Here is a 115,343-nt window from a genome sequence, read left to right on the forward strand (position 1 = left end):
CGACCTTGTTTGCCTTGAGGTTCTGCATACCATTGTGTTTTTGGATCGAACCAAATGGCAATATTCCCACGATTAATGAGAGCTCGGTTATATGCGGGCCAATTGGTTGTGCGGTAGATTTTGTGTGCAGGCTTCTTCATTTGAAAATTATATCGCTGAAAAAGCCTTTACAGATAGGTTTGTGCAACAAAGCCGTATGGAAATTTAAAAGCAAAAAAATGGGTTATTTAAAGGATTATTTTAGGTAATAAAAAAGCTATCCGGAGATAGCTTTTTATAGACCTAATATTAGATAAAATTAATAATGGTAGGTTTCATTTGGTCCAGTGTACGACCTTGGCACGTTTCACCAATCGCTTTCATTTTCCACTCACCATTATGACGGTAAATTTTAGCAATAATTAAAGCTGTATAATCACCTTGCTGAGAAAGGTTGTATTTGGCAATTTCAGTATTGTTTGTGGCATCAACTAAGCGGCAGAACGCATTTGATACATTTTTGAATGTTTGGCCACGGAAGCTGCTGATCGTGAATACTAAGCTGCTTACATTCGCTGGTACGCGAGTCAAATCAACTTTGATTACTTCATCATCACCATCACCTTCACCGGTCAAGTTGTCACCTGAATGCACTACACTACCATCACGGCTTTTTAATTGACCGAAATATACGTTATCAACATATTGTTTGTTGTCATCAAACATAATTACTGACGCATCAAGGTCAATACTGTCACCACCGCCTAATAATTTACCAAAGAAGCCACTACCCGATTTAGCGACATCCCATCCAGTACCTAAGAACACTTTAGTCAGTGAAGTACCGTCATTTTTTTTCAGAGAAATACCTTGACCTTTTTGTAAGCTGATAGTCATTTTGTTGTTTCCTTTGTTTTGAAAAGTTTAGTTTTGACGAGTAACGCCTAATGCACTACCCAACCATTTGATATAGTTGCCACGATTACGTGAATTGATAACAACTTTTCCGCTTCCACGGAATTTGAGCACCATCATTTCGCCGCTAGTCAGGCTATTAAATACATTGCCCAAAATGCCGCCATTATTTGAATTTGGAATACTTATGCTGTAATCAAGTGACTGGTCCCAACAGACGACATGACCATTATCAATGATTACTTCACCCTGCTCAGGGGAAATGTCCATGATCATCAATGAGCCGCTACCGGACACACAAACTTTGCCATGCCCTTTTGTTTGCATTACTACAAAACCGCCTGTACCGCCAAAGAGTGCACCACCAATATTGGTTTGCACTTTTGCTGTGATCTCTACGTTTTCAGTCGCTGCCAAAAAAGATTCATCAGACAAAATATATTGCTGCGGACCTACATCTAAAATTTGAAGGCATCCGTCAATATTTGGTGATAACAAACAATCGCCATCACCTCTTTCAGCTTTGATCTCTTGCTGGAATAAAGATTCGCCAGTAGTGAATTTGCGCATCATGGACTGAAAAAAACCACCACGTAGCTTACCATCAATGGTCAAATTACTTTCCATCATCACCATGGAATCAGATTCACAAAAAATCTTTTCGCCTTTTTTCATACTGACCAAAAGCATAGGCTCATTTTCGCCAACAATATGAAAATCGCTCATTTTGCCTAGTCCTTATTTTTATTTCTTAGAGCCATTTACGATACGGAAACCATAGCCATAGTGACGATCCATATCTCCAATGTCGTGGAAATAACGGACTTCACGGTTTGCCTTGATGGTTCCAGCTTGGTTATGCAATTCAATGATTGCACATAGATTGGCATTACTATTATCGGCAAGTCTGACTTCTAGTTCAGGCTGATTTGGAATCTTGATGTTAATTACGCCATCTGTATCCGACCAAGATGCAACACCCTCGTAAATGGCAGCAAATACAAGAACACGCTCGATGTTGTCCCATTTATCACCATTGATATACAGGTTTTCACCTTGCGAAACTGAGCCGGCACGGTCGTCACCATCAAGAAATACAAAAGGGTAGCGATCAAAATCACCAAAGCGTTTGCCTAAAGCCTGAATCGCGTACTTTTTACCATCTTTAAATTTGATTAAAGCGCACAAATCCAAATCTACCGCTTGATTTCGGCTGAAAAAGCTTTTTACAAGACTTGGAGGGGTTTGGTTCCAATTTAAATTGATCCCAATACGCCCGAATCCGGATGCTTTGTTGGTTAAGCTGATTGTTGGATTGTTCTTGTCCAATTTAATTTTGGACAAGTTAATATTTGATGGAGCGCTTTGTACTGGATTAGGTGTTGCCGCAGGCTTAACCGGAGTAGGAACAGGGGTCTGCTGTGGAGTTGTTTTTGGTGGCTCAGGTTCTACTTCACCGCCAAAATGCTCAACAAGTGCAGGCAGTCCACCATTAAAGCCCTGCCCAATCGCACCAAATCGCCATTCATTTTTACGGTACACCTGACCTAACATTACCGCTTTTTCTGAAACAAACATGCTTGGAATGATAGGAAATACGGCAACAACACTATTGTTCGCCACAATTTCTACATTGCCGCTGCTAATATTTTTCATGGTTTGATTTGGAGAATCTACCGCAGCACAGATCACATATTTCTCAACCGCAGGCTGATTATGACGAGTCAGATCGAATTTAAAACGTGTAGTCTGTCCGGTTTTAGAAAGCACTACTGCACTATTAGGGGAAACTGGTTGATTAAAATAAACCATGTAATCATCAGAATAGAGCTTATCCTGACTGTTTAGACCAAAGATGGTGACATCAATTTCAAACGGGGCTGAGAATGTCACCCGTACCTCAAATTGCATAGCCGATCCCATCAGGCTTGCTAAAGTTGTTTTTTGACCCGCTTGTAAATTCATAGTGAAACCCGACCCCCTTATAAATCATTATTTTGGTTTTTTAACACTCAGCAAAAATTTACCACAATCTTTGGTGAGTGCTAAAAGACCGAAGCCTTTTAGCAAATGAAGTGATTAAACACTTACACCATAGTTTTGAGCCAATGGACCAAGACCGCCGGCAAAACCTTGACCTACAGCTTTAAATTTCCACTCGCCGTTGTGACGGTATAATTCACCGAAGATCATTGCAGTTTCAACGCTGCCATCTTCTGACAAGTCAAAACGTGCAAGTTCTTCATCATTGTTATTTTTGTTGATTACGCGGATATACGCTTTATCAACCTGACCAAAGTTTTGACCATTTTGCTGACCTTCATGGATCGTTACAGCAAAGATCACTTTTTCAATGTTTGCTGGCACTTTAGTGATATCTACAGAGATCACTTCATCATCACCATCACCATCACCAGTACGGTTGTCACCGTTATGCGTAACTGAACCGCTTGCATCAGTTACGTTGTTGTAGAAGATAAAGTCTTTGTCTTGAGTTACTTTACCGTTTGCATCCACAAGGAATGCGACAGCATCAAGATCAAACGCTTTACCATCAGTAGCGCGAGGATTCCAACCTAAACCTAGATCAACTAGAGTCATAGTTGGTGCACTTTTAGAAAGGTTTACATTACCGCCTTTAGATAATGAAATAGCCATTTTTATATTTCCTTTTAGGTTTAATTATCTGAGCTTAACTTAACTCAGCATTACGTTTACTGTATGCGATAGACGACATAACCGCCCACACGATGAGTACAATACCAATCAAGCCAGTTACCAGTTCAGGTACATGCACACCTGTACCACTAGCAAGCATGATTAGAGCAAGAGCGCCAATTGCATAGTGAGCGCCATGTTCCAAGTAGATATAAGCTTCTAATGTGCCTTTCTCTACAAGGTAAATCGTCATAGATCGTACAAACATTGCTCCGATCGCTAGACCGAGCATAATGATTACAACATCACTTGTGATTGCAAAAGCACCGATAACACCATCGAAACTGAATGAAGCATCTAGCACTTCCAAGTACAGAAAGCCACCAATACCCGCTTTTACAATATTGCTTTTAGTGTTAGATGGAGTAGATTCTGATTCTTCTTCATCTTCATCATCTTTCCCTTCAAGCAAGTGACCGATGACTTGAACACCCACATAAACCACGATGCCCCAAATACCAGCCATTACAACGATTAAACGACTTTGATCAGGAACAGCCGCAGCCATTACAAGGATCGCGATTAATGTTAGGAAAACAGACATAGCTGGAACGCTTGCCAAGTCTGTCAATTTATTCTCTAACCAGTGGAACCAGTGAGTATCTTTTTCGTCATCGAATAAGAAGTTTAGGAACACCAATAGTAAGAATGCACCGCCGAAAGCAGCAATCTCAGCATGGTGAGCCATAAGTTTCGCAGAATAGGCAGCTGGATCATTCAGGGCCAATTTAGCCACTTCGATCATGCCCATGTCAGCTGTAACGCCTACAATTAAAAGCGGGAATACGAGTCGCATACCAAAAACGGCAATGAGAATACCCACAGTTAAGAAGATAGTTCGCCAAAAATGATCCCAATTTCGGAGAACAGAAGCATTTACAACAGCATTATCAAAAGAAAGCGAAACTTCCATTACAGCGAGAATTGCAGTGATAGCCAATGTTTTAAGCATTGTCGAAATACCCGCATTAACGCCATGGGTATAACCCCAATATGCAGATATCGCTAGACATATCACTGTAAAAATTATTGAAAAACGGAAATGCTTCATAGTTTTAGTAGCTCAGTATTAGATATTGATACCGTACTGATTACACATAGCGCGTAAGCCGCCTGCATAACCCTGACCTACAGCGCGGAATTTCCATTCGTTGTTGTGACGGTAGATTTCAGCAAAGATCATTGCTGTTTCAATTGAGTAATCTTCGTTCAAATCGAAACGTACGATTTCATTTTGATTTTTTTCGTTAACAATACGAACAAAAGCATTTTGAACCTGACCGAAGTTTTGACGGCGAGATTCAGCTTCATGGATCGTTACTGTAATAATAACTTTTTGAACATCGGCAGGGATTTTAGAAAGATTAATTTTGATTGATTCATCATCACCATCACCTTCACCGGTACGGTTATCACCAGTATGTTCTACAGAACCACATGCTGAACGCTGTTGGTTATAGAAAATAAAGTCATGTTCGCCGCGAACTTTATCATTTGGGCCAATCAAGAATGCAGAAGCATCCAAGTCAAAATCTGCACCATCAGTTGCGCGAGTATCCCACCCCAAACCTACTAAGACTTGTTCCAGTGTAGGGTCTGTTTTGGTCAGAGAAAGGTTGCCACCTTTAGATAGTGTTAATGCCATACGAACCTCTTTTTTATTACAGCCTTTATATATCAAGCTGCGTATTGTTAAATAAATCTTTAATGTTATCGAAACAATATTATTTTATAAAATAAAAGTTTCTATAAGCCTTGCATTATTAAGCTACCAATGATTTCCACCACTGTAAACTAAAAATTTAACTTTTTTTAAAAAACACCAATTCCTTAAAGTTACGTTAAATCACTGTAATGAAAAGTAATATATCTTTGACACCAATTGCCATTCGTAATAGAATAATTTCGTAAAGTTTATTATATACATAATAAATAGTTAATTTAAAAAAATATTTTCAATAATAGAAATGTGGTAATCAGAAGCATTTTTTGAAAATAAAAGGCCCTTAAAAGTACCGTGGAGACTATATATGGAGCGCCATGTTGAACTTAGCCGAGGATTGCTTACTGTCTCGGTTACACAGCAGCATCAGCATTGGGAATTAGATTCTCTATTGGATTTTGCGGAACGTATTAATCCAAAACGCGCCTTTTTATTCGTATCTAAAGTGCTAGGCAAACACATTCCTGTTAAGCCTTCACAAATGACAGAATCCTATAAGTCTCTTGCTTCAATGATTCCAGTTAATCTACCTACACCAATGACTGTAGTAGGCATGGCCGAAACAGCAGTTTGTTTGGGAGCTGGTGTGTATCGTGAATTAAAGAAGGAGTACGGGTTGAACGCTGTCTTTATGACTACTACCCGTCATCCGGCAAAGCACTTACCTTTATTAAGCGAATTCCTAGAAGAACATAGTCACGCTCAAGATCAGCTGATCTATGGCTCCAAAAATGAAGCAATCCAGTCTCATATTAAGTCCACCAAAACACTGGTGCTGGTCGATGACGAGATTTCTACAGGTAAGACATTTAAAAACCTGATTCAAAGTTTGATTAAATCCGATCTTCAAAATGTAGAACGAATTGTTCTTGTCAGTTTGGTGAATTGGAATGATGGTAATTTAGAAAACACCTTTATGGGAATCCCTGTAGAAACAGTGGCTTTATTACATGGTAATTGGTCGTGGGATTCCAATAACACTGAATTCACACCAAAAATGCCGAATGTTGCGACTACCGAACAAGGAAGTCATGAAATTATTGCACCGGCAACATGGGGCCGCGAACCAAGTTATTTGGATCACCACCCTATGCCGGTATTCAAACCTATTCAGCAAGGTGAAAAAGTTTTAGTTCTTGGATCGGGTGAATTTTTATGGCTACCTTTTTTGTTAGCTGAAAAACTTGAGCAAGATGGACATGATGTTTATTTCAGCTCAACAACACGTTCTCCGATCATGCAAGGCAAGGCTATTAAGTCCATTTGTTCATTTCAGGACAATTATGGCTTAGGCATTGTAAATTACGCATATAACGTAAAAGACAAAGACTTTGATCGCGTTCTTTTAATTGTCGAAACACCTAAAGACAGTGTTGATCCCACCTTATTCTCAGAAATTAAAAATTTGGAAGTTGTATCGTATGAATAAGCCTATCGTTTTAATTGATTTGGATGACACATTGTTCCAAACACACCGCCGGATCAAACCTGAACCACACTTTAAGGTGGCTACAGTTGATAAAAATCAGGCCCCATTGTCATTTATGACTTCAAAACAAGAAGCAATGGTTGAATGGCTTAGTCATAGTGCCGACTTGGTTCCGGTAACTGCACGTTCAATCGAAGCATTAAGCCGCGTCAAGATTGACTTCAATTTTGGGGCTGTCTGCTCACATGGCGGCACTATACTTAATGCTAATAAAGAGATCGACTTGGAATGGTTTGAAATACAAAAGAGTCATATTGAATCACTCAATTCAATGATGAGTGATCTCCCCGACCTACTACAAGACCTAGCCAAAGATTTAGGTCCTATCCGGACATGGGCCGTTGAAGAAAATTCATTAAAAATTTATACCGTGGCCAAACAAAATGAGCCTGAACAGGGTTTGTTTCTAACTGACTTGGTAAAAAAGCTACCAGTAGAGATTAAAGAAAATTTTTATATTCATACTAATGGTAACAACTTAGCCATCATTCCGAATGCAATATCAAAGAAAAATGCAGTTGAGTTTTACCTTTCCAAGATGGACCCACATAACGAGCGTGTTGTTTTAGGACTTGGTGACAGCTTATCAGACTTTCATTTCCTAACTTGCTGTGACTGGTTTGGTATGCCGAAAAACAGCCAATTGCACAAATTTACTGATTTATCCCTTCAATCAGATTACGCAGTACGTGGCTTCTATGGGAATGTTTAATATGAATAGTCAGCTTAAAACTATTGGTTTTCATGGTTCTTATCGTCCCGAAGATATCGTGTTTCTGCTTAACGTGGACAAGATTGAACCTATTGATGTGCATGAAAAAGAACGTCTAATTCAATCAGGTAAAGCACATTATTCTCAAATGATTAGTGCAGAAAAAAAACCTTCTGATGAACACTTCAAACATTATCATCAGGCGCTCAAAATTGGCGCGGCACGTATGGCTAATGATATTCAGATGATCGGCAATTCGTTGATGCAACGCTTCAAAAATCAGCCAATCATTCTAGTTAGCTTGGTTCGCGCGGGTGTACCAGTGGGTGTTCTATTGAAGCATCACATTAGCCAGTTTCAACCTTGCTTTCACTATGGTATTAGCATCATCCGAGATCGCGGTATTGACCATAGTGCATTAACTGCCATCATCAAGGAACATGGAGCTGAAAGCATCGTATTCGTGGATGGATGGACTGGAAAAGGTGCTATTTGCAAAGAACTGACAGCAACTTTAAGTAATTATCCTGAGCTATTCGATAAGGGTTGGGATATACCACGACTGGTTACTTTAGCTGATCTTGGTGGCTGTTCATGGTTAAGCGCAAGCTGTGAGGACTGGTTGATCCCATCAGGCATTCTTGGTTCTGTTATTTCAGGTTTGACTTCACGCAGTATTCTTTTAGAGGATGTGCCGGAAGATCAAGCCAAATCTGAATATCTGAATACAAAGCTTTGGCATAAATGCATTATCTATGATGACTTGGTAGAACATGACATTTCAGTTGAATTTGTAGAACATATCCTTGGCATCATGAAAGAAAATCCCACTAATGAGGTGGCAGATTGGTCTGAAGCAATTAGAAAAAATCAGTATAAAGTGTGCCAAGACACTATCAAATGGGTAAGTGATACATACGGTATTGAGAATATTAACCATATAAAACCAAGTATTGCAGAAGCCACAAGAGCTGTTCTGCGCCGAGTTCCGGAACGGATTTTAGTTCGCAATACCACAGATCAGAATGTGCAATTAATCCTACATTTTGCTGAACAGCATAATGTTCCAGTTGATGTTCTTGGTGACAAAATTGGTCCTTATCAGGCCATTACTTTGATCAAGAGTGTAAAAGGAAAATAATAATGAAAACTTTGAAAAATGCCTTGGAATTAGGTGCAACAATGTATGTGCCTGCTACTCATGATCAGCTTTGGGATGTTACTCAAGGAGTGAAATATCCTGATTTAAAATCTGTTGTGGTTTGTCTTGAGGATTCAGTTAAAGAAGATGATTACCGAAAAGCATTCAATAATTTAAAAAAATTATTGAAAGGAATCGAAATGGGTGGTCAATCAAATGGCCCTGCTGTTTTTATCCGTCCACGTAACATATCTTCGGCCAAAGAAATTGCTGAATTAGGACTGCACCATTGTTTCAATGGTTATGTGGTTCCAAAATTCACTTTGGAATCATTAAGAGAGTGGCAAGCCTGTACGACTACACAAAGCAACGTCATGTTGACTTTGGAAACTGGCGAATACTTTGATTCAGGCTATGTTTCAGAAGTAAAAAATGCTCTGCTTTCTGACTTCAATGAAAATGTCCTGTGTCTGCGGATCGGTGGCAATGACCTACTTTCAAGCATCAATCTACGCCGACCCCGTGAATGTACAATTTACGATACTCCACTAGGTTCTCTGATCCCGAAACTGGTTGGGCAATTTGTACCAAAAGGCTTTCAATTGAGTTCACCAGTCTTTGAACATTATTCAAATGTGCATCTACTTCAACAAGAGTTGGCATTGGATAAGGCAAATGGCCTAACCACAAAGACAGCAATCCACCCTACACAAATCAAAATAATCCATGAAGCATATAAAGTTAGTTCAATTGACTATTATGAAGCTCATATGATTGTTGATGCAGAAGCTAAAAGTGTATTTAAAAGTAATGGTTCAATGTTAGAACCGGCTACACACAGGAATTGGGCAAATGAAATTCTGTTACGTGCTAAGATTTATGGTGTAATTGAAAATCATATCCAAGTTTTTAACCACCCAACAAAAGCAGCAGTATAAAAATACCGAATGGGCATAAGCGTCTAGCAGTAGGAATCACCCTCCTTTCAGGTGGGTGAGGATGTCAAATTTCATTAGCTAGATAAGCATCAATGGTCTGGCCAAAATCGCCGGAAGTTACCAAGCAGTATCCCCGATCCCAAATCACCCTTTCCTTGTAATAGAACTGACTTTGCTGAATAGGAAATTCTTTGCGTAAATATCGACTTGTGACAGTCTTTAAGGAATTTATAAATTTGCTAGGAGTTAGGTTTGGGTGCATTAATAAGTTCAACTTGATATGGTTTTCGTGACCATCAAATCCGGTTAGTTCAATATCATTTTCAGAAGATAATCTCTGAATGATTTCTTTGACACGACTAAGCATAGCTTCATTAAAAAAGGATTTATTATCTTTGGTTTTTAAAACCAAAGTAAAATTTAAATTGTATTTGCAATGTGGATGTGCAGTCATTGTATTAAAAATCTTATTCCTTGATTAAAATTGATCATAGCATATTGTCTAAAGTTTAATATCTTAAAAGGCTTTGTTGCACAAAGATTTGAAATGCAAAGCGCCCCTAATTGAGCCAAATTTAAGGCGTAACTTGGGTAAGTGGTCGACCTAATTCCGTAAATCTGTTGAGGACTGCTACACGTGCATGAATCTCATTCACCTGACTAGGAAAGCTTCTTGCCATTAATTTATCGCCTAATAATTTGATGCAATGCATCTTGGTTTCCACCAAACTGCGGCGATGATAGCCTGACCATTTTTTCCATAGTATCCTACCTAAACGTTTAATTGCTCGAAGTAATTCATTTCGCTCTAGCGAGCTACTCTTTGTATCTTTCCATGGTTTCGCATTTTTTCTAGGTGGAATCACTGCATGCGCTTGCCGATCTGCAATGACCTGACGGCATTGCTTGGTATCATAAGCTCCATCGGTATAAACAGAGTCAATCTGCTCATCTTGTGGAATCTGATCGAGTAAATCACCAAGCACCTGTGAATCACTGACATTATTGGTTGTGAGCTGAATAGCACGTATTTGCAGGGTTTTAGCATCTATACCAATATGTAATTTACGCCATTGGCGACGATATTCAGGTCCATGTTTCTTGCGTTTCCATTCGCCCTCACCCAGAAACTTCATGCCTGTAGAGTCTATGAGTAGATGCAGCCCATCGCTACTTTTTTGGTAGCTGATTGCAATATCAATATGCTTTTGTCTTCTACAAAGCGTACTGTACGAATATCACTGATATTCGGGGCTGCTCATCCACAAAGTTTAATCAGACTTTGCACAAAGCCAGTGACCATACGTAAAGATAGACGGAATAAGGATTTAATCATTAAGCAGCATTGGATAGCTGCGTCGGAGTAGGTTTGATTTCGCCCTTGTTTGCCTTTTGATGGAGCATACCATTGCGTAGCAGGATCAAACCAAATGGCAATATTTCCGCGACTCATGAGTGCTCGGTTATATGCGGGCCAATTGGTTGTACGGTAGATTTTGTGTGTAGGCTTCTTCATTTGAAAATTATATCGCTGAAAAAGCCTTTACAGATAGGTTTGTGCAACAAAGCCCACTGGATGCAGTTTTGATTCAATTGGCTGATTTTGATTGAGGAACATTTTCGACCGATGAATGTAAATTAAGGCTCAAGCCGATTTACACGGCAACTTATGTCGCAAGGCAATATATTTTTGCGCCGGTTTTTGGCATGATGTGTTCAGGTAAAAAGTGAATAATGATAAATGACACAGATGCGTTGGTTAGAACTGCTTTCGACAGTTCGGATTGGTAGTAAAAAGCAAAGTACTGAACAGGCGCGTAGCCCGTTTCATAAAGATTATGACCGTATTATTTTCTCGCAGAGTTTCCGGCAGCTGAACCGCAAAACCCAGGTCCATCCGCTTACCCAACATGATGGTATTCATACCCGCCTGACCCATTCGCTGGAAGTGTCCTGTATTGGCCGTTCACTGGGGATGCTGGCAGCAGAAAAAATCAAGGATCAACTGCCTCCGTGGATTACCCCGGCCGATGTCGGCGCGATTATTCAGGCTGCCTGTCTGGCGCATGATATTGGCAATCCGCCTTTTGGTCATGCCGGTGAATATGCCATTCGTGAATGGTTTGATGATGCCTCACATACCGACTTTTTAAAGGACCTAAGTCCGGAACAGGAAGCCGATGTACGCCAGTTTGAAGGTAATGCCCAAGGCCTGCGCCTGCTGACCAAAATTGACTATCATCCGCATGATGGTGGTATGCGTCTGACCTATGCCACCTTGGGTGCCTATTTAAAATATCCGTGGCTGTCGAAAACCATGGCCTCGCAGGGCAATCGTCCAGCCAGTCAGCGCGCCAAATTCGGCTGCTATCAGGCAGAAAAAGACATTCTGAAACAGATTGCCGAACAGCTCGGCCTGATTGAAATCGGACCTTATCGTTATTGCCGCCATCCGCTGACCTATTTACTCGAAGCCGCAGATGACATCTGCTATGCGCTGATTGATCTGGAAGATGGCATCATCCTGAACATGCTCAGCTATGATGAAGTCGAGCCGATTTTCCTGAACCTGATTGGCGATTATGGCATGCCGGAAGAACTGTCTTTGGACAGTACCACCTGGCAGCAGAAAATTGCCGCGCTACGTGGCCGGGTCATGAAACGTCTGGTCGATGAAGTCACCAGTGCCTTTGCCAAGCAGCATGACCAAATTCTTTCGGGCCAGCTGAAAGGGACCTTACTGCAATATTGCTCGGCCGATATTGAAATTGGCATTAACCGGGCCAAAGAACTGGCGCGTGATAAAATTTTTGAACATCCGCAAAAAGCCGGTCTGGAAATTATTGCCCATCAGAGCCTGCAAAGTATTCTGGATGCCTTTATTCCGCTGACCACACCGCATAAAACCTTAAGCTTTAAAGAGCAGCGGCTGATGGCGATTTTGCAGCGTTCCGGTGCCCATTTTGGTCCAGATCACTATGACAATATCATGCAGGTGCTGGATATTATCTCAAAATTCTCGGATCATCAGGCGTATAACCTGGCGCAGGAATTACAAGGCAATAAAGCCGGATTCTTTTAAGTACAGCCTGCCGTTTTGGGAGAACCTCCAAAACTGCTTTATACTTTTGCGCGTGCTGACATTGCTTGTGCAACACCCCGGCCCATCGGCTGTATATCGCAGAGCATCACAGAAAAGTGGATGACTTCAAGATGCAGACGACAGGCTCGGAACTGAAAAATTTAACCGAATAGAAGTGAATAAACTGAATGATTGGATGTCTGATTGGTGAGGTGTTTGCCCTCGAAGCCCCTACGGTCTTATTAAATGTCAATGGTGTGGGCTATGAAGTCGATACACCGCTGTCTACATTTTGCCAATTACAAAAAGGCCAGAAAGTCACCTTATGGACCCATTTAGCAGTCCGTGAAGATGCTCAACTGCTATATGGTTTTCTTGATGCGCAGGAAAAAACCATTTTCCGCACCCTGCTCAAGGTCAACGGTGTTGGTCCAAAAATGGCACTCGGCATTCTATCGACTTTAAGCGTCGACATGCTGATTCACACGGTTGAACATGAAGATATTAACACCCTGGTCAAAGTACCGGGTGTCGGCAAAAAAACCGCTGAACGACTGATGATTGAACTGCGCGACCGCTTTAAAGCGATGGCTGCCGGCAATACACCAAGCAACACCAGCAGCGCACAAATCCAGTTTATGGGGAACTCTGCCGTGGCCGAAGCCGAAGCTGCGTTACAGTCACTGGGTTACAAACCACAGGAAGCACAAAAACTGGTGAATGCTGCCAAAGGCGACTTCACCGAAGCCAGCGACATTATCCGGGCAGCATTAAAGTCGATGAACAAATAGAAAACTCTATCTTGCCTCAAGGCCAGCATGAGATACGCGAAAATGTCATTCGCAACTGTTTGGGGCAGGAAGTATTTGCACAAAAATCTTTCTGCGATATAGTCGAGACGAATCATCTTTTGACGAGTTTTGCGAATGACGATGGTTTTGCTTACTTTTGCCGAATGAGAAATATATTTCGCAAGGTAAGGCCAACCGCAGGTTATTCCCGAAATTTAATTTTCTTGGAACATCCGTCAAAAAGCGCTTTTGACGTCTGCCCCATTAAACTGTATTTACCTGAAGTTTACATAATATATGCAAGACCGTCTTATCAGTGGTTCTGAAAAACCCGAAGATCAAATTGATCGCGCCATCCGCCCCACCTCCCTCGATGACTACATCGGTCAACCGGTGGTGCGTGAACAAATGGAAATCTTTATTGGTGCAGCGCGCGGCCGCGGCGAAGCCCTCGATCATACCCTGATTTTCGGCCCACCGGGCTTAGGTAAAACTACCCTAGCCAATATCATTGCCCGTGAAATGGGCGGCAACCTGAAATCGACTTCGGGGCCTGTGCTTGAACGTGCCGGTGACTTGGCAGCCATGCTGACCAACCTTGAAGAAGGCGATGTACTGTTTATTGATGAAATTCATCGCCTGTCACCAGTGATTGAAGAAATCCTCTATCCGGCGATGGAAGATTACCAGCTGGACATCATGATTGGTGAAGGCCCGGCAGCGCGTTCGATCAAACTGGACTTGCCGGCATTTACTCTGGTCGCCGCCACCACGCGGGCCGGTCTGCTCACTTCGCCGCTGCGTGACCGTTTCGGGATTGTGCAGCGTTTAGAATTCTACTCGGTGGAAGATCTGACCCATATCGTAAAACGTTCTGCCAGTTTAATGGATGTCCCGATGACCGAAGAAGGCGCGGCAGAAATTGCCCGCCGTTCCCGCGGCACACCGCGTATTGCCAACCGCTTGTTGCGCCGGGTACGTGACTATGCCCAGGTCAAAGGCACCGGCGAAGTCACCCATGCAATGGCCCAGCGCGCTCTGGATATGCTCAATGTCGATAAAGATGGCCTAGACACCCTGGATCGTCGCTATCTGTCGATGTTACTGGAACGTTTTGATGGCGGACCTGCCGGGGTTGAAGCACTGGCCGCAGCCATGGCGGAAGATTCAGGCACCTTGGAAGATGTGATTGAGCCTTATCTGATTCAGCAAGGTTATGTGATGCGTACTGCACGTGGCCGGATTGCCACCAATATGGCTTATTTGCAGTTTGGCATGACCCCGCCGGAACCGAAATAACAGCAATGCCTGACCTTCATTGCTTATGAGATGATGAAGGTCTTTGATAAATAACAACTTGAATACATACTCGAACAACAATAATGATGACCGAACAACAACTAATTCAACACCTTCAGCGGCATTTTGATGAGCTGATAGAGCAATTGCAGCCAATCCGGCCCCTACCTTATAGCAAACCATTCCAGTTTTTCAGTGAATCTGAACTGAACTATCTGAACCAGCTTTTGCAAGGCGATCTCAGTCACTGGCTGAGCTTCGATTTTAAAAATGAACGCGGCAAAATCATTGATGCAGATCGAGCTGGCATTGAACAGATCGACCTGCATCGGCATGGGCACTGGTCTATCGACGTCATCCATTTTGATCAGCTATGCGCCATCCACTGGATTAGCCTGTATTTTTCCGAAGAACTTAAACCCTTTATTGAAACCTATACCCAACCATCCACTTCAGTAAAACCGAAACAGAAGCTTGCCCTGATTCTGACGTTACTGGCCGTGCTGGGCGGAATTGGTAGTTATCTGCTGCAAGACGCTGTAGGAATTGTCTTATCTGTGGCGGCATTCTTTCTTAGTATGATCTGGTATGGCTTACTCCAGCTACGACAATATTTTGCCAATAAACAGCCGCAGCAGTTTGAGCGAACTTTCGTGATCAGCAGCTATTTTGCCTTGCATCTACGTGATTATGCGGTGGAACGGCTGTACCTCGATCATCCGGACAGTGCCTAAAACCGCACTGGCAACAGTGCCTAAAACCGCACTGGCAACAGTGCTATCAAAATTGCCAATGACCAAGCACAGGCGGCATGGCAAAAAAAGGCATAAATCACGTGTCAATTCACCTAATTCAACCTGTACCGAACGATAAATATCCAATCTCGGCTCTACATTCTTTATACCTTTGCCACTGGATTTGACACCTTGTGCCATAGGAGCAAAAAGTCATTATGCTAAACTGCAAAGCCAACCCAGTCGGGCATTTGACAGAACCTCAGACAACTTCAATCCAGTTCTGTACGGCCCTTCCAGACCAAAACTGAAAATTGTAATGGAACAGTATCATGGCGAATAAATTTGAATTTCAAATTCGTATCTATATGGAAGACACCGATGCAGGCGGGATTGTATACCATGCCAATCATATTCGTTTCATGGAGCGCACCCGGACCGAATGGCTGCGTGCTTCCGGCGTCGATCATTATTGGCATCAAAACGACTATAATTTTGTCGTGCATAAAATTAATGTCAAATATATGCGTCCAATCTTAATGGATGATCTGATTACTGTTACAGCAAGTGTTGTTTCGTGTAAAGCAACGTCATTTGTATTGCAACAAAATATTTATCGTGGTGAAATCATGCTTGCTTCTGGTGAGGTGGAATTGGCATGTTTAAGTTCTGAAATGCGTCCACGTCGCCTTCCGGATGAAATTCGTGGCCTGATTCTAAAAGAGCTAGGACAGGACCAAGACTAAAAACTTATGGCACTACGTAACTATGGCAACACAATTAGAATCATCTCTACAAGTCTCTGATCTTATTTTGCAGGCAAGCCCTGTGGTACAACTGGTCATGTTGGTGCTGTTACTGGCCTCCTTGTATAGTTGGTATCTGATCGCCAAGTTACATCTCAGTTATAAAAAAGCCCAGGCCGATGATGATCATTTCCAGAAAATCTTCTGGTCTGGTGCTGAATTAAATACGCTATATAACAATGCCCAACTCAATTCCAAACGCACTGGCCTGGAAGATATTTTCTACCAGGGTCTGGGTGAATTTCTCAAACTGAAAAAACGTCACGCCCCGACTGCACAAAGTCTGGAAGGCACCGAGCGTATTTTACGTGTCGGTTTAAGCCGTGACCAGGGCCAACTGGAACAAGGCTTAGGCGCGCTGGCCAGCATTGGCTCTGTGGCACCGTATATTGGTTTATTTGGAACCGTGTGGGGCATTATGAATGCCTTTATTGGCCTGGCCGATGTCGATCAGGTAACACTGGCTACCGTTGCACCGGGGATTGCCGAAGCGCTAATTGCCACCGCAATTGGTTTATTTGCCGCAATTCCAGCAGTCCTGGCCTTTAACCATTACACCGCCAAAGGTGAAAGCCTCTATTCAGACCGTGCCTTGTTTGCTGAAGAGATGGTGGCCTTATTACAACGTCAGTCTTTGGGTTCAGCACGGGAACATGACTAATGGCCATTCAACGTTCCGGACGCTTCGAGCGTATTAAAAAGCCCTTAAAAAGTGATATGAACGTAGTGCCTTACATCGACGTGATGTTGGTGCTGCTGGTCATTTTTATGGTCACTGCCCCAATGATTACCAGCGGTATCAATGTCGATTTGCCGCAGGCCAATGGCAATCCGATTGAATCCAAAGATGCGCCAGCCAGGGTCACTTTAGACAAAGATGGTCATTATTATCTTGAATACAAACAATATAAGGCAGAGCCACTGACTTTAGCTCAGCTCACCGAAATTTTAACAGAAGCACAAACGACTGCTTCTGCTGAAAATAAAAAATTAAATGTGGTGATTCGTGGACACAATACGCGTCCCTATGGCGATGTCATTGCATTAATGGCAAGCTTGCAAGAGGCGGGGCTTGAACAAGTTGGCTTACTCACCGAATCTGTACAATAAGCTATGAAAGATTTTAAAAAGCCACCTTTTAAGCACAATGCACTCGCTCTGGGATTTACCATTGGCGTGCATGTCATTGCCGTGGTGGGTTTACTTTATCTGGGCATGAGCCAGCCACCGGAACCACCCAAACAGATTCGGACCGTGCTGATTAAACCGGAAGATTTACCCCCTGTTACCCGTGAAGAAACCGAGTTTGCTGAAACTGCACATGAAAATGTGGAAGCCGAGATTCAGCAAACCGCGACTCCGGTTGAAGATGCCCCGGTAATTCCGGTCGCACCGCCACCTCTGCCGCAACCAGAACCAGCCAAAGCTCAGGCCAGCAATACCGCAGCACAGCAACAGGCCGAACAGCAAAAACGCCTGGAAGCACGTGCACAAGCGGAAGCAGAAAAATTACAGGCACAACAGGCCCAGCGCGCCAAGGCTGAAGCTGAACGTAAAGCCCAAGCCGCTGAAAAAGCCAAGGCCACTGCACAGGCCAAAGCCGAGGCAGAAGCCAAACGCCGCAGCGAAGCTGAAGCCCTGCGTAAGGCAGAAGCAGCAGAAAAAGCCAAACTTGATGCACGTCGTAAGGCGGAAGCGGAAGCCAAACGTAAAGCCGAAGCGGCAGATAAGGCCAAGGCGGATGCGGCAGCCAAGGCGAAGGCAGATGCAGAGGCGAAACGCAAAGCCGATGCTGAAGCCAAACGCAAAGCCGAGGCTGCGAATAAGGCCAAAGCAGAAGCAGCTGAAAAAGCCAAAGCCGATGCAGCAGCGAAAGCAAAAGCGGATGCAGAGGCCAAAGCCCGCGCTGAAGCAGAAGCCAAAGCTTCGGCGGCCAAACAGGCGGCTGAAGAAGCGGCACAAAAGAAAGCTGAAGCCAAACGGATTGCCTCTACAGCCAAACGCGATTTTGAAAACAAGATCCGTCGGGCCTGGGATATTCCGGTCGGCTCTTCTGGCAAAACTGCCACGGCACGGGTTACGCTGACCGACAGCGGTTCGGTAGCCTCGGTGATTGTGAACTCCAGTGATCCGGACATGAAAGCCAGTGTCGAGGCCGCGGTACGTGCCGCTGCACCCTATCCAATGCCTTCGGACCCAGATGCACGCCGTGAAGCACGCAGTTTCACCTCAAGCTTTACTGCCAAATAAGCTGACTCACCATCCTGTCAAAAGCCGGGATGGCCTGTTATTTTTCAGTTACACTGCACAACAAGCGACAAAATTTTATTCACTTTTCACAGTGTTATAACAGTTTGGTCATAATTCTCTGCTTTAAATCTCAAATAAGCATGGCATTATGTAGAACAATCACATCAACAAGAATTATGTTTTGAGTAAATAGCGAATGATGGAAATGAAGCCTAAACATCTACTTTGCTTGGCAATTTTTACCGCCTTGGGTCCAATAATGGTCTCTCAAACCCATGCCCAGCTGCATCTGGAAATTGCCAAAGCACCTGCAGAAGCCCCAAAAATTGCCATCATTCCGTTTAGTAATGATCAAAGCATTTACCCGATTGTTGAAAATGACCTGAACCGTTCCGGTAAATTCACCAGCTCATCGAAAAACTTGCCGGCAAGTGCAGCAAATAATAGTCCGAATGCCGCCGCTTGGCAGGCCGCCGGTGTACCTTATGTAGTGACTGGTACCAGCAAGCCAACTGCAGATGGTGGCTTTGAAATTCACTATCAGCTGTATGATGTGCAAAAGCAGCAGTATTTATTAAACGAATTACTGACTGTACCGGCTTCACGTACCCGTCAGGCTGCGCACATGATCAGTGACACCATCTATGAAGCACTGACCGGTATTAAAGGCGATTTCAGTGGTCGTATTGCCTATGTCTTGCGGAATCCGGCCACTCCGGAGCAGCGCTATACCCTGCAAATTGCCGACACCGATGGTGAACAGCCAAGAACCATTCTGACTTCACGCGATCCAATCTTGTCGCCGGCCTGGACGCCAGATGCCAAGAAAATTGCCTACGTGTCCTTTGAAACCAAACGCCCTGCGATTTATGTTCAGGATTTATCTACCGGTTCACGTGAAAAACTGGCCAGCTTCCGTGGCTTAAATGGCGCACCAAGCTTCTCTCCAGATGGTTCACGCATGCTGTTTACTGCTTCAATGCACGGCAATCCGGAAATTTACGAGATGGATCTGGGCACGCGTCAACTCAAGCGCATGACCAATGACAGCGCCATTGATACAGAAGCACGCTACGCACCCGATGGTAAATCGTTTATTTTTACTTCAGATCGTGGCGGCTCAGTGCAAATCTATCGCTATGACCTGAACACGGGCAGCAGCAAACGTCTGACCTTCCGCGGCGCATTTAATGCGCGTGGTACTTTAAGTGCCGATGGTAAAAAACTGGCGCTGGTTCATCGTCCAAGTGGCAGCAATTATAAAGTTGCGATTCAGGACATTAATACCGGCATTACCAATATCCTCACCCCAACCAGCCTGGATGAATCTCCAAGCTTCTCACCAAATGGACAGATGGTGGTCTATGCAACCCGTGAAGGTGCGCGTGGCCTGCTGTCCATTATGTCTTTAGATGGTCGTTTCCGTATGAATTTGCCAAGTGAACAAGGTGAAGTACGTGAACCGGCTTGGGCACCAAAATAAGAGCAACTGAACAACCAAGTTTCATGGAGATGAAAATGAACGCAGTAAAATTATTTGTATTGCCTGTACTGGCCTCAGCGCTGGTGATGACTGGCTGTGCCAACCGTAAGCCTGCAACCGATGTTCAAGCAGGACAAACACCGACCTCTTCAACCACGGTCAATACACAAGGCTTAAGTGATGATGCAGCCTTGAATGCACAAAACCTGGCCGGTGCATCTGCCAAAGGTGTAACTGAAGCCAATAAAGCATTCTTGGCAAAACGTGTGGTGCACTTTGACTATGACAGCAGCGAACTGTCGAATGAAGACCTGCAAACCCTACAGGCACATGCACAATTCCTGATGGCCAATGCCAACTCGAAAGTCGCGCTTACAGGTCATACCGATGAACGTGGTACCCGTGAATACAACATGGCCCTTGGTGAGCGTCGTGCCAAAGCAGTCGAAAGCTTCCTGGTCACCACAGGCGTGAATCCGGGTCAATTGGAACCGGTCAGCTATGGTAAAGAAATGCCGGTTAACCCAGGTCATGATGAAAGTGCCTGGAAAGAAAACCGCCGTGTTGAAATCAACTACGAAGCGGTACCACCTTTACTGCGTTAAGATGGCATCATTGAGCAGAGTTGCTCAATATAAAAAAGCGCTCCATCGGGCGCTTTTTTAATACTCAAACACAAGAGCTGAGCCAAATTCTATTTAAGGTGCATTTGCCTGTGCATCTTCTTCATCTTTGGCGGGTTGCATCGACTCAATCATGTCGTGCTTGTTAAATTTCTTGTACTCTGGTTTTGCTTCATACCCCTTCCAGGCCTCTTTAACCTTGTCGGCGCTAATTTCATCTAAACTAATGCCTTCGCTTGGGGTTGGAGTCGCATCAAACTTTAACGTTGTCATATGTGTGCTCCTATATACTGGTTGATTCTGTTCCTTCACATCAACATAGCACTTTCTAGCAGACTTGCAAGGGCAAAATCACGTCAAATAGTTGAGTTTAATTTTTCTTTTAAGCTGTTCTCATCTAAAATATCGGACAAAGTTTTTTTGATCATGCCCGATCGATTCTTATTCGGAGTTTTCCTATTATGTCTTATCGCACCCTGTCCCAATTTCTACAACAACAAAGCGGAAATTTAACCCCTGAACTTGCACAGGTGATTGAGACCATTGCCAACACCTGCAAAACCATTGATCAGGCTTTACAAAAAGGCGCCTTGGCTGGGGTTCTGGGCAGTGCACAAAATGAGAACGTGCAAGGCGAAGAGCAAAAGAAACTCGATGTCATTTCCAATGATTACCTGATTGATGCTTTACAGAAACATCCTAATGTCGGCGGTTTAGCCTCAGAAGAACTGGATGAATTCACTCCGGCACAGGAAAATGGCCAATATTTAGTGCTGTTCGATCCGCTAGATGGTTCAAGCAACATCGACATCAATATGTGTGTCGGCACCATTTTCTCGATTCTTCCGGCAAAAAATGCAGTGACCCAAGCAGCTGATTTCATGCAGGCCGGTGTTCACCAAGTTGCTGCCGGTTATGTACTGTATGGCCCATCAACCATGATGGCCTTAACCGTCGGTGCAGGTGTAGTATTCTTTACCTTCGACCCGGAAGCTCAGGAATTCCTGCTGACTTCGGAAAATATCCAGGTGGCAGCGGATACCAAAGAATATGCAATTAATGCCTCTAACCAGCGTCATTGGGAAGCACCCGTTCAACGTTATATTGATGAACTGCTAGCAGGTAAAACCGGTCCGCGTGAAAAAGACTTTAACATGCGCTGGGTGGCCTGTATGGTGGGTGATATCCACCGTATTCTATGCCGTAGCGGGATTTTCATGTATCCATACGATCTGAAAGACCCGAAAAAAGCTGGCCGTTTACGTTTAATGTATGAAGCCAACCCGATGAGTATGCTCATGGAACAAGCCGGTGGTGCGTCGACAACAGGTCGTGTACGTATTCTGGAAATTGAACCGACCGATCTGCATCAACGTGTACCAGTGATCATTGGTTCTAAAAACGAAGTTGATCTTGTTACTGGCTACCACGCTTAATTTTTTCTGATTAACACCTGTGGGTCTGTGCTCACAGGTGTGGATGTTCTCCATGCCTATCTTATTTCTCGAATCGAAAGATAATCCTAAAATTAAGCACCTACGTGGCTTGATTGAACAAAACAGCTACCGTAAAAAACAAGGTCAGACTGTGCTTGAAGGTTCGCACCTTTGTCTGGCATGGTTAGAACAAAACCGGAAAATTAACGCGATTTTCACCACCGAAAATGCCCTGAAACATCCTGATCTGAACGATATTCTGGACCAGTATCAGGGTACGGTGTTTGTAATTGGCGAGTCTTTATATAAAGATTTAAGTACCTTGGGCACCACCCTTGCCTGTCTGGCTATTGTCGATTTGCCAAGTTCCAGTCAGGCGCTTGACTATCAGGCCGATACCTTAATCTTGGAAAATGTCCAGGACCCGGGCAATGTCGGCACCCTGCTACGCTCGGCTGCTGCAGCCGGCATCCAGCAAATTGTCTGCACCAAAGGCTCCGCCTCATTATGGTCACCACGGGTATTACGTGCCGGGATGGGTGCGCATTTTTCTTTGCAGACCTTTGAAAATATCCAGCTCGAGGAGATTCTGGAACAGTTTAAAATTCCGGTCTATGTCACCAGCTCACACCGTTCCACCAGCCTGTATGCCAAAGACTTAAGCCAGCCATGCGTATGGATTCTCGGTAATGAAGGTCAAGGTGTATCGGATTACGCACTAGCACATGCCGAAGCCGTTACCATTCCACAACCGGGCGGACAGGAATCTTTAAATGTCGCGATTGCCGGTTCAGTCTGTTTCTTTGAAATGGTACGTCAACGACTCTAATACGTTAATTTATATTAAATAGGCTGGCCCTATTAAAAAAATAGATTACACTAGAAAAATAATAACTTGTAATGTCAACCGAACCATTATTTTTAACGTTAATAGTGCCATGAAGTTAAAAATAATGGTGGGTATCCAATGACAGGATTTTCCATCTCTATGGATTTAGCACCCAAAAAGTCTCAACCTGAAAGTTTGAGTACTCTGAAGAGTACGGCTGTACAACGCCTGAAAACTTTTATGCACGAGGTCACCGGGCGCGCCTTAGTGATGATGGAAAGTGCCACTCAGGGACAGCATGGCATCGCGATGGATCTGGTTCAGGAAGCCTTTATTTCCCTGCACAAATCCTATGCCGATAAAAGCACAGATGAGTGGTATCCGCTGTTCTACACCATTTTAAATAACAAATTACAGGACTGGCGACGTAAAGAAGCCCGTCGTGCACAACCCTTTTCATTTTTCCGCAAAGTCAGCCTGGATGACGATGATGTCGAACAAAATGATCTGGTCGATGAACGTGCACTCAATCCTGCTGAGTTTTTGGACCAAGCCATGACTGCTGAAGAAATTCAGGAGGCAATCGCCAAACTTCCGGTGCGTCAGCAACAAGCGTTTATGCTGCGGGCCTGGGAAGGGTTCGATACTCAGACCACTGCCCAGATTATGAATTGTTCTGAAGGCAGTGTAAAAACCCATTATCATCGTGCTATTCAGGCTTTACGCCAGACTCTGGCACATATGAATCCATATCTGGGAGGATCATCAGAATGAAACAAGATGATTTCTTAAAACAAGTGACTTCCAAACTTGATGGACTCGCCCACCACCACAAAGACAAAGCTGTGGTGATGAATCATGTTCTGGATCAGATTCAGGATAAGCAGACATCACGCTATGGCCTGTGGAAAATGTCCGGTTTTGCACTTGCGGCTGCCATTGCAGGGTTCGTCATTTTACCAAATTCGGTAGAAATGACCGCACAACCGCAAAATCAGGTGGTGGCTACGCCAAAACTTTCACCACAAATGATGGAAGATCTAGAAATGTTATTGGTGCTGGGTGAGGATAAAGTTCAACATGGCAGCTAAACGTTTAGCATTCGCCTTCTGTGCGCTGGGCTTTTTGCAAACCAGCTTTGCTGGCTTTGAGCGTTTCTGGATTTTCTCCAAAGATGCAGACACAAAAATTGTTGAAAGCTGGGAAACCCTCTCAGATGAAGAACAATTGGCCTTAATCAAGCGTTATCAGAATTTAAAAGAACTGCCGTCCGATAAAAGTGCTTCTTTGCAACAGCGTATGGACTGGTTTATTCAGCTACCCGATGCAGAAAAGCAGAAAATGCGTGAAACCTGGCAAAAAATGAGTACCCAGGAACGCAAGGAACTGGGCCAAAGAATGCAGAAGGCCACGCCTGAAGAACGCGTACTGATTCGTGAAGAATATATCAATAAATATATCACGCCGACGGAATACTAAGCGGTTAAGCCAAGCATCAACCCAATGCTGGTCCATAAAAAAGCCTCTTGAAAGAGGCTTTTTTACACTCACTGAATTCATGATTTAGGACTTAAACTGACGGCGTACACGATATACCGCCATGCCCAATAAACCAAATAATCCAGCAAGCCCTAGACTTCCACCACCGCTTCCTTCAGTATTGCTGTTTTTCGCGGTATTGATCAGGCTGATGGTCGCCTCATTAGACAGCTCCTGTTCAGCATCAAATACCCTGTATTTCAGCTCATAATCAAACGGGCTATAGCTGTTACGCACCTGAATCTGCAGGTTTCCGCCATAACAAGTTTCACGCTCATAATCCCCTGGACATGGACCACTCCGGTCTGCCGTGACCAGTACACTTGAAAGCACATTGGTTAAATTGGTTAAACGGATTGGCAATTCAAGTCCATTGCTATCGGTATAAAAGGCCGGTTTATTTTGTCCAGACAGCAGTGTATTGACAGGTCCATCGCCATCATCACTGTCATTTTCCAGCGGATTGACATTAATTTTCAAATCCGAACCATATTCAATGGTGTAGCGGTCGGCTTTGGCAATCGGTTTGATGTTCATGAATTTTGCTTCAAGCAAACCACTCGACTGAACAGTTGGATCCGTCACCGAGGTAATGGTATAGGCACAATAGGCAGAATCAATATTCTGGGTCACCTGATCATCGACCCGATAGAACAGAATCCGTTTTACATCGGCATCCCATTCGCATTTCAGGTTTGGATCATGCAGCAGTTTACTGCGGTCAAAGGCCACATCTTCTAAACCACCGCCAATACCATAGACTTCTGTACTGATATTAAAGTGTTCCGGTTTTAGTTCCAGCAATTGTGCCACGCTACCATCGGCATTTGGTTCATCATGCTTGAGGGCCAGTGCAAATGGATCGATATAAATAGTCCGATACTTCTGTTTTTGCTTGGAAAATTTAAGTAAATTTTCATAGTTTTGCAGATCTGCCTGATGTTGGGCCAATAGCTCTTTATTTTTCTCTGGTACCTGAACCAGCGCTTTTAAACGGTCAATCTCCTGCTGATAGCTGTCAAACAAGGTCACATGCGACACGTTTTTCAGATTGACAATATCTGCTGCGGTCATACGCATGAGTTCAACCGAACCAATTTCACAGCTGTTTTTCTGTTCTGGATCTAAAATCAGGGTGCCATCAGTCACACGCTGTAAACCACGCTGATCTAACACTTCACAGCCAAATCCTTCGACATTGACCAGGTCCGCATCATTGTCCAGATTTTTTGGATAATATAACGGCAGGAATAAGTTGTAGGCTGAAGCCGGCTGCATTGGATAGAGCACATCACTTAACTGCTTGCCACTTAAATTCACCGAGCTCATTGAGTTTTCTTCTGTGCTCGCGAGCGTTTCCGGCAAGTCACACACACCCTGCTCTACACTTTGTGCATTCGGGAAAATTAGCGCATTTCGTGATGAGCTGATATTCGGTTGCCGCTCGGTTAAATTGCCATTGTTCAGCGCATAACGGCATGATTTTCCGGTATTAAACGCCAGCACATTAAACCTTAACACCTTAATGCCTGAATCATCATAATAGAAGGTGCTGGCAGCCTCATTTTCGACAATGGTATTGTTATTTAAACTGAAGACCGATTGCGTACTGAGGCGGTGTTCCGGGCCATTGGCCAGGTTAAAAATATGCCCCTGCGTTAAGTTCGCTTTATTTTTGGCCACCGTAGTATTGGTTAAAGTCAGACGCGGCTTGCCACAAAAATCAAAGCTACTCAGGCTGTTGCTGTTGCCATTTTGAATGACACTGCTTTGCTGAATGGTGATATTGGCCTGGGTATCTGCTAGATTTGCCGTACAGTCCATCGCCAGCACGCTGCCGACACTGGCGCTGTTCCCCTGAATCAGGCTATTCACCACCGTAATTGGCTGTTCCTGATTATGGGCAGCAATATACAGTGCACCACCCCGCGCTGCCTGCGAATCCAGAATTGCGGTATTGGTCAAGGTCAACGGTCCGGCAACCAGTAAAGCCCCGCCCAGCCCATCGCTATAGCCATTTTTAAGGGTCAGATCGTCAAACATGACATTGGCCTGACTGTCGAGCGTATTAACAATACGATGCTGCCCTTGGCCATTAATAATGGTCTGATGCGGTATCAGCGCCGGATAACGGTGGGTGATAGGATCTTTCTTGCTGTAATCAAGCGGTGTCGCCCCCATAATCCGCACATTAGATTGCGGGCGTAATTCAGCATTTAACTTGTATTCACCCGCTTGCAGACGGATATAATCCACTGCAATATAGTTGGTATTGCCGACACTACAGCCCCCAAAGGCTTTGTTCTGTTTGGCCGCCACCAAGGCTTCACGTAGCGAACATTTATCCGGGTTTTCACCATTTTCATCGGCAAATGTAGTGACATAAATAGTACGGTCTTCTGCGGCCATTAATGACATGGCACTGACAATCATGACTCCCAAGAGTGCTTTTTTATAATTTTTCATTCCCTTTCCCTGTTTTTATTTTTTACGGCGCCAAGCTGCCAGTAACATCAATATGAGCACGCCATAGCCAGCCACTGCTCCGCCAGATGTTTTAATTTTGTCACTGTCCATGTGGTTTTCAGGTGCCTGAATCACTTGTACACGAATTTCTACATATGGTTTGGTGGTATTAAAACGTGTACTGGTGGTCACCAGTTTAATTTTAAAAACATCTGCGCCATGCCAGGCAGAATCCGGGGTATAAATAATCTTGCCCTGCTCATCAATTGTCAGTTGGCCTTTGGAACTGGTCTGGGTCTGCTCAATCTGCACACAGCCGGCTTGCCAGGCTTTCCCGGTCGGATTGCTGCTAAACAGGCTATCACAGAACTCGGCTGGTACCAGATCACTATCACCAATTAAATCGCTGACCGACATTTCGGCAATTTCACCGGCCAGAATATCCCGACCAATGAGACCTGAGGCATCAGGTACGGTAATTTCAATTGCACCACGGTCACACAAGGTATTATCCGAAGCTCGGTTCACCCCGCGCTGATCTGCCGAGGCACAAGTAACCTGCTCAGTGGTACCCACTTGTGCATAGCCTTTGTTGACGATTGGAGAGTCAGCCAGAGCCTGGTAATTCAGTAAAATACGTGGGCGGATATAGCCCAAGAACTGTTCTTCTTTAACCTGATACGGGCAGAATAATGCGTCCTCATCTTCACTCAGCACTTTACAGGCGCCTTCCAGGATATTCCCGCTAAAAATATGGCTACCCTGCCAGATCTGGTTCGGGTAATTGACATCGCCCGTTCCACATTCTTCAGAGACCAGATTGTTTTGCAGCACGCTTTGATCGGCTGCCTCTTTGCTACAGTTAGCAGACTGCGCCGTCACAGGATGTGGATTGGCCAGCAGAATACTGTTGGCAATATAGCCTTTTCCTGCCGGGGCTTCTAAACGTACCCCTGCACTATTGCCCATTAAAGTGACGTTATTGACCCCGATATTGTCTCTCAGGTTCAGCACATAGCCTTCATTGCGGTTAAAGGTCGTACTGCTGATGGTATTGGCAGCGGCCAGCAGCTTGAGATTTTCGACATCTTCTGTAGGTAACTGGGTGTAGAGGTTGGCAGATGCCAGATCGCTGGTTTTGTTGTCGCTAAACACCGCTGCATAAATCCGGAAGCTTGGCAGTCGGCTATAGATGGCGCCACCTTCGGTGGCATGGTTGTGCTGGATTAAACTGTTTTTAATTTCAATAAAGGCTGGCGCGATATTCTCTCCCACTTCAGCCAGATTATAGATGGCACCGCCCTGGTTGGCTCGGCCCTGACTCAGCTTGACATAATCCAGCACCAGGTATTCATGGTTCAGAATCAGGCCGCCCTGATTGGGACGGCAACTGTCGCTGCCACAGCCTTGCAGGCTGACTTCGCTCAGGTTGACCTGAATACGTTTATCATCGCTGCTTTCAATATGAAAAATACGTTCATTACCAGCCATTTCGATAATGGCATTGTTCAGGCCTTTGATATTGTTTTCTTTCAAGCCGGTGTCATAGGTGGTTTTAATGCTTAAGGGTTGGGTAATTTTTAACTGCTGATTGAGTTTATAAACGGCGTGTTTTTCTAACAGAATGACATTGGAGGAATTTTCGCCACCGCAGCCATTATGACCTTCTTCCGGCAACCCCAAATTAATATACTCGACTGCTTCGCGCAGTGAGCATTCTTTATCATTGGCTTGAATATCTTCAGTGATAGTGACAACAATATTGCTACTATAAGCATGTCCCGCAATAAACAGCATACCAATGCCGATGCTCCGCTTGAGCATAAGCTTACTCCTTAACCTATTTATTCATTTTTATTTTTAAGTTGCAGCTTCCTTGCAACTAAGACTTATTTTGAGTGTAATTTGTCATAGCTAGAGTAATTACTCAAGTTTTTTTGTATTTTACCGATATTCGTCAATTAATGCGTAGATCTGGCGCAAATTCGCGCCGCTCAGTTTGGTTTTTTCGCCTTTTAGCAGCTGAATCAGTTGTTGCAGGCTTTGTAACAGCATTGAGGTCTGCTGCGGACCATGTAGCAGCAAGTAGTCAATAATCTGCTGATCAATCTGAATGCCTTTACGTTGCAGTACCGAAGTCACCAACGCCTGACGGTCGGCAAACAGGCTGCCGGTCGGCACTTTGACACTCACAGCCTGAGTTAAACGGGACTGTAAATCGGGCAATTCCAGTTTCAGTTCAATCGGGGCAAAACGTGATGAAAACACCAATTGCCCGCCCATTTCATTGCTGTAATTGATTAAATGAAATACCGCGCGCTGCCAATGCGGCACGCCGCTAATCGCTTCAATATCATCCAGACAGACCAGATCAAAATGATCTAAAGAGGTAATGGCTTCGGTCGGGGCATCCAGAAGTTCCAGCAAAGAGACTTTAATCGCGGATTTGCCAATTTCCAGATAAGAATCGCAAATCGCCGAAAGCAGATGGCTTTTGCCGGTACCCGCACCGCCATAAACATAAAAACGGTTGACCAGCCCCGCATGCAACTGTCGAACTGCGTCAATTACATGGCCCCAGCCCGGACCAGAAAAATCACTGATTCGGGCATCGAGTTGAGGTTCTATATCAAGCTGCAGTTGACGCATATACAGAATAGGCCTTCGTTAAACATCTTTAGGATCAAGAGGATTCATCTTACTCGATTTTTCAGTCTGTTGCAGTGGCTTTGTCTGATCTTTCTCAAGATCAATATCCACATCCACCTGATCAGTTTCTATGCTGATACTGCCCGTTTGCTGGTCATGATGAATGATAGCCGTCGACTGTCCATACCACTGACTGCGTTCATAGCAATCCCGGGCATGACGTAGCAAGACCACAATTACCGCGGCAACCGGCAAGGCAATTAGCATCCCGAGGAAACCGGCCAGTTGCGCACCGGCCAGTACGGCAAACACCACAGCTACCGGTGACAGTCCGATTTTATCGCCCAGTAAAAATGGTTGCAGTACATAGCCTTCTACCGCCTGACCAATCATAAACACCACCAGCACCAAGAACAGTTGCATCCAGTCGATACCAAACTGCAATAAGGTGGCAAAGACCGCAGCAATAATCCCGACCGCAAAACCTAAATATGGGATGATACTGGCCAGACCTGCCACCATCCCGATAATCAGGCCAACGTCCAGACCAATCAGTTGCAGACCGGTGGCATAGACCACACCTAGGAGGATCATCACCAGGAACTGACCTTTGACAAACGCGCCTAATACGTTATGGCATTCATTCACAATATGCAGGGTGCTGCGCTCATACGGACGTGGAATTAAACGGCGCAGACTGTCCAGCATACGGTCCCAGTCGAGCAGAAAATAGAAGGCAATAATTGGAATTAAAACAATCGTCCCGCCAATCTGGATAAAGTTCAAACCGGACTGCGCCACCCGTAAAATCATGGCCTGAATGCTGTCGGCGCTGTAATTGGTCTGCACATAGTCCATGATAATGGTTGACATATGCGTGGTATCAATTTCCATCTCATCGACATTAAAAGTTTCAGAAATCCAGGGCAAAAAGGTGGTATTGATCCAGTTAATTCCGACCGGAATACTGTCGCGAGCAATCATCAGCTGTTTCCAGACCAGCGGAATGATGTACCAGACCGCCACGGTCAGCAGAATCCCGATTCCGACAAAAACGATGCTGATGGATAACCAGCGCGGCACCCCGACCCGATATAAAGTATCAACCAGTGGACTGAACAGATAAGCCACAAGAAAGGCGACAATAAATGGAATAACGACCGGCTTGAGTAAATATAAAATCCAAAAAATTAAAGCTATCCCGGCAAGGATAAAAATGCGACGTAAAGTACGATCTGCCATAGAATCTCGCCTTTTTGCAGTGTAATCGTTATATAAAGTAAAATATTTTAATAAAGATAGCATTTTAGCGCATAAATAACATAAGAGTTTCGTATATTCGGGTTATAATCCCCCGCGCGAATGCGGAGACTTCATTATGAGCAACTCAACTTCTAACCCTACCCCTGGTTTAAGCTATAAAGATGCTGGTGTCGACATCGAAGCCGGTGACGCGTTAGTCGATCGAATTAAATCTGTTGCGAAACGCACCACTCGTCCTGAAGTGATGGGCGGATTAGGCGGCTTTGGCGCACTTTGTAAAATTCCTAAAGGTTATGAAGAACCTGTTCTCGTATCAGGCACAGACGGTGTTGGTACAAAATTACGTTTAGCCCTTAATTTAAACCGTCATGACACTATTGGTCAGGATCTGGTGGCCATGTGTGTGAACGACCTGCTGGTTTGTGGCGCAGAACCACTGTTCTTCCTCGACTACTATGCAACGGGTCACTTAAACGTTGATGTTGCAGCCAATGTAGTTACCGGGATCGGTCAAGGTTGTGAGCTTGCGGGCTGTGCACTGGTTGGCGGTGAAACTGCTGAAATGCCAGGCATGTATGAAGGCGAAGATTATGACCTTGCAGGTTTCTGCGTAGGCGTGGTTGAGCAAAGCAAAATTATTGATGGCTCTAAAGTCAAAGCGGGTGATGTTCTGATTGGTGTTGCGTCTTCAGGTGCACACTCAAACGGCTATTCTCTGCTTCGTAAAATTCTGGACGTGAAAAACGTTGACCTGACTCAAATCGTAGATGGCCGTCCGCTGGCAGATGCAGCGATGGAGCCAACCCGTATTTATGTCAAACCTATTCTTGAATTACTTAAATCTGTTGATGTTCACGCAATGGCGCACATCACCGGTGGCGGTTTACCTGGTAACTTACCACGCGTTCTGCCAAATGGTGCGCAAGCGGTAATTAACGAATCCTCTTGGGAATGGCCAGAACTGTTCAAACTGCTGCAAAAAGAAGGCGGTGTTGAACAATTCGAAATGTACCGTACCTTTAACTGTGGCGTTGGTATGGTATTGGCAGTGGATGCAGCGGATGCTGACAAAACTGTTGAATTGCTGAACCAGTTGGGCGAAAAAGCTTGGGCAATGGGTCACATTGTTGACAATGCAGAATCTGTTGAAGGTGCTGACGAAAAAATCCGTGTGATTTTTGCGTAATTGTCTATGTTGAAAATTGCTGTACTTGTTTCAGGCAGTGGATCGAACTTACAGGCCCTGATTGATGCCCGTCTTTCGGGACAAATTGTGGGGGTCATTTCCAACAAACCTGGAGCCTATGCGCTGGAACGTGCCCAAAAAGCCGGTATTGCCACTGCGGTAATTGAACACAAGCAATACCCAGACCGTGAAAGTTTTGATGATGTGATGCATCAACAGCTTTTAGACTGGGAGGTTGATCTGGTGGTGCTGGCAGGCTTTATGCGCATTTTAAGCGCCAAGTTTGTTAAAGCCTGGGAAGGGAAAATGCTGAACATTCACCCTTCTCTGCTGCCGCATTACAAAGGCATGCATACTCATCAACGGGTGTTAAACACGGGTGATGTCTATCATGGCTGTACGGTACATTATGTGACTGCCGAGCTGGATGCCGGTCAGGCGCTGGCCCAAGGGGTACTTACTGTATCGCATCAGGACAGCGTGGAAAGCTTGGCCAATCGTGTGCATGTGCTGGAACATCTGATTTATCCGCAAGTGGTGGAATGGATTTGTAGTGGTACGCTGCAGCACACACCAAACGCGGTGCTGTATCGTGGTCAGGTGTTAGCGCAACCGCTACAGTTCTGTCAGCGCTAAAATAAAAAGTAATATCTATAAAAAAACGCATCCTCGGATGCGTTTTTTTATGACCTGATTTTTCCCAAAAGTAATCTTAAGGTGCCTGATCCTGTAATAAGGATTTAATCATCTGTGCCACTTGCTCAGGCTGTTCCAGTGGGAACATATGACCGCCCGGCGCAACATGAAAAGGAATCCCGAATTTCTTCTCAATTTGCTGTGGAAACTTGCGGGCCAGAAACGGACCTTTCTCGGCCACCACCAGTTGTGCCGGTACTTTCAATTTGGCCTGTGGCAACCACCATAAAGATGGATTGGTACGGAAAATCTGTACTTCATCCATTTTAGGAATGGTAAGCGTCACCCCACCACGTACAGGATCTTCTGTCAGTGCATGGTCGATATAAGCCTGAAAACAGTCCGGATCAAAATCTTGATAAAAGCCTTTGGGTCTGAGCAGCTCGGCCGCCTGCTGACGTGACTCCCAATGATCACGGCGGCGTTTAGACAATCCCGCCGGTGACATTTTATCGAGGGCTTTCAGCTTCAACAGTTTCGCTACATGCATCACTAAGGCTTCTTTACCCATGATCATTGGCGGATCCAGCATGATCAGCTGGGAAAACAGTTCCGGGCGTTGCTGCGCGGCCTGAAAGCTCAGCACCGAACCAAGTGAATGACCCAGTGCAATCACCTTGCGGCCTTGTGCCTGCCGCACAATACTGTCAATCACCTGCTGGGTCAGACTGTTCCAGTGATTATCGATTGGATAACGTTTATCTGGCCCGAGCAAAGGCACATCAATCACGTCATAATCATCTTGCAGATGCTGAAATAGTTTTTGATAGACCCGTGACGGTACGCCATTGGCGTGAGCAAAATGGATTAATGGTTTCATTGTAATTTGGTACTTTGTTCAGATTGAATCTGCTGCGATACAGCGCTGGCCATCCCCTGACCTACCGCAGTGCCCATACGACCCAGCATCGAATCTAGCGGATTATATTCAATGGTATAGTTGACGGTTTTGTCGACTTTTAATTCACGTTTTAAAGTATTCATACTGCCCAGACGGTCAATAATCCCCAGTTTCAACGCCTGATCGCCGGTCCAGAATAAGCCGGAGAACAAGGTCGGATCATTGGCTTTTAACTTGTTGCCACGGCCCTGTTTGACTGCAGTAATGAAATGCGCATGCACATTATCTAGTACACCCTGAACATGGGCTTTTTGCGCTGGATCCACCGGTTGTGTCATCGACAGCAATGCCTTATTTTCACCGGAGGTCATGGTGCGATCTTCAACACCCAGCTTTTGCATTAAGCCACTGACGCCATAATTCGGCATAATCACTCCAATCGAACCAACTAGACTAGATGGATTGGCAATAATTTCATCGGCGGCTGAAGCAATATAATAAGCCCCTGAAGCACCGGTATCGCCAATCACCGCATACAGTTTTTTATCCTGATGCTGCTGTTTTAAATACTGGATTTCCTGCCAGATTTCATCGGACTGAACCGGTGATCCGCCCGGTGAATTAATATTTAACACCACCGCCTTACTGCCGGTTGCTTCATAGGCTTTACGCAGTGATTTAATGGTATTTTCACTATTGACGCTCTGTTTATCGGCTGCGATGGTACCCACAATATCGACCACGGCAATATGCGAACTGCTGGTCACGGCCGTAGCGGAATTATTGCTACAGCCTTTACCCATAATCACCAGCAGAATAAAAATATAGGCAAAGGTCAGGAACTTAAAGAAAATTCCCCAGCGTCTGGCGCGGCGCTGTTCTTCAACAGAGGCTAAAACCGCTTTTTCCAGTAACTTCCATTCGTTTCCTGTCGGTTGTTGTGCTGTGGGTGGATGGCTATTCTTGATTTCATTTTCTGGTTTAGGCGGCCAATCGGACATAAAAACAATCCAAAACTCGAGTTAATTTTCCTCCATTATATACGCCGAAAAACTGATTGCTGTCTAAATTGAATGTTTTCCCCTATAATATTTTCATTTTTAACCTTTTCTTTAGATTTCACTATACTGAATGACTGATAAACTCGCCCCAACGACTATCTCTCGTTTACTTCATTTTGTCAGTCGACAGCCCCTCAGCCTTTCACGCTGGGCGGCCCGCATGTTGGCGGCATTTTTGAATGTCTTTCAGCTCAGCAAGACCTCTCAGGTCATTCGCCTCAATTTAAATATTGCCCTGCCGCATTTAGATGCGACCCAGCGTGAACAGCTGGCGCGTCAGGCCATTCGCAATGAACTCACCTCTTATTTTGAGTTTTTTAATATCTGGGGCGCAGAAAACTACAAGAATATTTCCCGCATTCATCAGGTGCATGGCGAACAGCTGTTACATGAGGCACTGGCTGCGCAAAAAGGCGTGGTACTGATTGTGCCGCATTTTGGCACCTGGGAAATCATGAATGCCTGGGTGGCGCAGCACACCGAAATGACCATCATGTATAAACCGGTGAAAAATCCATCGGCTGATGAGTTTGTCCGTAACGCTCGCAGCCGTGAACAGGCCAATCTGGTGCCGACCAATGACAGCGGTATTCGTCAGATTTTTAAGGCACTGAAACAAGGCGGAACCACGGTAATTCTGCCGGACCACACCCCGCATTTGGGGGGTGAAATGATTCACTATTTTGGTCTGCCACTTGAATCCAGCAACCTGAGCGCCAAGCTGATTCAAAAAACTAAAGCCGTTGCCCTGTTTCTGTATGCACTGCGCAATGAACAGCAAGGTTTTGATATTTTCATTGAAGCCATGGACGCACGGCTCTACGACTGTTCTGCCAATGAAGGCACCGCAATGATTCACCAGAAGATTGAACAGCTGATTGCCCAGCATCCGGAACATTATCACTGGAGTTATAAACGCTTTAAGGCACATCCAGCCTTAAGACGGATTTATGAGATTCCTACGGATGAAGCCTTGGCGTTAATTCAAAATACCAAAGCTAATTCCGCTTAATCACGCCGCAGCCAAACCCGCATATGCCGGTACGGTAGCACCTCATTCTCAGTGGGATAAAACTGGATGCTACCCTGCTGCGCGGTCTGCCATAAGGGAATTTTTAAGGCGTTCAGTCGGGCTTTTACCTGCGTGCTCGGATGGCCATAACGGTTATTCAGCCCCGCCGATGCAATTGCCAGTTTAGGCTCCAGCTGTTTTAAAAACTGGTAAGATGAACTGTGCCGGCTACCATGATGGCCAAGCACCAGCACATCCACTTTTAAATCCGGATAATCCTGTAATAACTGATATTCAGTCGGCCAGCCTGCATCACCCATCAATAAAAAGCGAGAATAAGGCTGAGCCTGTGCAAACTCGACCAGCAGCACACAGGAACTTTCATTTTTCTGCTGTTCTACAGGATTTAACTGCTCCGGTTTCGGAGAGAGTACCTGTATCTGGATGCCCGGCTGCCACTGCCATTGCTGTCCTTGCTGGCAATAGTCAAAATGGCTATGAGGATTTACTTCAAGCTGAGCATTGGCATAGACCTGTTGCACCTGTAACTGTGGCTTTAAGGTCTGATAAGCGCCGCTATGATCCTGATCCAGATGGGTCAACCATAAATAATCTAACTGCTGCACGCCTTTGACACTTAAAAAGGGCTGGATAATCTGCCGGCCGATACTCCATTTCTGTTCATCATAATGACCGCCCATATCAATCATCATGCTGTGTTCACGATAGCGTAAAAAGATTGCCTGCCCCTGCCCAACATCCAGCACAGTAAGTTCCACCTGCCGAGAAAACTGGTCCTGAAACAGCAAAGGCAATAAACACAGCGCTGACCAGACTTTAGGCACTAGACCTGCGGGAAGAAATAAAATCATCAGTCCCAGCACCAGACTCAGCAGCATCGGTGGACTCAGCGCAACCGGAATCAGTTGTGGTGCAAACAGCAGATCCAGCAACTGCAAACAACCCAATAACAGACTTAGCGCCAAGTCATTGAGCTGAAACAGCAACTGGCTCAGCGGTTCCGCCAGATAAAAACTTAAACCGGCCAGAATATCCAGCGGTACAATCACCAGACCGATCCAGGGAATGGCCAATAGATTACTCAGCGGCGCAATCCAGGCAATCTGCTTGAAGAAGATGATCATCAGCGGAAACAGCGCAATAAAAATTTTCCATTGCGATTCAAATAACAGCCGGAAGCCCTGCCACAATTTCTGCATCAACGTCTGCTGCGGATGCACCGGTTGTTGCCGGAGGGTCTGGTAAATCCTTAACAGCACAAAGCAGGCGCCATAAGACAGCCAGAATGCCGCCGACAGCACACTCAACGGATCAAGCAGCAGCAATAACGAAGCACTACCAATCAGCAAAGACAGCGGCTGTATCGGCTGCTTTAGCAACAGGCAGGCGCCTGCCACCAGACAAATCAGTAAAGTCCTGAGCGCAGGAATTTCAAACCCAACATAGGCACAATATACAAATACACAGCCCATAAACGGCAGCAACAGCAGATAACTTCGGGGCAATTGCGCATATAATTCGGGCCAATAGCGAGTGACCAGGCGCTGCAGCACAAAACACAGCATGGCGGCAAAAATCAGCACATGCGGCCCGGAAATCGCCAGCAAATGACTCATCCCGAAACGCTGAAACTGCTGCTCGGTGGCTTTATCGAGTAAACTTTTATCGCCAGTCAGCAGTGCCAGTATTAAGCCGGGATGCTGCAATGCCTGCTGCTGGATAAAGTCACGAATCTGTAAACGCTGTGTTTCGATCCACAATTTAAATTGCGGCCAGAGTTGCTGATGCTGTCTTAAATGTGCCCCAAATCCCAGCCGATACAGTTCCGATTCAGTCAGTTCCACAATCGACTGGACCTGAAAGCCGCTCATGATATTTTGCTGGAGATACCACTGCTCTACATCAAACGCACCCGGAACGGCAAAACTGTGCGCCGGCAAGGTCTGCCCCTGTAAACGATAATAACGCCCCAGCTGTAGTTCCTGTTCAGCCGGCAGCAAGGCCAGCCATTGCACCGGCTGGCTATGCCGGTTCAGCACCTGAACCGGTTGCCGGAGCTGGCTGCTACCCAGCTGATTGATTTGCTGGACATAGACCACCACCTCTGCCGGCTGGCGGGTCAGTTCACGAAATATCAACCGCTCTTGCAACTGGTTTTGGGCAAAATTCAGCCCCAACAAAAATGTAATGACAAATGCCACACAGGTATTAATCAATTGGATGCCCAGATGGGACCAATGTAAAGCAGCTATTTGCTGTAAAAGCAGGATAATCAGTAACAGGCCTGACAACCAGAGCGGGAAATCCTGCATCGGCCATAGCGTTTTGCCCATACAGGCAATGCCTAAAATCCAGCCGGCACCCATGATTTTGAACATGTCGTTTTCTGTCTTATTTTTATTTTGAGCAAGCATAAAGCCCACCGGAGTGGGCTTCAAGGGTCATTGATCTGATAATCGGGTTTTAGTCGGGTACCCAGATGCCATCCTGCATATGCAAAATGGTATCGGCCGATTTGGCCAGCTCTTCATCATGGGTCACAATTAGCATGGCCATATTAAACTCACGGCGCAGCTCGCGTAACAGCTCAAAAATCTTGATGGCGGTTTTACGGTCCAGGTTCCCGGTCGGTTCATCAGCCAGCATGACTGCCGGCTTGGTGACAATGGCACGCGCCAAGGCCACACGCTGACGTTCACCACCCGACAGTTCACCCGGTTTATGGGTCAATCGATGCGATAAGCCCACCCGATCCAGCAGATATTCGGCCTGCTGTTTGACTTCTTTAAAGTTGCTTTCCTTACGCAGCATCAAGGGCATTGCCACATTTTCCAGCGCACTAAATTCAGGTAGCAAATGGTGGAACTGATAAACAAAGCCCAGATATTGGTTACGCAAATAACCACGCTCAGCTTCGCCTAAATTGTCAAAGCGCTGGCCATTTAAATAAACCTCGCCCTGACTTGGACGATCAAGCCCGCCAAGGACGTGCAGCAAGGTACTTTTACCTGAACCACTGGCGCCGACAATCGACACAAATTGTCCCTGTTCGATTTTTAAATCGAGGCCGCGCAGTACATCTACTGTGGTTTTGCCGTCAGTAAAATGTTTAGTGACCTGTTTGGCTGCTAGTACAGTTTTATTCATAACGAAGCGCCTCTGCAGGTTGAATTTTCGCCGCGCGTAACGCCGGATAAATTGTGGCCAGGAAACTTAAAATTAAAGACAGGCTGACAATGACTACCACATCCTGCCATCTTAAATGTGATGGTAAGTAGTTAATGAAATAGGCATCAAACAGATTCAAGCCCAAAACATTATTCAGCCAGGCAATAAAACCACTGATGCTGGAGGCAAAAATAATTCCAAGAATCGCGCCGGAGACTGTCCCGATCACGCCAATCACGGTCCCTTGCACCATAAAGATTCGGGTAATCGTGCCCGGAGATGCACCTAAGGTCCGTAAAATTGCGATATCGGCTTTTTTGTCAGTCACCACCATCACCAGAGATGAGACAATATTAAAGGCTGCGACCAGAACGATTAAGAACAGTAACAGGCTGACCATGGCCTTTTCCATCTGAATCGCACTGAACAGGTTACCATGGGTATAGGTCCAGTCTGAAGCATAGAAATTGGCTGGCAGTTCACTCACAATGTCGTTGGCAACGGTAGGTGCGGCAAAAATATCGTCCAGCTTCATGCGTACGCCTTGTGCGCCATCCGGCAGACGTAACAGGGTCGAAGCATCATTCAGGGCGATATAGCCCATCATCGAATCAACTTCGGCACCAATGCTGAAAATCCCCACAATGGTAAAACGTTTAAAACGTGGCACCACACCGGCCGGTGATGGCGTTGCTTCAGGCAAGACCAAAGTAATACTGTCATTTAAACTGAGGCCCAAGGCATCGGTCATTTGCTTGCCCAGCACAATCCCAAACTCGCCTTTTTTCAGGTTATCAATGCTGCCTTCCACCATATGCTGATGAATAATCGAAACTTTCTTCTCATATTCCGGCTCGATACCGGTCACCATAATGCCGGAAACCTGACCGTGTGCGGTCAACATCCCCTGTAATTGGGTAAACGGTGCAGCACCTGTAACATGCTCATGTTGCTCAACTTTTTTTGCAAGTTCAGGCCAATCTGTTAAAATCTGGGTAGATGAAACAGTCGCTTGCGGAATCATCCCCAAGACCCGGTTCTTCAATTCACGGTCAAATCCGTTCATCACAGATAACACTGTAATCAGAACAGCAACACCTAAAGTGAGACCGATCATTGAAACCAGAGCAATAAAAGAAATAAAGTGATTACTGCGCCGAGCGCGCGTATATCTCAACCCTATATATAGCGAGATTGGTTTAAACATACCATCTAGTCCGAGGTAATACATTATGGAAAATTTACAGCATCAAAACGCTCAAAATGAACGTCGCGTGATGTCACGTATCGATGCTGCGTTGAGAATCAACTATCAGCTTATTTCTGATCAAGTTGCTCTTAATGATCCTTACGATCCTAATTTTATGTTGCCGCGTTATTTTCTACTACTCGCTGAATTAGATCAATTTGATCATGCGCTTAACTACGAATTAGAACAATTATCTGAAAAAGATCAACAAATTGCTCGAATCTTATCCTTATTCAACCAAAAATTAAACCTGATTACCGGTTCTTTATACGATGCAATTGTACAAAGCATGTTACCTGTACCAGAACAGGTCAACTTTTCCGAAAGCGGTTTAAGCTTCTACAGCGAGCGTGAAATTGCCGATGGCAGCTATATTCACGTGACCTTAAGTCATCCGGAAAATTTCTTTCATATTGCTGCAACTGCCCAGGTGGTCTATAGCAATGCCGAAGATAATGGCCGCTATCGTACCGGGGCCTATTTTATTACTTTACACCCGCAAGACCGCAGCAAACTGGCCGAAGTCATCCAGCAGTGTCAATCTAAATAAGTTTCAGGATGTGCCTGTTTACGTGCCAACGCCCGGCTTGCACGTAAATCATGGAAGAAATATAAGAACAAGCCAAACAATAAGACCAAAGCTCCGATCAGCACTGTCAAGCTCAGGGCTTCCTGATTCAGAAATGCACCAATTAGCAGGGCCAGCATTGGGGTCATGACAGTGGTCAGTGACAATGTGGTCGCCTGAATATTCTGTACCAGCTTAAAATAACAGAACATGGCAATCAGTGAAGCCATCACCACCGTATACAGTAAAGAGAATAAAGCCTTGGTTTCCGGAATTTCAGTCGGTGCATAAGGCCAGATTATTGGCAACATCAAAATTGCCATCAAGGTTGAAATCAGGATTGAACCAGTGGCCTGTGCCACAGGTTCCACCTTGGCATTCACTTTTTTGACCCAGAAAATGGACATGGCATAAATCAGCACGCTCAGCAGCATCAGACCAATCCCGACCGGCTGTACATGCAGGTTTTCTCCGCCCAGACAGATAATACCCAGTCCCAGCACTGCAACCAGCATCCCGAACCATTGCAGTTTTTTCAAACGCTGCTGAAAGGCAAAACGCCCGATCAAGCCGGCAATAATCGGTGCCAGACCAAACATCAGTGCAATCATGCCTGAACTTAAATAGCTGGTGGCCAGATAGGTAAAAATCTGGGAACCAAACAGGCTGCAGGAACCGGCCACATAACTATGCAATGCCGTCTGATCAACCGGAAAACGCACTTTGAGCAGCAACAAAAAGATAAAGGCCAGCGGCAAGGCAATAAAAAAACGTAAAGCCAGCGCCCACAGCATATGCAGATCCGACACACTCCAGACAATCGCCAGCGGTGTCGAGGCCCAGATAAACACCAGCAGCATATAAGTCAGGGCAATATTATTTTTTGAGGGCATGTAATTCAGCCGGTTTTACGTTTTTGTTTTTGAATGGTCTGATCCAGACTGTTGGAAAATTCACGTTTATCGCGCTCAGAAATTGGCGGTGGCCCACCGGTCTGCACGCCAGCGCCGCGTAGAGTATCCATAAAATCACGTAAATGCAGCCGCGCTTTAACATTGGCAGTGGTATAGATTTCACCACGTGGATGAATCGCAATACCGCCCTTTTCAATCACCTGCGCTGCCAGTGGAATATCCTGAGTTACCACAATATCGTTGGCCTGCATCCGCTCAACAATTTCCTGATCGGCCGCATCTGCGCCGCTCATGACCTGCAGGGATTTAATCCGCACCGATGGAGTAATGCCCACATTCTGATTGGCTACAAAAATTACTTCGAGCTGATAGCGGTCAGAAGCCCGGATAATCACATCTTTTAAAATTCTTGGTAAGGCATCGGCATCCACCCACAGCTTAAATGGCAGCACTTTCAATTCCGGCAATTTTGATGTCCCTAGTGTAGCAAAATTCACTCAACGTCGCGGTGGGAAATACAGGCTTTTTCACCAAGATAATGCTGGAGTAATAACACGCTGAATCAGCTGATTTTGCTTAAGCAGCTTAAGCTCATCCTTTGACTTTTCTCATCATTTCGGGCATTTTCAAAGGAGAAATCGGCACCCAGACTTGAAAAATTTAAAATACCCTCGATTAAATAGATTAAGGCCACTCGACATTCTCTTAACGTGCTTATGAAAAATCAGAACAGACCAGACATTATTACCATTGAAGATCAAAGTTTTGGCAGCCATGTAGAGCATTGGACGCTGCTCACCGATCAGCCGAATGTTGATGTTCCCAAATGGTTAGGTCAGGCACTGGATGCACCCATCATGCCAATGGGGCTATGCGCACAAGAATGTGATATGGATGACAGCACCTGGCTGATTCAGGGTCCGGTCAAACAGCCGATTCAACTGGCGCAGGTCATTGCCGTAGAGGCCAATCAGCCGAAAGCGGTTAAAACGGCCTTTCCATGTTTTGAAAGCCCGTATAAAACCCCGGTGACCATTGAACGGATTATTAGCTGCCCTTCCAATACCCAGGCGGTTTTGGGATTAAATCTGGGTGAAAACACCACGGTCTATGCCTTTGACAGTCTGTATAGCGTCAATCACCACCAGTACCAAAAAGACCAGACTTATATCGCGCATCTGAATGGTTGGGCTTACGAGCTGGAAGCCGTGGCAGAAGATGAGCAACTGATTGTTGATGATCCGGCCTCGATTAAACATCACCGTGCCTTAAATGATATTCTGGCGGCCAATAATGGTGTTGCCCCGGCCAATTTGCAGGAACAGATTGACGCCTGGGAGCCAAAATCTGAAGAAGATAAAGCCCCGGTGACCGTGAATTTCTCCAAAATGGTGGCCTATTTATATGGTGAAGTCTTAGGACAGGAAGATGAAGCCTGGTTCCAGGGCAATGTGGTCGGTAAAACCCAAGCGCAATTTATGAATCAGGATTACACCCTGTATGATGTCTGCCTGATTCATGAAGACAACCAGCCAGCCACTTTAATCCGTATTGCGACCAAAGAACCCAAGTTTGCTGATTTTGAAATTGGCCAGTTCATTCGCGGCAATATCTGGATTCAGGTCAGTATTTACGCGAAAAAACAATAATTTATATTGGCTTTGTTGCATAAATATGTAAGCATCTGATTTAAATAAATTTAATTTTGGATCAAAAAATAATCAAAACCTTTAAAATCATATAGTTATGAAATCTTTGTGCAACAAAGCCATTTATATTTAAAGAAAGACCTGCTTCAATATGAGCTTTCAGCTTGAAGCAGGTCTTTTTTTATCTTTTGAATTTATTTGATTATATTTTATCCACAGTTTTATTCTAAATAGCACTATTTTAAATTCAAAAATCACTTATTTATCCACAGTTTTAAATTTTAAAGCTTATTATTTAATCTCTATTGATTTTCATAGACTTAGATTAAATCTGTTTAAAAATTGAATATTGAATAAATCCGGTCAACAGAATGAAGAGATGATGTTCTGATTTTAAATCGGCTGAAAAGTTTATTAAGGAAAATGTATTTAGTACTTTATTTAACCAATTTTTTATGTTAATAATATGTGACAAATCGAAAGTATCAACGATAAATAGATCACTGGATATAATATCTATGAAAATCGTGCAAGAAGAAAACTTACAATCTGTTGAACATCAAATGGGTCAGCGTTATCGTCTGGATAAAATGTCCTGCCTGTTTTTTGTTCTGGGCATGATGATTTCTGCCTACCTGCTGCATCAATTTATTTTTTAATCCGTATTCCATATCCCATAAAAAGCCCATCCTGATGATGGGCTTTTTCGTATACGCTGGATTAGCCGTTGCGTTTGGCAAAGTCATCCATAAAGTTAACCAGTGCCTGAACACCTTCAAGTGGCACGGCATTATAAATGCTGGCACGCATACCACCAACTGAACGGTGACCAGCCAGATTCAACAGATGATTGGCTTCCGCTTCTTGCAGGAACTGTTTTTCCAGATCGGCATTGGCCAGCGTAAATGGTACGTTCATGATCGAACGGTTGGCTTCAACAATCGGGTTGGCGTAGAAATCGCTTGAATCGATATAACCATAAAGCAGTTTGGCTTTTTCAAGGTTGGTCTGATGCATGGCATCAACCCCACCATTTTCCAGTAACCATTCAAAAACCAGACCGGATAAATACCAGGCATAGGTCGATGGCGTATTCACCATTGAACCATTTTTCGCCTGATCTGAATATTTCAGGATGCTTGGAATTTCCGGCTTGGCCTGATCCAGTAAATCTTCACGGATAATCACCAGGGTTAAACCTGCCGGGCCAATATTTTTCTGTGCACCCGCATAAATTAAACCAAACTTGCTAACATCTAGCGGTGCAGACAGAATGCTAGATGAATAGTCACACACCAACGGCTTGTCGGTTTCAGGAATGCTGGCAAATTGCAGACCACCAATGGTTTCATTGTCGGCATAATGCACATAAGCTGCATCTGCAGATAAATCCCACTCGCTTTGCGCGCTAATCGCATGTTTACCATCAATCTGAATACCTGCGTTCACGACATGAATATCGCCATAACGCTGTGCTTCTTTTAATGCTTTTTCAGACCAGATACCGGTATGGATATAATCGGCCTTGTTATTTTTACCGAGCAGGTTTAATGGAATTGCCGAGAATTGTAAGGATGCCCCACCCTGCAAGAACAGTACTTTATAGTTCTCAGGAATGTTCATGAGTTTGCGTAAATCGGCTTCTGCTTTTTCTGCAACCGCAACATAATCTTTGCTACGATGGCTCATTTCCATGATCGAAAGGCCTTTGCCGTGCCAGTCCAGCATTTCTGCTTGGGCTTTTTCTAATACGGCAGTGGGTAATGCAGCAGGGCCAGCACAGAAGTTGTACGCGCGCATGATTTTTCCTTGTCAAGGTGAAACACAATAAAATAGGCATTTAACCACATCTTGCTCAGGCTTGCACAAAATTATTTCAATCTTGCCACGCAGATACAGTCGAAAAATCAATATAGATTCACAAGATAATTTTAACCTTTCCAGCAGATTGGAAGCCTATCTCACTCTATATCTGGCCCAATGTGGATGACTTTTTTCTCTTGATTAAACATAATTTGCGCTGATCTTGAACATATATGCAGTAATATGCAGTGATCTGGTAAAGCTCCATAAAATGTAGTGATTAAGATTTAAATCACTCACCAAATACCTGAATATTCAGGTTACGGATTTTGCTGCTACCGTCCGGCTGGTCAAAGCTGACGTCATATTGCACCAGATTTTTTGGATATGCATATTCATAGCTAATCTTGTACTGCCCCGGCTGATTGCTACCGGTTTCAATACTTTTGGTCATCAGGGTACGCGATTTATATTCGCCTTTTGGAATCACCTTGGCGAAGCGTTTCATGACTTTCTGGTTGTCCTGAAAATGGCTTTTGAGTTCTGGCTCGAGATGATTCAGAAACTGCTCGAACTCGCCATCACGTAAATTGTCATAGGCCGCCTGTGCCACCTGTTCCTGCTGCGGACTCGGATTTGGAATGGCGTCCATGACTTTTTGACCCAGCTGATCACATCCGGCCAAAGCCAGAACACTCAAGCCCATCCATAATTTAAACTGCATATCGGGTTATTCCTGTACGGTACTGTGTAAAAAAGGACGCCGAAGCGTCCTTTTCATGAGAAGAAAAATTATTCTTCAGTCGGTTTTTCATCCTGCTCAGCAGCTGCTGCATCGGTCTCTACCGTATCTAAAGCTGTATTTTCATCAGCTAAATCTTCAGAAAATTCATCTTCTTCCACGGCTTCAATCGCTTCTACACCCACCAAGGTTTCATTTTCACCTAAACGGATTAAACGTACACCTTGCGCATTACGACCAGTTTCTGCCACTTCCGAAGCACGGGTACGTACCAGCGTACCGCCATCCGAAATCAGCATCAATTCTTTCGAGGCATCAATGGCCACCGCACCGACCAGTTCACCGTTACGTTCAGAGGTCTTGATCGCAATTACACCCTTACCGCCACGTTTTTTGGTCGGGAAGTCATCGACCGGAGTACGTTTACCATAACCATTGGCGGATGCACACAGCACTTCACCGGTTTCTGGCACCACGACCAGCGACACAATCCGGCTAACAAAATTGCTATCGGTTGCATCATCTTCGCTATCGGCTGTATCGTCTTCGGCCTCTTCCGCTTGAGCTGCACCAATGGTGACACGCATACCACGCACACCTTTGGCTGAACGGCCCATGGCACGAACATCAGTTTCAGCAAAACGGATTGCCTTACCTTCATTCGAGAACAGCATGATCTGCTGCTCGCCATCGGTAATCGCCACGCCAATCAGGGTGTCTTCTTCGTTCAGTTCAATGGCACGTAAACCGTTAGAACGCACATTGCTGAACTGCTCCAGCTCGACACGTTTAACCGTACCAGACGCTGTTGCCATAAACACATAGAAGTTTTTGCGCAGATTTTCAGCCTGCTCGGCAAATTCTGCAACAATTTCATCATCCAGGTCTGTGGCTGACAGCTCTAGGCCCAGCTGCTTTAACTGAACACGCAAGGCATCCGACAGATCATCACCATCTGCCAGTTCTGCAAATGCGGCTTCAAGTTCGGCATAATGGCTAGCAATTACTTGATTTTGCTGTAATTGTACTGAGTTGGCTTTCACAAAACTACGGAAATCGGCCAGACGCTCTTTGAATTTCTTCGGTGCATCAATTACTGGCAGAATCGCGGTAATGGTTTCATTGGCATCTAATGGCAACAGGTTGACAATTGGACGGCCTTTCGAACCACGTGAAGCTTGTGGCACTTCAAATACTTTCAGGCGATAGACCTTACCGACATCGGTAAAGCACAGTACGGTCGCGTGGTTCGAGGTGACAATCAGATGCTGGATATAATCATCTTCTTTCATGCTTGTGGCAGACTTACCACGACCACCACGGCGCTGAGCCTGATAATCGGACAATGGCTGAGTCTTGGCATAACCGGATTGTGAAACGGTTAACACCACCTGCTCTTCAGGAATTAAATCTTCACGCGAGAAGTCGATGCGGGATTCAACAATTTCAGTGCGACGTGCATCGCCATATTGCTGCAATACCAGCGCCAGCTCTTCACGAATCACCGCCATCAATAAATTAAAGTCATTTAAAATAGCAGTGTATTCAGCGATTTGCGCCAGAATTTCAGAATATTCTGCATGTAACTTGTCTTGTTCCAGACCGGTTAAGCGGTGTAAACGCAGTTCCAGAATCGCACCGACCTGCGCTGGAGAAAGACGATAAACATCTCCATCTAAACCAAATGGACGGCTTAAATCTTCACCTTCAATTTCATCCGGGCGAATAGACACGGAACCGGCTTTTTCCAGCAATGCCACCACACCACCAGCGGCCCATTCGCCAGCCTGTAAACGCTCACGCGCTTCGGCCGGGTTGGCAGAAGTTTTAATGGTTTCGATGATGGCATCAATATTCGCCAAAGCAACGGTCAGACCTTCCAAGATATGACCGCGTTCACGTGCTTTGCGCAGTTCATACATGGTACGGCGAGTCACCACTTCCTGGCGGTGACGGATAAACGCAGCAATGATGTCTTTCAGGTTCATCAGTTTTGGCTGGCCGTTGTCGAGGCAGACCATGTTGATACTGAACGAGTTTTCCAGCTGCGTGTTCAGGAACAGGTTATTGACGATGACTTCGGCGTTCTCACCACGTTTCAAGTCAATCGCAATGCGCATACCGTCTTTATCGGACTCGTCACGTAACTCCGAGATTCCTTCCAGTTTTTTCTCTTTAACCAGTTCAGCAATACGCTCAATGGTTTTGGCTTTGTTAACCTGATACGGAATTTCAGTAAAGACAATGGTGGTACGACCAGATTTCTGGTCTTCTTCAAAATGATATTTACCACGGATATGCAAACGGCCTTTACCGGTACGGTAAGCATCGACAATGCCCGATTTACCGTAAATGATGCCGCCTGTCGGGAAGTCTGGACCACTGATGTGTTCCATCAGGCCTTCAATGCTGATATTCGGATTATCGGCATAGGCCAGGCAGGCATTAATCACTTCGGTAAGGTTATGCGGTGCCATATTGGTCGCCATACCGACGGCAATACCGGCAGAACCATTCACCAGCAGGTTTGGAATACGGGTTGGCAGAACGTCAGGAATACGCTCCGAGCCATCGTAGTTATCGACCCAATCTACGGTATCTTTTTCCAGATCGGCCAGGAGTTCATGGGCCAGCTTGGTCATACGTACTTCGGTATAACGCATTGCGGCCGCACTATCGCCATCAATCGAACCGAAGTTACCCTGACCATCCACCAGTTGATAACGCAGACTGAAGTCTTGCGCCATACGAACGATGGTTTCATAGACTGCGAAATCGCCGTGTGGATGGTATTTACCGATCACATCACCCACAACACGGGCAGACTTTTTGTAGGCTTTGTTGTAGTCATTGCCCAATTCGTGCATTGCATAAAGCACACGACGATGAACAGGTTTTAAACCATCTCGTACATCTGGCAATGCCCGTGACACAATCACGCTCATTGCATAATCGAGATATGAATGCTTGAGTTCATCCTCAATGGCAATCGGTCTAATTTCCGATACGCTCATGCATACTCCTTGTTATACAAGCAGATTTCTGCCCGCATTTTATATCGTAAATTTGGCAAAAAATTTAACTCAAAACTTGAGTTAAAAAACGAAAATTTAGCTGGGAATTATAGCATAAATAGTCCTATTTTTGTGTCATCCTGTTCATCTTAATCTTGTTAATTTTCTAATGTTTAATGATTAAATTTTAACTCATTTTCAAAAAACCGAATTTGTAGAACTTGATTCACTTTTTATCAGAATAATCCAGCCCCGGATTTTGCATTTCCCATTAAAAAAAGCACGTCAATCTGCCCCAGATTGACGTGCTTGATCCCAGCAAAGCGATGTTTTAATTGGGCTGGTTGAGTACTTTCCGGTAAGTCATGACCGCAACCACCAGCAAAATAGGCAATAGCATCTCTACGCCTTCTTCAATGGTCATAATAATGACCTCGGTATGCTGCATCAGCTTGATATTAAAGTCTTCATTTAAAGTCGAGCTGGTACGGTCCAACAGCTTGCTCAAACCACCACACAATACCGTCAAGGCAATAAACAGGTAGGCAATATTCGGATTCGACTTAAATTGACGAACAGCCTGCACAAAAATCTTGGCCAGATTGAAAAATACGAAAATAATCGCCAACAGCAAGATAAAACCTAACAGCTTGTCCATAAAGGGAATTTCTGCACTGCGATAAAAATTGATTTTAATAAAGCTGTCATCGAACAGACGTTTATGAAAATCCATTTCCCTTAAGCCCAACAGCGCAGCGCCCAAAGCAGTAAAAAATACGTGTCTTTAACTTCAGCTCCGTATTCAGCACACACAGTACAGCCAGCAAATACCAGAGCCAGGCACTAAAGCTCTCAAACGGTCCCGACTCGCTAAACAGGAATTGAGTCACTTGAACAGGTGCAAATAAGGCGGTATGAACACAGACACCAATATAAATGCCGATCAGCAGAAAACTGATGAATAAGATGTGAGCAGTTTTGGACAGGGACATTACAACGCGGGACAAAAAATGAAAGGCGAATTCTATCACTTTTCATTCAAATGAAACACAAATCTTTTATAAGGCACAGTCATCCTTATTTTCAGGCCTAAAAAACGCCCCTGAACAAAACAGCAAAGTAAAAACTTTTACTGCTTGCGCAAGAGCGTCTTTTTAACCGAAGTTCAGGAATTAGATTTTAGAAACCAATTCTGGAACTACAGTGTTCAAGTCACCTACTAACCAGTAGTCAGCTACTGCATTAATTGGTGCTTCTTCATCTTTGTTGATCGCAACGATCACTTTAGAATCTTTCATACCGGCCAAGTGCTGGATCGCACCTGAGATACCCACAGCGATGTACAGATCAGGGGCAACGATTTTACCTGTTTGACCAACCTGCATATCGTTTGGAACGAAGCCCGCATCAACCGCTGCACGAGATGCACCTTGTGCTGCACCTAGCTTGTCTGCCAGTGGATCAAGTACTTTGTGATAGTTCTCACCTGAACCTACACCACGACCACCTGATACTACAATACGTGCAGCTGTTAATTCAGGACGTTCAGATTTCACGATTTCTTCGTTCACAAACTTAGAAATACCTGCATCGCCTGTAGATGCCGCAGCTTCAACCGCAGCTGAACCACCTTCCGCAGCAACCGCATCAAATGCTGTACCACGTACAGTACCAACAACAATTGCTTCTGAAGATTCAACAGTTGCAATCGCGTTACCGGCATAAATTGGACGCTTGAATGTATTTGGACTATCTACTGCAATAATGTCAGTAATCATGCTGACATCCAGCAATGCTGCAGCGCGAGGTAAAATGTTTTTACCTGTCGTTGTAGATGCTGCAAGGATATGGCTATAGCCTTTACCCAATTCAGCAACCAGTTTTGCGACATTTTCAGCCAGCTGATTTGCATAGGCAGCATCATCAGCCAGTAATACTTTGCTCACGCCCGCAACTTTAGCTGCCTGATCAGCAACTGCTTGCGCGCCAGAACCAGCAACCAATACAGTGATATCACCACCGATTTTTTGAGCTGCAGCCACAACGTTTAACGTTGCACCATTTAGTGCTTTGTTGTCGTGCTCAGCGATAACTAAAATACTCATGATTTATATCCTTCTGTATTAGATCACTTTCGCTTCATTTTTTAATTTTTCAACAAGCTCATCTACAGACTTCACTTGTACGCCCGCTTTACGTTCAGCTGGTGACTCAACTTTTACAGTTTTCAGTTTAGTCCCGGCTGATACACCGTAATCTGCAGGAGACTTGGTATCCAGCGGTTTTTTACGCGCTTTCATAATGTTTGGAAGTGCCGCATAACGTGGCTCATTCAAACGCAAGTCAGTCGTGATGATTGCTGGCAGTGATAATTCAACAGTTTGTAAACCGCCATCGATTTCACGTGTCACTTGTACTTTGTCGCCGTCTACTTTCACTTCAGAAGCGAATGTACCTTGACCTGCGCCCAGTAAAGCACCCAACATCTGACCCACCTGGTTTGAGTCATCATCGATTGCCTGTTTACCTAAAAGGATCAGTTGTGGCTGCTCTTGCTCAACAACACCTTTTAAAATTTTAGCCACTTCAAGTGCGCCAATTTCATCTGCAGTTTCAACTAAAATACCGCGGTCAGCACCAAGCGCCATAGCAGAACGGATTTGTTCCTGCGCTTCTTTAGGACCGATAGAAACAACAACGATTTCTGAAACTGTTCCTTTTTCTTTTAGACGAACCGCTTCTTCCACGGCGATTTCACAGAATGGGTTAATTGACATTTTAACGTTAGTAAGGTCAACCCCACTATTGTCCGGTTTAACGCGAACTTTAACGTTGGCATCAACCACACGTTTTACAGCAACAAGAGCCTTCATGTAATCCTCGGCTGTTTTAGTAAATGTAAAAGATGAGAAAAGTTAAGATAACTCTTCACTTAAATTTTTGTAGGTGTCTTATCTTGCAATGGGTTTGGCATTTCGGTCAAGTCACAATTGCCCAAGAAGCTGTAAAAATGCGTAAAAATAGCTGAACGTTGCGTTCATACTTTTTTCATCCAGCTTAACCCAGCTATATTTCAGCCAGATTAAGCTATATTTTAACCATTGATTTATATTATCTTTTTATCTTATGTATCACATCAGTTGTTCTGATTAACTAGCCAGCACAATAAAATGAATTATTATTCATTTTTTAACATAGCAGACCGAAACCTGGCTATTTTGATGTCATTTAGGATAGCAGTTTGTATCCCCTGCCAGACTTTGGTCTAAGATGACCATCGGTTCATTTCTGTTTTTGTAACAATTCTCTTTTTCACGCTCTCCATATAAAAAAGCATGTCGACCTAGGACATGCTTTTTCTAAATTTCACAGCTTAATTGACCATTAACCAGCTGGCCGCCAGCGCCAGTAAACCACCAGATGTACCATCAATCCACTTCTGTTTACGTTCATACAGCTGGGTTTTCTGGGTGATTTTGGCAAAGATCAGACTTAACGCGCAGTACACAATAAAAATTAGCCCAATAAAAATGCAGGACAATAACAAGCCTTGAGTAACGGTATTTCCAGTTTTATCAATAAACTGCGGCAAAATCGCAAAGTAAATCAGCATGCCTTTCGGATTCAATAGCGCCGTAAAAAATCCTTTGCGCACCGGATGACTGCTGCTGCGACTTTCAATCGCCAGCTTTTTCTTGCTCAATACCGACTTGAATAAACCCACCGCCAAATACAGCAAATATGCAATCCCTAACCAGCGAATCGCTTCAAATAATAGCGGAAAGAACACAATAATCGCGGCAATTCCCAACGCCACCAGAATCGAATGCACCAGATAACCACTACACACGCCGACTGTGGCCATCATGCCTGCTTTTGCATCTTTACCCATCACTTGCGACAAAATGAATAACATATCCGGCCCCGGCGTAAAAATCAGCGGCAACACAGTCAATGCAAAAAGTACCCATACAGACATTTCCTTTTTCCCGTCGTACTTGAGAAAGTGAAAATTAGTATCTGCGAAACGCTATAAAATAGGATTTCAAATATTCTATAATTTAAATAATTTTTCAAATTATCCTCTAATTTATGAAGTAATATCCAAAGTCTGTTCGAATAAAGCTGGATCGCATCGACAAAAATATCATTCGAGCTTTACAAAACAATGGCCGCATTCAGAATAACGATTTGGCCCGTGAAATTGGCCTGTCGCCGTACTCCTGCTTAAGACGGGTGAAAATTTTAGAAGAAGCCGGAGTAATCCAGAATTACACTACGGTGGTGGACCCGCATAAGATTGGGTTTCAACTGATTTTATTTTCCCGGATCTGGCTGGTCGGGCAGGATGCCGAAACTATTGATACCTTCATTGAGGCGATGAAAGAATTACCGCAGGTGATGGAGTGCTATATTATTTTGGGGGAATGCGATGCGATGCTGAAAGTGGTGGTGCCCGATTTAGAAAGTTATCGTAAATTTCAGTCCACCCATTTAACCAAAAAAAATGGCATCACCAGTGTCAAAACCGATTTGCCAAGTCAAATTATTAAACAGAGTTTTCAGCTGCCGCTGGAAGATTTATAAGCCTAGCCGGCGATTTTGAAGATTGTTAAGTTGCAGCACGCAAGATAACCTTCTCTTGCTATGCTGCACGTAGTGCTTATGTTTAAGCCTGCTGACCATCCAAAAAGTCGCGGTGCACGTGGCTTAAATCAATCAGGTCATATTCAGCCAGATTAAACACTTTCCAGACCTGCATAAAATCTTCAGTTGCATCGACGGTTTGGGTCAATTGCTGGCTTTCCTGCCACTGACGATCGGAAATCCATAAATAGCCTTGACCTGTTTCCGTATGAACCGCCTGCACCTTACCTTGTGCGTTAATGCCTTGAATCACGGCCTGTTCAGGTAAAATAGCCTGCATGGCTGGCAGGTTAATTTCCACAAAGTGTTTCACCTGTCTTAAACCATAACCGGCAAAAATTTCTTTTTGCGCCGGACTCAGCTGTTCATATTTTTGTTGAATATCCGAAATCATATCTATGCCTTTACATTTTTCCCAAATCATCAATCAGGTTGGGTCCTCGGAATTTTTGTGCTCGTTCTGAATATTACTCGAGTCAAAAATTAACCCTCTTTATACGCCATCTCCACCTTTATTTTTATTCTACAATGGTGGCACATGCTCATGCCTGACACCTCTATTCTAGTCTTTCACCCGTGAATTGAAAGTCCTTTTCACTTGCCTCAATTCAGCCCTGCTCTTTGCGCTGCGCCCTTGGATGAGCCTGATCATAAACCTGCGCCAAATGATCAAAATCGACATGAGTATAAATTTGCGTGGTGGTCAAATTACTGTGCCCCAACATCTCCTGCACCGCACGCAAATCACGGCTATTAGATAACATGTGGCTGGCAAAACAATGTCGCAATAAGTGCGGATGCAAATCGACATTGACACCAGCACGCTGGGCCTGCAACTTGACCCGGTTTTCAATTTGCCGCGCACCGAGTGGCTGACCTTTTTCCGTAATAAACAGCTGCGCATCCGGGACAAAATCACCCTGCCACAGCGGATAAATCTGTAGCCAGCGCATCACACTGTCTTTGGCTTTAGAACCAAACGGTACCACCCGGGTTTTATTGCCCTTACCGGTAATCCGCAATAACTGCCGGTTAAAATCCAGATCTTTAATTCTTAAGCCCTGTACTTCCGCCAGGCGCAATCCACTGGAATACAGCAGCTCTAAAATCGCTTTATCACGGACCCAGAGCTGTTTTTGCCGCTCTGACTCCGGCTCTGGCTGATCTAAAATCTGCTGTACCGTTTCAATATCGACCATGCCCGGCAAAGGACGTGGCTGACGTTTTAACTGAAAATCATCAGCCGGATTAAACGCCAAATAACTCCCCTGTTCAGCCCATTTCATAAACTGGCGAATAGAAGACAACATGCGCTGCAAACTGCTGGAACTCAGCTGCTGCGCTTCGACCTTATACGCCAGAAACTCACGTAAGTCAGCGGTTTCCACATCGGCCAGCGGCATGTTTTTCTGCTGACAAAAATGAAGGAAATCACCAACATCACGTGCATAAGCATGCAAAGTATGTGCCGACTGATGCTGGATTTCGCGTTGTTTCAGCCACATCTCCAGTAACTGTTCAGCACTTAACTTCATCACACCATCCTATGTTCTGGTAAAAAATTGTCTTTTAAAAAGTAGCTTTGCAAAAATAGTCGTGTAAAAAACGGTTGATCTCCCCGGCGACACGTTCAGCCTGCGAGGATGCAAACCAGTGATCAGCATCGGGCATAATCACCAATCGGGCATTCGGCAACTGCCGGGCCAGAAACTCACCAACGGCAACCGGACTCAATTCATCCTGATCGGCCCAAAGCAATAACACCGGCAGATCAATACTGGCCAATTGTTCCGGATGATAATAGGTCTGATCTTCCACAAACCACTGCGGCAGCTTGGCCCATTGCAGGGGCTCAATCTCACGCCAGTCTTTGGCCTGAAACGGAGTTAAATCCAGTCCGCCCGAAGTAGCCATTAACACCAAGGCCCGAAGTCTATTCGGCTGCTGCAATGCAGCGGCTATGGCCAACACTCCGCCCATCGACTGGGCAATCAGAATGCTGTCCTCTTCAATCTGACTGATCACCCGCGTTTTCAGATCGGCCAGACTCTGAATGCTGGCATCGGCTTCTACCCCATCAAAACCGGGATAAGCAATCACGGTTTTCCGGGCCGATGCTGGCAACCGGGCCATTAACGGCTGCCAGAATTGCTGACTACCTGAGGCACCCGGCAGAAAAACAAGTTTATGCATCATCATGGCTCTGCAGGCAAAACTCAAATCATCCTAACATAAAAAAGCACCGTGAATAGAACGGTGCTTTTGTATAGGAGATAGTCAGATTAGCCCTGGAAATAACGTAAATCCAGACGGCCTTCATAGACATTGGCAGTTGGACCGGTCATCCAGACCACATCGCCTTCTTTCCATTCGATCTGTAACTTGCCACCCGCCAGCTCAATTTCAACTTTGCTGGCCAGTAAGCCACGGCGCATCCCGGAAACCGCTGCCGCACACGCGCCCGTACCGCAGGCCAGCGTTTCACCGACACCACGTTCAAACACACGTAAACGGGCATGCTGTTCATCCAGAATTTGCATAAAGCCGGCGTTCACGCGCTGCGGGAAACGCTCATGCGATTCAATTTGTGGACCTAAACGTGCGACATCAGCCGTCAAAATATCCTGCACAATGGTCACCGCATGCGGATTACCCATATTGACCACATCAATGCTCAACTTCTCTTCATTGGCCAGCATCAGGTCATATAAGTTGTCCGGTTCATCGGCAATAAACGGAATTTCTTGCGGCAGGAATTTCGGCTGCCCCATATTTACCCGCACCCAGCCATTTTGACCCAGTTCCGGCTCAACAATTCCGGCTTTGGTTTGCACCTTGATTTTGGTTTTGCTGGTCAGCTGGCGCTCATGCACAAAACGGGCAAAACAGCGCACGCCATTGCCACACTGCTCGACTTCTGAACCATCGGCATTAAAAATACGGTATTTAAAATCGGCATTCGGAACATCAGGTGGCTCAACCACCAGCAACTGGTCAAACCCCACACCAAAGTGACGGTCGGCCAGACGCTGAATGGTCAGACTATCGAAATAGGCGCGCTGGCTGATTAAATCAACCACCATAAAGTCATTGCCCAGACCATGCATCTTGGTAAATTCTAAAAACATCCTGATTTACTCCTTAAGGCAATAAACGCTCACGTTCCCAGAGTGATTCAATGGTTTCACGTTCACGAATCAGATGTGCCTGATCACCATCGACCATCACTTCTGCAGCACGGCCACGGCTGTTGTAGTTGGAGCTCATCACAAAACCATAAGCGCCGGCACCCAGCACTGCCAGTACATCGTTTTCCTGAATGGCAAGATCACGCTCTTTACCAAGGAAATCACCTGTTTCACAGATGGCACCGACTACATCCCACTGTTGGGTTGCGACATCGGTACGTGGCGTCACCGGCTGAATGTCCATCCACGCTTCATATAAAGCAGGACGAATCAGGTCATTCATTGCCGCATCAATAATTGCGAAATTACGGTGATTGGTCGGTTTGAGTAAATCGACTTTGGTCAGCAGCACACCGGCATTGGCGGAAATACTCCGGCCCGGTTCCATATACACTTTCAGGCCCAGTTTTTCTAAAGCCGGGCGCAGTGCATTGGCATATTCTTCAACCGATGGCGGAGTTTCATCTTTATAGGTCACGCCCAAACCACCACCAATATCAATGTGTTTGAGTGTAATGCCCATCTGTTTCAGCTGCTCAATCATCAGCATGACCCGATCCAGCGCATCAACAAAAGGCTGGGTTTCAGTCAGCTGTGAACCGATATGGCAGTCAATCCCGACAATGTCCAGATTAGGTAACGATGCCGCATATTGATAGGTATCAAATACACTATCTGATGGAATACCGAATTTGTTTTCTTTTAAACCGGTTGAAATATAAGGATGGGTTTTGGCATCGACATTCGGATTCACTCGTAAAGAAATTGGCGCTTTAACCTTCAGTTCAGCCGCCACTTTCTGAATCCGATCCAGCTCTGCATAGGATTCAACGTTAAAGCAGGCAATGCCCACTTCCAGTGCTTTTTTAATGTCAGCTTCGGTTTTGCCCAAACCAGAAAAAACGATTTTCGAAGCATCACCACCGGCTTTCAATACGCGTGCCAGCTCGCCGCCGGTCACGATATCAAAACCCGCACCGAGCTTGGCCAATACATTCAGCACCGCAATATTGGAGTTTGACTTGACCGCAAAACAGATTTGATGGTCGATAAAGCCAAAAGCACGATCCATATCTAAATAATGCTTTTCAAAGGTTGCTTTTGAATAAACATAAAGTGGTGTGCCAAATTGCTGCGCCAGCTGTTGTAAAGAACATTGTTCGGCGTGCAAAACCCCATTGATGCGGGTGAAACTCATGAATGTATCCTTTCTATGAACGTTAAGGTGTCGTCGTGGAATTCGAAGCTACAGGTGCAGCAAACTGTTGCTGTACCGGTGCAGGTGTCGGCTCTTCAGGATGTTGCTCTGAATCGACATTGGGATATAACAGATATTTGGCACGTTTGTCGTAATTTGGATCACTCGGCAACTGTAAAGCTCCCGATTGACCACAACCGACCAGTACAAAACTGGCTGTCAATAAACTGATGCAGCAAATGACAGAACGCATCTGACCACCTATTTAAAATTTTCAATGAAGTATAACGCGATCACTGCTGTGACCAAAGTGTTAAACGCTAGAGATTAGCTTGTGCTATAAAAAAACGCCAATTGGACACTGACGTTTTTTGTTGTGCAATGGCTTATTTCTGTTTTGGCTTATAGAAACCGAAATAGCCAATCAGCAGAATCACAAACCAGATCGGACTGATCATTAAGGCTTGCAAGGTATCTGACTCCAGAGACAGCACATAGATCATACTAATAAAGAAGATGATCACCATCCAGCAGGTGAACAGGCCACCCGGCAATTTAAAAGTCGACTGGGCATGCAGTTCCGGACGGGTTTTGTAATAGACAATATAGCTCCAGATAATAATCAGCCAGACGCAAATAAACAGAATGGTCGAAAGCGTGGTCGCCAACGTAAAGGCTTTCACGGTATCGGGTACAAAGTATTGTAACGCCGCACCCAACAGCAGACACACCGCCGAGAAATACAACGCATTGGCTGGTACTGCACGTTTATTTAAACGGCCAAAAGCTTTAGGACCCTGCTGCTCACGTGACAGACCAAACAGCATCCGGCTGGTCGAGAATACGCCACTGTTCATCGACGACATCACCGAAGACAGTACCACCAGGTTCATGATAATCGCCGCGGCCGCAATACCCGCCTGACTGAACAGGTTTACAAACGGTGAGATATTTGGATCAATCTGGTTCCATGGCGTTACCGACATCACAATTAATAAGGCCAATACATAGAAAATGATGATACGTACCGGAATCGAGTTCACTGCTTTCGGCAGGTTTTTCTCTGGATCTTTGGTTTCAGCCGCTGTGGTACCGACCAGTTCTACCCCAACAAAGGCAAAAATCGCAATCTGGAAACCGGCCAAGAAGCCCATAGTACCTGTCGGGAACAGGCCGCCATGACTCCAGATATGTGTAAAGGATGCGACTGTGCCGGCATCTGAGGTAAAACCGGTAAAAATCATCCATAAACCGACTGCAATCAGCACAATAATGGCAATAATTTTAATCAGCGCAAACCAGAACTCCATTTCACCAAACAGCTTCACGGTCACCAGGTTTAAGCCCATGATGAAGACAATAGCTGCAATACTAATCATCACCCCTTCTTCAGGTGTAAACGGTATCCTGCCATTAAAGAATTGCAGGTAATAAATAATCGCCGACAGGTCTGCAATGCCGATGGTGATCCAGCACAGCCAGTAGGTCCAGCCGACGAAATAGCCGGCCCACGGGCCAATCAGGTCGGTGCTGAAATCAATAAAGGATTTATATTGCAGATTGGACAGCAACAGTTCGCCCAGCGCCCGCATCACGCAGAACACCATAAAACCAATAATCATATAAATAATCAGGATCGATGGCCCGGCCAGGCTGATGGTTTTGCCTGAGCCCATGAACAATCCTGTTCCAATGGCGCCACCAATGGCAATCAGCTGTAAATGCCGGTTAGATAAACTTCGCTGCAGATCGCCTTTTTCTTGTGACGAATTTGTATTTTGATACGACATTATTGAATTCAACTTCAGTGTTAACCACGACAAACTAACGTAAAAGAAATCAGAAAACAAAAAGAAATGCCGCTTCATCTATATTTTCTGCGGAATAATTAAATTTAATTTATCTTTCTTATAACAAAAAGTTATCAATTTATCCAAAGGGAGGATTGACAAGGTTTATATCAATTTTCTTGTCAAAACATAAATTCTGTGTAACAAATAAAAATGCAGCACGCAACTATATCTCTTGCTCAGGATGAGCATGGCATATCAATTGCTTATATAGAAAACAAAATATCTATTTTGAGACATAAGAAGAAACAATGATGCAAGATTTACAAACACTCATGGAAACCCTTAGTGGCTGGGTCTGGGGCCCATATATGCTGGTGCTGATTGTCGGTACCGGGATATTCCTGACCTTCCGCCTGCTGTTCTGGCAATTCCGGATGCTGCCGTTGGCCTTTAAACAGGTTTTTGGCAAACACCCGGACAAACATTCCGGCGATATTTCCCAATTCGCCTCCCTCATGACCGCACTTTCTGCCACCATTGGTACCGGTAATATTGCCGGTGTGGCCACAGCCTGCGTACTCGGTGGTCCGGGCGCCGTATTCTGGATGTGGATGACTGCCCTGTTCGGGATGGCGACCAAATATGGTGAAGGTGTTTTGGCGGTCAAATACCGGGTAAAAAACGAGAAAGGTGAAATGTCCGGTGGTCCAATGTATTACATTGAACGTGGCCTGAAATGGAAATGGCTGGCGCTGATTTTCGCCTTTTTCGGTGCAGTGGCCTCCTTCGGGATTGGTAGCTCGGTGCAATCCAACACGGTAGCACTGGCCGTTGAAAATGGCTTTGGCCTGGAAACCTGGATTACCGGCATCATCATTACCGTATTTTCAGCCCTGGTAATTCTGGGCGGGATTAAATCCATCGCCAAAGCCTCTTCGGTTATTGTGCCGATTATGGCGGTTGGTTATATGGCCGGTGGTTTGGTCATCATCCTGAATAACCTTGAACTGGTGGTGCCAGCACTCAAAATGATTGTCACCTATGCCTTTACCGGTGAAGCTGCCGCAGGTGGTGCGATTGGTGCCGCGATCCGTTATGGTGTTGCGCGCGGGGTCTTCTCCAATGAAGCCGGTATGGGTTCTGCGCCAATTGCTGCCGCTGCGGCCAAAACCGACCATCCGGCACGTCAGGGTCTGGTTTCAATGACTGGTACCTTTATTGACACCATTATTGTCTGTTCAATTACCGGTATTGTGCTGGTCATGGGCTTTATTATGGCCGGCCAGTCTTTTGGTGATCAGAACGGTGCAGTACTGACCATTAGCGTATTCGACAAACTGCTGCCGGGAATCGGGGGCTGGGTGGTGACTTTCGGGGTGATCTTCTTTGCCTATTCGACTATTTTAGGCTGGAGCTATTACGGTGAAAAATGTGCGACCTATCTGCTTGGTGAGAAATTTGTACTGCCGTATCGCCTGATTTACATTGCGTCGGTGTTTATTGGCTGTGTCGCAACTCTAGATCTGGTCTGGCTGTTTGCCGATACCTTTAATGGTTTAATGGCAGTACCGAACTTGATTGCCTTATTGCTGCTGTCGGGTGTAATTGCCAAAGAATCGAAAGATTTTATTGCACGACGCAAATCCGGCGAACTTTACTAAAGCGTTTAGACAAAACTACAAGATTAACCACCTGCGGGTGGTTTTTCTTTGCCGCTGTATCAACAATTTGAAAATCAGCATTTCCTCTGTATGCTGTGGGGCAAGATTTAAAAAACACATTCCAGACGTTTATTTATGGCAAAAGCAAAAAGTGTCTATCGCTGTGAACAATGCGGCGCAGATCATCCCAAATGGGCCGGTCAATGTTCAGACTGTGGTGAATGGAACTGTTTAACCGAAGTCAGTATTGCCCCTGCGGTGACCCATCGTGCCCAGCCACGCATGGGCGGCGGCTATGCCGGTCAGGCTTCAACTGTAACAACTTTAAACCAGATTTCAGTCTCTACCGAAACCCGCCTTGCCACCGGTATTGGCGAATTTGACCGGGTACTTGGTGGTGGTCTGGTCACTGGTTCAGTGGTGCTGATTGGTGGTGATCCCGGGATTGGGAAATCGACCATTTTGCTGCAAACCGCGACCCATATGGCCGCCAGCAACAGCGCAGCCTTATATGTCACCGGTGAAGAATCCTTATCGCAGGTGGCCTTACGCGCGCAGCGACTGGATTTACCGACCGATCAGCTCAAAGTGATGGCTGAAACCTGTGTGGAACGGATTTGTGAGGTGCTGGCCCAGCAACGTCCTGCGGTAGCAATTCTGGACTCTATCCAGACCTTATATACTGAAACCTTACAATCTGCACCGGGTGGCGTATCGCAAATCCGTGAATCGGCGGCGCTCCTGACCCGTTTTGCCAAAAATAGTGGCACAGCATTGTTTATTGTCGGTCATGTGACCAAAGAAGGTGCATTGGCCGGGCCACGTGTGCTGGAACATATGGTGGACTGTGTGCTGTATTTTGAAGGTCAGTCCGATTCCCGCTACCGGATGATTCGTGCGGTCAAAAACCGTTTTGGCGCGGTCAATGAACTGGGCGTGTTTGGCATGACCGATAAAGGCTTGCGTGAAGTGGCCAATCCGTCAGCGATTTTCCTGAGCCGTTATGATGAAGCCATTCCCGGCTCAATTGTGATGATTAGCCGCGAAGGTACACGACCGCTGTTGGTGGAAGTACAGGCACTGGTCGATGATGCACATGGTCAGCCGCGCCGGGTTGCACTCGGCTTAGAACAAAACCGGCTGAATATGCTGCTGGCGGTGATGCATCGTCATGGTGGTGTGCAGACGTCCGGTCAGGATGTCTATGTCAATATTGTCGGCGGGCTGAAAATTACCGAAACCGGCTCCGATCTGGCGGTGCTGCTGGCCTGTGCTTCGAGTATTCGCGGCAAAGCCCTGCCCCAGCAACTGGCGGTGTTTGGTGAAGTCGGTTTATCCGGTGAAATCCGTCCGGTGCCGAATGGTCAGGAACGTCTAAAAGAAGCGATTAAACATGGCTTTAAATATATTATTTTGCCACGTGCCAATGCACCGCAAAAAGCGATTCCAGGGGTGCAGGTGATTGCGGTGGCCCGTTTGCATGAAGCCCTGAGCGAGGCCATGAGTTTAAGTGAAGAACTGCACTAGAGCCTTTGCCCTATTTTTTGAGCTTTTCATGTGAAAAAAGCTGAATTCTGTATTGAAATTCGGGACAAATGCCTGCATAAATACAGGGCGATAAATTTCTTTTTTAAATAGGAAAAATTGATGGAAGTTCGACAGCGTGGTTTGATGGCTGGTATTTTAACAGCTGCCCTCTTGGTTGCCCCTTTAGCAGCCGAAGCAAAACGTGCCGGTGGTGGTAAAAGCCATGGCATGAGCCGTTCAGCAACACCAACTCAATCTTACCAACAGCCTCGTCAAGCTACTCCTGCACAACAGCCTGCTACTGCGCCTGCGCAGCAAAAATCTGGTCCGGGTGTCGGTGGTATGGTCGCTGCGGGTGTTGCAGGTGCTGCGATTGGTGCAGTGGCTGCCAATGCCTTAGCAGATGATCAGCCAGCCAGCCAGGCACAGGCTCAACAGGAGGAAGAAGGAGGAATTCCAGGCTGGATCTGGATTCTCCTCGCTGCAGCAGTCGCCTTCTTCATTTTCCGCAAGATGGGCGCAAAAAAAAAATTAGCAGCCAATAACCCGTATGCGCCAAATAACGGTGCCAACAACGCACCGTTTGGTCAATCTGCTGCTGCACCACGTGCCGGTGGCGATAACACCAATATCTTTGGTCAGAACGTAGGTGGTTCAACCCCAACCAACAATGCGCCATTTGGTGCAGCACCGGTCAATAATGCTGCCTTTGGTACCGCGTACACCAACAGTGGTAACCAGTTACCAGATGGTACGGAGCCAGCAGCCTTTCTGCGTGTTGCACGTCAGCGTTTTAACCATATTCAGTCTATGAATACGGCCAGCAATATTGCTGAAATTCAGCGTTATTTAACCCCTGATCTGTACCAGTCGATGTATCAGGACATCATGGCCAATCAGGATCAGGATGTGGCTGAGTTTTCTAACCTAAATGCGATGGTGGTCGATTCTGCTACTGAAAATGGTCAGTATGTGGTGAGTGTGCGCTTTACCGGTACGGTGAGTGAAGATTTAAACAGCTTGCCACAGCCATTCACTGAAATCTGGCATTTTGTTAAGCCAGCAGGCTCTAGCCAGGACTGGTTGGTTGCGGGTATCCAGCAAGAACACTAATTAAACCTAAGATCAAAAACGGCGGCTTCGGCCGCTGTTTTTGTTTTTGCACCGCCTGCGGAATGTTATTCATTTAGTTGCTTTATTTTGTCCCCAACCGATTATCTCGAGGGATGGAAAGACCTAGAGATGTGACACAGCGATCATCTCTATAAGACGGTATGTCTGCTCTGCGCCATTCAGTACGTTCCTACGTATTTTCGCTTGATCTTACAATATCGCTCTTCACTAACAGACTGCTGATAAAATTCACCCATTAAAAAAAGCCCCGACCTGCGGAGCTTTTTCATGTTTAATTTACAGCGCGTACTGCGAGCTTATTCTGGTAATGGAATAAACTGTTTATCACTGTTTTGCACTTTACGCTCACCAACCACCACTTGCAGCTCTAAAGACTGTTCTTCACGTTCAATCAGGATATTCACTGGCTGGTTCGGTTGCTGCAGCGCCACATAATTAATCAGGTGTGATGTTGAGGTGATCTCTTCATCATTCACTTTCAGGATTTTATCGCCACGGCGAATACCGGCTTTGGCTGCAGGACCATTGGCCAAGACATCTGCCACCACTACGCCGCTTTGTTTTGGCTCCAGAATATTCTGTTGCTGTACCGGCAATAAGCTAATACCCAACCAGCCACGTACCACGCGACCATCTTTTAAAATCGAGTTCAGTACCTGCTGACAGACCTGAGCCGGAATGGCAAAGCCAATACCCAAAGAACCGCCCGATTGCGAGAAAATCGCGGTATTGACCCCAATTAAGTTCCCGGCCACATCAATTAGCGCACCACCGGAGTTCCCCGGGTTAATAGCAGCATCAGTCTGAATAAAGTCTTCATAGGTATTAATGCCTAAATCCGAACGACCGGTCGCGGAAATAATCCCCTGAGTGACGGTTTGGCCTACCCCAAACGGGTTACCAATCGCCAGCACCACATCACCGACTTCATTGCCACTGAGTTTAAATGGTAAAACCGGTAACTGATCCAGCTCAATTTTAATTACCGCCAAGTCGGTATCCGGATCGGTGCCGACCACTTTTGCCTCGGCACGACGGCCATCATGCAAGGCCACCACAATCTGATCGGCCTGGGCAATCACATGGTTATTCGTCAAAATGTAACCATCGGCACGTACAATCACCCCGGAACCGAGGCTGTTTTCATTAGGTCCCTGGCGATATTGTTCCGGTAACTGATCGCCAAAAAATTCACGGAATGCCGGATCATTAAACAAAGGATGATTAGGCTGCTTGATTTTCTGGGTGGTAAAAATATTGACCACGGCCGGTGCTGCTACTTTTACGGCAGCACTATAAGACACCACCCCGCCAGTACGGGTGGTATCAATCAGCGGTTCTACTTTTTCAGCAGGCATTTTCACCCCATCCGGGGCAACGGGAGCTTTCGGTTTTTGAAACTGTTGCCAGCCCAAAAAGCCAATAATCACGATAATAAGTAACACCCAAGGTAACCATGTAAAGGTCCGGCGCACAGCTCTATCCTCTAAAATTTTTTAATTCATTGATGACTAAGTAATTTATGACCTATTGTAAAGCGAAATACATAAGGAAACATAAAAATCACTAAAGAGTTTTGTGCTGCTTTAGTTACAATTCAAAATATGTTTTGATGACAACAAAATTTAAGGCTTTTGAGAGATTTATGGCTAAGCTGCATGACCTGATCCGCTGGTGTGATCAAACCTTAAAATCAGCCGAGTTTAAAGACTATGCCCCAAACGGCTTGCAAATTGAAGGCAAACCGGAAGTCAAAAAAATTCTGTGTGCGGTAACTGCATCACAAGATGCAATTGAAGCCGCCATTGCCGAGCAAGCCGATGTGCTGCTGGTGCATCATGGCTATTTCTGGAAAGGTGAACCCTACCCGATTACCGGAATGCGCGGTAAACGCATTAAAAGCCTAATCCAGCATGATATTTCGCTGGTGGGCTATCATTTACCGCTCGATTCACATCCTGAACTGGGCAATAATGCGGCCATTGCTGATATTTTGGGACTGGAGCAACTGGAAGCACTGGACCCGAGTGAACGTCATCCAATTGGCAATATTGGCTATTTAAAACAGGCCATGTCACCAGAAGCGTTTAAAGCCCTGTTAAGTGAAAAACTGGGGTTTGATACCATTCATTTACCGGCCAATCCAACCGAAATCCGCAAAGTCGGTTTCTGTACCGGCGGCGCGCAGGATTATATTCATAAAGCCGCAGCGCAAGACTGTGATGCCTATATTTCTGGCGAAGTGTCAGAACGTACCTTTTATGAAGCCAAAGAACTGGGCGTCCATTATTATGCCTGTGGCCATCACGCGACTGAACGCTGCGGTGTACAGCGTTTGGGACAGGCGCTGGCACGCGAATTTAATCTCGAATATGTCTATTTCGAATTGAATAATCCGATTTAAAACTTGGGAGATGAATTGAGGCTGGCTTATACGTATAAATTAAGGATTTATTGTGTAATGTTATTTATAAGCAATGCGCAATTTTGTTGAATAATCTATTACAATAAGCCGACTTAAACTCAAAACCCAGCATAAGCAAGGAATTGAAAACATGACAACGATTACTTTACCAGCATTACCATATGGTTACGAAGATCTTGCGCCGCACATCAGCAAAGAGACTTTAGAATTTCACCATGACAAGCACCACAATACCTATGTTGTGAACCTGAACAACCTGATCGCAGGTACTGAGCTTGAAGGTAAAACTTTAGAAGAAATCATCAAGGCAAGTGCTGGCGATGCTTCTAAAGCAGGTATTTTCAACAATGCTGCACAAGTATGGAACCACACATTCTACTGGAACTGTATGGCGAAAAACGGTGGTGGTAAACCTACTGGTGCAATTGCAGCGAAAATTGATGAAGCTTTTGGTTCATACGAAAAATTTGCTGAAGAATTTGCAACTGCTGCTGCAACTCAATTCGGTTCAGGTTGGGCATGGTTAGTGGCTGACGACGTAAACGGCAAACTGTCAATCATGAAAACTTCAAATGCAGATACGCCAATGGCGCACGGCAAAATTGCAGTATTAACGATTGACGTTTGGGAACACGCTTACTACATCGACTTCCGTAACGCACGTCCTAAGTACATCTCGACTTTCCTTGAAAGCCTGGTGAACTGGGATTATGCCAACGCGAAACTTGCAGGCCAACCAGCTGGCGTAGAAAAATAATTTTATTTTTCTGTGTAAAAAATCACCCTTTAAGGGTGATTTTTTTATTTTTAGGGAATAACTGCATAAATCTAAGGCAAATGATTCATTTGTTTAAATAATCTGGTTGACGACCGGCGCATTCCTCCCTAAAATGCGCATCAGATTCTCCAATAGCTCAGTCGGTAGAGCGACGGACTGTTAATCCGCAGGTCCCTGGTTCGAGCCCAGGTTGGAGAGCCATCTAATCTCCCATAGCTCAGTCGGTAGAGCGACGGACTGTTAATCCGCAGGTCCCTGGTTCGAGCCCAGGTGGGAGAGCCAAGATTCTAAAAACCCACTCCAGTTGAGTGGGTTTTTTTATGGCGTTTAGATTGGGGGATTCAATGAGAATCATCATCCTAAAATAGCCCCTACCTGTACCACGGCACCCTGCCCGTCATAGACCAGTAAAAGCCACACACCAAGCTTTCTGCTTCCAAACGCCTTCATTCGTTTATTTTTAATTCAGTTAAACTGAAAAACTACATTTTTTCAGGCCGCGGACTTGACCACCTGCCCTTTGCCGCCTAGAATGCGTTTCAGATTCTCCCATAGCTCAGTCGGTAGAGCGACGGACTGTTAATCCGCAGGTCCCTGGTTCGAGCCCAGGTGGGAGAGCCAAGATTCTAAAAACCCACTCCAGTTGAGTGGGTTTTTTCTTTATACAAGTATGTGTTGTGTTCAATAGCGCTCAGTCGACTTTCTTCTTTATTGGCTGCCTGGCCACACTGGTGCTGATGCTGCTGGTGGCAGCCTCCTATTTGCGCCCCAAACAGAAATATTTTCCGAAAAAAGTCATTACCCCGTTTGAAGCCAAGATGTTTGCCCGCTTAAAGCAGGCTTTTCCCGAACATCATATTCTGGCTCAAGTTGCTTTTAGTGCGTTAATTACCAATAGTAACTACAAGATCCGTTCCCGCTTTAATCGCAAGGTCACCGATTTTGTTTTGCTGGATCAGCAGATGAATGTGGTGATTATTATTGAACTGGATGATCCCACTCATATTGGCAAAGAAAGCGAAGATGCCGAGCGGGATGCCATGTTGCTTGAGGCGGGCTATCAGGTGATCCGATACACGGAGATTCCGAGTATCAGACAATTGCAGCAGGATATTCTTTAATTAAGGCGCTACAGCTTCAGAAGCTGCTGGGTTTGCATCGGCTTGTTGTTGAGCTTGTTGCTGCGCCTGCTGTTGTTCAGCTGCTTCACGCGCTTTAATCCGCGCAATCATCTCTGCCTGCTGCTGTTTATATTTTTCCTGATTTTTCGCATCGCTGTTGACAGCCAGAAACGCCATACTGACCAGAAAAACAGGAATCAGCAGACCTAAACTGGCCAACAGAATAATCTTTTTGGTATTGGGTGGCTGATTCGGTCGTTGCTGTTCAGGCGCGGTCATGAGAGAGTCCTCTGTCAGATGCATCAAAATGACGCTCAATATAACAAAATCATTTTCGAGGACAAAGCCTCTGTTGATGTTTGCTTGAACCTGAAGATACAACACAGCCGCCTGTACGGCTACAGACGGCTGCGTTACAGATCACGTCAGACTGCTCATCTACCCGATTAGAGGTTCAGCTGAATCTCGCCAAAAACCTGAGTTAAACAGGCCAGATGATCAAAGCCTTGTTCTGGTGTGTCCTGCATCCGCCAAGCCACATAGCCATCCGGACGTACCAGCACGGCACCGGCATCGGCAATTTCCGATTTTTGCTGCCAGGTGGCATAGACATCGCGATGTTCACGTGAACCAATCTGAATCACATCCAGATAGTCCAGCCTTAACCGGGCCGCTGCCGCTTTCCATGCTGCACCCGATAAACCGGTCAGTAGCGTAAAGCGCCCTTTACCGACAATATCCAGGGTGGAATGTTTATAGCCCTGCGCATCAATCAGCCAGGTATGCGGTAGTTTGGCACCCGGGCGTGTGGTGGCTTGCAAATACAGCTGTGGGTCCTGTACAAAGATTTCTTCATCTGTTTCTGCCAGCACGGCATTGGACAGATAACGCTGGTTCAGCTCCACCCCTTGAGCATTAAACTCATAATGTTTAATCGCCAGCGCCTGATACAACTTTTCCCGAATCTCGGCCGCTTCCGGTGTTTCCGCAAAAATCCGCTGCAACATCTCGGCTTGGGTCTGCACACCCTGATCAAAGCCAAATACTTCTTTTAAATGCTTATAGTCAAAACGGGACTGGTTGGCACGTGCCACAATCTGTTTGCCCACCGGCGCCCGTTCATCGCTATAAGACTCCAGCAGCGCTGGCTTGGCCCAGCCTTTAAGCACATAAGCCAGCTTCCAGCCCAGGTTAAACGCATCCTGCATACAGGTGTTGGAACCTAAACCACTCGATGGCGGGTGACGATGTACCGCATCGCCACCACAGAACACGCGCCCCACCGAATACTGGGTGGCCCAGGTCTGATTGACATACCAGTAAGATACTTTTTCAATTTCGACCTGCTGCACCTCTTCACCCACAAAGGTGTTCAATCGCGCCCGGACCTGTGCTTCGGTGACTTGCGGCTCGCCTTTGCTAATATCAAAGCCCCAGCCCATAATCCATTCGTTCCAGGGCTGAATGGCACGTAGTAATCCCATGCCCAAGTCACCAAAACTGGCTTCCGGATTCACAATCCACTGTAAAATGGCCGGACGATGTGCCACATATTTGGACAGGTCGGCTTTAAAAGTGACGTACACGGTTCCAGCACGCGCCATCACCCCTTCTAAGGGCAGCTTCAGCTCTTCAACAATTTTTGAACGCGCCCCATCCATCCCAATTAAATATTTGGCCCGCAGGCTAAATTCAGTTTGGGTCACTCGATTCAGAAAGGTCGCGGTTACGCCATGCTCATCCTGAGTATGTGATAAATATTCAGTATTGAAGTTATAAATCGCACCGCGTTCGGCCGCATTCTTGACCAGCAGTGCTTCCATTTTTGGCTGGATCAGATCGACAAAGGGACATGGGCTGCCTTTGATGTAATCGCCATGACGCTCATCGCCCGTGCCCCAGCAGCTCATCCGGGCAATTTCTTCCCCGACCAGACTGGTGGTGAGTAAACTTTCGCCCATCTGCTGCCACGGCGTGGCAATGGCTTTGACCTGCTCTTCAATGCCCAAGTCACGCAGAACTTCCATCGCACGCTGATTGGTAATATGCGCACGCGGACTGTTGGCCAGCCAGTTAAACTGGGTAAACAGCTGCACCCTGATGCCATAACTGGCCAAGGCCAGCCCCAAAGTAGAACCCGCCGGCCCCGTACCAATCACCAGCACATCAGTATCATAGTGTGTAGACATTCCGGACTCCTTTCACCGCTGTATCTGTTGCAGAATATTTGTATGCAGTGTAATCCGCCCCATCCAGGCCGCCTATTTCTATGCGTATAAACGATAGTACTATTGGTTTTAGCTCTAGTCAGCTGCTGGATAAAACACATCGACTCATGTGAAATGCAGTTCAGACTGTGTTGGGTTACACTAGGGCGATGATCTGCACGGTGGATGAAAGTCATGGAATTACGGCATTTACGCTATTTTGCAGCGGTGGCAGAAGAACAGAGTTTTACCAAAGCAGCCGATAAACTCTTTACCGCCCAGCCCTCTTTAAGCCAGCAGATTAAGGATTTAGAAGAAGAAGTCGGGGTTCGTTTGCTGGATCGCTCCGCGCGGCAGATTCAACTGACCGATGAAGGCCGGGCCTTTTTACCTTATGCCTTGCAAGCGATTGAAAACGCCAAACTTGCAATTGCCGCAGCGCGTCAGGTGGCGCATCAGAAAAACAACCAGATTCATATTGGCTTATTGAACGTGGCCGAGCTGAAAGTGCTGCCGCTGATGCTAGAACGCTTAAAACAGGCCATTCCCAATCTGCAGATTCATATCCAGAGCCTGACCTGTCTGGAGCAGATTCAGCGCCTTAAAAATGCTGAGCTGGATTTAAGCCTGACCCGCTATGCCATTCAGCAGGATGATTTTGTCGATCTTCCCATTTTGTCAGAGAAAATCTATCTGGTGTCAGGGCAAAAATCTGCACCGACCAAGTCGCGGATGAGTGCTGAAGCCTTGCTGCAACAGCGGCTGATTATGTGCGAGCAAACCGCTTCTCCGGTGTTTTATGAACAGGTCACCCGGCAGGTGCCGATTGAACAGATGCCGGCCGAGCAGTTACTCTGGGTCACCAATGTATTGCAGCATATTAATCTGATTAATCTGGGGATGGGCTACAGTTTTGTGCCGGAATATCTGCTGCGCTTTCTGAATGAGCATGTGGCGATCATTGAAACCGATTTTGAAGTTCAGCCGCTCCATCTATATGCCAATTACCGTAAAAATAACCATAATCTGGCACTGCAGCTCATTACTCAGGAACTGGCCAAACTCGAAATCTCGGTCACTGAGAGCTGATCAGCCCCGATCTTCCGGACTGATCAGCGAGTTTTTCAGGAGGACATTATTGCGCAGGCATGTGGGTTTGAATAAAGCGCACCAGCTCGGCATTTCTCTGCACAATGGCCTGGGTATGCGAGGCACCCGGGACCAATTCATATTCAACCGTCGTCCCCATTTCTCTTAAGTTATCTACCAGTGCCGTGGTGACAGCTGCCGGTACAGCAGTATCTGCCTCACCCTGAATCACCATAATCGGTTTATCCAGCTTTTTGGTGGCCGGCTGGTTAATGGCCAGGAACTGCTTAATGGTTGCATTGTCCTGGAAATTTGCCGTCAGTCCCGGATAATCAGCCACAGCAAGATCACTATTTTCAGTAAAGGCATCTATATCTTCTCTAAAGGACTGCATCAGCTCGTCCAGACATTGGCCATTTTCACCATTGTTGCCTTCGGCTTCTGGCACAATATCCTGCGATTCCGGCTGGAAGATGCTGAGGTAATTAAAGTCCGGTTCATAGGCTTTAATGCCGACCGCGACATAGGCAGCATAGGCCATCAGTTCTGCATAGACATTACGGGCCGTTCCAACCGGATACAGACCAACACTCTCTGCCAGTTCCAGATCATGAATGGCCGCCGGCGCGACTTCCGCAATGATATAACCCAGACTCGAAGCCGGTGCTGCTGCCACTGCACCTTTATAATTGGCATCCTGATTGGCAAATTCCGCAGTACCTAAAGAGGCATGACCACCCTGTGACTGCCCCACCGACATCCAGGCACCATGCATGTGTGCACCCAGATCTTCTTTTAAGGCGCGTACTGAATAAATAGCAGATTGGGCCGCACTTTCTAAATGTAAATACGGATGAATGCCCGGCGTGCCCAGCCCTTCATAATCTGGCGCGACAATCACATAGCCTGCGGCCAGTAAACTTTCCGCCATGGCCTTAAAACGCGGATTTAAACTGTTGCGACTCGGTGCACAATGATCAGCAATGCCCACTGTTCCATGTTCCCAGACCACCACACGCCAGCCATCTACCGGACGAGGTGCGGACGGATAAAATACCATGGCGGTAGCTTCTGTTTTCTGGTCACGTACATTTGGCATTTTATAGGTCATGACCCGGATGATCGCACCTTCAATACCATCTTGGGTATAGGCAGCATCAGATACAAAAGTTTTGTCACGGATAAAGTTAAAGTCATTATCATCGCCACCACATGCTGTAAATAACAGCGCCGAGGAGCAGGTTACCGCCAATAACAGTTTTTTAAATGTCGTTGTCATCTTGAATTCCTCTTTATCTTCTTGTTGTTAAGTACTCAGCCTGAGTTCTTTGAATTAAGCATAAAAAAAAGCATCCTGCTCGGATGCTTTGTTGGCTTTTTGCAAGATCAGACCAAATGCATAAACCTAGAGAAGTGCAAGAAAAATTCCGGTAAAAATCATCAGCCCAACCCAACGGTTATGCCGAAAAGCCCAGAAACATTGCTGCGGATTACGGTCTTTGGTTTTGTGCCATTGATAGATAAAATCCAGTGCCACCACAGCCAGTGCCACCAGACCAAATGGCATGAACAGATTTTCGATCCACAACGCCGCGCCAATCAGGAGCAGACTGATCAGCTGCAAGGCAGAAATAATCTCAATATCATAACGGCCAAATAAAATGGCGGTCGATTTCACCCCAATTTTGAGATCATATTCGCGGTCAGTAATCGCATATTGAGTGTCATAGGCCACCGTCCAGGCCAGGTTGCCAAAGTACAATAACCAGCAGGTTAAATCCGGGGTTGCACCCACCGCGGTATAGGCCATAGGAATAGACCATGAAAATGCGGCGCCCAGAAATACCTGCGGTAAATGAGTATAGCGTTTCATAAACGGGTAGATAAAAGCCAGAAATAACGCCCCAAACGACCAGTAAAAGGTTTCAAGCGGCAAGAACAACAACAGGCAGGCACTGGCAGCAACCAGCACCAGAAACACCATCACCGCTTCTTTGGCGCTAATGATGCCGGTGGCCAAAGGACGGGTTTTGGTGCGCTCAACATGGGCATCGACTTTACGGTCGGCAAAGTCATTAATGGCACAGCCTGCCGCACGCATAAAGATCACACCCAGAATCATTGGAATCAGCACACCTATGGTCGGTGTTCCCTGAGCAGCAATCCATAAGGCCCACATGGTTGGCCAGAACACCAGTTCGGTGCCAATCGGCTTATCAAAACGGCATAAATAGTAATAGGCTTCCAAGCGCTCACGCCAGGTAATTGAATGTGCAGTTGCCATGACTGTCCTTAACCACGTTGCTGTTGAAAAGAAGAATGTAGAAATTGCTCAAAGCTGGGCAAGAAACTTTCTTGCACAATAAATTTACAGCCATGCCAAGTATAGCAGCTCTGTCTGGTCCAGCCTTCGGGCAATAAAATCACCCGGCGCTCACAGGCCGGATTGGTACGTTGAAACAAAAACCGGCCAATCGGCTTTTTACCAATATGCTTGAACAGGCGTGCTTTTTTTTGCAGGCTTAAAATCGGAAAAATACTTTTGGCTTGAACCCAAGGCTGCTCTTCACAGCCATATAAATAGCTTTCCCGCACCCAGGAGGTATGCTGATGCGGCATGCCCAGCCATTTGGCATCTTCAAAGCTCAGGCGCTGGAAACTTTCGCGCAGTGGCTGTACCTGAAACTGGCCACCGGCCAGATCGGTTAATTGTTGTGTCAGGGAGCCTGGTGCATACAGCCATGTCTTCAATCCTGCAGGAATGGTCTGATCCTGAAATTGACAGGTCTGTTGGCCGCGCATCACTTATCCCCCTTTTATCGCTTGGCCTAGTGTAACTGAAATCTGTTACTAAACCATGGGCTTTTCAGCCAAAAAGCGCAAATGTCATATTCGCCATCAATCTACCTCACCTAAATGAATATGAAGGCCATAAAAAAATCCGCGACAAGCGCGGATTTTCTGAGCATGAATCTGAGGTCAAATTACAGGCTGTAGTACATGTCTAATTCAACTGGGTGAGTAGTCGTGTTCAGACGACGAACTTCTTCAGTTTTCAGCTCGATATAAGCATCGAGCATTTCTTTTGTAAACACGCCACCTTTTAACAGGTAGTCATGGTCAGCGGCCAGTGCTTCCAGCGCCATTTCAAGGCTGTGAGCAACGGTTGGAATTTTTGCTTCTTCTTCCGGTGGAAGATCGTACAGGTTCTTGTCCGCAGCTTCACCTGGGTGAATCTTGTTCTGGATACCGTCAATACCCGCCATTAACAGTGCCGCGAAACCTAAGTACGGGTTCATCATTGGATCTGGGAAACGTGCTTCAATACGTTTGCCTTTCGGGCTAGACACGTAAGGAATACGGATAGAAGCAGAACGGTTACGCGCTGAGTAAGCCAGCATAATCGGTGCTTCGAAGTGCGGAACCAGACGTTTGTATGAGTTTGTAGATGGGTTAGTAATCGCATTCAATGAACGGGCATGCTTGATGATACCGCCAATGAAGTACAGTGCCATTTCAGACAGACCAGCGTATTCATCACCCGCGAACAGGTTTTTGCCGTCTTTAGAGATCGACATATGCACGTGCATACCTGAACCGTTATCGCCTACCATTGGTTTAGGCATAAACGTCGCAGTTTTCGCGTATTGGTGCGCTACGTTCCACACCGCATATTTGAACTGTTGCACTTCGTCAGCTTTACGCACCATGGTGTTGAAGCTCACACCAATCTCTAACTGGCAAGATGCAACTTCGTGGTGATGTACTTCTACACGACCTGGGCCCATGATCTCTTCGATTTTTGCACACATATCTGCACGCATATCGTGGTGAGAATCAACTGGAGGAACCGGGAAGTAACCGCCTTTAACGCGTGGACGGTGGCCAGAGTTACCAGACTCGTAGTCTTTACCTGTAGACCAAGCCGCTTCTTCAGCAATTAAAGTGTGGCGTGCGCCAGACATATCGATGTCCCATTTCACTTCGTCAAATACGAAGAATTCTGGTTCTGGGCCAAAGAATGCAGTATCACCAATACCGGTAGACTTTAAGTAATCTTCTGCACGGCGAGCAATCGAGCGTGGGTCACGTTCATAACCCTGACCTGTAGATGGTTCGATGACATCACAAGTCACGACAACTGTTGGTTCCGCAAAGAATGGGTCGATGAAACCAGTTTCAGCGTCTGGACGTAAAATCATGTCAGATGCTTCAATGCCTTTCCAACCAGCAATTGAAGAACCATCAAACATTTTACCGTCTTCGAAGGTATCTTCATCGATACTGTCTGCAGGGTAAGTTACGTGCTGCTCTTTACCCTTAGTATCAGTAAAGCGGAAATCGACCCATTTTGCACCACTTTCTTGTATGAGTTGAAGGACCTTGTTCGCCATGCTCATTTTGCTCCAATGATATTTTGTTGCACACCCAAGTGCGTGTTAGTAGTTGGCAGTTATTAAGCAATTACCGTACCAACTTTTAAAAGCAAAGTTAAAATATTGAATTTCTTATGAGAAATTAAGATTTAGGGATTTTGCTTTGTGCCTATTATACTAGGGCTATACTGAAATGCACCATATTCAAGCACTCTTTGCGATTTTTCCTGCAAAAGATTTCTCGTGTGTATCAAAATAGTGCAAATAATCAGGTTTCATTTTAACACAGCTTAATAATACTGCTGTTTATTTCGCCAATTTCGCGCTTCATGCAATTTTTCTAATGAATTTCAGACTGGATTAATTGAGTGATTTATAGATAAAAACTCTTTTTTCCAGTAAAAATCAGATTTTCATTTATTTCTGCTTATTTTTTCTTCAAGTGCTTTTCTGTGCGCTTTTCGCAAGTCGTGCTCAGCTAAATTTTTATGCCCATTTTAAAATGCGCCATTTTGGTGAATCTGCGTCATTATGCATCATTTTAGGGGTTTGGCAGCAAGAGGGGTCAACATCACAGCGGACACGTAAAAGCCACAAGCTGAATGCAGCTCAGCCATAAACTTAAAAGATTTCATCTGTATAAAAGCTATTCTGCTTGAAAATGTTCAGCCGCACATGTTTATTTTTTGCTATGATGATTTGCACTGCGTTTTCCCCGCATTTTTTCGCTCGAAAAATAGCCGTGTTGTGACCTCCCTCCACTTTGGAAAACCAGGCATTTCAGGGAATTCTTCAAGCACAGTCAGGTGCATAAATTTTGACAGGTTAAGCTCATGCTTTTGATGATCGATAATTACGACAGCTTTACTTATAACATCGTCCAGTATTTTGGCGAGTTAAATCAAGAAGTTAAAGTCGTTCGCAATGACAGCGTCACATTAGAAGATATTGAGCGATGGCAACCGAAGTATTTGGTGATTGGTCCCGGTCCGTGCTCACCATCTGAAGCAGGCATTTCCATTCCAGCGATTCAGCATTTTGCCGGCAAAATCCCGTTATTGGGCGTATGTCTGGGCCATCAGAGTATTGGTCAGGCCTTTGGCGGCAACATTGTACGGGCCAAAAAAGTGATGCACGGCCGTTTATCGGATATGTATCACAGCGATCAGGGTATTTTCAGCAATTTGCCCTGCCCGTTTTCTGCGACCCGTTACCACTCGCTGGTGATTGATCAGGCGACCTTACCAGAATGTCTGGAAGTCACCTGCTGGACCAATGAAGCCGATGGTTCCATGGAAGAAATTATGGGCGTGAAACATAAGACATTGCCGGTTGAAGGCGTGCAGTTCCACCCGGAATCCATTTTGAGCCAGCATGGCCACAAAATCTTCCAGAACTTTTTAGAAATTTATGCCTAATTTGAACAAAGTGAACACCATGAATATTCAACAAGCTTTAAATCATATTACAAAACAGATTCACCTGACTCAGCCACAAATGGAAGATGTGATGCGTGCCATCATGTCGGGCGAAGCCACCGATGCACAAATTGGTGCCCTGATGATGGGCCTGCGCCTGAAAGGTGAAAGTATTGATGAAATTACCGCAGCCGCGCGCGTGATGCGTGAGTTCGCGATTAAAATTGACGTTAGCGATATTCCGTATCTGGTCGATATTGTCGGTACCGGCGGTGATGGCCAGAACCTGTTTAACGTATCGACGGCGTCCAGCTTTGTGATTGCAGCCGCTGGCGCCACCATTGCCAAACATGGTAACCGCGGCGTATCGACCAAATCTGGTTCCTCTGACCTGCTGGAACAGGCTGGAATTAACCTAGACTTAAACATGCAGCAAACTGAACGCTGTATCCGCGATATGGGCGTAGGTTTCCTGTTTGCGCCGAACCATCATAAAGCCATGAAATATGCAGTTGGCCCACGTAAGGAACTGGGTATTCGTAGTATTTTCAACCTGCTCGGCCCGCTTACGAATCCGGCCGGAGTTAAACGTTTTGTGATTGGCGTATTCTCCAGCGAACTCTGCCGCCCGATTGCTGAAGTGATGAACCAGCTGGGTGCTGAACACGTGCTGGTGGTGCATTCACGTGATGGTCTGGATGAAATCAGTCTGGCATCTGCCACGACCGTAGCAGAACTGAAAGATGGGGAAATCACCGAATGGACCATTACTCCAGAAGAAGTGGGCATTGAATCGCAAACCCTCACCGGTCTGGTGGTGGAAAACTCGGCAGAAAGTCTGGCCCTGATTAAAGATGCACTTGGCAAAAATAAATCTGAACGCGGTGAAAAAGCGGCCAACATGATTGCCCTGAATGCCGGCGCCGGGATTTATGTGTCTGGTCTGACCAAAACCTATCAACAGGGTGTGGCACTGGCGCATGACATTATTTATGGCGGTCAGGCACTGGAAAAAATGGGCGTACTGGCCGAATTTACCAAAACCTTAAAACAGTACGAAGCTTAAGACGGCAGGATAAAATCATGGTGGATATCGCAAATACCATTTTAGGTAAAATTGTTGATCGCAAACAGGAAGAGTTTGCTGCACGTCTGAAACAGCGCAGTTTGAATGATCTGGAACAACTGGCCCAGGCCGCCACACCGGTGCGCGGTTTTGCCCAAAGCTTGAAAAGCAAACGTCCGGGCGTGATTGCAGAAATAAAAAAGGCCTCGCCATCTAAAGGGATTATTCGTGAAAACTTTAATCCGGCTGAAATTGCCCAGCAATATGAAGCTGCCGGTGCTGCCTGTCTGTCTGTATTGACCGATGTCGATTTTTTCCAGGGCGCTGATGAAAATATCGCGCTGGCCCGCAACCATTGCAGCCTGCCTGCACTGCGGAAAGACTTCCTGATTGATCCTTATGGTGTGGTTGAAGCTCGTGCGCTACATGCCGACTGTATCTTGCTGATTGTGGCCTGCCTGTCAGACCAGCAACTGGAAGAAATGTCGAAAACCGCGTTTGAACACAATCTGGATGTACTGGTTGAGGTGCATGACGAAGAAGAGCTGGAACGCGCTTTGCGTTTAAGTGATCGCTGTCTGCTTGGCGTGAACAACCGTAATTTAAAAACCTTTGATGTGGATTTAAACACCTCATTGCGTCTGAAAAAATTACTCGATCCAGCACGTTTACTGGTAACCGAAAGCGGTATTGCCACCCCGGCAGATGTCAAGATGATGCAGGAGCATGACATTCATGCCTTCCTGGTCGGTGAAAGCTTTATGAAACAACCGTGTCCGGATCAGGCCTTTAGCGAGCTGTTTGGTACGCCGCAAAAGGTCTAAGTCTTGGTGCAGTTCAGGAGGCAGGTTTATCCTGAACTGTGCGATTGCACTGCCCTACTTTCATAGGGCGGTCATCTTCCTATATCGCCCCATCTTAACATCTCTCATTTCAAGCCAGATGCAGCGCCAAGCTGAATCCGTTTCAGTTCAAATCAGGCGTAATTCAGACTATACTGGATTGAAATTTTATCCTCCTATTTTCGATTATGAGCAAACACGATTCTTCGCTATCGAAAGAACAGTTTAAATTACTCAAAGATTTTAAAAAGCAGATCAGTAATCCGCATCCGCGCGTAGAGCCAGCAGCGCCGGCCATCAAAACTGCCGAACAGGAACAGGCCGAAGATTTTGAGCTGTTTCAAAAAGAAATGCGTGGGGTCCAGAAAATGGATCATGGCAATATCGCGCCAGTGGCCCAACCGGCCAAGAAAAAGCTGGATGCCCAGACGCTGGCTAAACGCGCAGCCGCCGAAGGCCCCATGCAAACTGATGAGACCATTTTGTCGGACACGCAAGCCATGCTTAATCCGGTGGGCAGTCAGGCCAGTTTAAGCTACCGCATTGCCACCTTGCAGCATAAGGTGTTTGAAGATTTAAAAGCCGGCAATTTGCGCTGGTTTGAAGCGGTCGACCTGCATGGCTGTACCGTGGAAGAAGCCCGGGTGGCCGTGCTGCAAATTATTCAGATGGCCAAAGATGAAAATCAGAACGTGATTAAAATTGTGCATGGGAAAGGCCCGGAAGCCATTTTAAAAACCTATGTCAATGGCTGGTTACGTCAGCATCGCGATGTTCTGGCCTTTGTCAGTGCGCCGGAAAAACAGGGCGGCACCGGTGCGGTGCTGGTTCTGCTAAAACGTGCAGAAAAGAATCCAAAGTTTAAACAATAAGCGGATTTTTCCTCAAAAGCAGGCATTGTTGCGGTTTTCTGCTACAATGCCGTCCTTGTTCAATATCAGTGTAAGTGAACACGTCTTATGTCTATGCAGCAATCCTACGCAAACATTCTTACTGCCGTTGGTGAAGATTTAAATCGCCCTGGTCTCAAAGATACGCCTATGCGTGCTGCTAAAGCATTTTCGTATTTAACCTCGGGTTATAGCCAGACGTTGGCTGAAGTGACCAACAACGCCGTGTTCCCGTCTGATAACCGTGAAATGGTGCTGGTCAAAAATATCGAATTCTATTCGCTATGCGAGCATCACCTGCTGCCATTTTATGGCCGTGTGCATATTGCCTATTTACCGGAAGGCAATGTTTTGGGACTGTCTAAATTTGCCCGTATTACTGAAATGTTTGCGCGCCGTTTACAGATTCAGGAAAACCTGACCCAGCAGATTGCAGAAGCCGTGGCTGAAGTGACCAAAGCCCGCGGTGTTGCGGTGGTGATTGACTCTGCACACATGTGCATGATGATGCGTGGTGTTGGCAAGCAGGAATCGACCACACGTACCGTGTCATTTATTGGTGACTTTAAAACCGATAAAGATGCACGCCGTGAATTTTTAAGTGCCGTACCTGAAAGTTACTAAACCTAAATAATGCTGGAGCCTCGACATCTGTTGGGGCTTTTTTATGTCCTGTTTCTTATACTACCGCTGGTTTCCCTATTATTTTAAGGAATGCAAATGTCTTCAATTTATTTAGCCGGTCAGGGCCTGACCCAAAGTGAATGCAGTGTCGACTTCCCGCGTCCGGATCGTTTGGTCAAAGGCAATCCCAAACGTGATACATATAGTGCCTATGAACATCCCAATATGAGCTGTGGCATCTGGCAGTGCGAAGTCGGCGCCTGGAATATTGTCTTTGCTGACAATAAACAGGAATTCTTTAATGTGATTGAAGGCGTGGTGCGTATTCATGACCAGCACGGACAATATATTGAAGTTACCGCCGGTCAGGCCGGAATTATTCCACCGGGTTTTGTCGGTACCTTTGAAGTGGTTGCAGCAGTGAAAAAATATTATGTGGTGGTTGAGGCCTAAAATACCGCTTGAGCTTTTTGATGTTTTGGCTGGTTTTATCTTGCTGCTTTGATATAAAAAAACGCCCGACAGTTTTGGGCGTTTTTTCATGCCGGGATGAGACTTAAAAGGCTTATTTGGCCAGATAGACCTGATTACGTCCGGCATTTTTGGCGCTATATAAGGCTGCATCTGCGGCATCCAGAAAACGCTGATAATCCGGATGGCCATCATACTGCACTGCGCCAATACTCACGGTAAATTTAAAACTCTCACCTTCAGCAGAACGGATTGGGGTATCTTCAACCCGGCGACGGATGGTTTCGGCAATCATCTGGGCCCGGTTCCAGTCACTATCGACCAGCAGCAATAAAAACTCTTCCCCACCAACCCGGAAAGCATAATCACTGCCCTTGCTCGATTCCAGCAGCACTTCGGCCATAAACTGCAAGGCCAGATCACCGGCGGCATGGCCATAGCGGTCATTAATCTCTTTAAAGAAATCGGCATCAATCGCCAGTAGACTTAAAGGTGAGCGGTTTTTGCGCGAGAACTGGATTTCACGAATCAGGATGGTATTTAAATAACGCCGGTTTAACAGCTGGGTCAGCGAATCATTGCCCGTGCCGATATATTCCGCCACCTGAAACAGCTGATCGACCAGATGCTGGATTTCGCGGTTTTTACAGCGAATCTGCTGAATCAGTAACAGCTTCTGCTGCTGATTGGAAGTGTCCAGCAGCTGCTGGTTCAACTGATCCACCTGATAAATCCGCTGGATAATAAACTCGACCTGCTCGGCGCTGGCAAAAGCATAGGCTGCTTTATGAATGAACCACAGGCCAAATTCAGATTTGGAGAGTGGCGGATGAAACAGCTGTGACTGGTCAGAAAAGGCTTTAAACATCAGCTCATTTTCCCAGTCCAGCAGACAACCGCGCTGGCGGTCTTTTTGCACGGCCACATCCTGCATGGCAGAAAACAGGCGGTAGGTGTGTTTCATATCATTATGAATTTCCACCTTGGCCTCATAAGTGCGGCACATAATTTCCGCGGCCAGGCTCAGCACCTGGGTCATATAATCGGCAGCAGCCAGTACATCGGCCTGCGGGGTTTGCAGAAAAAAGGCAAAACTTTTGCGCTGGATTTCGCGGATGCCGCGAATAATCAGCCAGGAGGGAACGCCAATACGCGCATGCACTTCCCCAACTTTCAGCTGCTTGGCGACAATGGCTTTAAAATCCTGCTTGAACGGAACTGCAAAACTGTCCAGCAGCCATTGCTGCAAGGCATTTTTCAGGCGGCTACGCACCAGTTCATCGGACAGGAAATAAGAGGCTTCCTGCTCCTGCATCATCTGTCGATAAAATTCGGCCACCAGCACCGTGACATGCTGTTGAATGAACTCGAAGCTATAGCTTAAATCGGTTTCAGAAAATTGCCCGCAAATCGCCTGCCACTGCGCTGCAAGTTCCTCTATACGCTCTTGGTTCATACAACCGCCTCACACAGATGAATTACAGCGCAGATTTTAACGCAGCTGTCACATAAGACAATTCTTTTGTGAATTAAATGAATATTCACTTAATAACAATCTGGATTTTCAAGCCTGACTTCACGACTTCAGCTTAAAAGAACCAGGCATAACCAAGACTGGTCTGATGCCAGTCCTGTTGATCCTGCTGCTGATATTCCCAGCCCAGACGAATCGCATGCTGCGGATTCAGCACATATTGCAGCTGGCTGTGCAGTCTCAAATTCCATTGCTGGGCATCTTCCCAGTATGGCAATTCCACTTGCAGCACACTATTCAGCTGCGGACTCCAGATATTCTGGCAGCCCAAGGTGGGTCCGACACCCACGCGCCAGCCACGACCCAGTGCTTTACCGGCCTGTAGATGGTTTTGTAGCTGGGCATAGCAAATATGCTCACGGTCGGCACTGGCCCAGCTATAGCCCATCTGGACCTGTAAATTGGCTACACCATGCTGTTCCTGAGTGCTGAACTGACCATGCTGATCGAGCGCTTCCTGGGTCCAGCCCAGATTAAAACCCCAGGACAATGGTGTTTTAAACGGCGTAATCGGGTTATAGGAGTTCACCGCCAGCACATCGAGCTGACTCAGTTTTAGGGTTTCATCCCGATATTGCAGCGCACCCTGTAAAAATAGCAATTGAGTCCCGGTACGAAAACCACCTTGCGGATCGAGCAGATCATGATAGGCTTGCCGATGCCCCAGTTCGATAAAGGACTGTCCCTGTACTTCACCGGTACTTAGCGTCAGGTTACGCGCATGATGGCCCTGGCTTGGATCAACGTTTGGGACGTCCGGCGCGCGGCGCTGCTTGTCGACCTGAAGCTGGCTTCGCAGGCTGAGTAATTGGCGTAAACGTGGCTGGGCAAAACCGGTTTCGACCTTGCGGGCTAAAAACTGCAGGTACAGATCATCGTAGGCCATTTCCAGTATTTTGGCCTGCTCTAATGCGGTATAAGACTGTAATAACGTATTTAAATCGGCAGATTCGGCAAAAGCCAGCTGATGTGCAGCTTGCGCCAGGTCTGTACCATGCTGGCGGGCTTGAGCCAGTAACTGGGTTTCTAGCGCCGGGCGATACACGGTGTCTTTGACCAGATCTGAATCTGCCAGCGCCTTGATGGTTTCAACTGGAATCGACGCCACTTTAAACTGTTGCTGTAAATTCAGCTCTGGACGGACCAGATCAATCAGGCCCAATAAACGATAGGCACAGTTATCACTGACAAAATAATAGGGAAAGCTGACGTGCTTCATTTCCCAGATATGTTCCACCAGAAAACGGGTTTCATCCGGGCTTAAATCCAGCTCGTATTCCCATAAATCGCGGCTTTCCAGATCACCATATTCCTTAACCTTGCGGTAATACGGCATGAGGGAATATTCACCCGGATACTGTCCGGTCAGACCTTTCCAGGCATAGGACCAGCTTTGCTCACCCGGCACTGTGGCCGCATAATTTACCGCATAGGAAATCAGGTTCAGTTCCTGCTGATCTTTCGGGTCCAGTCGCAGCAAGGTATGCCCGAACATGGAGCTGGGATTGCCCATAAAATCGGTGGCATAAATTAAAGTGGTTTTGTATGGACGAATCTGGCCAATCCATTCATCCAGTTCCGGACAGGCCACGGCAGCCAGTTCCGTCTGTGGAATATTCAGTTGTTGCACCAGCCAGCGGCTACGTGCCGGAAAACGGCATTGTACCGATTGATTTGGCTCGGCCTGCTGAAACAGCGCTGCAATATGCGCCTGTAATTCCTGGTTTAAATCGGGTGTTTTGGCCTCTGTTAAAAAATAGCCGGCATAGCTGACAGTACTCTGCCCGGTGGCATTGGCATACATTAGGCGTTGCCAGGTGTTTTGCTGTGCCAGTTGCTGCTGTTCAGCACGCTGGATATACAACTGTGTTAGGGTTGAAGATTCAGCAGAAGATGTCGCGGCATACGCCACAGGAGATAACAAAGCAGCACATACAAAAGCAAGAGGTTTCATTCAGCAGATCAATTCTTATTCGGTTCTTATATAGAGAAAAACCCTGCCAGAAGACAGGGTTTTATGGGATGCTTAATTAGACGTAGGCTTTTAAGATGTCGTCTTGTGCCATCACTGACTGTAAAGAAGCCAGCACTTCAACAGAAGTCTGGTTGTCAGCTGAATAAATTTCAGAGAAGTTTTGTTTGGTCACTGCAAAGAAACGTGCTTTGTCTTCTGCTTTAATGCTCAGTAATTCAGCCAGTACGTTCAGGCTTTCACCCTCGCCTACAGCCATATCACGCGCCAGCGTTTCGGCATTTTCATTGGTAAATGTCACCACTTGCGCAGTTACAGTACCAGTACCGCTACAGCCTAAAGTACCGAAGGTAATACCGAACAACTGGTTTGCAAAAATACCATTGGTTGTAGCAGCTAAAATTTTAGGCACTTTACCAGACTGACCTGCCCAAACTTGAGAACCAATACCACAGCCGGCATCAGCGTCTGCAAATGCTGCTGTTGAACCTGCTGCCAATACTGCTGCCAAAGCTAATTTTTTTAACATAAAAGTCTCCAGAATTTATTATCTGAGTTTGTTATTGTTTCACAATGTGTAATTTTTATTACACTGTTTAAAGATAACGCATCCGCCAGCGAACACAAAACACTTTATACCAAAGTGGAAAAATTATTTTTCTGTATCCTTTAAGTGCGCAGGTTTCAGTTGCCAGATGCCATTTGGCTGACGATCACCCAGAATTTTCAAGACCAGCACCAGACTCAGCAATAACAGCAGATACCAGGACCCCAACTTGCCCCAGCCAACCATATGCCAGCTGTCGACCTGACTTGGATACAGCCAGATCTGGTAAAAGGTGCTGATATTTTCTGCAATCCAGATAATAAAGGCCAGTAACAACAAGACCGGTAACATCGGCAGCTGCATCCGGTGATGCTGCAATTCAAACTGGATACGGGTTTTCCAGAATATCAGTACGCTCCAGGCAAACAGCACATAGCGGATATCCGGCACAAAAAACTTGCTCATAAAATTAATATAAGACAGCACCGCCAGACTCAGCATATTGGCAAAACCCGGCAAGCGAGTAAAAGATACCCGATACAAACGCAAGGACCGGGCAAAGAAACTGCCGACAGCCGAATACATAAACCCGGCAAACAGCGGCACGGTCATAATTTTAAATACGGCCGGCTGCGGATACTGCCAGGACGCAATCGCCGGATGGGTCAGAAAAATTTCCATAATCATCGCCAGCAGATGAAACAGCGCAATGACTTTGGCCTCGGCCCAGGATTCTAGCTTGAGATACAGCAGTAAAATCTGAATGAGGACCGCATAAAACAGCAAATAGTCATAACGGAAAAAACCGTAATAGTCCTGGCTACCCAGACTGGCGGTAAAAGCAAAAGCAATCAGCAATAAAATTCCAAATAAGGCAGCCGAAGCTGCCTTATAAGTGAATTCAAAACCTGATTTTAAAATTGTGATCAAGGCTGAATCCTAATATTGTTGCATCTTCTTAAAGGTACTTGGCACTGTATTCATGTACCGTATCAATAAAGACTTTCGGATTGGCCGGATCAACCCATTGGGTAATACCATGTCCTAGGTTGGCAATATAGCCGGTTTTTTCACCATGCGCATAGGCATCATCCAGCATGGCTTTGGTCGCCTTGGCGATTGAGTCCGGGCTTCCATATAACGTGGCTGGATCAAGGTTGCCCTGTAACGCAGCACGGCCATTCACGGTTTGGCGCGCCACATTTAATGGCGTGGTCCAGTCCAGACCAAAAGCATCGGCACCGGTGGCCACCATTGGCTCCAGCCATTGACCTCCGCCTTTGGTAAATAGAATGACCGGAATTTTACGGCCATCTTTTTCGCGTTGCAGACCCGCTACAATTTTTTGCATATAGTTCAGCGAGAACTCGATATATTCACGATGCGCCAGTGCCCCACCCCAACTGTCAAAAATCTGCACCGCTTGTGCACCAGCATCAATTTGCGCATTCAAATAGTCAATCACAGCGACTGCCAGACGGTCGAGCAAAGCATGCAGCACTTCCGGCTGGGCATACATCATCTGCTTGGTAAAGCGGAAATCCTTGCTTGAACCACCTTCAACCATATAAGTCGCCAGCGTCCACGGACTGCCAGAAAAACCAATTAACGGCACCTGTCCGCCCAGAGCCGAACGAATGGTCGACACCGCATTCATGACATAGTCCAGATCTGACTTGGCATTAAAATTCGGCAGATTGGCGACATCCTGCTCGGTACGCACGGTTTTATGAAACTTCGGACCTTCACCAGCTTCAAAGTACAAACCTAAGCCCAAAGCATCCGGTACGGTTAAAATATCGGAGAATAGAATGGCTGCATCCAGCTCATAACGGCGCAAAGGCTGTAAGGTCACTTCACAGGCAAATTCGGTATTTTTGCACAAGGAAAGAAAATCTCCGGCCTTGGCACGGGTTTCACGATACTCAGGCAGATAACGTCCTGCTTGACGCATCATCCATACCGGCGTGGTATCTACGGGTTCACGCAACAAGGCACGTAGAAAACGATCATTTTTTAAGGCCGTCATTTACTTTCCTAACTTCGACTGAATCTTGCATCTATCATATCAAAAAGGCAGAAATTTTAATAACTTCTTTAGTCCTTTAAAAATGCCGGACTGTAAAAGATAAAAGTGATATTTACACAAAACAGATACTGCATCTCCTCATTTTTTCTGTAATACTTGTGTAGTTTTTAAAATGTAAATGAATAATTCTTAAGGTTGACTTACATGTTCGTTCGCACAGTACTCGCAATGAGTTTAAGTTGCATGTTTGCTGGTACAGCCCTGGCTGCAACCACTGCTGAACAGCCGTTGAATCCTCAATTGATTAGCGATACAGCGGTTGAAGATCCGATTGATCCGCTTGCAACAGACGCATCAGCGGCAGTCGTACCTTCAGAAGTTGAAACGCAGATTACGCAACAAGAAGAACAAGATTTGAACAAGGCTTCAGCGACCCTTGAAGACCTGCAAAATGCCGAAGATACCCAGGCTGATATCGGCAGCGCACCGACAACTGCTGCGCCTGCAACAACTTCAGCCAGCACAGCGCCAGCCAAAGCCTCTTGGACTTTAGATGGCCTGAACAATGCCAGCTGGTATGAAAATATTGGCAAAGGCCAGTTCCCGGTCTATGCGCGCGCGCATGTGATGCTCAATAATGCCCATGCTTCTCCGGGTGCGATTGATGGAACCAGCGGTAAAAATACCCTGAAAGCGATTGCCTCTTTCCAGCAGATGAACGGGATTAAACCGACCGGTGTGCTGACGCAGGAAACCTGGGATGCTTTAATTGCCCGTCAGGGTTCAAAACCGGCTTTCGTGGAATACACCATTACTGAAGATGACCTGAAAGGTCCGTATGTGAAATCAATTCCGGGCGATTATGCACTGCAAGCCAAAATGAAAGGCCTGCACTATACCAGCGTCACTGAAATGCTGGGTGAAAAGTTCCATATGGATGAAAACTTCCTGAAAAAGCTCAATCCAAATGCCAACTTTAACAAAGCCGGTCAAAAACTGATTGTGGCCAATGTACGTAATGACCTGCCGGAAGATATCCACCTGATTGTGGCGCACAAAGGCGCTAAGCAGCTGTATCTATTTAACAGCCGCAACCAGATGATCGCATCATTCCCGGCCAGTATTGGTAATACCAACACCCCTTCACCAACCGGGACTTATAAAGTGACTGGTGTGGCACCAAACCCGTGGTACAGCTACTCGCCAAGTAACTTTATCCAGGGCAAAAACATGAAGCCACTGTCCTTACCACCAGGTCCAAACGGTCCAGTGGGGAATATCTGGATTGGTCTGAGCAAAAAATCCTTTGGTATTCACGGTACGCCAAACCCGTCGATGATTTCTAAATCCTATTCGCATGGCTGTATCCGTCTGACCAACTGGGATGCCAACGACCTGGGCCGTAAAGTCCGTTCAGGGGTTACGGTTAAATTCCTCGAATAATCTGCTTATACCCCATAAAAAGCCTGCCGATGCAGGCTTTTTTAATTACGGAGGTTTGAATCTATGACGTTGCGAATCTGGAACGATATATTGCATTCCATGCCTAGAACAGGCACCAAGTAAAACACTAAGATAGCCTCAAGCTCAAAAAGAATTAGAGGATTATCTGATGAACGCCTACTTACATCGTAGTGAAGAACGTGGTCATGTTAAAGCCGGCTGGTTAGACACCAAACACAGCTTTTCATTTGGCAGCTGGTACAACCCGAAATACATGGGTGTGAGTGTGCTTCGTGTGATTAATGATGACCGGATTGCTGCCCACAATGGTTTTGGTACCCATCCGCATGACAACATGGAAATTTTAACCTGTGTACTGGATGGCACCATTTCACATAAAGACAGCATGGGCAATGAACGGCATATCAGTGCGGGTGAATGGCAGCTGATGAGCGCCGGAACCGGGGTTCAGCACAGTGAAATCAACCAGGGCGATGTACCAGTGCATATGCTGCAAATCTGGATTCATCCAAATGTGCGTGATGCAGAGCCAAATTATCAGCAAATTAAACTCGACCCACGTGAACAGCCGAACCAATGGCACCTGATTGTTGGCCCGAACGAACAGGCTCCAATGCATATTCGCCAGCAGGCTGAAGTGAAAACCGCGGTACTTGAAGCCGGCCAAAGCCTAAACGTACAGGCGACCCAGCAGCTCAACTATGTGCATGTGATTCGTGGTGAAGTGCAGATTGGTGAACATACGGTTAAAGCTGGTGATGCACTGTTATTCGCGGAACATGCGGATATTCAGGCAACCGAAGAAAGCCAGATGATCTGGTTTGACTTACCGGGCAAATAAACCCGTCCTTCTCTCCCAAGGGCCATGATGATTTTGGCCCAATAGCCGCTCCATTGAGCGGCTATTTTTATGTCTTAAAGCCGGCCTTGATTGACTTTTACCTGAGTGTGAACAGTCTGTTTAAGCTGCACCCTTTGCAGCAACTCAAATACCATTTATGAAAATAAATTGAAGAAAATCGGCCGATTGCCTGTAACCCGATAAAACTCTCAAAACTGAAACTATTTACATTCTCATTGGTAAAAACACTCTACATGAGAAAAATTCTCAGTTATGATAACTGCATAAAAATCATCCTGTGAATTGACCATGAATGCTTATACTGCAGCTCAGGCCAATGTCTTGACCATTCGGCAACTGAGCAAACAATTCGGCTCGCGTTTTGCGGTGCATCAGGCTAGCTGGTCTGCACAGCGCGGACAAATTATCTGCCTGCTGGGCCATTCGGGCTGTGGCAAAACCACCATGTTACGTCTGATTGCCGGATTAGAAACCCCAAGCAGTGGCTCAATCCAGCTTGAACAGCAAATCCTGTGGAACGAACAGCAGCAGATTCCAGCCGAAGCGCGCAATATTGGCCTGGTGTTTCAGGACTATGCCCTGTTTCCGCATTTAAGCGTACTGGACAATGTCATGTTTGGCCTGAAAAAACTGCCCAAAGCACAGCGTCAGGCGGTGGCCGAACAGGCGCTACAGCATGTTTCGATGCAGCATCATCTGCACAGTTATCCCTATACCCTGTCTGGTGGCGAGCAGCAGCGCGTGGCCCTGGCCCGTGCCCTGGCACCTAAACCGCAGGTGCTCTTGATGGATGAACCTTTTTCCAATCTCGATCATCGCCTGCGTGACCAGATCCGGCAAAATACCATCGAAATTCTGAAGCAGACCGGCACCACCACAGTTATTGTTACCCATGATCCGGAAGAGGCGCTGCAAATTGCCGATCAGATTATCCTGATGCATCAGGGCGAAATTATTCAGATCGGTACGCCGAAAGCCCTATACCGACAGCCAGCCACCTTATTTGCCGCCCGTTATTTTTCTGCCCTGAATGAAATTCCGGCGCAGCGTGTCGCGCAGCAGTTACAGACCTGTTTTGGCACACATCCCATCAGTGAAGCGCTGGTGCAGCACCAAGAGCCAATCCGCTGCTGTTTCCGTCCACATCAGGTGCAGGTGTTTAGCCAGCCGACAGCCGGCGCAATCCCGGCGACGGTGCTGTCCTCCAGCTTTATGGGCCATGCCGAACAGTTACGCCTGCAACTGGACCCCGAAACCATTATTCTGGCGCAGGTCAGCCCGGCACACACCGCTTATCAGGAACAGGTCTATGTGAGCCTCGATCTGCAGCAGTGTTTTTTCTTCGTCCAAGATTCACAGCCGGCAGCCACCACCACGACTGAAGTGGCCAATACTTTTTAAATTGACAATAAGGAATGAAAAATGATGAAAGTAACAATCAAAATTCCACTGCTGGCCAGCGGCCTGCTGGCGCTGAGCGGTCTGGCGCAAGCCGCGCAGGTAAACCTGTATACCACGCGTGAACCGGTGCTGATTCAGCCCTTATTAAAAGAATTTACCGAAAGCAGCGGCATTAAGGTCAATACCGTGTTTATTAAAGATGGCCTGCTGGAGCGAGTGAAAGCTGAAGGACGCCGTTCACCGGCCGATGTGATGCTCACCGTCGATTTTGGCAATCTGGTGGATCTGGTCGAAGCAGATCTCACCCAGCGCGTGAATTCCAAAGTATTAAATAATGCCATTCCGGCCAATTTACGTGCAGCCAATGGCCACTGGTATGCCCTGTCAATGCGTGCCCGTGCAGTCTATGCCTCCAAAGAACGTACCCCACTGAACGCCATTCATTATGAAGATCTGGCCAATCCGCAATGGAAAGGCAAAATCTGTATCCGTTCGGGCAGCCATCCCTACAATACCGCGTTAATTGCCGCCTATATTGCCCATCATGGTGAAAAAGCGGCAGAAACCTGGTTACGTGGGGTTAAAGCCAATCTGGCACGTCCGGCCAGTGGCGGTGACCGCGATGTGGCGCGCGATATTCTGGGTAAAATCTGTGATATTGGTGTGGCCAATACCTATTATGTGGGCACCATGCGCAATGGCAATGCTGAACAGCAGCGCTGGGGCAATGCCATTAATGTGGTGTTACCGCGCTTTAAAAATGGCGGCACCCATGTCAATGTTTCAGGTGCAGTTGTAGCCAAACATGCGCCAAATCGCAAAGAAGCGGTACAGTTACTGGAGTTCCTGGCCTCAGATCAGGCTCAGGCCATGTATGCACAAAGTGGTTATGAATATCCCGTCAAACCAGGTGTGAAGATTGATCCGATTATCGCCAGTTTCGGCAAGTTAGATATTGATTCACTGCGTTTAAGTGAGATTGCTCGCCATCGTAAGGCAGCCAATCTGCTGGTTGATAAAGTCCAGTTTAATCACTAAACCTGAATCATCAGATAGCGCGGGCAGACTGCTGCTCGTGCTATCAGTCTTGTGTCCATGTCCAGCCTGTTGATCCCCCGATGACCCAGAAAAAATCTCCTGTAACTGCACTTTTTTCACTCAGTGGCCTGTTTACCCTGCTGGCCTGTCTGCCTGTGCTGGCTTTGCTCTGGACGGCCTTACAGGGCAATAGCGAGATTTGGGACCATCTGCTGCAATATGTGATTCCTCCCACCCTGATTGAAACCGGCCTGTTGCTGTTTGGTGTCGGGATTCTGACGATTCTGATTGGTACCGGCAGTGCCTGGCTGGTCACGGCCTATCAATTCCGTGGCCGTGGTTTTCTGGACTGGGCACTGTTACTGCCCTTGGCCGTACCAACCTATATTATTGCCTATAGCTATATTGATATTTTGCATCCGATTGGTCCTGTGCAGACCCTGCTGCGGGACTGGCTTCAGCTAGAAATGCAGCAGCTCTGGTTTCCGAATATCCGCTCGCTCTGGGGCGCGATTTTTCTGCTTAGTTTTGTCCTGTATCCCTATGTCTATTTAAGTACCCGTGCCATGTTCCTGATGCAGTCGGCCAGCCTGATTGAAGTGGCGCGCAGTCTGGGATTAAAACCGGAACAGGTGTTTTTCCGGGTTGCGATTCCGCTGGCTCGCCCGGCCATTGCGGTTGGTGCCAGTCTGGCCCTGATGGAAACCATCAATGATATTGGTGCCACCGAATTTCTGGGCATTAAAACCCTGACCCTGTCAATTTATTCGACCTGGACCAACCAGTCCGATCTGGCCAGTGCCGCCCAGATTGCAATTTTTATGTTGCTGATGATTAGCCTGCTGGTACTGGTAGAACGGCTGGGGCGACGCAAACAGCGCTATATGAACTCGGCCCAGCGTAGCCGGCTGATGCCCGCCCAGCCAGTGACCGGCGCCAAAGCCTGGCTGCTATTCGGCCTAGGGCTGATTCCGGTGATTATTGGTTTTCTAATTCCGATCAGTCATTTACTGGTCGAATCTTATCAGCGTTTACAATATGCCGGTTTCTCTGAATATCTGCTGCAAGCCTCAATCAATACGCTTACCTTAGCCAGTATTGCCACTTTTGTGACCATGCTGATTGGCTTTATGATTGTGAGTACCGCACGGTTTAGCCGAAGCAGCTGGCTAAGCCGGGTTGCCAGTTTGGGCTATGCCATTCCGGGCACCGTACTGGCCATTGGCCTGATGCTGTCTTTGGGCGCGATTGATCACGCCGTAGCGGATTTTCTGGAATTCCAGCTTGGTCTGGATACCGGCCTGCTGTTTTTAGGCACCAGTTTCACCTTAATTTACGCCTATGCGGTACGCTTTCTAGCCATTTCAATTGGCGGGATTGAATCGGGGTATAACCGGATTCATGGCGTTTTTGATGATGCCGCACGTAATCTGGGCCAGAGCAAAGGCGGGATTCTGACCCGTATCCATTTGCCTTTATTACGTCCTGCACTGATTTCAGCAGCCTTACTGATTTTTGTGGATTGTATGAAAGAGCTGCCGGCCACATTGTTGCTACGTCCGCTGAATATGGAAACCCTGGCCACGCAGTTATATGCCGAAGCCTCACGTGGTACCTATGAAGAAGGCGCAATTGCAGCCTTATTGATTGTTCTGGTCGGACTGATTCCAGTGATTTTACTGGCACGGTTGGGGAAAACTGTACGTTAATCTGAACTAGATGAACTGGCTAAACGCTGCTTCAACATTGAGTGCAAGTTTAGCCTTCTCTCTTTTTATAGTGAAAATCGTTTAAAGAGAATAGCCTTATAAAATAGAGATACACTTTTGATTTTTAATAAGCTTGGGATAAAGAATTTTATTCAGAAATAGTTTAGGCAGATAGTGCTTAGAATATTATCCTTAAATCCAATTATTTTTTTTATTATTCAATAATAACTAAGAATCAAGAATTAAAAACCAATTATTCATCCGTTTAAAAAAAATAAAATGGACAATAAAATACTTGGATTGTTAAGAGAAAATGCACGTATCTCAATTACAAAAATTGCGCAGAAAACCCGAAATTCCCGGGCCACGGTTCAAAAGCGAATCGAGTACATGGAAGCGACTAGCATCATTACCAGCTATACGGTACGCATTAAACCGAACCTGAATCCGCAGCTTATTCAGGCCTGGATGAGTATTATGGTGGAAGGCAACAAGGCACAGGCCGTCATCAAGGAGCTACGTCTCGATCCGGCTATTCAGACCTTACATACGACGAATGGCAAATGGGATTTACTGGTAGAAATCCAGTCCGACAATTTGGTGAATTTTGATTTAATTTTAAGTCGGATCAGAAGTATTTCAGGGATTTATAACAGTGAAACCAATATATTACTGTCAACCTATAAAATTTAAACAATTGATTTTAATCTTCCTCTGTCGCATATAAATTGCGACAGGTGAAAGATTATCGATGATTATTTTATAGAAAAGCAATCTATATAAATATTCGTTTTTCATATTTTATGGATTTTTATTTTTAGATATTCGAAGCAAAATAATATATCTTAAAGGTATTTATATAATACCTATAAAATATGTTTAGCTCTCCTCTTTAAAATAAATCAGCTCCATATAAAGAATATAAAAATAAAACGGAGCGCAATAAAAAAAGCCCTGACAATGTCAGGGCTTTTTGAATTTGGCGGAAGCGGTGACCGTCAAATTAAAAATATAAGATATTGATATATATTAAATAATATTTTTAAATTAAATTTTTTACTACTTTTTTTACCACTTTAAAATTTCTTGTGTTTCTAATCAATACCTAAATTAAATAAAAATGGATTTGGCTGTAAAACATCTCCACCGGCAAAATCAATAAGTATTTGGACACCCATTCTTCTTTAAGTTGGACACTTTAATAAACGTATTCATTAATTTTTGCAGTGTTCCTCAGTTGGTAATGTGAATACCATGCCACTCACCAACGAGCTAATACGATTACTTTCAGCCTTACGTTGCTTGGTATTCACCGACAGGGCATAAATGATCATTGTGTCCCGATACATTTTTTCAGGCTCAACTTTATAGTCAATTTCCGCAGCACAAACCATTTTTCTACTAACTTCGTGTGACGCTCTACGATAGGCCTCACGATCATCACTAGCCAAAGTCAGCTTTCTTCGTAATTCTTGTGCATACTGCATATATACGCTAACAAATTCAGGGTTATTCCCATATTTGAGCTTTATGTATCCCTCAATATCATCACGCACACCATTACTATTTGCATCAATCCCACCAATGGTTTTTGTTTTATCTTCATTTTTTAGGAATTTTGATGTTCTCACTTCTTTTAGTGAATTCTGAATACTTGGATTAAGAAGCGAGGAACAGGCCATCAAAAGTATACTTAAGCAACTCAGTGCAATAACCGCTTTTTTCATAGGAATCATTTTACTTTTTTCGTTTAAATTTCGTTTTAGATGCAAAGAGTGTCTGAAAATAAGAGTGTCCAATTAAAAGAAGAATCTGTGTCCAGTACGATATACTATTAAGTGTCCATTTGAGCAAGAATATGCATCCACCCTCATCTCTTATCAACAGTCTTTGTGTGGACTGGCTGAGCCTTTACCCAGTGTTTTGATTCGTGGCCGCATCTCCGTCGCCCATAAGGCTAGGACTTATATATCTACTTGTTTAGTCTCAACAACATCATAATGGCTGCCCTTCGTCAACGGCAACATACTATAAATTTCAAGCAGCCGAACAAAATAATTCTATGTTTGTTTAACTCACAACCAGCAAATCATTTTCAAAAACAATCTGTAATACTTGATACAAATACTCCACAGCAATCACTTTCACAGAGCCTATAGGTTGTTTTGGCAGATTCACTTTTGGCACAACTACAATTTTAAATCCGTTCTTTTGCGCTTCCTTTATACGTTCTTGTGCGCTAGGTACAGAACGAATCTCGCCAGACAGCCCTACTTCACCAAACACTGCCATATCATGAGGCAAAGGTTGGTTTTTCCAGCTTGATACACAAGCCAGCAGAACCGCTAAATCTGAAGCCGTTTCTGTAATTTTTAATCCCCCAACAATATTAACATAGACATTATGCTCTATAATGTCTATTTTGGCATGTTCTTTCATGATAGTAAGAAGCAACGATAGACGATTATGCTCGAGACCTAAAATAAGTTGTCTGGATGCATTTTGTGTTTTACTCACCAAAGCCTGCACTTCAACTAAAAATGGTCGTACACCATTTCGGCTGACCATGACTACAGACCCAGCAATTGCTTCGCCATAGCGATCCAAAAAAATCGTTGCTGGGTTGATAACTTCGATTAACCCCTGATCCGTCATCTCAAAAACGCTTAATTCATTTACAGCTCCAAAGTGATTTTTAACAGCCCTCATCATTCGATACTGTAAATCACTTTGCCCCTCAAAATACAATACACAATCGACCATGTGTTCAAGTACACGAGGACCAGCCAATGCACCGTCTTTGGTCACATGCCCAACAATCAGTAAAGATATCCCCCTCTGTTTAGCAAATCGAGTTAAGATTGAAGCAGATTCTTTAATTTGTGATGTGCTACCAGATGCGGCAGGAATAGCCTCCGTGTATAAGGTTTGAATAGAATCTAAAATCACTATAGAGGTTTTTTGTTCCTCCAATATTTCACAAATACGTTCCACTTTCGTTTCTGCCATGACATCCAGTCTATCTAATGGCAGACCTAATCGTTTAGCACGGATTGCGACTTGTGATAGTGATTCCTCCCCAGTGATATATAAAACTGATTGATTTGCTGCGATATGAGTAGCTGTTTGTAAAAGTAAAGTCGACTTGCCAATGCCTGGATCACCACCAATCAATACAACAGATCCAGCGACCAACCCACCACCTAAGACACGATCAAATTCCTCAATACCTGTTGAGCACCTAAACTCCTGACTCATCTGCACCATATTTAATTTAGTGATATGATGTTGTTGTCCTGCATATCCTGATTTGCTTAAACCAGTGGTTGCCCGATGTTGAACTTTTCGCTCAACTGTTTTTTTACTGAAACTATTGTATGCTCTACATTTAACACAATTTCCTACCCATTTATCCTCTTCCTTGCCACATCCGCTGCATACATAGACTATTGTTTTAGCCATTGTAAAAACTCTTTTTTAATCGCTCAAAGCACTTTATCGAGTTGAATTTGCAATCTCAAGCAAGGCTATGAAATAATGGTAATTGGTTGAGAATAGAGGAAAAAAAATGAAATAGACTTCGTATCTCAGGAAAATATACAGGTTAAAATCACATTGAATTGAATCACCAATATATTTAAGCTAATTCAAGATTTAATGCTATAAAATCAGAGCGATATTGAGATATACAACAAGCCAACCACAAACTTTGCATATATTGGTATTAGCTCAAACTTAACCTGACACTTACAATCAAATATCGTCAACTGTCAGATTAAGTTTGGTTCACTACAATTTATAAGTTAATGCTAGAAGTAGACTACTACCACCCTCCTAGACAAATATCGCCTATTGCTATGCCTCTTATTTATATTAATTTAATCAGTTCTTTGCTTAGATCAGTGCTTGGTTTCAACATATCATCCGCCAGAGCTCGTTTACTTGATAAAAGTCGGTCTAATTTTATCTCAAAAGTATCAAAATCATTTGCTGCTATTGATGGGTAGTAAACAAAAACTTCTTTATCTTGTCCTATACGATACGCACGGTCAGTTGCCTGATCCTCCTTGGCAGGATTCCAACTGCGCGTATAATGAATGACATGATTAGCTTTTTGGATATTAACGCCAAAGCCTACAGCAGTGGTTGATAAAATAATCACATTAAAACCACTAGTTGCTTGGAATCTATCAATAAGGTTTTGCCGTGTTAAACCTTTTTTGCTACTTGTATTTGAATCCCCATTAACGGTTGTAACATTTAAGCCGAATCGTTCTAGAAGAATCCGTTTCAGGAATACTTGAATATCTCTAAATTCAGTGAAGATAATAACTTTTTCATTCTTTGCCTTAATTGCTTCTAATGTTTTAATCAACCAATCTACTTTAGGTGATTCATGAATTGAAGCATTCGGTTGCAATTGGAATGGATGTGCACAAATCATTCGCATACTGTGCAGTGATGCCAACATCGCACCTTGATTACCTTCTTCTGACAACCTCCTGTAGCGATTAATTACATCGGCATATAAGTGACGTTGAAGTGAAGAAATCGTAATATTTTTACAATGATCTACTTCAATTTTTTCTGGTAAGTCAGCAACATCATGTTTCATCCGTCTTAAAACTTGTGGTGCAATCAAGTTCCGTAATTGTTCCAATACTTCATTATCCACATTCTCAATATTTTCTATAGGACGACGATAAGTTTTTCCAAATTCATTCAATGAACCTAGCAAATTTTCTTGTATAAAATCAAATAAGCACCATAAGTCAGTGAGTGAATTTTCCACTGGAGTACCAGTACATGCTATTTTAAAGTCTGCCTTTTGAGCTTTAGCCGCTTTTGTCACCATAGCCGTAGGTACTTTAATTTTTTGTGCTTCATCGCAAATCATAATCCCCCAATCAACTCGCGCTAAAGAAAACTCTAGATCACGCATCGTTTCATAGGTTGTGAGGACGATATCCGCATCACCTAACCACTCTTCTTCAAGCAAATGCGTAATACCGTGATCGTCTCTCAATTGAGCAGAAATTAAATGCTTGGGAATTTTTCGATCTTTTAAATTCTCACCATATAGACTTAGGATCTTAGCAAATTTAGCACTGAAGAACCGTTTTGCTTCTGCCTCCCAGTTTTCTAACAATGAAACTGGAGCAACCACTAAAACTGGTTTTTTATCTTTCGCATTTTCTAAATATTCACCAATAAAGCACAACAATTGCAGGGTCTTCCCCAATCCCATATCGTCTGCTAAAAGACAGCCACTTACCTGTTCCGGTGCATATTGATGTAGATTCTGCAACCATGCAACTCCATACTCCTGATGCGGTTTTAAACCAAATTCCTGACTTCTGAAACTTGAAGGCAATCTAGCTGGGGGATGGTTCTTCTCATCAAAAACCAATTTATCTGCTCGTTGTTTAGTAAACTCAGCTTTATCAATGTTATTCGCAATGAGTAAGGTATCTTTCTTTTTTTTCTGTAAATTAACCGTAGGTTCTTCTAATGTTTCAATAGGTTCTTTTCTATTTGAATCGCTCAGACTATTTAATAATTTTTTAGCGTCATCTAGTGAGACTTCAGTGTTCGCATTAGGAATTAGAACCTGATCTTTACCTTCTTGCTCAGCCTGTTTGATACGCTGTTCAAGCACCTCTATTGCTTCATTAGACAAGCGATCTTGTAGTTGTTCTCCCAACTCCATGAGATGCTGTGGTAACCACTCTGATTCACCACTGTCTCTTTGAATAAACTCAGAGTTAAGTTTTTGTGCCTCACCAATACCAATAACCCGGTCACTGTAATTGGATAAATCCAACACTTGTTGTGCTTGTAGCTCATCTTCATATTTTTGGATTTCTGTTAGATCACTTTTTAACTCTTGAACCTGATGATCCAAATAGCTCGTTTTATCAATTGTATAACCCGCCCACATGAAAATTGGTGATGGCTTTTCATAAGCAGAGATAAAATATTTTGTTTGCTCTAGAGTGGAGAGTTCCAACAGAATCGATTGTTGTTCACGGCCAGAATTTTCGTTGAGAGTTAATTGAGCAGAAACATAATGTCCTAACTCATTATAAAATTTATCTATCTGTAAGCTGTAACTATAGATTTCTGCATCTTGCTTTGATTTTTCAAAACCTTCAGGAGAGATGACCTCTGTGGCATCATCTCCTAATTGCGCGAAGGGGTTATGCAAAAATGTTTGAGCACGCTCACCAGATACACGTCTATTCGGCATCTTTTTAATTTCACTCAGTACATTTTTGACTTGAGGATCAATGACTACATGAGCCACCCCTCCATCTGGTAAGCTAATGCTATATTGATCTTGTACCTGATTATAGTGGTCAAAAGTTTGCAACCAATTTGACGGCGCCTCCTCAAAGGAGGGTTGTACTTCTACAACTGATTCCTGACTAATCAGGTTCTTACGTAGATTTAATTGTAATTTTTCAGGTGCAAGTACCACGGTCTTACGAAGAAACTCATCTAAATTTGCCTGACTTCGATTAGCTAAACTTCGTATTTGAGCCCAATACTTTTGATTGAGCTTATTATCTTTATTTGAAATACGAGCAAATTCTTTAATTTTTTCTAAAAGCTTCCAAGTCGTTTCATTCAGTAAATATTCTTGACCATCAACATTCAGTACCGCACCTATTCGTTTAATTAGGCCTTTAGACTTAATCCTATTTTGATCACACCATCCATCCAGAATGATTTTAAAATCAGGATCACTTAATCCTCCCTCACTACGAATCACTGGATGTAAAGTTGTTGGACTAGGTAGGTTGAGTAAATTAAGTACGTTACTATGTTCGGGATCTTGCTGAAGCTGAAACAGCTCCTCCCATGGCAATACATACTGATCATCCATGAGATAGGCGATATCTTCTTCTTCTAGACTTTCCCAATAAAAATCAGCGTCATTTTTAGCATTCTGTTGATAAGGATAAATCAATCCAACGTCATCACATTGTAAAGACTTTATACTCGCCATCAAGTCATCTTCAACAACAGAGTCAGTACTTTTTTTCCTTTTCCAGAATGTTAATTTCATAACTATCTCTTAATAACGGTTTTTATGATTAGGCTGGTACTTATTCATTTGACGTAGATTAGCAAAAATTCCTAATTCCGCTAAACGCTGATCAAATCTTTCTCCCCAATTACCAATATGTCCTAACTTATCAATATAACCTTTATGATGGTAATTTTTTAAAGCTTTGACATGTGTTTTTGGGGAGCTTTCTATATAAGGAAATTCATTAAATAAGAAACAAGCATTACCAGTGTCTGAAAAATCAATAACAAAAACATTATCTATTTTCAATAAGAATGCATTATTAGAAGGAGTGGAACCTATCAGTTCTTTTAAGCGACCTTTATTTAAATTACGAAAACTTTTATGTTCATGCCGTTGCGAATATAGTGCCTCAGGACCAAGATAAATTTGAGAAAAAGAGATTTTATCAATAAATTTGATCCAGTAATTAAAGCGATTTACATCAGCCGTACGACTAAATAGCGTAAAGAATGCTTCTAAATCTGCCCTTACAAACCACTGAATCACCATTTTTTTGGTATCAGCATTTACGTTATTCCATCCCGCTGAAGATTCATACTGAGGATTACCCCATTGATCCAATGCTAGATGTTTTAATACCTCATGTACTTTCTCTCTCTGAGAGGTACTAGCATACCGTTCTAGAAGCGCAGCTAAAATATCCGTCGCATATATTTTATTTTTTTCAAGCAATACTAAAAAACGTGGGATAATTTGAAAATACTCATCTTCTTTCATTGTCTTGATCGACTTAATTGCAGATCGAATCAAATCATCCCAAAACCAACTAACCGAAGCTATTCTTAAACTTTCTAATTGATTAGCAACTCTGTTTTCATCATTATCTTGTAAAAATTCAAGTACAAATTTTTTCGTAGGTTCTGTGGTTAAAACCTCTGAATTATCTATAAGAGTCGTCATCCATTTTTTAGGCCGAGTTGAAGCTTTAAATATCGAAGATTTATTTTCATCTAGTATTTTTCTTAACTGAATCCACTTACTAGGTAAGTTTTCTAGTTCATGTTGCTCAAAAGCAAAATAACTATACAACAGTGGAAAATAAACAAACTGGAGTTGGTCAATTCCCAATTGGTTGAAATAATCAATTAATCTTACACCTACAGGTGTGAATAAAAGTTTTTCTTCATAATTGGGCAGTTTTTTACTGAGAGACCAAGCCAAATTTTTCCAATCTCGTTTAGTCATCCCATCAAACCCATGTTGTTCAAGTTTGAGAACTGATTTGATAATTTTTTCTTCTAATGGTTGTACATTTTCAAGATCATCGAGTTTATGCTCAATAATCGACAATGTTTTCATTAAACGCTGAGGTCTAACAAATTTAGTCTGTATATGAGTTGGTTCAGAAAATACACTTATTTTTTCTTCAAGACGACGTTTCAGATTCGCAATACTCATCACTATCACCGTGTCAATTGGCATGTTTCAACAGGTGCTGAAACAAAATGAGGTTGCGGTTCAGCGTTCTCTTTTTCTTTTAAACCATAGAATTGCATCCGTAGCTCAACACGACGTGAGGCTTCTTTACTATCCTTAGCTGAATTAAAAGAGACCCCACCAGCTAAAAATAATTGTTTAACCTGGTTCTTTTGTGCTTCAGTTAAACTTAACCCTTGGCTAAACTTGGGATCGAGTAAATTGCACATGACCCATTCTGAACGACGTAAACTTAAGTTTAAGTTATAGAGATATGAACCGTCCGTATCTGTGAATCCTTCAATCACAATTTGTTTAAACCATTTTTTTCCATTTTCACTATTAGCAGCATTTAAAACAATAGGTACTAACGTATTTAATGCCTCTACACCTGCTGCATTTAACCGGTAGTCATTATGGCCAAACCGACCAGCTTCTCCAAAGTTGATACGATTGTCCTTACAATCAACAGCAATAATCTTGTTTTTCAACGCGGCGTCATTTTGAATACTAGTACAAATATCCAAAATCTCTGAACTACGTTGATTTTCGGCTTGAGTCGCTTCATTGATTTTTTTCGTTACGACCATTAATGACACAGCCATTACGACTAAAAACAAGGTCATTAATGCTGTCATTAAATCAGCGAATGAAATCCAAAAAGGTTTTTCACCATCATCTTTAGAACGTGGTTTCTTAGAGTACCTGTTACCTAACATTAATCATGTACCCCAAAATTAGTTTTTCTTTTGTTGTACAAGATCTTCCAGATCTTCTACAAAATTACCCAAGCCCTCTACACCAGTTGCAAGGCGTTTTACAGCTTGATCAAGTGTATTATCAAAAGCACCTAAAGAATGATTTAAGCTGGTTTCTACAGAGGAACCAAAACTCTCAAAGCTTTTCACCAACACATCACTGACTTGCTCAAGATAATCCTGCATTTCTTTCTTCACTTGATTGAGTGCAGTTGTCATCTGATTCATATCTTTCAGCATTTCACTGCTCATACCAACTTCGGCTTGAGCTTGTTTAATTAAACCGTCTAAAGTACTGATTGCCTGTTTTACACTCTCTTGTGAGTCTTTATAGTCTTTTAATAGAGAGATTAAATTGCTGCTTGCGCTGGTCAAATGCGTAGAGGTGGTACTTACTTCTGCAATTAGCTGTGATGTCTTATCAGTCACTGTAATCAAAGAACTGCCCGCAGTATTAAACTGTTCAGAAGCTAAGCGCATTTTTTCAGCACCGTTATTCATACCCGTAATACTATCCGTTGTCACTTGAGATAATTTCTGAATATTTTCTTTATATACTTGGACCGCATTTTGACTGTGTGCAATCAAATCTTTAATTTCAGTTCCTAAATTATCAATTAATACAGATGATTGTTCGTGCAATTTTTGCTGATTTTCTAGAATTACACGATCTTGTTCCATACGCTGTTTCGTGACATCTGACATTAACTCAGACATCGTTCCGCCTAGATTCCCCATCAACTCCGAGACTTTGCCATTTAACTGCTCAATCGCATGTTGGCCTTGTTCTCCAATTTTTGCGGCACCTTGAGATAAATGATCCACCATTAAATTCATTTGATTAGACATCGCATTTTGTTTTTGTTGAATATCTTCAATCATTTTCGACATCTGTATTTCTAATGTTTTCGTCGAAGTTTCACTATTAATTTTCATATCTGTCAGTAATTGAGAGAAACCTAATTGCATTTCCTTCATAGCAGATACTGATTGAGTCATCATCTCATTCATGCCCGTCATTTGACTACCAAACGTAGACTCCAATTTACTCATAAAGGCTGTAAGCACATCAGTCATGAGTTCTTGGACGGCTGAACCTTGGTCACCACTCACTTGTTGTACGCTAGACGCAATTTTATCTAGAGGTGCTTGCAAGGTATCAGTAATCGATTGACCAATCTGAGTCGCCATATCCTGACTTGATTTCGCATAGCTTTCACTTAACTGTGCAGCAAAAGCAATCTGATTCTTTTTATTTTCCTCAACCAAATTCGTCATCATGACTTTTAAGTCATTAACAAGGCTGTCTTTTAATTGACGAGCATTGGTTTCGTTTGCCTGAGAGGATTTTAATAATTTAGCTAGATACTCTTCTCCAGTGGAATCAGTTTCAAAAAGCTTATCAATTTCTGTCGTTAAAGTTTCTAACTGTTCATAACACTGACGCAACCACGATTTTTCACGCCAAGTGATAATCATTGCAGTCCCTATCGCAAGTGCAGAAGCCATGAATGCTTCACTTACCCCACCTAATAACAAGCCTAAACTGTCTTGAACTTTTGCTGGATCGCCTGCGGGATCAAAAGCTAATAATCCAAATAGAAGGCCAGCAAATGTAGCAATAATACCTACACCAGTGATAATACCTGGCAAGTGCTTATAAAACTCAACTCTTAAAGGGGTATCCACAATGACAGCCTGAGAAAAAAATACGTCACTTGATACTGTTGCACGTGAGGAAATTAGTACATCTTCTCCATCTACAGTTTCATAGATGTCATGAAAAGAATTTTTGTAATTCAACCAAGCATGTTTTAAAGGCGTATCATTTTCGAATTTTGCATCTAATGAATGCTTATTTAGACTAGAGTTTTTATCCATTCCTTTTAAGGCATTAATTAGTACTGATAATTGCTCACTAAGGTTTTTAGCAGGTTTGATATATTTAGAATAGAATTTAAACCCAATCCATAATACAAAAATGAGCATTCCCACAGGAATGATAAAATAATCCTGCAGAAATTCAGCAAAAGCCAACATATCAATACACCCCTATACTCAAAAATTTAATTCTAAAAATGTTTAAAAACTATCGACTGCTCAACATATCAAAGATCACTCTCGCAAATATGCTGGCCTTCGCCGGATCAGACAGCAACTGCATCATCTGTTCCTGATGTGCAGCACTACTGCCAAGAATGGCATCATCCATCGCTTTCGGGAAATCACCCAGCATGGCCTGTTCGCGGGTATTGTTGGCGATCTGCTTCATCACAATCTCATTCTCAGCCAGTTTGTCACGTACCGTATAGGCATAGTTCAGCATGTCTTTATCGGTTAGGTTATCAGTGATAAAGACATCATTCAGACGCTCAATGATCTGTGACAGGAACTCTTCTTTCTTATCGCGTGGCTTGGCTGCACCGAGGTCATTGCCCGGTTCCAGCTTAAAATCTTCGGCATCTTCTTTCAGCTTGATGTCTTGCTGACGGATCTTGGACAAGCGGTAATGGCTCATACTGACATTACTTAGATCTACCTCATCGTCTTTCGTTGCGGTTTCACGCAGCAATGGACGCAGGTTACGCGCATACAGACTAAGTTTTTCCAGTTCTTTGTCATCGTAGTCCACGATCTGCGACATAAACTCGTAAAAACGAGTAAAGCTTCCCAAGTCTTTTTTAAAGATTTCCAGCTTGTCTTTTTCCAGCTTGGCATCTTTAAAAGCATTGTCGGCATTGGCAATCAGCACTGCATCATTGGTTTTCTTGCAGCGTTCCAGCATATCGCGGGTAGTGTTATAGGCTTCGATGGCCTGGTTATAACGTTTCTGCCAGCGTTCAACCGCAGGTTTGCAGATATTACTGATCGCTGCATTGGATTTGTTCTTGGTAAAGAAGGCTTCGACAAACTGCTCGACTTCCGTCCACAGAAAAATCTTGGTAACTTTCAGCTTTTCAAACAGGTCAAAGATCTGATCCGGATTGGAGACATCGGCCAGTTCTGCTGTTTGGTAATAGGGCTGGAAGGCTGCCAGAATGTCTTCAGGATCATTGAAGAAATCCAATACAAAGGTGCCGGATTCCGCTTTGCCTGGATAGGTGCGGTTCAGGCGTGATAAAGTCTGTACGCACTCAACACCACCGAGTTTTTTATCCACGTACATGGCACACAGTTTCGGTTGGTCAAAGCCGGTCTGGAACTTGTTAGCCACCAGCATCACCTGATAGTCATCACTATCAAAGGCCTTGCGCATTTCCCGTCCTTTTAGCCCCGGGTTCATGTTGCGTTCATTAAAGGTCTGCCCGACTAAACCACTGCTGTCGGTATCCTTGTCATTAAACTCAACCTCACCCGAGAAAGCGACCATAGCCTGAATAGACTTGTAGCCCTGATCCGCCACGTATTTGTCAAAGGCCAACTTGTAGCGCACCGCTTCTTTACGTGAACTGGTCACCACCATGGCTTTAGCCTGTCCACCCAATAAGCCCATCACGTTATTTTTAAAATGTTCGACAATAACTTTCACTTTCTGGGAAATGTTGTGGTCATGCAGGCGTACCCATTGATTCAGCCTGATCTTGGCTTTTTTGGCATCGACCTGTTTGTCGGCTTGTTCAATTTTTTGTTTGAGCTTATACACCACTTTATAGTTGGTATAGTTTTTCAGCACATCCAGAATAAAGCCTTCTTCAATGGCTTGGCGCATGGAGTAGACATGAAAAGCTTCCGGCTTGTTCTGCTTGGAGGGCGGTAGCTCAGGATTGGGTACACGGCCAAACAGTTGCAGGGTTTTGTCTTTCGGGGTGGCGGTAAAGGCATAGTAACTGAGGTTATTACTGCCCTTACGTGCAGCCACCACCGCATCCAGAATATCTTCCGAAGACAGTTCAGCATCCTCTTCGCGCTCTTCCAGCATCAACACTTCTTTGAGTTGTCGTGCCGTAGAGCCGCTTTGTGAAGAATGCGCTTCATCGGCAATCACCGCATAGCGTCGCTGTTTCAAGTTGGTACTGTTTTCAATCGCACGCAGCACAAAGGGGAAAGTCTGGATGGTCACAATGATAATCGGCTGTGAGGTTTCCAGTGCTTTGGCCAGTTTTTCCGATTTGGAGCCATCGCCTTCTTTATTGTTGATGCGTCCGACCACGCCATCGGCATGTTCAAACTGGTAGATGGTGTCCTGTAGCTGGGCATCCAGAATGGTACGATCCGTGACCACAATCACCGAATCAAACAGTTTCTGATTGTGTTGATCGTACAGGGTCGACAGCTGATGTGCTGTCCAGGCAATCGAGTTGGACTTACCTGAACCTGCACTGTGCTGAATCAGATATTTCTGTCCAGTGCCCTCCTCTAAGGCGGCATTGATCAGTTTGGTGACCACATTCCACTGGTGGTAACGCGGGAAGATCAGCAGTTCTTTTTTGTACTTGCGGCCTTCCCAGTCTTCTTTTTCTTCAATTTGCAGATGGACAAAACGTCCAATGATATTCAGCAAATTGTCCGGTGTGAGAACTTCGTTCCACAGATAGGCCGTAGCGTACTGATTCTGGTCTTCTGGCACATCATTGCCTGCGCCACCGTCATGCGTGCCTTTATTGAATGGCAGGAAGAAAGTATCTTCTCCGGCCAGTTGGGTCGCCATATAGACTTCGTATTGACTCACGGCAAAATGTACCAATGCGCCACGCTTAAACATCAGCAAGGGTTCAGGCTTGTTGGTTTCTGGATCTTTCGGCAAGCGGGTGCGTTTGTACTGCAACATGGCATTCTGCACCGCCTGTTTAAACTCGGACTTGAGTTCCAGAGTCGCAACAGGAAAGCCGTTAATGAACAATACCAAGTCAATACGCCATTTCTTGGCCTGTTTGCCCATGTCCTGTAACTCGGCAGCGGTAGCATACGGGCTATAGACCAATTCTGGTACAATGCGGCAGATGTTCTTATTGTAGTTGGCTAAGGTATCCGGATTCAGCGCATGTTCTGGTTTAAACTGACAGAGGAAAAATCGTGCGCTGCGGGTTTTCACTCCGTGACGCAGCACACCTAAAGTGCCATAGCTACGTGACTGTTCATCAGTGGCATTGATGTCGGCTTTCTTCAGCTGGGCAACCACGGCTTCTAGAAAATGTCGTTCGGTATCTTGCGGAAAGATGCGCTGAAACTTCTGCCAGTCTTGTGCTTGGGTTTGTTGCACAAAATCTAGTACGTCCTGCTCATACAAGGCGGTTTCACGGTTGTAGCCTTGTGGCGTACCGAGTTGCCAGCCCTGAGCCAGCATCTGCTGAATGATGTCGTTCTGGAAAATACTTTCACGGGTGGCGTCTAGACTCATGCGCTTAACTCCGTGTGTGCCCCAACCGTTGGCGCTTGCCAATTGCGAACGTCGATCTTTCCTGTAACCGCAGATGAAATCAGGGCTGTACGGCGTTCTTGCATTAATTTTACACTATAGCTTGCTTTATAGATTAAATTTTCAAACAATAAACATTGATTCTCTAAATATTCAATGATTTCCTTTTGCTCTGATAAAGATGGTGCACAAATTACAGTATTTTTAATATCTTCAGCATGAATATTTTGATTTACGCCCCCATGAATATTTTGTTTCACAGAAAGTTGAAATGAATCTGATTGAAATAAAAATCTTAAATAATCAGGTTCAAATATCTTGTTCATAAATCGGAAACGGATCAAATATGAAGCATAAATTAAATTTTCATAATCTTCCGTAATTACTCCAAACGATCCTGCACCTCCAGTTCTAGCAAACACAACATCGCCTTTTTGCAACTTAAATAAATGGGTAGTATCACTTTCATTAACCATAGGACAATTACATATATTAATTTCTCCTAAATCACGTAAATCAGTAATACGTAAAAGTTTTAATCCCTCATCAACATATGATTCAGTAGTATAATAACCTTGTCGATGCTCAACTAAATACCTACGGACTGGAGCCATATTCCAATGCTCCGGCACTTCCCCTAACCACTCCACACCCGAATCTTTCATCAGGACATTCGGATCGAGTCCTTTGGTTACGGCATGACTAATCACCGCTTGGCGTTTTTCTTTAAGCAATTCAATCAGTTGTTTTTGTTTTTCAATCAGGTGATCGATTTTGGCAGTTTCGTGGTCGAGGAAGTTGGCGATCTTTTCCGCTTCAATATAAGGTATCTTGACTAATAAAGCATTTCTTATCAGTTCTTGATTAAGAATATTTGCACCATAAATATTGGTTGAAGCATTCTCGATAACAAATTTAGGCAAAGCATAATACAAATAAGACAAAGGCAGTTTTGCTGAATGTAGAAATGATGCGATTGCTTCATTGGTATACATATCACAACCAGCAAATGAAACAGTTCCAACAGATAACTTAAAGCTATACATCAGAGAGCCTTTAGGGGTGATATCCATAGATGCTTCTAAAGCGGCTTTATCAGATATCTGCTTAACCGTATTGTTAATTACCTTACCTTTTAAATCTGAAATATTAACCCAAAGATTATCTCCAATAAAATTGGAATCATTTTTAGTCGGCGGAGTCCATCCCACTTGAAATGGAGCTAAGTATTTAACTTTACTGACAATCCAATGTTCAGGAATCTCACCTAAAAAACCAACCCCTGAATCCTTATACTCTGCATAGGCCTGATACTTTGCCATTATGAATGCACCTCTTGTAGCAGCTGCATAATCTCAGCACTCACCGCATCCAGATCCGCATCAATCTCACTTAGGTCACGTGGTGGCTGGTACACGTAGAAATGACGGTTAAACGGAATTTCATACCCAACAATACCAATCTCGCCATCCTTTTCATCGCGCTTGTCAGCATTGATCCAAGCATCGGCCACGTGTGGCTGGACTTCACGTTTAAAGTAGTCTTCAATAAGCTCTGTGGTACTGACCTTTGGATTCAGTGCGATATTCTCGGCATCACGCAAATCCCCATCCTGCACAAACTCCACCACTTTGCCTTTATAACTAAACTGACCATACAGTGGGTTTTCCGCCTGTTTCAGCACCTTGTTAATCACCGGTTCCGCTTCCGGATTTTTCCAGGTAATGGCATCTAACAGTTGTTTCTTCTCTTTGGCATCCAGCTTGATGTCGGTTTGCTTGAGGGCTTTTTTCAGCACTTCATCAAACTGGTTAAAATCATCAAACTGCTCAGTACCAATCACCTCTTGTAACGCCTCGGCTTTTTCCATCAGGGCTTTCTGGAACAGCCAGATTTTGCTGTCCAGCACCTCTTTAATGTCTTTTTCTTTTAGCTCAGGGAACTCGGCTTTAATCAGGGCACGCACCTCAAGCGCCACGTCCTGCAACTGACCATAAGTTTCAGCTGTCCACACTGTACCAAAGGCTGTGCCCAATTGCGCATCGATACTTTGCATCACGGCATTAAACGGTTTCGGCGCAAAACGTAATGCAGCAATCGCGCTATCCGTGATCTGTGCCGATAAACGTAATGGACGTTCAATGGTCACGCGACGGTAACCAAATTCATGACTGTCAAAGATTTTGCTGGCAAATGGTTTTTGCTGTTCGGTTTCGCCATCCTGCGCCAAGGTGTCTACCGCGACAAAGTCACCGTAATTTTGGGTAATGGTGGCAATTTCAGCTTCAGTCAGATAGTTACGTTTTGAACCCAGCGACTTACGCATTTTGGTACTGAGGTTTGAGGCATTGATCAGTTGTACCTTGCCTTTGCGTTCAGCGGCTTTTTTATTGCTGAGTATCCAGATATAGGTGGCAATCCCGGTGTTGTAGAACATGTCGTTGGGTAGGGCAATGATTGCTTCAAGCAAGTCGGCTTCTAAAATGTAGCGACGGATCTCGCTTTCACCACTGCCTGCACTACCGGTAAATAAAGGTGAACCATTCAGGATAATCCCGATGCGGCTACCGCTCTCGCTACTGCTGGCATCACGCATCTTGCTGATCAGGTGCATCAGGAATAATAATGAACCATCGGACACACGTGGCAAGCCGGCACCGAAACGTCCATCAAAGCCTTTTTGTTCATGCTCATCCTTGATGTCCTGTTCGATTTTTTTCCAGTCCACGCCAAAGGGTGGATTCGACAGCATGTAGTCAAACTGATCCACAGCAAGCTGGTCATTCGACAGCGTGTTGCCGAGTTTAATCCGGCTCACGTCCTGGCCTTTAATCAGCATGTCGGCTTTACAGATGGCGTAGGATTCCGGATTGAGTTCCTGACCAAAAGCACGCATCACCGCATTTGGATTCAGCTCATGCAGATATTCCATGCCTGAAGACAGGAAGCCACCCGTCCCGGCTGTCGGGTCGTAAATGGTACGGATAATGCCGTCTTTAGTCAGGACGTCATCATCTTCCATAAACACCAGTGCAGTGGTCAAACGTACGATGTCACGCGGGGTAAAGTGTTCCCCAGCCGTTTCATTAGAACCTTCGGCAAAACGACGGATCAGTTCTTCAAACACCAAGCCCATGTCATGGTTGGATACGTTCTTTGGACTCAGATCCGTGGTAGCAAACTTTTGCACGACTTTATACAAAAGGTTGGCATCATCGAGTAAGCCTGCAAATTCGATGAAGTTAAAGTATTCAAATATCTCACGAGCATCTTTAGAGAAACTTTGCACATAGGTGCTTAAGTTGGCCTTGATATCACTCTGCCCCATTTTGCTGAGATCCATTGGGGAGGTGTTAAAGAAGGCTAGACCGTTGGTGGCACGCAGCAATAACTTTTCTTGAGCTTCTTCTGGCAGTTTCAGCTTGGAGACTTTTTCATGTTCTGCCAGTACCGCTGCCTTGCTTTCTTCCAGTACACACTCCAGACGACGCAACAAGGTAAATGGCAGAATGATGCGGCCATATTGCGATTGTTTGAAGTCACCACGCAGTAGGTCAGCAACCGACCAGATGAAAGAAGCGATTTGTGAAAAGTTATTGTTGGTCATAGTGGTGAATCAATTCCTGAATTCTTATCTGTGATCAGTATCTGGCGACACTTCGGTTGCTAGAGATAATACTGATAATTTTTTAACTGTTGGATAATATTATATTATTTAAAAGCAGATTGTTGATTATTCATTTATTGCATGACAGTTAAGCGACAAATTTTGTCGTCTGGTTTCAGATTTTTCTCATAGAAGGTTCATCCACCATAACGCTACAACCCTGCTTTTGAAAGCCGTGCCTATTTATAAGCCCATCTGCTAAACTAGGCTTACATTACCTTTGTTCAAGGAAATTCCGAAATGCTAAACACTCTCGAACAGAAAAAAAAATATATCCAAGCTACGCGCTTGCAGAATTATCAAGCCAGTTTAAAGCTGGAAGGCATTAACCCGTCCTCAAACACACCGGCATTAAGTAAAGCTCAGATTCTACAGAAATATAAGAAATTCTCACAGACCTCGGAATCGTGATCAGGCTTCCTTATGGATAAATATGGTGAAATGGGTGACAGCATTTACTGTTACCCCGACTCGGACGTCCTCAAAAACAAACTGAACATTCAGGATGCTAAAATTCTGCAACAAGCAGAACTGGAGTTGACTGAGTATGCCAGCACACGAATTGAGTATGCGGAGCCACCTTACGATCTCAAATACCTGCAATCCATTCACTTTCAGCTCTTTTCAGACCTGTATGCCTGGGCAGGTGAACTAAGACAAGTGGATATTGCCAAAGGCGATACCCGCTTTTGTACCTTCCCGCGTATTGAAATTGAAGCCAATAAGCTCTTCAAGCAACTTGAGCAGCAGAACTATTTTCAAGGTTTAGCCAAACCAGTACTTATCCAAAAAATCGCTGATTTTTATTGTGAACTTAATGTCATTCACCCTTTCAGAGAAGGCAATGGACGCACCCAGCGTATCTTCTTTGAACACCTACTTGCTCACTGCGGCTATGGGGTACAGTGGAGTAAAATTAACAACAAGGAAGTCTGGATTCAGGCCAATATTGATGGATTCAACTGCCGGCTAGATGGACTGATCGCTATTTTTGAAGCCTGCATTATCACTCCTGAATAACAAAAAAATAAGGAAGCCGAAGCTTCCTTTACATTAACTTATTCAACACAGGTTCCATTTGGTTCTAGAGCGTCATAGCTAAATGCAACACTATCAACTCGAGCATTTAACAATTGTTGAACTGTTGGGTTACCGTTGATTGTACTAGATACCACTACAGAAATTTCACCCTCAGCACCTGTGTTTGAGATAAAACTATATGTTGCTCCACCTTTACCACGTATGATATCAAAACAGCCTGGCTTCAGTTTATTCGCAACCGAACGAAGTGATTCATTAAACGTAAATTTAGACTTGTATACTTCAACACGATGTTTTGTTGGTTTCAATGATGTTACCGATAAAGACGATAAACCATATTCATTTGTTGATGCATGGATATCCAGACCCGCAACTTCCCAATTCATGTAACTATCTTTACCTAGTTTCTTAACAAGAGATTTATAAGTATCTTCCATATCGATTTCTTTACCATTAATAAAAACCCCATGGGTCGGATTATTGGCAAAACTTACGTTACTTGTTAGGATTAAAGAAACAATAATTAATAACTTTTTCATTTTATTTCCCAGTTTAATTAAACTTATTTTAAAGAAAAACAATACGGCAAATATTAATAGTACGAAGTTCAAATAAGGCTTTTAAGGCTTGAAGCTTGTATTTCTAATATTAAATGCAATATGCTTAATATTTACAAAGTTATAATTACCATGCACATACTTTAAAACTGTTACCTTCACCGACCCAACAAGCTTTTTGGGTTGTAGAACGTACTGCTTGCCCCCAAGTTTCAGCACCACCACGGAACTTAGGTCCCTGTACAACAGCGACATTTTTTTCCTCTATCCAAACCATTAATCCTTCAAGACCAATACTTTTTGATAAGCTAGTACCAGACAAATAAAAAGAGCCATTACCTTGTGGAGTGAATGTACATTTGCCTTTATAAATAGTTTTGCCATTTTCATCGATTTGACATTTTGCTGCTTTTCCAGCTGCAGATGCGATGGGTGATATAAATAAAAAACTACAAAATAGTGTAGACGTTAGTAACAATGTTTTTTTTGAAAAAAAGTTTTTCAAGTTTTTCCCCTTTAGATTTAAATTAAATATATTTTTGTAGTCACTACATTAACAATGTAGTGACTGATATCCCATTAAATTTGATTTTTCATTAATTTACAATGGTAATTATCCTTTAAAAATAAAAATTTCATCTTGAGTCATAGGTAAAAGAATAATACTTACCACTTATGGCAGAGAGAAAATTCTCTCTGCCATAAAATTTAATTTCATATTTCCAATTAGCCATGAATATTCTAATTCACCGCTCTTACACTTTGCTGTAACCCCTGTTGAATATCTTGTACAAACCTTTCAGGCGAAGTTTGCTGCTCCACTGCCCGGTTCTGTTCTTGTTCAGGATAGTATTCATCCAGCACATCCAACCCTTCCTCTATATCTGTTTCAAATCGCGCATTGGCAAAACCCTTCCTTGCCGTAAAGTCCAAAGCCTCCTGATAAAACCCAGCTTGTTTACTCTGTTCATCAATTTGCTTCGCCTGAATAATCGCCTCATTCAGACTAATGCCCTCCCGTAAAGTCAGATCCACGTAGTACACCGGCTGGCGATAGCTTTGTGTGGTGCTTTTGCCTCTTAAAGTCAGTTGCAAAGGCAGACAAGACAATAAGCCTCCTGACGCTGCATGGTAATAACTCAGCCGTGCAGCCAAAGTCCGAATACTGTTGAAGCCTGTGGTTCTAAAGATGAAGGTGCCAAACTCATCTGAGTCATCTAAATTCACATGTAGACGCCCATAAGGTTTGCAGTTGCCACCTTGAGCAAGAGGACATAAATCTGGCGATGGACAGGGATGTTGCTCTACGCCTTGATTGGTTAAACGCTGGCAGATTTCCCCATTACCGACACAGACTGGCCGTCCAGTCTGACGGTCAAATAAGGTGTATTCAGCGCGTAAGTTCAAATCAGGATCATTGAAGATCATTCTGACGGGGATTGAGCGCAGCTTTTGATTCGGCGTACTGGCTCGAAGCTGATCATCTAATGGATGTTTAATCCATCCCTCTTTGTTTTGGATCTGAGAAGTAATGGTGAACTGATCATCTTTTTCCGGTAGGCGTTTGCCATTCTTTTCTACTACCCGACCAATACTGATACGCCCTAGAGCTGGTGGTGTAATCGCTAAACCTTTAATCATGGAAAATA

The 115,343-nt window shown here is 44.8% G+C and carries 104 protein-coding genes, 3 tRNA genes and 2 pseudogenes; 50 read left to right on the top strand and 59 right to left on the bottom strand.

Annotation, left to right across the window (positions count from 1 at the left end; all coding sequences use genetic code 11):
* The 7 genes and pseudogenes from FTT63_RS01700 to FTT63_RS01730 all read right to left on the bottom strand — a co-directional run.
* Positions 1–140 (bottom strand): annotated as a pseudogene (locus FTT63_RS01700) (IS5/IS1182 family transposase); the annotation flags it as partial.
* Positions 141–288: 148 nt separating this feature from the next.
* Positions 289–876 (bottom strand): TerD family protein, encoded by a 588-nt coding sequence (locus FTT63_RS01705; RefSeq protein ID WP_127800987.1) that lies wholly within the window; start codon positions 874–876, stop codon positions 289–291.
* A gap of 27 nt (positions 877–903) precedes the next feature.
* Positions 904–1,620 carry a TIGR00266 family protein gene (locus FTT63_RS01710; RefSeq protein ID WP_127800985.1) on the bottom strand — a complete coding sequence of 239 codons (717 nt, stop codon included), beginning with the start codon at positions 1,618–1,620 and terminating at the stop codon, positions 904–906.
* An 18-nt stretch (positions 1,621–1,638) separates the two neighbouring features.
* On the bottom strand, positions 1,639–2,859 hold the full coding sequence (locus tag FTT63_RS01715; protein ID WP_127800983.1) for a TerD family protein: 1,221 nt from the start codon (positions 2,857–2,859) through the stop codon (positions 1,639–1,641).
* 114 nt (positions 2,860–2,973) lie between these two features.
* Entirely contained in the window at positions 2,974–3,552 is a 579-nt protein-coding gene (locus tag FTT63_RS01720) for a TerD family protein (RefSeq protein ID WP_127801911.1), read from the bottom strand.
* A 34-nt stretch (positions 3,553–3,586) separates the two neighbouring features.
* The gene (locus FTT63_RS01725; RefSeq protein WP_127800979.1) at positions 3,587–4,663 is read right to left on the bottom strand and encodes a DUF475 domain-containing protein; all 1,077 of its coding nucleotides are present in this window, start codon (positions 4,661–4,663) and stop codon (positions 3,587–3,589) included.
* A gap of 18 nt (positions 4,664–4,681) precedes the next feature.
* Complete coding sequence (locus FTT63_RS01730) at positions 4,682–5,257, bottom strand: TerD family protein (RefSeq protein ID WP_127800977.1); 576 nt, start codon at positions 5,255–5,257, stop codon at positions 4,682–4,684.
* Between the two features lie 385 nt (positions 5,258–5,642).
* On the opposite strand from FTT63_RS01730, the gene FTT63_RS01735 reads away from it, so the two are divergent.
* Genes FTT63_RS01735 through FTT63_RS01750 form a run of 4 tightly spaced genes read left to right on the top strand, consistent with a single transcriptional unit; the run spans position 5,643 to position 9,615 of the window.
* Positions 5,643–6,764 (top strand): phosphoribosyltransferase domain-containing protein, encoded by a 1,122-nt coding sequence (locus FTT63_RS01735; protein ID WP_127800975.1) that lies wholly within the window; start codon positions 5,643–5,645, stop codon positions 6,762–6,764.
* Positions 6,757–7,536: a hypothetical protein gene (locus tag FTT63_RS01740; RefSeq protein WP_127800973.1), complete on the top strand. Its 780-nt coding sequence runs from the start codon at positions 6,757–6,759 to the stop codon at positions 7,534–7,536. Before FTT63_RS01735 ends, FTT63_RS01740 begins: the two co-directional genes overlap by 8 nt.
* 1 nt (position 7,537) lies before the next feature.
* A complete protein-coding gene (locus tag FTT63_RS01745; protein WP_373685662.1) occupies positions 7,538–8,677 on the top strand; it encodes a cysteine protease StiP family protein in 1,140 nt (379 codons plus the stop codon).
* Positions 8,678–8,679: 2 nt separating this feature from the next.
* Positions 8,680–9,615 (top strand): HpcH/HpaI aldolase/citrate lyase family protein, encoded by a 936-nt coding sequence (locus FTT63_RS01750; protein ID WP_127800968.1) that lies wholly within the window; start codon positions 8,680–8,682, stop codon positions 9,613–9,615.
* 64 nt (positions 9,616–9,679) lie between these two features.
* On the opposite strand, the gene tnpA is transcribed toward FTT63_RS01750, so the two are convergent.
* Together tnpA and FTT63_RS01760 are read right to left on the bottom strand one after the other, a co-directional pair.
* On the bottom strand, positions 9,680–10,069 hold the full coding sequence (tnpA, locus tag FTT63_RS01755; RefSeq protein ID WP_127800966.1) for an IS200/IS605 family transposase: 390 nt from the start codon (positions 10,067–10,069) through the stop codon (positions 9,680–9,682).
* A gap of 121 nt (positions 10,070–10,190) precedes the next feature.
* A pseudogene (locus FTT63_RS01760) lies at positions 10,191–11,131 on the bottom strand (IS5 family transposase).
* A gap of 225 nt (positions 11,132–11,356) precedes the next feature.
* Between FTT63_RS01760 and FTT63_RS01765 the strand changes: the two are divergent.
* The 10 genes from FTT63_RS01765 to pal all read left to right on the top strand — a co-directional run bounded on the left by FTT63_RS01765 (position 11,357) and on the right by pal (position 20,665).
* Positions 11,357–12,697 carry a deoxyguanosinetriphosphate triphosphohydrolase gene (locus FTT63_RS01765; RefSeq protein WP_005176613.1) on the top strand — a complete coding sequence of 447 codons (1,341 nt, stop codon included), beginning with the start codon at positions 11,357–11,359 and terminating at the stop codon, positions 12,695–12,697.
* Positions 12,698–12,885: 188 nt separating this feature from the next.
* Complete coding sequence (gene ruvA, locus FTT63_RS01770) at positions 12,886–13,488, top strand: Holliday junction branch migration protein RuvA (protein WP_005176612.1); 603 nt, start codon at positions 12,886–12,888, stop codon at positions 13,486–13,488.
* Between the two features lie 297 nt (positions 13,489–13,785).
* A complete protein-coding gene (gene ruvB, locus FTT63_RS01775) occupies positions 13,786–14,787 on the top strand; it encodes a Holliday junction branch migration DNA helicase RuvB (RefSeq protein WP_005176611.1) in 1,002 nt (333 codons plus the stop codon).
* Between the two features lie 83 nt (positions 14,788–14,870).
* A complete protein-coding gene (locus FTT63_RS01780; protein WP_180191918.1) occupies positions 14,871–15,521 on the top strand; it encodes a hypothetical protein in 651 nt (216 codons plus the stop codon).
* A gap of 332 nt (positions 15,522–15,853) precedes the next feature.
* Positions 15,854–16,267: a tol-pal system-associated acyl-CoA thioesterase gene (gene ybgC / locus FTT63_RS01785; RefSeq protein WP_005176609.1), complete on the top strand. Its 414-nt coding sequence runs from the start codon at positions 15,854–15,856 to the stop codon at positions 16,265–16,267.
* 22 nt (positions 16,268–16,289) lie between these two features.
* Positions 16,290–16,988 (top strand): protein TolQ, encoded by a 699-nt coding sequence (gene tolQ, locus FTT63_RS01790; protein ID WP_005176608.1) that lies wholly within the window; start codon positions 16,290–16,292, stop codon positions 16,986–16,988.
* Positions 16,988–17,437 (top strand): protein TolR, encoded by a 450-nt coding sequence (gene tolR, locus FTT63_RS01795; RefSeq protein WP_075167772.1) that lies wholly within the window; start codon positions 16,988–16,990, stop codon positions 17,435–17,437. Before tolQ ends, tolR begins: the two co-directional genes overlap by 1 nt.
* 3 nt (positions 17,438–17,440) lie before the next feature.
* Positions 17,441–18,577 carry a cell envelope integrity protein TolA gene (tolA, locus tag FTT63_RS01800; protein WP_180087901.1) on the top strand — a complete coding sequence of 379 codons (1,137 nt, stop codon included), beginning with the start codon at positions 17,441–17,443 and terminating at the stop codon, positions 18,575–18,577.
* 199 nt (positions 18,578–18,776) lie between these two features.
* The gene (tolB, locus tag FTT63_RS01805) at positions 18,777–20,060 is read left to right on the top strand and encodes a Tol-Pal system beta propeller repeat protein TolB (protein WP_370459252.1); all 1,284 of its coding nucleotides are present in this window, start codon (positions 18,777–18,779) and stop codon (positions 20,058–20,060) included.
* Positions 20,061–20,095: 35 nt separating this feature from the next.
* A complete protein-coding gene (pal, locus tag FTT63_RS01810; RefSeq protein ID WP_005176597.1) occupies positions 20,096–20,665 on the top strand; it encodes a peptidoglycan-associated lipoprotein Pal in 570 nt (189 codons plus the stop codon).
* A 93-nt stretch (positions 20,666–20,758) separates the two neighbouring features.
* Here pal and FTT63_RS01815 read toward each other — a convergent pair whose 3' ends face one another.
* Entirely contained in the window at positions 20,759–20,956 is a 198-nt protein-coding gene (locus tag FTT63_RS01815) for an NF038105 family protein (RefSeq protein ID WP_163145979.1), read from the bottom strand.
* Between the two features lie 188 nt (positions 20,957–21,144).
* Between FTT63_RS01815 and FTT63_RS01820 the strand changes: the two genes are divergently transcribed.
* The 5 genes from FTT63_RS01820 (at position 21,145) to FTT63_RS01840 (ending at position 24,427) form a co-directional block, all read left to right on the top strand.
* The gene (locus FTT63_RS01820) at positions 21,145–22,119 is read left to right on the top strand and encodes a class 1 fructose-bisphosphatase (RefSeq protein WP_005176592.1); all 975 of its coding nucleotides are present in this window, start codon (positions 21,145–21,147) and stop codon (positions 22,117–22,119) included.
* Positions 22,120–22,171: 52 nt separating this feature from the next.
* Positions 22,172–22,948 (top strand): RNA methyltransferase, encoded by a 777-nt coding sequence (locus FTT63_RS01825; RefSeq protein WP_104471264.1) that lies wholly within the window; start codon positions 22,172–22,174, stop codon positions 22,946–22,948.
* A 159-nt stretch (positions 22,949–23,107) separates the two neighbouring features.
* Positions 23,108–23,722: an RNA polymerase sigma factor gene (locus tag FTT63_RS01830; protein ID WP_180191919.1), complete on the top strand. Its 615-nt coding sequence runs from the start codon at positions 23,108–23,110 to the stop codon at positions 23,720–23,722.
* Positions 23,719–24,039: a hypothetical protein gene (locus FTT63_RS01835; RefSeq protein WP_005176587.1), complete on the top strand. Its 321-nt coding sequence runs from the start codon at positions 23,719–23,721 to the stop codon at positions 24,037–24,039. The genes FTT63_RS01830 and FTT63_RS01835 overlap by 4 nt, the downstream gene beginning before the upstream one ends.
* On the top strand, positions 24,029–24,427 hold the full coding sequence (locus FTT63_RS01840; protein WP_005176585.1) for a DUF3106 domain-containing protein: 399 nt from the start codon (positions 24,029–24,031) through the stop codon (positions 24,425–24,427). The genes FTT63_RS01835 and FTT63_RS01840 overlap by 11 nt, the downstream gene beginning before the upstream one ends.
* Before the next feature lie 84 nt (positions 24,428–24,511).
* On the opposite strand, the gene FTT63_RS01845 is transcribed toward FTT63_RS01840, so the two are convergent.
* The 4 genes from FTT63_RS01845 to cxpE all read right to left on the bottom strand — a co-directional run bounded on the left by FTT63_RS01845 (position 24,512) and on the right by cxpE (position 30,844).
* Entirely contained in the window at positions 24,512–26,953 is a 2,442-nt protein-coding gene (locus tag FTT63_RS01845) for a CSLREA domain-containing protein (protein ID WP_180191920.1), read from the bottom strand.
* Positions 26,954–26,968: 15 nt separating this feature from the next.
* The gene (rbtA, locus tag FTT63_RS01850; protein WP_180191921.1) at positions 26,969–28,777 is read right to left on the bottom strand and encodes a rhombotarget A; all 1,809 of its coding nucleotides are present in this window, start codon (positions 28,775–28,777) and stop codon (positions 26,969–26,971) included.
* 120 nt (positions 28,778–28,897) lie between these two features.
* Positions 28,898–29,602: a DnaA regulatory inactivator Hda gene (gene hda, locus FTT63_RS01855; RefSeq protein WP_005176580.1), complete on the bottom strand. Its 705-nt coding sequence runs from the start codon at positions 29,600–29,602 to the stop codon at positions 28,898–28,900.
* An 18-nt stretch (positions 29,603–29,620) separates the two neighbouring features.
* The gene (cxpE, locus tag FTT63_RS01860; RefSeq protein ID WP_180191922.1) at positions 29,621–30,844 is read right to left on the bottom strand and encodes a chloramphenicol efflux transporter CxpE; all 1,224 of its coding nucleotides are present in this window, start codon (positions 30,842–30,844) and stop codon (positions 29,621–29,623) included.
* A 136-nt stretch (positions 30,845–30,980) separates the two neighbouring features.
* Here cxpE and purM point away from each other — a divergent pair, with 136 nt between their 5' ends.
* Both purM and purN read left to right on the top strand, forming a co-directional pair.
* Complete coding sequence (gene purM, locus FTT63_RS01865; RefSeq protein ID WP_005176576.1) at positions 30,981–32,051, top strand: phosphoribosylformylglycinamidine cyclo-ligase; 1,071 nt, start codon at positions 30,981–30,983, stop codon at positions 32,049–32,051.
* Between the two features lie 6 nt (positions 32,052–32,057).
* Positions 32,058–32,687 (top strand): phosphoribosylglycinamide formyltransferase, encoded by a 630-nt coding sequence (purN, locus tag FTT63_RS01870; RefSeq protein WP_016660003.1) that lies wholly within the window; start codon positions 32,058–32,060, stop codon positions 32,685–32,687.
* Positions 32,688–32,763: 76 nt separating this feature from the next.
* On the opposite strand, the gene FTT63_RS01875 is transcribed toward purN, so the two are convergent.
* Together FTT63_RS01875 and sppA are read right to left on the bottom strand one after the other, a co-directional pair.
* Complete coding sequence (locus FTT63_RS01875; protein WP_005176572.1) at positions 32,764–33,567, bottom strand: alpha/beta fold hydrolase; 804 nt, start codon at positions 33,565–33,567, stop codon at positions 32,764–32,766.
* Complete coding sequence (gene sppA / locus FTT63_RS01880) at positions 33,564–34,589, bottom strand: signal peptide peptidase SppA (RefSeq protein ID WP_075168251.1); 1,026 nt, start codon at positions 34,587–34,589, stop codon at positions 33,564–33,566. The genes FTT63_RS01875 and sppA overlap by 4 nt, the downstream gene beginning before the upstream one ends.
* A 130-nt stretch (positions 34,590–34,719) precedes the next feature.
* Here sppA and FTT63_RS01885 point away from each other — a divergent pair, with 130 nt between their 5' ends.
* Complete coding sequence (locus FTT63_RS01885) at positions 34,720–35,661, top strand: lysophospholipid acyltransferase family protein (protein WP_180191923.1); 942 nt, start codon at positions 34,720–34,722, stop codon at positions 35,659–35,661.
* On the opposite strand, the gene FTT63_RS01890 is transcribed toward FTT63_RS01885, so the two are convergent.
* The 3 genes from FTT63_RS01890 to FTT63_RS01900 form a co-directional block, all read right to left on the bottom strand.
* Complete coding sequence (locus FTT63_RS01890; RefSeq protein ID WP_168383529.1) at positions 35,658–38,060, bottom strand: DNA internalization-related competence protein ComEC/Rec2; 2,403 nt, start codon at positions 38,058–38,060, stop codon at positions 35,658–35,660. The two genes, FTT63_RS01885 and FTT63_RS01890, sit on opposite strands and share 4 nt — an antisense overlap.
* An 85-nt stretch (positions 38,061–38,145) precedes the next feature.
* On the bottom strand, positions 38,146–38,829 hold the full coding sequence (gene lolD / locus FTT63_RS01895; protein ID WP_180191924.1) for a lipoprotein-releasing ABC transporter ATP-binding protein LolD: 684 nt from the start codon (positions 38,827–38,829) through the stop codon (positions 38,146–38,148).
* The gene (locus tag FTT63_RS01900; protein ID WP_005176562.1) at positions 38,822–40,057 is read right to left on the bottom strand and encodes a lipoprotein-releasing ABC transporter permease subunit; all 1,236 of its coding nucleotides are present in this window, start codon (positions 40,055–40,057) and stop codon (positions 38,822–38,824) included. The genes lolD and FTT63_RS01900 overlap by 8 nt, the downstream gene beginning before the upstream one ends.
* Positions 40,058–40,082: 25 nt before the next feature.
* On the opposite strand from FTT63_RS01900, the gene FTT63_RS01905 reads away from it, so the two are divergent.
* A complete protein-coding gene (locus FTT63_RS01905; RefSeq protein WP_005176561.1) occupies positions 40,083–40,649 on the top strand; it encodes a PilZ domain-containing protein in 567 nt (188 codons plus the stop codon).
* Here FTT63_RS01905 and FTT63_RS01910 read toward each other — a convergent pair.
* A complete protein-coding gene (locus tag FTT63_RS01910) occupies positions 40,637–41,560 on the bottom strand; it encodes a DMT family transporter (protein WP_180191925.1) in 924 nt (307 codons plus the stop codon). The two genes, FTT63_RS01905 and FTT63_RS01910, sit on opposite strands and share 13 nt — an antisense overlap.
* 5 nt (positions 41,561–41,565) lie before the next feature.
* Positions 41,566–42,033, bottom strand: a complete 468-nt coding sequence (locus tag FTT63_RS01915) for a YaiI/YqxD family protein (RefSeq protein ID WP_160232612.1) — start codon at positions 42,031–42,033, stop codon at positions 41,566–41,568.
* A 264-nt stretch (positions 42,034–42,297) separates the two neighbouring features.
* On the opposite strand from FTT63_RS01915, the gene FTT63_RS01920 reads away from it, so the two are divergent.
* Entirely contained in the window at positions 42,298–43,230 is a 933-nt protein-coding gene (locus FTT63_RS01920) for a hypothetical protein (RefSeq protein WP_075168247.1), read from the top strand.
* Between the two features lie 518 nt (positions 43,231–43,748).
* Entirely contained in the window at positions 43,749–43,889 is a 141-nt protein-coding gene (locus FTT63_RS01925; protein WP_005176552.1) for a hypothetical protein, read from the top strand.
* A 61-nt stretch (positions 43,890–43,950) separates the two neighbouring features.
* Here FTT63_RS01925 and serC read toward each other — a convergent pair whose 3' ends face one another.
* The 7 genes from serC to FTT63_RS01960 form a co-directional block, all read right to left on the bottom strand.
* Positions 43,951–45,030 (bottom strand): 3-phosphoserine/phosphohydroxythreonine transaminase, encoded by a 1,080-nt coding sequence (gene serC, locus FTT63_RS01930; RefSeq protein ID WP_045795159.1) that lies wholly within the window; start codon positions 45,028–45,030, stop codon positions 43,951–43,953.
* A gap of 295 nt (positions 45,031–45,325) precedes the next feature.
* Positions 45,326–45,757, bottom strand: a complete 432-nt coding sequence (locus tag FTT63_RS01935) for a DUF3887 domain-containing protein (protein WP_168383521.1) — start codon at positions 45,755–45,757, stop codon at positions 45,326–45,328.
* A 68-nt stretch (positions 45,758–45,825) separates the two neighbouring features.
* Entirely contained in the window at positions 45,826–48,789 is a 2,964-nt protein-coding gene (gene gyrA, locus FTT63_RS01940) for a DNA gyrase subunit A (RefSeq protein WP_180191926.1), read from the bottom strand.
* A gap of 331 nt (positions 48,790–49,120) precedes the next feature.
* Positions 49,121–49,522, bottom strand: a complete 402-nt coding sequence (locus tag FTT63_RS15690; protein ID WP_227554666.1) for a hypothetical protein — start codon at positions 49,520–49,522, stop codon at positions 49,121–49,123.
* A gap of 439 nt (positions 49,523–49,961) precedes the next feature.
* Complete coding sequence (locus tag FTT63_RS01950; RefSeq protein ID WP_005176532.1) at positions 49,962–50,894, bottom strand: FAD-binding protein; 933 nt, start codon at positions 50,892–50,894, stop codon at positions 49,962–49,964.
* Positions 50,895–50,912: 18 nt separating this feature from the next.
* Entirely contained in the window at positions 50,913–51,662 is a 750-nt protein-coding gene (locus tag FTT63_RS01955) for an electron transfer flavoprotein subunit beta/FixA family protein (protein ID WP_005176529.1), read from the bottom strand.
* Positions 51,663–52,162: 500 nt separating this feature from the next.
* Positions 52,163–52,768 (bottom strand): LysE family translocator, encoded by a 606-nt coding sequence (locus tag FTT63_RS01960; protein ID WP_180191927.1) that lies wholly within the window; start codon positions 52,766–52,768, stop codon positions 52,163–52,165.
* Positions 52,769–52,908: 140 nt separating this feature from the next.
* On the opposite strand from FTT63_RS01960, the gene FTT63_RS01965 reads away from it, so the two are divergent.
* A complete protein-coding gene (locus tag FTT63_RS01965; RefSeq protein ID WP_127800405.1) occupies positions 52,909–53,376 on the top strand; it encodes an Lrp/AsnC family transcriptional regulator in 468 nt (155 codons plus the stop codon).
* Positions 53,377–53,458: 82 nt separating this feature from the next.
* Here the strand turns inward: FTT63_RS01965 and FTT63_RS01970 are convergent, their stop codons facing one another.
* The 7 genes from FTT63_RS01970 to FTT63_RS02000 all read right to left on the bottom strand — a co-directional run bounded on the left by FTT63_RS01970 (position 53,459) and on the right by FTT63_RS02000 (position 59,612).
* The gene (locus FTT63_RS01970) at positions 53,459–53,830 is read right to left on the bottom strand and encodes a hypothetical protein (RefSeq protein ID WP_034597425.1); all 372 of its coding nucleotides are present in this window, start codon (positions 53,828–53,830) and stop codon (positions 53,459–53,461) included.
* A gap of 214 nt (positions 53,831–54,044) precedes the next feature.
* Positions 54,045–54,971 (bottom strand): tyrosine recombinase XerC, encoded by a 927-nt coding sequence (locus FTT63_RS01975; protein WP_075167151.1) that lies wholly within the window; start codon positions 54,969–54,971, stop codon positions 54,045–54,047.
* Positions 54,972–55,005: 34 nt separating this feature from the next.
* Positions 55,006–55,629 (bottom strand): alpha/beta fold hydrolase, encoded by a 624-nt coding sequence (locus FTT63_RS01980; protein WP_164844958.1) that lies wholly within the window; start codon positions 55,627–55,629, stop codon positions 55,006–55,008.
* Between the two features lie 89 nt (positions 55,630–55,718).
* Entirely contained in the window at positions 55,719–56,564 is an 846-nt protein-coding gene (gene dapF / locus FTT63_RS01985) for a diaminopimelate epimerase (protein WP_016659990.1), read from the bottom strand.
* 13 nt (positions 56,565–56,577) lie between these two features.
* Positions 56,578–57,822 carry a diaminopimelate decarboxylase gene (gene lysA / locus FTT63_RS01990; RefSeq protein ID WP_180191928.1) on the bottom strand — a complete coding sequence of 415 codons (1,245 nt, stop codon included), beginning with the start codon at positions 57,820–57,822 and terminating at the stop codon, positions 56,578–56,580.
* Positions 57,823–57,844: 22 nt separating this feature from the next.
* Positions 57,845–58,075, bottom strand: a complete 231-nt coding sequence (locus FTT63_RS01995; RefSeq protein WP_016659988.1) for a lipoprotein — start codon at positions 58,073–58,075, stop codon at positions 57,845–57,847.
* Between the two features lie 133 nt (positions 58,076–58,208).
* Positions 58,209–59,612: an amino acid permease gene (locus FTT63_RS02000; protein ID WP_180191929.1), complete on the bottom strand. Its 1,404-nt coding sequence runs from the start codon at positions 59,610–59,612 to the stop codon at positions 58,209–58,211.
* A gap of 314 nt (positions 59,613–59,926) precedes the next feature.
* On the opposite strand from FTT63_RS02000, the gene FTT63_RS02005 reads away from it, so the two are divergent.
* The 3 genes from FTT63_RS02005 (at position 59,927) to FTT63_RS02015 (ending at position 63,916) form a co-directional block, all read left to right on the top strand.
* Positions 59,927–61,276, top strand: coding sequence for a sodium:alanine symporter family protein (locus FTT63_RS02005; RefSeq protein ID WP_034597619.1), 1,350 nt, complete (start codon positions 59,927–59,929; stop codon positions 61,274–61,276).
* A 135-nt stretch (positions 61,277–61,411) separates the two neighbouring features.
* Entirely contained in the window at positions 61,412–62,803 is a 1,392-nt protein-coding gene (gene radA, locus FTT63_RS02010; RefSeq protein ID WP_016659986.1) for a DNA repair protein RadA, read from the top strand.
* 120 nt (positions 62,804–62,923) lie between these two features.
* Complete coding sequence (locus tag FTT63_RS02015; RefSeq protein WP_180191930.1) at positions 62,924–63,916, top strand: Tim44 domain-containing protein; 993 nt, start codon at positions 62,924–62,926, stop codon at positions 63,914–63,916.
* 317 nt (positions 63,917–64,233) lie between these two features.
* Here the strand turns inward: FTT63_RS02015 and FTT63_RS02020 are convergent, their stop codons facing one another.
* The gene (locus tag FTT63_RS02020; protein ID WP_104471244.1) at positions 64,234–65,412 is read right to left on the bottom strand and encodes a S1C family serine protease; all 1,179 of its coding nucleotides are present in this window, start codon (positions 65,410–65,412) and stop codon (positions 64,234–64,236) included.
* 170 nt (positions 65,413–65,582) lie between these two features.
* Here FTT63_RS02020 and FTT63_RS02025 point away from each other — a divergent pair, with 170 nt between their 5' ends.
* The 6 genes from FTT63_RS02025 to FTT63_RS02050 all read left to right on the top strand — a co-directional run bounded on the left by FTT63_RS02025 (position 65,583) and on the right by FTT63_RS02050 (position 68,261).
* On the top strand, positions 65,583–66,341 hold the full coding sequence (locus tag FTT63_RS02025; protein WP_180191931.1) for a Nif3-like dinuclear metal center hexameric protein: 759 nt from the start codon (positions 65,583–65,585) through the stop codon (positions 66,339–66,341).
* 151 nt (positions 66,342–66,492) lie between these two features.
* Complete coding sequence (locus tag FTT63_RS02030; RefSeq protein ID WP_005176500.1) at positions 66,493–67,119, top strand: superoxide dismutase; 627 nt, start codon at positions 66,493–66,495, stop codon at positions 67,117–67,119.
* Between the two features lie 146 nt (positions 67,120–67,265).
* Positions 67,266–67,341: transfer RNA gene (locus tag FTT63_RS02035), tRNA-Asn, on the top strand.
* Positions 67,342–67,346: 5 nt separating this feature from the next.
* A tRNA-Asn gene (locus FTT63_RS02040) sits at positions 67,347–67,422 on the top strand.
* Between the two features lie 263 nt (positions 67,423–67,685).
* Positions 67,686–67,761, top strand: a tRNA-Asn gene (locus FTT63_RS02045).
* A 56-nt stretch (positions 67,762–67,817) separates the two neighbouring features.
* Positions 67,818–68,261 carry a DUF2726 domain-containing protein gene (locus FTT63_RS02050; protein WP_005176498.1) on the top strand — a complete coding sequence of 148 codons (444 nt, stop codon included), beginning with the start codon at positions 67,818–67,820 and terminating at the stop codon, positions 68,259–68,261.
* Here the strand turns inward: FTT63_RS02050 and FTT63_RS02055 are convergent, their stop codons facing one another.
* Together FTT63_RS02055 and FTT63_RS02060 are read right to left on the bottom strand one after the other, a co-directional pair.
* On the bottom strand, positions 68,262–68,540 hold the full coding sequence (locus FTT63_RS02055; RefSeq protein ID WP_045795172.1) for a hypothetical protein: 279 nt from the start codon (positions 68,538–68,540) through the stop codon (positions 68,262–68,264).
* A gap of 167 nt (positions 68,541–68,707) precedes the next feature.
* Positions 68,708–70,450, bottom strand: a complete 1,743-nt coding sequence (locus tag FTT63_RS02060; protein ID WP_180191932.1) for an FAD-dependent monooxygenase — start codon at positions 70,448–70,450, stop codon at positions 68,708–68,710.
* A 213-nt stretch (positions 70,451–70,663) separates the two neighbouring features.
* On the opposite strand from FTT63_RS02060, the gene FTT63_RS02065 reads away from it, so the two are divergent.
* Complete coding sequence (locus FTT63_RS02065) at positions 70,664–71,557, top strand: LysR family transcriptional regulator (protein ID WP_016659982.1); 894 nt, start codon at positions 70,664–70,666, stop codon at positions 71,555–71,557.
* 46 nt (positions 71,558–71,603) lie between these two features.
* Here FTT63_RS02065 and FTT63_RS02070 read toward each other — a convergent pair whose 3' ends face one another.
* The 4 genes from FTT63_RS02070 to glnA all read right to left on the bottom strand — a co-directional run bounded on the left by FTT63_RS02070 (position 71,604) and on the right by glnA (position 75,957).
* Positions 71,604–72,836 carry a S9 family peptidase gene (locus FTT63_RS02070; protein ID WP_163142477.1) on the bottom strand — a complete coding sequence of 411 codons (1,233 nt, stop codon included), beginning with the start codon at positions 72,834–72,836 and terminating at the stop codon, positions 71,604–71,606.
* A gap of 126 nt (positions 72,837–72,962) precedes the next feature.
* Positions 72,963–73,841, bottom strand: coding sequence for a 4-hydroxybenzoate octaprenyltransferase (ubiA, locus tag FTT63_RS02075; protein ID WP_127800418.1), 879 nt, complete (start codon positions 73,839–73,841; stop codon positions 72,963–72,965).
* Between the two features lie 8 nt (positions 73,842–73,849).
* Entirely contained in the window at positions 73,850–74,359 is a 510-nt protein-coding gene (locus FTT63_RS02080; protein ID WP_016659978.1) for a chorismate lyase, read from the bottom strand.
* 182 nt (positions 74,360–74,541) lie between these two features.
* Positions 74,542–75,957: a type I glutamate--ammonia ligase gene (gene glnA / locus FTT63_RS02085; RefSeq protein WP_171065055.1), complete on the bottom strand. Its 1,416-nt coding sequence runs from the start codon at positions 75,955–75,957 to the stop codon at positions 74,542–74,544.
* A gap of 809 nt (positions 75,958–76,766) precedes the next feature.
* Here glnA and FTT63_RS02090 point away from each other — a divergent pair.
* The 6 genes from FTT63_RS02090 (at position 76,767) to FTT63_RS02115 (ending at position 81,226) form a co-directional block, all read left to right on the top strand.
* Positions 76,767–77,351: an aminodeoxychorismate/anthranilate synthase component II gene (locus tag FTT63_RS02090; RefSeq protein ID WP_005176479.1), complete on the top strand. Its 585-nt coding sequence runs from the start codon at positions 76,767–76,769 to the stop codon at positions 77,349–77,351.
* Positions 77,352–77,370: 19 nt separating this feature from the next.
* Positions 77,371–78,417 (top strand): anthranilate phosphoribosyltransferase, encoded by a 1,047-nt coding sequence (gene trpD / locus FTT63_RS02095; RefSeq protein ID WP_016659977.1) that lies wholly within the window; start codon positions 77,371–77,373, stop codon positions 78,415–78,417.
* A 17-nt stretch (positions 78,418–78,434) separates the two neighbouring features.
* A complete protein-coding gene (gene trpC / locus FTT63_RS02100) occupies positions 78,435–79,241 on the top strand; it encodes an indole-3-glycerol phosphate synthase TrpC (RefSeq protein WP_005176475.1) in 807 nt (268 codons plus the stop codon).
* A 206-nt stretch (positions 79,242–79,447) separates the two neighbouring features.
* Positions 79,448–80,131 carry a Smr/MutS family protein gene (locus FTT63_RS02105; protein ID WP_005176474.1) on the top strand — a complete coding sequence of 228 codons (684 nt, stop codon included), beginning with the start codon at positions 79,448–79,450 and terminating at the stop codon, positions 80,129–80,131.
* 93 nt (positions 80,132–80,224) lie between these two features.
* A complete protein-coding gene (folE, locus tag FTT63_RS02110) occupies positions 80,225–80,773 on the top strand; it encodes a GTP cyclohydrolase I FolE (RefSeq protein WP_005176473.1) in 549 nt (182 codons plus the stop codon).
* Positions 80,774–80,869: 96 nt separating this feature from the next.
* Positions 80,870–81,226 (top strand): cupin domain-containing protein, encoded by a 357-nt coding sequence (locus FTT63_RS02115; RefSeq protein ID WP_005176472.1) that lies wholly within the window; start codon positions 80,870–80,872, stop codon positions 81,224–81,226.
* Positions 81,227–81,338: 112 nt separating this feature from the next.
* Here the strand turns inward: FTT63_RS02115 and FTT63_RS02120 are convergent, their stop codons facing one another.
* From FTT63_RS02120 to hemE, 5 genes are all read right to left on the bottom strand, one after another.
* Positions 81,339–82,700, bottom strand: a complete 1,362-nt coding sequence (locus FTT63_RS02120) for a diguanylate cyclase (protein ID WP_104473477.1) — start codon at positions 82,698–82,700, stop codon at positions 81,339–81,341.
* Positions 82,701–82,833: 133 nt separating this feature from the next.
* Entirely contained in the window at positions 82,834–84,732 is a 1,899-nt protein-coding gene (locus tag FTT63_RS02125; protein ID WP_163142486.1) for a DUF4105 domain-containing protein, read from the bottom strand.
* Between the two features lie 76 nt (positions 84,733–84,808).
* The gene (locus FTT63_RS02130) at positions 84,809–85,279 is read right to left on the bottom strand and encodes a DUF3015 family protein (protein ID WP_005176467.1); all 471 of its coding nucleotides are present in this window, start codon (positions 85,277–85,279) and stop codon (positions 84,809–84,811) included.
* Between the two features lie 123 nt (positions 85,280–85,402).
* On the bottom strand, positions 85,403–86,227 hold the full coding sequence (locus FTT63_RS02135; protein WP_016659970.1) for a DUF817 family protein: 825 nt from the start codon (positions 86,225–86,227) through the stop codon (positions 85,403–85,405).
* A gap of 28 nt (positions 86,228–86,255) precedes the next feature.
* Positions 86,256–87,326: a uroporphyrinogen decarboxylase gene (hemE, locus tag FTT63_RS02140; RefSeq protein WP_005176463.1), complete on the bottom strand. Its 1,071-nt coding sequence runs from the start codon at positions 87,324–87,326 to the stop codon at positions 86,256–86,258.
* 204 nt (positions 87,327–87,530) lie between these two features.
* Between hemE and FTT63_RS02145 the strand changes: the two genes are divergently transcribed.
* The 6 genes from FTT63_RS02145 (at position 87,531) to FTT63_RS02170 (ending at position 94,493) form a co-directional block, all read left to right on the top strand.
* Positions 87,531–88,769 carry a L,D-transpeptidase gene (locus tag FTT63_RS02145; RefSeq protein ID WP_016659969.1) on the top strand — a complete coding sequence of 413 codons (1,239 nt, stop codon included), beginning with the start codon at positions 87,531–87,533 and terminating at the stop codon, positions 88,767–88,769.
* 169 nt (positions 88,770–88,938) lie between these two features.
* Positions 88,939–89,631, top strand: a complete 693-nt coding sequence (locus FTT63_RS02150) for a pirin-like bicupin family protein (RefSeq protein WP_005176460.1) — start codon at positions 88,939–88,941, stop codon at positions 89,629–89,631.
* 309 nt (positions 89,632–89,940) lie between these two features.
* On the top strand, positions 89,941–91,053 hold the full coding sequence (locus FTT63_RS02155; RefSeq protein WP_127798924.1) for an ABC transporter ATP-binding protein: 1,113 nt from the start codon (positions 89,941–89,943) through the stop codon (positions 91,051–91,053).
* A gap of 24 nt (positions 91,054–91,077) precedes the next feature.
* Entirely contained in the window at positions 91,078–92,091 is a 1,014-nt protein-coding gene (locus FTT63_RS02160; protein WP_016659966.1) for an extracellular solute-binding protein, read from the top strand.
* An 80-nt stretch (positions 92,092–92,171) separates the two neighbouring features.
* Positions 92,172–93,800, top strand: coding sequence for an iron ABC transporter permease (locus FTT63_RS02165; RefSeq protein ID WP_163142492.1), 1,629 nt, complete (start codon positions 92,172–92,174; stop codon positions 93,798–93,800).
* A gap of 279 nt (positions 93,801–94,079) precedes the next feature.
* A complete protein-coding gene (locus FTT63_RS02170; RefSeq protein ID WP_180191933.1) occupies positions 94,080–94,493 on the top strand; it encodes an Lrp/AsnC family transcriptional regulator in 414 nt (137 codons plus the stop codon).
* 521 nt (positions 94,494–95,014) lie between these two features.
* Here the strand turns inward: FTT63_RS02170 and FTT63_RS02175 are convergent.
* From FTT63_RS02175 to FTT63_RS02215, 9 genes are all read right to left on the bottom strand, one after another.
* The gene (locus tag FTT63_RS02175; protein WP_180191934.1) at positions 95,015–95,527 is read right to left on the bottom strand and encodes a hypothetical protein; all 513 of its coding nucleotides are present in this window, start codon (positions 95,525–95,527) and stop codon (positions 95,015–95,017) included.
* 343 nt (positions 95,528–95,870) lie between these two features.
* The gene (gene radA / locus FTT63_RS02180) at positions 95,871–97,262 is read right to left on the bottom strand and encodes a DNA repair protein RadA (RefSeq protein ID WP_180191935.1); all 1,392 of its coding nucleotides are present in this window, start codon (positions 97,260–97,262) and stop codon (positions 95,871–95,873) included.
* 406 nt (positions 97,263–97,668) lie between these two features.
* Positions 97,669–100,872, bottom strand: coding sequence for a DEAD/DEAH box helicase (locus tag FTT63_RS02185; protein WP_180191936.1), 3,204 nt, complete (start codon positions 100,870–100,872; stop codon positions 97,669–97,671).
* A gap of 9 nt (positions 100,873–100,881) precedes the next feature.
* Positions 100,882–102,297 (bottom strand): EH signature domain-containing protein, encoded by a 1,416-nt coding sequence (locus tag FTT63_RS02190; RefSeq protein ID WP_180191937.1) that lies wholly within the window; start codon positions 102,295–102,297, stop codon positions 100,882–100,884.
* Positions 102,298–102,302: 5 nt separating this feature from the next.
* Positions 102,303–103,034: a type I Zorya anti-phage system protein ZorB1 gene (gene zorB1, locus FTT63_RS02195; RefSeq protein WP_031980558.1), complete on the bottom strand. Its 732-nt coding sequence runs from the start codon at positions 103,032–103,034 to the stop codon at positions 102,303–102,305.
* An 18-nt stretch (positions 103,035–103,052) separates the two neighbouring features.
* Positions 103,053–105,113, bottom strand: a complete 2,061-nt coding sequence (zorA, locus tag FTT63_RS02200; RefSeq protein WP_180191938.1) for an anti-phage ZorAB system protein ZorA — start codon at positions 105,111–105,113, stop codon at positions 103,053–103,055.
* A gap of 49 nt (positions 105,114–105,162) precedes the next feature.
* On the bottom strand, positions 105,163–108,411 hold the full coding sequence (locus FTT63_RS02205) for a type I restriction endonuclease subunit R (RefSeq protein ID WP_180191939.1): 3,249 nt from the start codon (positions 108,409–108,411) through the stop codon (positions 105,163–105,165).
* Positions 108,408–109,751, bottom strand: coding sequence for a restriction endonuclease subunit S (locus FTT63_RS02210; protein ID WP_180191940.1), 1,344 nt, complete (start codon positions 109,749–109,751; stop codon positions 108,408–108,410). Before FTT63_RS02210 ends, FTT63_RS02205 begins: the two co-directional genes overlap by 4 nt.
* Entirely contained in the window at positions 109,751–112,036 is a 2,286-nt protein-coding gene (locus tag FTT63_RS02215) for a class I SAM-dependent DNA methyltransferase (RefSeq protein ID WP_180191941.1), read from the bottom strand. Before FTT63_RS02215 ends, FTT63_RS02210 begins: the two co-directional genes overlap by 1 nt.
* Before the next feature lie 300 nt (positions 112,037–112,336).
* On the opposite strand from FTT63_RS02215, the gene FTT63_RS02220 reads away from it, so the two are divergent.
* A complete protein-coding gene (locus tag FTT63_RS02220; RefSeq protein ID WP_180191942.1) occupies positions 112,337–112,507 on the top strand; it encodes a YhfG family protein in 171 nt (56 codons plus the stop codon).
* Positions 112,508–112,519: 12 nt separating this feature from the next.
* A complete protein-coding gene (locus FTT63_RS02225; protein WP_180191943.1) occupies positions 112,520–113,116 on the top strand; it encodes a putative adenosine monophosphate-protein transferase Fic in 597 nt (198 codons plus the stop codon).
* A gap of 38 nt (positions 113,117–113,154) precedes the next feature.
* Here the strand turns inward: FTT63_RS02225 and FTT63_RS02230 are convergent, their stop codons facing one another.
* From FTT63_RS02230 to FTT63_RS02240, 3 genes are all read right to left on the bottom strand, one after another.
* Complete coding sequence (locus FTT63_RS02230) at positions 113,155–113,676, bottom strand: hypothetical protein (protein WP_180191944.1); 522 nt, start codon at positions 113,674–113,676, stop codon at positions 113,155–113,157.
* 145 nt (positions 113,677–113,821) lie between these two features.
* A complete protein-coding gene (locus FTT63_RS02235) occupies positions 113,822–114,199 on the bottom strand; it encodes a hypothetical protein (RefSeq protein ID WP_227554668.1) in 378 nt (125 codons plus the stop codon).
* 236 nt (positions 114,200–114,435) lie between these two features.
* Positions 114,436–115,335 (bottom strand): hydrolase or metal-binding protein, encoded by a 900-nt coding sequence (locus FTT63_RS02240; RefSeq protein WP_180191945.1) that lies wholly within the window; start codon positions 115,333–115,335, stop codon positions 114,436–114,438.
* Between the last annotated feature and the right edge of the window lie 8 nt (positions 115,336–115,343).

This window comes from Acinetobacter sp. C15 (assembly GCF_013420645.1).
Classification (GTDB): domain Bacteria; phylum Pseudomonadota; class Gammaproteobacteria; order Pseudomonadales; family Moraxellaceae; genus Acinetobacter; species Acinetobacter indicus.

What these genes read in the sequence shown, in the direction of transcription:
- FTT63_RS01815 (WP_163145979.1), bottom strand. Translation starts at nt 20,956, where the DNA reads ATGACAACGTTAAAGTTTGATGCGACTCCAACCCCAAGCGAAGGCATT.
- ruvA (WP_005176612.1), top strand. Translation starts at nt 12,886, where the DNA reads ATGATTGGATGTCTGATTGGTGAGGTGTTTGCCCTCGAAGCCCCTACG.
- FTT63_RS01970 (WP_034597425.1), bottom strand. Translation starts at nt 53,830, where the DNA reads ATGATTTCGGATATTCAACAAAAATATGAACAGCTGAGTCCGGCGCAA.
- FTT63_RS01975 (WP_075167151.1), bottom strand. Translation starts at nt 54,971, where the DNA reads ATGAAGTTAAGTGCTGAACAGTTACTGGAGATGTGGCTGAAACAACGC.
- dapF (WP_016659990.1), bottom strand. Translation starts at nt 56,564, where the DNA reads ATGTTTTTAGAATTTACCAAGATGCATGGTCTGGGCAATGACTTTATG.
- FTT63_RS02190 (WP_180191937.1), bottom strand. Translation starts at nt 102,297, where the DNA reads ATGAGTATTGCGAATCTGAAACGTCGTCTTGAAGAAAAAATAAGTGTA.
- FTT63_RS01730 (WP_127800977.1), bottom strand. Translation starts at nt 5,257, where the DNA reads ATGGCATTAACACTATCTAAAGGTGGCAACCTTTCTCTGACCAAAACA.
- purN (WP_016660003.1), top strand. Translation starts at nt 32,058, where the DNA reads ATGTTGAAAATTGCTGTACTTGTTTCAGGCAGTGGATCGAACTTACAG.
- FTT63_RS02165 (WP_163142492.1), top strand. Translation starts at nt 92,172, where the DNA reads ATGACCCAGAAAAAATCTCCTGTAACTGCACTTTTTTCACTCAGTGGC.
- FTT63_RS01725 (WP_127800979.1), bottom strand. Translation starts at nt 4,663, where the DNA reads ATGAAGCATTTCCGTTTTTCAATAATTTTTACAGTGATATGTCTAGCG.
- FTT63_RS02230 (WP_180191944.1), bottom strand. Translation starts at nt 113,676, where the DNA reads ATGAAAAAGTTATTAATTATTGTTTCTTTAATCCTAACAAGTAACGTA.
- lolD (WP_180191924.1), bottom strand. Translation starts at nt 38,829, where the DNA reads ATGAATAAAACTGTACTAGCAGCCAAACAGGTCACTAAACATTTTACT.
- FTT63_RS02240 (WP_180191945.1), bottom strand. Translation starts at nt 115,335, where the DNA reads ATGATTAAAGGTTTAGCGATTACACCACCAGCTCTAGGGCGTATCAGT.
- ubiA (WP_127800418.1), bottom strand. Translation starts at nt 73,841, where the DNA reads ATGGCAACTGCACATTCAATTACCTGGCGTGAGCGCTTGGAAGCCTAT.
- rbtA (WP_180191921.1), bottom strand. Translation starts at nt 28,777, where the DNA reads ATGCTCAAGCGGAGCATCGGCATTGGTATGCTGTTTATTGCGGGACAT.
- ruvB (WP_005176611.1), top strand. Translation starts at nt 13,786, where the DNA reads ATGCAAGACCGTCTTATCAGTGGTTCTGAAAAACCCGAAGATCAAATT.
- FTT63_RS02205 (WP_180191939.1), bottom strand. Translation starts at nt 108,411, where the DNA reads ATGAGTCTAGACGCCACCCGTGAAAGTATTTTCCAGAACGACATCATT.
- FTT63_RS02210 (WP_180191940.1), bottom strand. Translation starts at nt 109,751, where the DNA reads ATGGCAAAGTATCAGGCCTATGCAGAGTATAAGGATTCAGGGGTTGGT.
- FTT63_RS02120 (WP_104473477.1), bottom strand. Translation starts at nt 82,700, where the DNA reads ATGAACCAAGAGCGTATAGAGGAACTTGCAGCGCAGTGGCAGGCGATT.
- FTT63_RS01935 (WP_168383521.1), bottom strand. Translation starts at nt 45,757, where the DNA reads ATGCAGTTTAAATTATGGATGGGCTTGAGTGTTCTGGCTTTGGCCGGA.
- FTT63_RS01950 (WP_005176532.1), bottom strand. Translation starts at nt 50,894, where the DNA reads ATGAGTATTTTAGTTATCGCTGAGCACGACAACAAAGCACTAAATGGT.
- hemE (WP_005176463.1), bottom strand. Translation starts at nt 87,326, where the DNA reads ATGACGGCCTTAAAAAATGATCGTTTTCTACGTGCCTTGTTGCGTGAA.
- FTT63_RS02185 (WP_180191936.1), bottom strand. Translation starts at nt 100,872, where the DNA reads ATGAAATTAACATTCTGGAAAAGGAAAAAAAGTACTGACTCTGTTGTT.
- FTT63_RS01835 (WP_005176587.1), top strand. Translation starts at nt 23,719, where the DNA reads ATGAAACAAGATGATTTCTTAAAACAAGTGACTTCCAAACTTGATGGA.
- FTT63_RS01715 (WP_127800983.1), bottom strand. Translation starts at nt 2,859, where the DNA reads ATGAATTTACAAGCGGGTCAAAAAACAACTTTAGCAAGCCTGATGGGA.
- serC (WP_045795159.1), bottom strand. Translation starts at nt 45,030, where the DNA reads ATGCGCGCGTACAACTTCTGTGCTGGCCCTGCTGCATTACCCACTGCC.
- FTT63_RS02015 (WP_180191930.1), top strand. Translation starts at nt 62,924, where the DNA reads ATGGAAGTTCGACAGCGTGGTTTGATGGCTGGTATTTTAACAGCTGCC.
- FTT63_RS02025 (WP_180191931.1), top strand. Translation starts at nt 65,583, where the DNA reads ATGGCTAAGCTGCATGACCTGATCCGCTGGTGTGATCAAACCTTAAAA.
- tnpA (WP_127800966.1), bottom strand. Translation starts at nt 10,069, where the DNA reads ATGACTGCACATCCACATTGCAAATACAATTTAAATTTTACTTTGGTT.
- folE (WP_005176473.1), top strand. Translation starts at nt 80,225, where the DNA reads ATGCAGCAATCCTACGCAAACATTCTTACTGCCGTTGGTGAAGATTTA.
- FTT63_RS02030 (WP_005176500.1), top strand. Translation starts at nt 66,493, where the DNA reads ATGACAACGATTACTTTACCAGCATTACCATATGGTTACGAAGATCTT.
- FTT63_RS02215 (WP_180191941.1), bottom strand. Translation starts at nt 112,036, where the DNA reads ATGACCAACAATAACTTTTCACAAATCGCTTCTTTCATCTGGTCGGTT.
- FTT63_RS02070 (WP_163142477.1), bottom strand. Translation starts at nt 72,836, where the DNA reads ATGACAACGACATTTAAAAAACTGTTATTGGCGGTAACCTGCTCCTCG.
- FTT63_RS01720 (WP_127801911.1), bottom strand. Translation starts at nt 3,552, where the DNA reads ATGGCTATTTCATTATCTAAAGGCGGTAATGTAAACCTTTCTAAAAGT.
- tolB (WP_370459252.1), top strand. Translation starts at nt 18,777, where the DNA reads ATGGAAATGAAGCCTAAACATCTACTTTGCTTGGCAATTTTTACCGCC.
- FTT63_RS01745 (WP_373685662.1), top strand. Translation starts at nt 7,538, where the DNA reads ATGAATAGTCAGCTTAAAACTATTGGTTTTCATGGTTCTTATCGTCCC.
- FTT63_RS02155 (WP_127798924.1), top strand. Translation starts at nt 89,941, where the DNA reads ATGAATGCTTATACTGCAGCTCAGGCCAATGTCTTGACCATTCGGCAA.
- FTT63_RS02005 (WP_034597619.1), top strand. Translation starts at nt 59,927, where the DNA reads ATGCAAGATTTACAAACACTCATGGAAACCCTTAGTGGCTGGGTCTGG.
- FTT63_RS01735 (WP_127800975.1), top strand. Translation starts at nt 5,643, where the DNA reads ATGGAGCGCCATGTTGAACTTAGCCGAGGATTGCTTACTGTCTCGGTT.
- FTT63_RS02125 (WP_163142486.1), bottom strand. Translation starts at nt 84,732, where the DNA reads ATGAAACCTCTTGCTTTTGTATGTGCTGCTTTGTTATCTCCTGTGGCG.
- FTT63_RS01740 (WP_127800973.1), top strand. Translation starts at nt 6,757, where the DNA reads ATGAATAAGCCTATCGTTTTAATTGATTTGGATGACACATTGTTCCAA.
- cxpE (WP_180191922.1), bottom strand. Translation starts at nt 30,844, where the DNA reads ATGGCAGATCGTACTTTACGTCGCATTTTTATCCTTGCCGGGATAGCT.
- FTT63_RS01840 (WP_005176585.1), top strand. Translation starts at nt 24,029, where the DNA reads ATGGCAGCTAAACGTTTAGCATTCGCCTTCTGTGCGCTGGGCTTTTTG.
- FTT63_RS01980 (WP_164844958.1), bottom strand. Translation starts at nt 55,629, where the DNA reads ATGCATAAACTTGTTTTTCTGCCGGGTGCCTCAGGTAGTCAGCAATTC.
- FTT63_RS01765 (WP_005176613.1), top strand. Translation starts at nt 11,357, where the DNA reads ATGACACAGATGCGTTGGTTAGAACTGCTTTCGACAGTTCGGATTGGT.
- FTT63_RS01750 (WP_127800968.1), top strand. Translation starts at nt 8,680, where the DNA reads ATGAAAACTTTGAAAAATGCCTTGGAATTAGGTGCAACAATGTATGTG.
- FTT63_RS02160 (WP_016659966.1), top strand. Translation starts at nt 91,078, where the DNA reads ATGAAAGTAACAATCAAAATTCCACTGCTGGCCAGCGGCCTGCTGGCG.
- FTT63_RS01830 (WP_180191919.1), top strand. Translation starts at nt 23,108, where the DNA reads ATGGATTTAGCACCCAAAAAGTCTCAACCTGAAAGTTTGAGTACTCTG.
- FTT63_RS01960 (WP_180191927.1), bottom strand. Translation starts at nt 52,768, where the DNA reads ATGTCTGTATGGGTACTTTTTGCATTGACTGTGTTGCCGCTGATTTTT.
- tolA (WP_180087901.1), top strand. Translation starts at nt 17,441, where the DNA reads ATGAAAGATTTTAAAAAGCCACCTTTTAAGCACAATGCACTCGCTCTG.
- FTT63_RS01875 (WP_005176572.1), bottom strand. Translation starts at nt 33,567, where the DNA reads ATGAAACCATTAATCCATTTTGCTCACGCCAATGGCGTACCGTCACGG.
- FTT63_RS02055 (WP_045795172.1), bottom strand. Translation starts at nt 68,540, where the DNA reads ATGACCGCGCCTGAACAGCAACGACCGAATCAGCCACCCAATACCAAA.
- FTT63_RS01955 (WP_005176529.1), bottom strand. Translation starts at nt 51,662, where the DNA reads ATGAAGGCTCTTGTTGCTGTAAAACGTGTGGTTGATGCCAACGTTAAA.
- FTT63_RS15690 (WP_227554666.1), bottom strand. Translation starts at nt 49,522, where the DNA reads ATGGATTTTCATAAACGTCTGTTCGATGACAGCTTTATTAAAATCAAT.
- FTT63_RS01705 (WP_127800987.1), bottom strand. Translation starts at nt 876, where the DNA reads ATGACTATCAGCTTACAAAAAGGTCAAGGTATTTCTCTGAAAAAAAAT.
- FTT63_RS02145 (WP_016659969.1), top strand. Translation starts at nt 87,531, where the DNA reads ATGTTCGTTCGCACAGTACTCGCAATGAGTTTAAGTTGCATGTTTGCT.
- FTT63_RS01780 (WP_180191918.1), top strand. Translation starts at nt 14,871, where the DNA reads ATGATGACCGAACAACAACTAATTCAACACCTTCAGCGGCATTTTGAT.
- FTT63_RS01910 (WP_180191925.1), bottom strand. Translation starts at nt 41,560, where the DNA reads ATGCCCTCAAAAAATAATATTGCCCTGACTTATATGCTGCTGGTGTTT.
- zorB1 (WP_031980558.1), bottom strand. Translation starts at nt 103,034, where the DNA reads ATGTTAGGTAACAGGTACTCTAAGAAACCACGTTCTAAAGATGATGGT.
- FTT63_RS01995 (WP_016659988.1), bottom strand. Translation starts at nt 58,075, where the DNA reads ATGCGTTCTGTCATTTGCTGCATCAGTTTATTGACAGCCAGTTTTGTA.
- FTT63_RS02080 (WP_016659978.1), bottom strand. Translation starts at nt 74,359, where the DNA reads ATGCGCGGCCAACAGACCTGTCAATTTCAGGATCAGACCATTCCTGCA.
- lysA (WP_180191928.1), bottom strand. Translation starts at nt 57,822, where the DNA reads ATGAGTTTCACCCGCATCAATGGGGTTTTGCACGCCGAACAATGTTCT.
- FTT63_RS02170 (WP_180191933.1), top strand. Translation starts at nt 94,080, where the DNA reads ATGGACAATAAAATACTTGGATTGTTAAGAGAAAATGCACGTATCTCA.
- FTT63_RS02105 (WP_005176474.1), top strand. Translation starts at nt 79,448, where the DNA reads ATGAGCAAACACGATTCTTCGCTATCGAAAGAACAGTTTAAATTACTC.
- FTT63_RS01825 (WP_104471264.1), top strand. Translation starts at nt 22,172, where the DNA reads ATGCCTATCTTATTTCTCGAATCGAAAGATAATCCTAAAATTAAGCAC.
- sppA (WP_075168251.1), bottom strand. Translation starts at nt 34,589, where the DNA reads ATGTCCGATTGGCCGCCTAAACCAGAAAATGAAATCAAGAATAGCCAT.
- FTT63_RS01845 (WP_180191920.1), bottom strand. Translation starts at nt 26,953, where the DNA reads ATGAAAAATTATAAAAAAGCACTCTTGGGAGTCATGATTGTCAGTGCC.
- FTT63_RS02065 (WP_016659982.1), top strand. Translation starts at nt 70,664, where the DNA reads ATGGAATTACGGCATTTACGCTATTTTGCAGCGGTGGCAGAAGAACAG.
- radA (WP_180191935.1), bottom strand. Translation starts at nt 97,262, where the DNA reads ATGGCTAAAACAATAGTCTATGTATGCAGCGGATGTGGCAAGGAAGAG.
- ybgC (WP_005176609.1), top strand. Translation starts at nt 15,854, where the DNA reads ATGGCGAATAAATTTGAATTTCAAATTCGTATCTATATGGAAGACACC.
- FTT63_RS02090 (WP_005176479.1), top strand. Translation starts at nt 76,767, where the DNA reads ATGCTTTTGATGATCGATAATTACGACAGCTTTACTTATAACATCGTC.
- FTT63_RS01885 (WP_180191923.1), top strand. Translation starts at nt 34,720, where the DNA reads ATGACTGATAAACTCGCCCCAACGACTATCTCTCGTTTACTTCATTTT.
- FTT63_RS02000 (WP_180191929.1), bottom strand. Translation starts at nt 59,612, where the DNA reads ATGTCGTATCAAAATACAAATTCGTCACAAGAAAAAGGCGATCTGCAG.
- FTT63_RS02220 (WP_180191942.1), top strand. Translation starts at nt 112,337, where the DNA reads ATGCTAAACACTCTCGAACAGAAAAAAAAATATATCCAAGCTACGCGC.
- FTT63_RS01820 (WP_005176592.1), top strand. Translation starts at nt 21,145, where the DNA reads ATGTCTTATCGCACCCTGTCCCAATTTCTACAACAACAAAGCGGAAAT.
- FTT63_RS02225 (WP_180191943.1), top strand. Translation starts at nt 112,520, where the DNA reads ATGGATAAATATGGTGAAATGGGTGACAGCATTTACTGTTACCCCGAC.
- FTT63_RS02060 (WP_180191932.1), bottom strand. Translation starts at nt 70,450, where the DNA reads ATGTCTACACACTATGATACTGATGTGCTGGTGATTGGTACGGGGCCG.
- FTT63_RS02150 (WP_005176460.1), top strand. Translation starts at nt 88,939, where the DNA reads ATGAACGCCTACTTACATCGTAGTGAAGAACGTGGTCATGTTAAAGCC.
- tolR (WP_075167772.1), top strand. Translation starts at nt 16,988, where the DNA reads ATGGCCATTCAACGTTCCGGACGCTTCGAGCGTATTAAAAAGCCCTTA.
- gyrA (WP_180191926.1), bottom strand. Translation starts at nt 48,789, where the DNA reads ATGAGCGTATCGGAAATTAGACCGATTGCCATTGAGGATGAACTCAAG.
- glnA (WP_171065055.1), bottom strand. Translation starts at nt 75,957, where the DNA reads ATGAGCATGGCGAACAAGGTCCTTCAACTCATACAAGAAAGTGGTGCA.
- FTT63_RS01925 (WP_005176552.1), top strand. Translation starts at nt 43,749, where the DNA reads ATGAAAATCGTGCAAGAAGAAAACTTACAATCTGTTGAACATCAAATG.
- FTT63_RS01920 (WP_075168247.1), top strand. Translation starts at nt 42,298, where the DNA reads ATGAAAAATCAGAACAGACCAGACATTATTACCATTGAAGATCAAAGT.
- zorA (WP_180191938.1), bottom strand. Translation starts at nt 105,113, where the DNA reads ATGTTGGCTTTTGCTGAATTTCTGCAGGATTATTTTATCATTCCTGTG.
- purM (WP_005176576.1), top strand. Translation starts at nt 30,981, where the DNA reads ATGAGCAACTCAACTTCTAACCCTACCCCTGGTTTAAGCTATAAAGAT.
- FTT63_RS01890 (WP_168383529.1), bottom strand. Translation starts at nt 38,060, where the DNA reads ATGTTCAAAATCATGGGTGCCGGCTGGATTTTAGGCATTGCCTGTATG.
- hda (WP_005176580.1), bottom strand. Translation starts at nt 29,602, where the DNA reads ATGCGTCAACTGCAGCTTGATATAGAACCTCAACTCGATGCCCGAATC.
- trpC (WP_005176475.1), top strand. Translation starts at nt 78,435, where the DNA reads ATGGTGGATATCGCAAATACCATTTTAGGTAAAATTGTTGATCGCAAA.
- tolQ (WP_005176608.1), top strand. Translation starts at nt 16,290, where the DNA reads ATGGCAACACAATTAGAATCATCTCTACAAGTCTCTGATCTTATTTTG.
- FTT63_RS01900 (WP_005176562.1), bottom strand. Translation starts at nt 40,057, where the DNA reads ATGTTTAAACCAATCTCGCTATATATAGGGTTGAGATATACGCGCGCT.
- FTT63_RS02175 (WP_180191934.1), bottom strand. Translation starts at nt 95,527, where the DNA reads ATGAAAAAAGCGGTTATTGCACTGAGTTGCTTAAGTATACTTTTGATG.
- FTT63_RS01710 (WP_127800985.1), bottom strand. Translation starts at nt 1,620, where the DNA reads ATGAGCGATTTTCATATTGTTGGCGAAAATGAGCCTATGCTTTTGGTC.
- FTT63_RS02115 (WP_005176472.1), top strand. Translation starts at nt 80,870, where the DNA reads ATGTCTTCAATTTATTTAGCCGGTCAGGGCCTGACCCAAAGTGAATGC.
- FTT63_RS01905 (WP_005176561.1), top strand. Translation starts at nt 40,083, where the DNA reads ATGGAAAATTTACAGCATCAAAACGCTCAAAATGAACGTCGCGTGATG.
- FTT63_RS02130 (WP_005176467.1), bottom strand. Translation starts at nt 85,279, where the DNA reads ATGTTAAAAAAATTAGCTTTGGCAGCAGTATTGGCAGCAGGTTCAACA.
- trpD (WP_016659977.1), top strand. Translation starts at nt 77,371, where the DNA reads ATGAATATTCAACAAGCTTTAAATCATATTACAAAACAGATTCACCTG.
- pal (WP_005176597.1), top strand. Translation starts at nt 20,096, where the DNA reads ATGAACGCAGTAAAATTATTTGTATTGCCTGTACTGGCCTCAGCGCTG.
- radA (WP_016659986.1), top strand. Translation starts at nt 61,412, where the DNA reads ATGGCAAAAGCAAAAAGTGTCTATCGCTGTGAACAATGCGGCGCAGAT.